General features: G+C 43.0%; 110 protein-coding genes and 1 tRNA gene (1 of these 111 running past the window's edge). 40 read left to right on the top strand and 71 right to left on the bottom strand.

Going from position 1 to position 114,387, the window contains the following annotated elements; translation table 11 throughout:
* Positions 1-6: 6 nt before the first annotated feature.
* Positions 7-486 (bottom strand): ArsI/CadI family heavy metal resistance metalloenzyme, encoded by a 480-nt coding sequence (locus tag ACFQ3Q_RS03615; RefSeq protein WP_380743000.1) that lies wholly within the window; start codon positions 484-486, stop codon positions 7-9.
* A 748-nt stretch (positions 487-1,234) separates the two neighbouring features.
* Between ACFQ3Q_RS03615 and ACFQ3Q_RS03610 the strand changes: the two genes are divergently transcribed.
* From ACFQ3Q_RS03610 to ACFQ3Q_RS03600, 3 genes are all read left to right on the top strand, one after another.
* Positions 1,235-2,035, top strand: coding sequence for a response regulator transcription factor (locus ACFQ3Q_RS03610; protein ID WP_380742998.1), 801 nt, complete (start codon positions 1,235-1,237; stop codon positions 2,033-2,035).
* A 65-nt stretch (positions 2,036-2,100) separates the two neighbouring features.
* Positions 2,101-2,652, top strand: coding sequence for a hypothetical protein (locus ACFQ3Q_RS03605; RefSeq protein WP_380742996.1), 552 nt, complete (start codon positions 2,101-2,103; stop codon positions 2,650-2,652).
* 1 nt (position 2,653) lies between these two features.
* A complete protein-coding gene (locus ACFQ3Q_RS03600) occupies positions 2,654-3,076 on the top strand; it encodes a hypothetical protein (protein ID WP_380742994.1) in 423 nt (140 codons plus the stop codon).
* 230 nt (positions 3,077-3,306) lie between these two features.
* Here the strand turns inward: ACFQ3Q_RS03600 and ACFQ3Q_RS03595 are convergent.
* The 5 genes from ACFQ3Q_RS03595 to ACFQ3Q_RS03575 form a co-directional block, all read right to left on the bottom strand.
* Positions 3,307-3,380 (bottom strand) — tRNA-Asp (locus ACFQ3Q_RS03595).
* Positions 3,381-3,463: 83 nt separating this feature from the next.
* A complete protein-coding gene (locus ACFQ3Q_RS03590) occupies positions 3,464-4,396 on the bottom strand; it encodes a DUF58 domain-containing protein (RefSeq protein WP_380742992.1) in 933 nt (310 codons plus the stop codon).
* A gap of 133 nt (positions 4,397-4,529) precedes the next feature.
* Positions 4,530-4,847, bottom strand: a complete 318-nt coding sequence (gene trxA, locus ACFQ3Q_RS03585; RefSeq protein ID WP_380742990.1) for a thioredoxin — start codon at positions 4,845-4,847, stop codon at positions 4,530-4,532.
* 257 nt (positions 4,848-5,104) lie between these two features.
* Entirely contained in the window at positions 5,105-9,493 is a 4,389-nt protein-coding gene (dnaE, locus tag ACFQ3Q_RS03580) for a DNA polymerase III subunit alpha (RefSeq protein ID WP_380742988.1), read from the bottom strand.
* A gap of 268 nt (positions 9,494-9,761) precedes the next feature.
* Complete coding sequence (locus tag ACFQ3Q_RS03575) at positions 9,762-10,208, bottom strand: ferritin-like domain-containing protein (protein ID WP_380742986.1); 447 nt, start codon at positions 10,206-10,208, stop codon at positions 9,762-9,764.
* A 294-nt stretch (positions 10,209-10,502) separates the two neighbouring features.
* On the opposite strand from ACFQ3Q_RS03575, the gene ACFQ3Q_RS03570 reads away from it, so the two are divergent.
* Both ACFQ3Q_RS03570 and rimM read left to right on the top strand, forming a co-directional pair.
* Complete coding sequence (locus ACFQ3Q_RS03570; protein WP_380742984.1) at positions 10,503-11,087, top strand: 30S ribosomal protein S16; 585 nt, start codon at positions 10,503-10,505, stop codon at positions 11,085-11,087.
* A gap of 13 nt (positions 11,088-11,100) precedes the next feature.
* Complete coding sequence (gene rimM / locus ACFQ3Q_RS03565; protein WP_380742981.1) at positions 11,101-11,628, top strand: ribosome maturation factor RimM; 528 nt, start codon at positions 11,101-11,103, stop codon at positions 11,626-11,628.
* Positions 11,629-11,709: 81 nt separating this feature from the next.
* Here the strand turns inward: rimM and leuS are convergent, their stop codons facing one another.
* Entirely contained in the window at positions 11,710-14,538 is a 2,829-nt protein-coding gene (leuS, locus tag ACFQ3Q_RS03560; protein ID WP_380742978.1) for a leucine--tRNA ligase, read from the bottom strand.
* A 185-nt stretch (positions 14,539-14,723) separates the two neighbouring features.
* On the bottom strand, positions 14,724-15,656 hold the full coding sequence (locus tag ACFQ3Q_RS03555; RefSeq protein WP_380742976.1) for a ketopantoate reductase family protein: 933 nt from the start codon (positions 15,654-15,656) through the stop codon (positions 14,724-14,726).
* A 115-nt stretch (positions 15,657-15,771) separates the two neighbouring features.
* On the opposite strand from ACFQ3Q_RS03555, the gene ACFQ3Q_RS03550 reads away from it, so the two are divergent.
* From ACFQ3Q_RS03550 to ACFQ3Q_RS03525, 6 genes are read left to right on the top strand one after another with little or no spacing between them, the layout of a single operon-like run.
* Positions 15,772-16,650 (top strand): cell division protein FtsX, encoded by an 879-nt coding sequence (locus tag ACFQ3Q_RS03550; protein ID WP_380742974.1) that lies wholly within the window; start codon positions 15,772-15,774, stop codon positions 16,648-16,650.
* A 27-nt stretch (positions 16,651-16,677) separates the two neighbouring features.
* On the top strand, positions 16,678-16,935 hold the full coding sequence (locus ACFQ3Q_RS03545) for a DUF3098 domain-containing protein (RefSeq protein WP_380742972.1): 258 nt from the start codon (positions 16,678-16,680) through the stop codon (positions 16,933-16,935).
* Between the two features lie 5 nt (positions 16,936-16,940).
* Positions 16,941-17,732, top strand: a complete 792-nt coding sequence (locus ACFQ3Q_RS03540; protein WP_380742969.1) for an undecaprenyl-diphosphate phosphatase — start codon at positions 16,941-16,943, stop codon at positions 17,730-17,732.
* Positions 17,725-18,447, top strand: a complete 723-nt coding sequence (truB, locus tag ACFQ3Q_RS03535) for a tRNA pseudouridine(55) synthase TruB (protein WP_380742967.1) — start codon at positions 17,725-17,727, stop codon at positions 18,445-18,447. The genes ACFQ3Q_RS03540 and truB overlap by 8 nt, the downstream gene beginning before the upstream one ends.
* 18 nt (positions 18,448-18,465) lie before the next feature.
* Complete coding sequence (locus ACFQ3Q_RS03530; protein WP_380742965.1) at positions 18,466-19,176, top strand: energy transducer TonB family protein; 711 nt, start codon at positions 18,466-18,468, stop codon at positions 19,174-19,176.
* Positions 19,177-19,179: 3 nt separating this feature from the next.
* On the top strand, positions 19,180-19,761 hold the full coding sequence (locus ACFQ3Q_RS03525) for a DNA-3-methyladenine glycosylase I (protein WP_380742963.1): 582 nt from the start codon (positions 19,180-19,182) through the stop codon (positions 19,759-19,761).
* Positions 19,762-19,790: 29 nt separating this feature from the next.
* On the opposite strand, the gene aat is transcribed toward ACFQ3Q_RS03525, so the two are convergent.
* From aat to ACFQ3Q_RS03510, 3 genes are all read right to left on the bottom strand, one after another.
* Positions 19,791-20,429, bottom strand: a complete 639-nt coding sequence (gene aat, locus ACFQ3Q_RS03520) for a leucyl/phenylalanyl-tRNA--protein transferase (RefSeq protein ID WP_380742961.1) — start codon at positions 20,427-20,429, stop codon at positions 19,791-19,793.
* 105 nt (positions 20,430-20,534) lie between these two features.
* A complete protein-coding gene (locus ACFQ3Q_RS03515; protein WP_380742960.1) occupies positions 20,535-20,909 on the bottom strand; it encodes a DUF3127 domain-containing protein in 375 nt (124 codons plus the stop codon).
* A 6-nt stretch (positions 20,910-20,915) separates the two neighbouring features.
* A complete protein-coding gene (locus ACFQ3Q_RS03510) occupies positions 20,916-21,788 on the bottom strand; it encodes a flavin reductase family protein (protein ID WP_380742958.1) in 873 nt (290 codons plus the stop codon).
* Positions 21,789-21,901: 113 nt separating this feature from the next.
* Between ACFQ3Q_RS03510 and ACFQ3Q_RS03505 the strand changes: the two genes are divergently transcribed.
* Positions 21,902-23,050, top strand: a complete 1,149-nt coding sequence (locus ACFQ3Q_RS03505; protein WP_380742957.1) for a sensor histidine kinase — start codon at positions 21,902-21,904, stop codon at positions 23,048-23,050.
* Here the strand turns inward: ACFQ3Q_RS03505 and ACFQ3Q_RS03500 are convergent.
* The 3 genes from ACFQ3Q_RS03500 to greA form a co-directional block, all read right to left on the bottom strand.
* Entirely contained in the window at positions 23,047-23,457 is a 411-nt protein-coding gene (locus ACFQ3Q_RS03500; RefSeq protein ID WP_380742955.1) for an acyl-CoA thioesterase, read from the bottom strand. The genes ACFQ3Q_RS03505 and ACFQ3Q_RS03500 overlap by 4 nt on opposite strands.
* Positions 23,457-23,846 carry an HIT family protein gene (locus ACFQ3Q_RS03495; protein WP_380742953.1) on the bottom strand — a complete coding sequence of 130 codons (390 nt, stop codon included), beginning with the start codon at positions 23,844-23,846 and terminating at the stop codon, positions 23,457-23,459. The genes ACFQ3Q_RS03500 and ACFQ3Q_RS03495 overlap by 1 nt, the downstream gene beginning before the upstream one ends.
* A gap of 103 nt (positions 23,847-23,949) precedes the next feature.
* Positions 23,950-24,426, bottom strand: coding sequence for a transcription elongation factor GreA (gene greA / locus ACFQ3Q_RS03490; RefSeq protein ID WP_380742951.1), 477 nt, complete (start codon positions 24,424-24,426; stop codon positions 23,950-23,952).
* A 251-nt stretch (positions 24,427-24,677) separates the two neighbouring features.
* On the opposite strand from greA, the gene ACFQ3Q_RS03485 reads away from it, so the two are divergent.
* A complete protein-coding gene (locus ACFQ3Q_RS03485; protein ID WP_380742950.1) occupies positions 24,678-25,109 on the top strand; it encodes a hypothetical protein in 432 nt (143 codons plus the stop codon).
* 54 nt (positions 25,110-25,163) lie between these two features.
* Here ACFQ3Q_RS03485 and ACFQ3Q_RS03480 read toward each other — a convergent pair whose 3' ends face one another.
* On the bottom strand, positions 25,164-27,548 hold the full coding sequence (locus tag ACFQ3Q_RS03480) for a TonB-dependent receptor (protein WP_380742948.1): 2,385 nt from the start codon (positions 27,546-27,548) through the stop codon (positions 25,164-25,166).
* Between the two features lie 280 nt (positions 27,549-27,828).
* Between ACFQ3Q_RS03480 and ACFQ3Q_RS03475 the strand changes: the two genes are divergently transcribed.
* Complete coding sequence (locus tag ACFQ3Q_RS03475; RefSeq protein WP_380742946.1) at positions 27,829-30,249, top strand: hybrid sensor histidine kinase/response regulator; 2,421 nt, start codon at positions 27,829-27,831, stop codon at positions 30,247-30,249.
* Here the strand turns inward: ACFQ3Q_RS03475 and ACFQ3Q_RS03470 are convergent.
* The 9 genes from ACFQ3Q_RS03470 to ACFQ3Q_RS03430 all read right to left on the bottom strand — a co-directional run bounded on the left by ACFQ3Q_RS03470 (position 30,239) and on the right by ACFQ3Q_RS03430 (position 37,779).
* Complete coding sequence (locus tag ACFQ3Q_RS03470) at positions 30,239-31,585, bottom strand: sigma-54-dependent transcriptional regulator (protein ID WP_380742945.1); 1,347 nt, start codon at positions 31,583-31,585, stop codon at positions 30,239-30,241. The genes ACFQ3Q_RS03475 and ACFQ3Q_RS03470 overlap by 11 nt on opposite strands.
* A 479-nt stretch (positions 31,586-32,064) precedes the next feature.
* The gene (locus tag ACFQ3Q_RS03465) at positions 32,065-32,448 is read right to left on the bottom strand and encodes a hypothetical protein (protein ID WP_380742943.1); all 384 of its coding nucleotides are present in this window, start codon (positions 32,446-32,448) and stop codon (positions 32,065-32,067) included.
* Positions 32,449-32,981: 533 nt separating this feature from the next.
* Positions 32,982-33,383, bottom strand: coding sequence for an alternative ribosome rescue aminoacyl-tRNA hydrolase ArfB (gene arfB, locus ACFQ3Q_RS03460; protein ID WP_380742941.1), 402 nt, complete (start codon positions 33,381-33,383; stop codon positions 32,982-32,984).
* A gap of 3 nt (positions 33,384-33,386) precedes the next feature.
* Complete coding sequence (locus tag ACFQ3Q_RS03455; RefSeq protein WP_380742939.1) at positions 33,387-34,940, bottom strand: DUF4301 family protein; 1,554 nt, start codon at positions 34,938-34,940, stop codon at positions 33,387-33,389.
* Positions 34,927-35,508, bottom strand: a complete 582-nt coding sequence (locus ACFQ3Q_RS03450; RefSeq protein ID WP_380742937.1) for an AAA family ATPase — start codon at positions 35,506-35,508, stop codon at positions 34,927-34,929. The genes ACFQ3Q_RS03455 and ACFQ3Q_RS03450 overlap by 14 nt, the downstream gene beginning before the upstream one ends.
* The gene (gene pnuC / locus ACFQ3Q_RS03445; RefSeq protein ID WP_380742935.1) at positions 35,469-36,101 is read right to left on the bottom strand and encodes a nicotinamide riboside transporter PnuC; all 633 of its coding nucleotides are present in this window, start codon (positions 36,099-36,101) and stop codon (positions 35,469-35,471) included. Before pnuC ends, ACFQ3Q_RS03450 begins: the two co-directional genes overlap by 40 nt.
* Positions 36,085-36,345, bottom strand: a complete 261-nt coding sequence (locus ACFQ3Q_RS03440; protein ID WP_380742933.1) for a thiamine-binding protein — start codon at positions 36,343-36,345, stop codon at positions 36,085-36,087. The genes pnuC and ACFQ3Q_RS03440 overlap by 17 nt, the downstream gene beginning before the upstream one ends.
* 76 nt (positions 36,346-36,421) lie before the next feature.
* Positions 36,422-37,126 (bottom strand): geranylgeranylglyceryl/heptaprenylglyceryl phosphate synthase, encoded by a 705-nt coding sequence (locus ACFQ3Q_RS03435; RefSeq protein WP_380742931.1) that lies wholly within the window; start codon positions 37,124-37,126, stop codon positions 36,422-36,424.
* Entirely contained in the window at positions 37,126-37,779 is a 654-nt protein-coding gene (locus ACFQ3Q_RS03430) for a 4'-phosphopantetheinyl transferase family protein (RefSeq protein WP_380742929.1), read from the bottom strand. Before ACFQ3Q_RS03430 ends, ACFQ3Q_RS03435 begins: the two co-directional genes overlap by 1 nt.
* Positions 37,780-37,840: 61 nt before the next feature.
* On the opposite strand from ACFQ3Q_RS03430, the gene ahcY reads away from it, so the two are divergent.
* Complete coding sequence (gene ahcY / locus ACFQ3Q_RS03425; protein ID WP_380742927.1) at positions 37,841-39,157, top strand: adenosylhomocysteinase; 1,317 nt, start codon at positions 37,841-37,843, stop codon at positions 39,155-39,157.
* 79 nt (positions 39,158-39,236) lie between these two features.
* Here ahcY and ACFQ3Q_RS03420 read toward each other — a convergent pair whose 3' ends face one another.
* The 4 genes from ACFQ3Q_RS03420 to ACFQ3Q_RS03405 form a co-directional block, all read right to left on the bottom strand.
* Entirely contained in the window at positions 39,237-39,572 is a 336-nt protein-coding gene (locus ACFQ3Q_RS03420; protein ID WP_380742925.1) for a putative signal transducing protein, read from the bottom strand.
* 90 nt (positions 39,573-39,662) lie between these two features.
* Complete coding sequence (gene rpmA, locus ACFQ3Q_RS03415; RefSeq protein ID WP_380742923.1) at positions 39,663-39,923, bottom strand: 50S ribosomal protein L27; 261 nt, start codon at positions 39,921-39,923, stop codon at positions 39,663-39,665.
* Positions 39,924-39,953: 30 nt separating this feature from the next.
* Positions 39,954-40,439 (bottom strand): 50S ribosomal protein L21, encoded by a 486-nt coding sequence (gene rplU / locus ACFQ3Q_RS03410; RefSeq protein ID WP_380742921.1) that lies wholly within the window; start codon positions 40,437-40,439, stop codon positions 39,954-39,956.
* 106 nt (positions 40,440-40,545) lie between these two features.
* The gene (locus ACFQ3Q_RS03405; protein WP_380742919.1) at positions 40,546-41,010 is read right to left on the bottom strand and encodes a DUF4199 domain-containing protein; all 465 of its coding nucleotides are present in this window, start codon (positions 41,008-41,010) and stop codon (positions 40,546-40,548) included.
* A gap of 259 nt (positions 41,011-41,269) precedes the next feature.
* Between ACFQ3Q_RS03405 and ACFQ3Q_RS03400 the strand changes: the two genes are divergently transcribed.
* The 5 genes from ACFQ3Q_RS03400 to ACFQ3Q_RS03380 are packed head-to-tail and all read left to right on the top strand — an operon-like array spanning position 41,270 to position 46,336.
* Complete coding sequence (locus ACFQ3Q_RS03400) at positions 41,270-42,037, top strand: outer membrane lipoprotein-sorting protein (protein WP_380742917.1); 768 nt, start codon at positions 41,270-41,272, stop codon at positions 42,035-42,037.
* Entirely contained in the window at positions 42,037-43,257 is a 1,221-nt protein-coding gene (locus ACFQ3Q_RS03395; protein WP_380742916.1) for an ABC transporter permease, read from the top strand. The genes ACFQ3Q_RS03400 and ACFQ3Q_RS03395 overlap by 1 nt, the downstream gene beginning before the upstream one ends.
* 2 nt (positions 43,258-43,259) lie before the next feature.
* Complete coding sequence (locus ACFQ3Q_RS03390; RefSeq protein WP_380742914.1) at positions 43,260-44,477, top strand: ABC transporter permease; 1,218 nt, start codon at positions 43,260-43,262, stop codon at positions 44,475-44,477.
* Between the two features lie 4 nt (positions 44,478-44,481).
* On the top strand, positions 44,482-45,180 hold the full coding sequence (locus tag ACFQ3Q_RS03385; RefSeq protein ID WP_380742912.1) for an ABC transporter ATP-binding protein: 699 nt from the start codon (positions 44,482-44,484) through the stop codon (positions 45,178-45,180).
* 4 nt (positions 45,181-45,184) lie between these two features.
* Positions 45,185-46,336 carry a hypothetical protein gene (locus tag ACFQ3Q_RS03380; RefSeq protein WP_380742910.1) on the top strand — a complete coding sequence of 384 codons (1,152 nt, stop codon included), beginning with the start codon at positions 45,185-45,187 and terminating at the stop codon, positions 46,334-46,336.
* Between the two features lie 28 nt (positions 46,337-46,364).
* On the opposite strand, the gene ACFQ3Q_RS03375 is transcribed toward ACFQ3Q_RS03380, so the two are convergent.
* The gene (locus ACFQ3Q_RS03375) at positions 46,365-46,979 is read right to left on the bottom strand and encodes a thioredoxin family protein (protein WP_380742908.1); all 615 of its coding nucleotides are present in this window, start codon (positions 46,977-46,979) and stop codon (positions 46,365-46,367) included.
* A 589-nt stretch (positions 46,980-47,568) separates the two neighbouring features.
* Here ACFQ3Q_RS03375 and ACFQ3Q_RS03370 point away from each other — a divergent pair.
* A complete protein-coding gene (locus tag ACFQ3Q_RS03370) occupies positions 47,569-48,909 on the top strand; it encodes a M16 family metallopeptidase (protein WP_380742906.1) in 1,341 nt (446 codons plus the stop codon).
* Between the two features lie 10 nt (positions 48,910-48,919).
* Positions 48,920-50,983, top strand: coding sequence for a M16 family metallopeptidase (locus ACFQ3Q_RS03365; protein WP_380742904.1), 2,064 nt, complete (start codon positions 48,920-48,922; stop codon positions 50,981-50,983).
* A gap of 58 nt (positions 50,984-51,041) precedes the next feature.
* Here the strand turns inward: ACFQ3Q_RS03365 and ACFQ3Q_RS03360 are convergent, their stop codons facing one another.
* The 7 genes from ACFQ3Q_RS03360 to mutY form a co-directional block, all read right to left on the bottom strand.
* A complete protein-coding gene (locus tag ACFQ3Q_RS03360) occupies positions 51,042-51,947 on the bottom strand; it encodes a DMT family transporter (protein ID WP_380742902.1) in 906 nt (301 codons plus the stop codon).
* Positions 51,948-52,059: 112 nt separating this feature from the next.
* Positions 52,060-53,382, bottom strand: a complete 1,323-nt coding sequence (locus ACFQ3Q_RS03355; RefSeq protein ID WP_380742900.1) for a RagB/SusD family nutrient uptake outer membrane protein — start codon at positions 53,380-53,382, stop codon at positions 52,060-52,062.
* 11 nt (positions 53,383-53,393) lie between these two features.
* Positions 53,394-56,372: a SusC/RagA family TonB-linked outer membrane protein gene (locus ACFQ3Q_RS03350; protein WP_380742898.1), complete on the bottom strand. Its 2,979-nt coding sequence runs from the start codon at positions 56,370-56,372 to the stop codon at positions 53,394-53,396.
* 118 nt (positions 56,373-56,490) lie between these two features.
* Entirely contained in the window at positions 56,491-57,054 is a 564-nt protein-coding gene (gldD, locus tag ACFQ3Q_RS03345) for a gliding motility lipoprotein GldD (RefSeq protein ID WP_380742896.1), read from the bottom strand.
* Complete coding sequence (locus tag ACFQ3Q_RS03340; protein WP_380742894.1) at positions 57,051-58,373, bottom strand: gliding motility-associated protein GldE; 1,323 nt, start codon at positions 58,371-58,373, stop codon at positions 57,051-57,053. Before ACFQ3Q_RS03340 ends, gldD begins: the two co-directional genes overlap by 4 nt.
* Positions 58,374-58,394: 21 nt before the next feature.
* Entirely contained in the window at positions 58,395-58,859 is a 465-nt protein-coding gene (locus ACFQ3Q_RS03335; protein ID WP_380742892.1) for a single-stranded DNA-binding protein, read from the bottom strand.
* Between the two features lie 117 nt (positions 58,860-58,976).
* Positions 58,977-60,026, bottom strand: coding sequence for an A/G-specific adenine glycosylase (gene mutY / locus ACFQ3Q_RS03330; RefSeq protein ID WP_380742890.1), 1,050 nt, complete (start codon positions 60,024-60,026; stop codon positions 58,977-58,979).
* A gap of 143 nt (positions 60,027-60,169) precedes the next feature.
* Between mutY and ACFQ3Q_RS03325 the strand changes: the two genes are divergently transcribed.
* From ACFQ3Q_RS03325 to ACFQ3Q_RS03315, 3 genes are all read left to right on the top strand, one after another.
* On the top strand, positions 60,170-60,460 hold the full coding sequence (locus tag ACFQ3Q_RS03325; protein ID WP_380742888.1) for an HU family DNA-binding protein: 291 nt from the start codon (positions 60,170-60,172) through the stop codon (positions 60,458-60,460).
* 313 nt (positions 60,461-60,773) lie between these two features.
* Positions 60,774-62,312: an Rne/Rng family ribonuclease gene (locus ACFQ3Q_RS03320; protein WP_380742886.1), complete on the top strand. Its 1,539-nt coding sequence runs from the start codon at positions 60,774-60,776 to the stop codon at positions 62,310-62,312.
* Between the two features lie 103 nt (positions 62,313-62,415).
* Complete coding sequence (locus tag ACFQ3Q_RS03315) at positions 62,416-62,898, top strand: regulatory protein RecX (protein WP_380742884.1); 483 nt, start codon at positions 62,416-62,418, stop codon at positions 62,896-62,898.
* Here the strand turns inward: ACFQ3Q_RS03315 and ACFQ3Q_RS03310 are convergent.
* The 8 genes from ACFQ3Q_RS03310 to ACFQ3Q_RS03275 form a co-directional block, all read right to left on the bottom strand.
* Positions 62,888-63,769 (bottom strand): cupin-like domain-containing protein, encoded by an 882-nt coding sequence (locus ACFQ3Q_RS03310; RefSeq protein WP_380742882.1) that lies wholly within the window; start codon positions 63,767-63,769, stop codon positions 62,888-62,890. The two genes, ACFQ3Q_RS03315 and ACFQ3Q_RS03310, sit on opposite strands and share 11 nt — an antisense overlap.
* Positions 63,766-64,638 carry a cupin-like domain-containing protein gene (locus tag ACFQ3Q_RS03305; RefSeq protein WP_380742881.1) on the bottom strand — a complete coding sequence of 291 codons (873 nt, stop codon included), beginning with the start codon at positions 64,636-64,638 and terminating at the stop codon, positions 63,766-63,768. The genes ACFQ3Q_RS03310 and ACFQ3Q_RS03305 overlap by 4 nt, the downstream gene beginning before the upstream one ends.
* A 17-nt stretch (positions 64,639-64,655) precedes the next feature.
* Complete coding sequence (gene bioB / locus ACFQ3Q_RS03300; protein ID WP_380742880.1) at positions 64,656-65,747, bottom strand: biotin synthase BioB; 1,092 nt, start codon at positions 65,745-65,747, stop codon at positions 64,656-64,658.
* A gap of 67 nt (positions 65,748-65,814) precedes the next feature.
* Positions 65,815-66,984, bottom strand: a complete 1,170-nt coding sequence (locus ACFQ3Q_RS03295) for a beta-ketoacyl synthase N-terminal-like domain-containing protein (RefSeq protein WP_380742878.1) — start codon at positions 66,982-66,984, stop codon at positions 65,815-65,817.
* 82 nt (positions 66,985-67,066) lie between these two features.
* Positions 67,067-67,651, bottom strand: coding sequence for an SET domain-containing protein (locus ACFQ3Q_RS03290; RefSeq protein ID WP_380742876.1), 585 nt, complete (start codon positions 67,649-67,651; stop codon positions 67,067-67,069).
* Positions 67,652-67,737: 86 nt separating this feature from the next.
* Positions 67,738-69,030, bottom strand: coding sequence for an adenosylmethionine--8-amino-7-oxononanoate transaminase (bioA, locus tag ACFQ3Q_RS03285; RefSeq protein WP_380742874.1), 1,293 nt, complete (start codon positions 69,028-69,030; stop codon positions 67,738-67,740).
* The gene (gene bioD, locus ACFQ3Q_RS03280) at positions 69,023-69,655 is read right to left on the bottom strand and encodes a dethiobiotin synthase (RefSeq protein WP_380742872.1); all 633 of its coding nucleotides are present in this window, start codon (positions 69,653-69,655) and stop codon (positions 69,023-69,025) included. The genes bioA and bioD overlap by 8 nt, the downstream gene beginning before the upstream one ends.
* A 36-nt stretch (positions 69,656-69,691) precedes the next feature.
* A complete protein-coding gene (locus ACFQ3Q_RS03275) occupies positions 69,692-70,843 on the bottom strand; it encodes an aminotransferase class I/II-fold pyridoxal phosphate-dependent enzyme (protein WP_380742871.1) in 1,152 nt (383 codons plus the stop codon).
* A gap of 34 nt (positions 70,844-70,877) precedes the next feature.
* On the opposite strand from ACFQ3Q_RS03275, the gene ACFQ3Q_RS03270 reads away from it, so the two are divergent.
* On the top strand, positions 70,878-71,339 hold the full coding sequence (locus tag ACFQ3Q_RS03270) for an MgtC/SapB family protein (protein ID WP_380742869.1): 462 nt from the start codon (positions 70,878-70,880) through the stop codon (positions 71,337-71,339).
* Here the strand turns inward: ACFQ3Q_RS03270 and mnhG are convergent.
* The 12 genes from mnhG to ACFQ3Q_RS03210 all read right to left on the bottom strand — a co-directional run bounded on the left by mnhG (position 71,330) and on the right by ACFQ3Q_RS03210 (position 83,770).
* Positions 71,330-71,743 (bottom strand): monovalent cation/H(+) antiporter subunit G, encoded by a 414-nt coding sequence (mnhG, locus tag ACFQ3Q_RS03265; RefSeq protein WP_380742867.1) that lies wholly within the window; start codon positions 71,741-71,743, stop codon positions 71,330-71,332. The genes ACFQ3Q_RS03270 and mnhG overlap by 10 nt on opposite strands.
* Complete coding sequence (locus ACFQ3Q_RS03260; RefSeq protein ID WP_380742865.1) at positions 71,740-72,018, bottom strand: monovalent cation/H+ antiporter complex subunit F; 279 nt, start codon at positions 72,016-72,018, stop codon at positions 71,740-71,742. The genes mnhG and ACFQ3Q_RS03260 overlap by 4 nt, the downstream gene beginning before the upstream one ends.
* Positions 72,015-72,491 (bottom strand): Na+/H+ antiporter subunit E, encoded by a 477-nt coding sequence (locus ACFQ3Q_RS03255; RefSeq protein ID WP_380742863.1) that lies wholly within the window; start codon positions 72,489-72,491, stop codon positions 72,015-72,017. The genes ACFQ3Q_RS03260 and ACFQ3Q_RS03255 overlap by 4 nt, the downstream gene beginning before the upstream one ends.
* Complete coding sequence (locus tag ACFQ3Q_RS03250) at positions 72,491-74,017, bottom strand: proton-conducting transporter transmembrane domain-containing protein (protein WP_380742861.1); 1,527 nt, start codon at positions 74,015-74,017, stop codon at positions 72,491-72,493. Before ACFQ3Q_RS03250 ends, ACFQ3Q_RS03255 begins: the two co-directional genes overlap by 1 nt.
* A complete protein-coding gene (locus ACFQ3Q_RS03245; RefSeq protein WP_380742859.1) occupies positions 74,014-74,367 on the bottom strand; it encodes a Na+/H+ antiporter subunit C in 354 nt (117 codons plus the stop codon). Before ACFQ3Q_RS03245 ends, ACFQ3Q_RS03250 begins: the two co-directional genes overlap by 4 nt.
* 3 nt (positions 74,368-74,370) lie before the next feature.
* On the bottom strand, positions 74,371-74,784 hold the full coding sequence (locus ACFQ3Q_RS03240; RefSeq protein WP_380742857.1) for a Na+/H+ antiporter subunit B: 414 nt from the start codon (positions 74,782-74,784) through the stop codon (positions 74,371-74,373).
* 26 nt (positions 74,785-74,810) lie between these two features.
* Positions 74,811-77,120, bottom strand: coding sequence for a putative monovalent cation/H+ antiporter subunit A (locus ACFQ3Q_RS03235; RefSeq protein ID WP_380742855.1), 2,310 nt, complete (start codon positions 77,118-77,120; stop codon positions 74,811-74,813).
* A 299-nt stretch (positions 77,121-77,419) separates the two neighbouring features.
* Positions 77,420-77,713: a FoF1 ATP synthase subunit delta/epsilon gene (locus tag ACFQ3Q_RS03230; RefSeq protein ID WP_380742853.1), complete on the bottom strand. Its 294-nt coding sequence runs from the start codon at positions 77,711-77,713 to the stop codon at positions 77,420-77,422.
* A 10-nt stretch (positions 77,714-77,723) separates the two neighbouring features.
* Positions 77,724-79,235 (bottom strand): F0F1 ATP synthase subunit beta, encoded by a 1,512-nt coding sequence (atpD, locus tag ACFQ3Q_RS03225; protein ID WP_380742851.1) that lies wholly within the window; start codon positions 79,233-79,235, stop codon positions 77,724-77,726.
* Between the two features lie 267 nt (positions 79,236-79,502).
* On the bottom strand, positions 79,503-81,350 hold the full coding sequence (gene glmS, locus ACFQ3Q_RS03220) for a glutamine--fructose-6-phosphate transaminase (isomerizing) (protein ID WP_380742849.1): 1,848 nt from the start codon (positions 81,348-81,350) through the stop codon (positions 79,503-79,505).
* A gap of 18 nt (positions 81,351-81,368) precedes the next feature.
* Positions 81,369-82,943, bottom strand: a complete 1,575-nt coding sequence (locus tag ACFQ3Q_RS03215) for a DUF4270 domain-containing protein (RefSeq protein WP_380742847.1) — start codon at positions 82,941-82,943, stop codon at positions 81,369-81,371.
* 14 nt (positions 82,944-82,957) lie between these two features.
* A complete protein-coding gene (locus tag ACFQ3Q_RS03210) occupies positions 82,958-83,770 on the bottom strand; it encodes a glycogen/starch synthase (protein ID WP_380742844.1) in 813 nt (270 codons plus the stop codon).
* A 111-nt stretch (positions 83,771-83,881) separates the two neighbouring features.
* Here ACFQ3Q_RS03210 and panC point away from each other — a divergent pair, with 111 nt between their 5' ends.
* The 5 genes from panC to radA are packed head-to-tail and all read left to right on the top strand — an operon-like array spanning position 83,882 to position 88,639.
* A complete protein-coding gene (gene panC / locus ACFQ3Q_RS03205; RefSeq protein ID WP_380742842.1) occupies positions 83,882-84,733 on the top strand; it encodes a pantoate--beta-alanine ligase in 852 nt (283 codons plus the stop codon).
* A gap of 9 nt (positions 84,734-84,742) precedes the next feature.
* Entirely contained in the window at positions 84,743-85,093 is a 351-nt protein-coding gene (gene panD, locus ACFQ3Q_RS03200; RefSeq protein WP_380742840.1) for an aspartate 1-decarboxylase, read from the top strand.
* A gap of 7 nt (positions 85,094-85,100) precedes the next feature.
* Positions 85,101-86,066: a lysylphosphatidylglycerol synthase transmembrane domain-containing protein gene (locus ACFQ3Q_RS03195; protein ID WP_380742838.1), complete on the top strand. Its 966-nt coding sequence runs from the start codon at positions 85,101-85,103 to the stop codon at positions 86,064-86,066.
* 40 nt (positions 86,067-86,106) lie between these two features.
* The gene (locus tag ACFQ3Q_RS03190; RefSeq protein ID WP_380742837.1) at positions 86,107-87,255 is read left to right on the top strand and encodes an alpha/beta hydrolase; all 1,149 of its coding nucleotides are present in this window, start codon (positions 86,107-86,109) and stop codon (positions 87,253-87,255) included.
* 19 nt (positions 87,256-87,274) lie between these two features.
* The gene (gene radA / locus ACFQ3Q_RS03185; RefSeq protein WP_380742835.1) at positions 87,275-88,639 is read left to right on the top strand and encodes a DNA repair protein RadA; all 1,365 of its coding nucleotides are present in this window, start codon (positions 87,275-87,277) and stop codon (positions 88,637-88,639) included.
* 11 nt (positions 88,640-88,650) lie between these two features.
* Here the strand turns inward: radA and ACFQ3Q_RS03180 are convergent, their stop codons facing one another.
* The 6 genes from ACFQ3Q_RS03180 to ACFQ3Q_RS03155 form a co-directional block, all read right to left on the bottom strand.
* The gene (locus ACFQ3Q_RS03180) at positions 88,651-89,685 is read right to left on the bottom strand and encodes an NADP(H)-dependent aldo-keto reductase (RefSeq protein ID WP_380742833.1); all 1,035 of its coding nucleotides are present in this window, start codon (positions 89,683-89,685) and stop codon (positions 88,651-88,653) included.
* A 22-nt stretch (positions 89,686-89,707) separates the two neighbouring features.
* The gene (locus tag ACFQ3Q_RS03175) at positions 89,708-90,670 is read right to left on the bottom strand and encodes an OmpA family protein (protein WP_380742831.1); all 963 of its coding nucleotides are present in this window, start codon (positions 90,668-90,670) and stop codon (positions 89,708-89,710) included.
* Positions 90,671-90,683: 13 nt separating this feature from the next.
* Positions 90,684-91,445, bottom strand: coding sequence for an exodeoxyribonuclease III (locus tag ACFQ3Q_RS03170; protein WP_380742829.1), 762 nt, complete (start codon positions 91,443-91,445; stop codon positions 90,684-90,686).
* 92 nt (positions 91,446-91,537) lie between these two features.
* A complete protein-coding gene (locus tag ACFQ3Q_RS03165) occupies positions 91,538-94,522 on the bottom strand; it encodes a GEVED domain-containing protein (RefSeq protein ID WP_380742827.1) in 2,985 nt (994 codons plus the stop codon).
* 114 nt (positions 94,523-94,636) lie between these two features.
* The gene (locus ACFQ3Q_RS03160) at positions 94,637-96,175 is read right to left on the bottom strand and encodes a glycine--tRNA ligase (protein WP_380742825.1); all 1,539 of its coding nucleotides are present in this window, start codon (positions 96,173-96,175) and stop codon (positions 94,637-94,639) included.
* Between the two features lie 63 nt (positions 96,176-96,238).
* A complete protein-coding gene (locus tag ACFQ3Q_RS03155) occupies positions 96,239-97,123 on the bottom strand; it encodes a hypothetical protein (protein ID WP_380742823.1) in 885 nt (294 codons plus the stop codon).
* A 61-nt stretch (positions 97,124-97,184) separates the two neighbouring features.
* Here ACFQ3Q_RS03155 and ACFQ3Q_RS03150 point away from each other — a divergent pair, with 61 nt between their 5' ends.
* Together ACFQ3Q_RS03150 and ACFQ3Q_RS03145 are read left to right on the top strand one after the other, a co-directional pair.
* Positions 97,185-97,865, top strand: coding sequence for a ComF family protein (locus ACFQ3Q_RS03150; protein ID WP_380742822.1), 681 nt, complete (start codon positions 97,185-97,187; stop codon positions 97,863-97,865).
* Positions 97,866-97,921: 56 nt separating this feature from the next.
* Positions 97,922-99,535, top strand: coding sequence for an Ig-like domain-containing protein (locus tag ACFQ3Q_RS03145; protein WP_380742819.1), 1,614 nt, complete (start codon positions 97,922-97,924; stop codon positions 99,533-99,535).
* Here ACFQ3Q_RS03145 and ACFQ3Q_RS03140 read toward each other — a convergent pair.
* Complete coding sequence (locus ACFQ3Q_RS03140; protein ID WP_380742817.1) at positions 99,522-100,301, bottom strand: amidohydrolase; 780 nt, start codon at positions 100,299-100,301, stop codon at positions 99,522-99,524. The two genes, ACFQ3Q_RS03145 and ACFQ3Q_RS03140, sit on opposite strands and share 14 nt — an antisense overlap.
* 102 nt (positions 100,302-100,403) lie before the next feature.
* On the opposite strand from ACFQ3Q_RS03140, the gene ACFQ3Q_RS03135 reads away from it, so the two are divergent.
* A complete protein-coding gene (locus ACFQ3Q_RS03135; protein WP_380742815.1) occupies positions 100,404-100,907 on the top strand; it encodes a DUF1440 domain-containing protein in 504 nt (167 codons plus the stop codon).
* Here ACFQ3Q_RS03135 and ACFQ3Q_RS03130 read toward each other — a convergent pair whose 3' ends face one another.
* The 4 genes from ACFQ3Q_RS03130 to ACFQ3Q_RS03115 all read right to left on the bottom strand — a co-directional run bounded on the left by ACFQ3Q_RS03130 (position 100,908) and on the right by ACFQ3Q_RS03115 (position 106,458).
* Entirely contained in the window at positions 100,908-103,382 is a 2,475-nt protein-coding gene (locus ACFQ3Q_RS03130) for a ligase-associated DNA damage response DEXH box helicase (RefSeq protein ID WP_380745584.1), read from the bottom strand. It lies immediately after the preceding gene.
* A 93-nt stretch (positions 103,383-103,475) separates the two neighbouring features.
* Complete coding sequence (locus tag ACFQ3Q_RS03125) at positions 103,476-103,658, bottom strand: endonuclease domain-containing protein (RefSeq protein WP_380742813.1); 183 nt, start codon at positions 103,656-103,658, stop codon at positions 103,476-103,478.
* Positions 103,659-103,837: 179 nt separating this feature from the next.
* On the bottom strand, positions 103,838-105,430 hold the full coding sequence (locus ACFQ3Q_RS03120; protein WP_380742811.1) for an ATP-dependent DNA ligase: 1,593 nt from the start codon (positions 105,428-105,430) through the stop codon (positions 103,838-103,840).
* The gene (locus ACFQ3Q_RS03115; protein WP_380745583.1) at positions 105,427-106,458 is read right to left on the bottom strand and encodes a ligase-associated DNA damage response exonuclease; all 1,032 of its coding nucleotides are present in this window, start codon (positions 106,456-106,458) and stop codon (positions 105,427-105,429) included. Before ACFQ3Q_RS03115 ends, ACFQ3Q_RS03120 begins: the two co-directional genes overlap by 4 nt.
* A 159-nt stretch (positions 106,459-106,617) precedes the next feature.
* On the opposite strand from ACFQ3Q_RS03115, the gene ACFQ3Q_RS03110 reads away from it, so the two are divergent.
* Entirely contained in the window at positions 106,618-107,049 is a 432-nt protein-coding gene (locus ACFQ3Q_RS03110) for a TerB family tellurite resistance protein (protein ID WP_380742809.1), read from the top strand.
* Here the strand turns inward: ACFQ3Q_RS03110 and fbp are convergent.
* Positions 107,046-108,056 carry a class 1 fructose-bisphosphatase gene (fbp, locus tag ACFQ3Q_RS03105; RefSeq protein WP_380742807.1) on the bottom strand — a complete coding sequence of 337 codons (1,011 nt, stop codon included), beginning with the start codon at positions 108,054-108,056 and terminating at the stop codon, positions 107,046-107,048. The two genes, ACFQ3Q_RS03110 and fbp, sit on opposite strands and share 4 nt — an antisense overlap.
* Before the next feature lie 108 nt (positions 108,057-108,164).
* Between fbp and ACFQ3Q_RS03100 the strand changes: the two genes are divergently transcribed.
* From ACFQ3Q_RS03100 to ACFQ3Q_RS03080, 5 genes are all read left to right on the top strand, one after another.
* Complete coding sequence (locus ACFQ3Q_RS03100; protein WP_380742805.1) at positions 108,165-108,647, top strand: GNAT family N-acetyltransferase; 483 nt, start codon at positions 108,165-108,167, stop codon at positions 108,645-108,647.
* A gap of 60 nt (positions 108,648-108,707) precedes the next feature.
* A complete protein-coding gene (locus tag ACFQ3Q_RS03095; RefSeq protein WP_380742803.1) occupies positions 108,708-109,187 on the top strand; it encodes a GNAT family N-acetyltransferase in 480 nt (159 codons plus the stop codon).
* The gene (locus ACFQ3Q_RS03090; RefSeq protein ID WP_380742801.1) at positions 109,184-110,434 is read left to right on the top strand and encodes an aspartate kinase; all 1,251 of its coding nucleotides are present in this window, start codon (positions 109,184-109,186) and stop codon (positions 110,432-110,434) included. Before ACFQ3Q_RS03095 ends, ACFQ3Q_RS03090 begins: the two co-directional genes overlap by 4 nt.
* A 47-nt stretch (positions 110,435-110,481) precedes the next feature.
* Positions 110,482-112,290 (top strand): GNAT family N-acyltransferase, encoded by a 1,809-nt coding sequence (locus ACFQ3Q_RS03085; RefSeq protein ID WP_380742799.1) that lies wholly within the window; start codon positions 110,482-110,484, stop codon positions 112,288-112,290.
* Between the two features lie 97 nt (positions 112,291-112,387).
* Entirely contained in the window at positions 112,388-113,038 is a 651-nt protein-coding gene (locus tag ACFQ3Q_RS03080; protein WP_380742797.1) for an SDR family oxidoreductase, read from the top strand.
* Positions 113,039-113,078: 40 nt separating this feature from the next.
* Here ACFQ3Q_RS03080 and ACFQ3Q_RS03075 read toward each other — a convergent pair whose 3' ends face one another.
* The 3 genes from ACFQ3Q_RS03075 to ACFQ3Q_RS03065 form a co-directional block, all read right to left on the bottom strand.
* Positions 113,079-113,501: an arsenate reductase ArsC gene (locus ACFQ3Q_RS03075; RefSeq protein WP_380742795.1), complete on the bottom strand. Its 423-nt coding sequence runs from the start codon at positions 113,499-113,501 to the stop codon at positions 113,079-113,081.
* A gap of 151 nt (positions 113,502-113,652) precedes the next feature.
* A complete protein-coding gene (locus ACFQ3Q_RS03070) occupies positions 113,653-114,045 on the bottom strand; it encodes a VOC family protein (RefSeq protein WP_380742793.1) in 393 nt (130 codons plus the stop codon).
* A 93-nt stretch (positions 114,046-114,138) separates the two neighbouring features.
* A protein-coding gene (locus tag ACFQ3Q_RS03065; RefSeq protein WP_380742791.1) for a 2-hydroxyacid dehydrogenase crosses the window boundary here: on the bottom strand, positions 114,139-114,387 show its 3' end. 732 nt of this gene lie beyond the right edge of the window; the window shows 249 of its 981 coding nt (coding positions 733-981); the start codon falls outside the window, past its right edge; it ends in the stop codon at positions 114,139-114,141.

Here is a 114,387-nt window from a genome sequence, read left to right as displayed (position 1 = left end):
CAAAGATTAAGCTTCACAGCTACCGTCACAACTTTCACCTTTAGTGACTGCCTTCGCCTCATTCTCTTCCCAGTTTTCCATTTTTTCAGGAGCAGGCCTGGCGTTTCTGCCTTCTCCATAAAGGGTAGATTCTCCATAGGTATAGAATGCTTCCCAGTCTACACCCTGCGGATCGGTGATCCAGGATTTCTGGCTTTTTGAATAGCAGCAGGCACAATCGCCTTCTTCAAATATCTCTCCTTTGGCCGCCTCAAGATTTCTGTAGACTTCCTGTAACTCGTCTTCGCTTTCGGTTTGTATTCCCAGGTGCTCAATTCCTGTTTCCTGATGACCGTTGGAGATCGCAAAATTAATCTTAGGATCTTCCAGCATCCATTTGGCGTAATCGGCTTTTTGAACCGAAGGTTTTTTGGCGAACATCGCAGTGTAGAAATTTATACTCTCTTCTAAACTCTTTACTCTTATGTGAACATGAAAGGTTTTCATAATCTGATAGTTTTTAAGTTATTAATCTTCTTCACTATCAAGACACTACAGACCCAAAAAAGATGCAGGATTATTTAAAAAAATCATAGGGGTTTCCACCCAGGCTTCGTCAGAATTCAAAAAACTGTTTTTAATTACAGAGAATTGATCCTATATTTATACTGTCGTTTTTAGGTGATTAGTTTCATTTAAAAATTTGACAGCAAAGGGATAGGCTTTAGAAGTTTATCCCTTTGTTATATAAAGGATATTTTCAAAACAGGTAACTTCCTAAAATAGAAAGAGCCTCCTTCCCCAAAGAAAAGAGACTTCATTTCTACCCCCAATTAATTATAATACTAAACTGAAAGTCGGCCCGGAAGGAAACCAGTACATATCTTAAGACCAAATGGACAGAGTTTCAGCTTTTTTCATCATCATTAGTTCATTGTAAAAAAGCTTCCCACCACAATAGCCCCAACGCAAATAATGAGATTTTCAAAATTCGTTTCATAATTAGAATGATTAAGATTCCTGAAAAAGTGTGATGAGAAGCTGAAAATAAAGCTATAATGCATTTAGGAGTACGGCAATACCTATTTGTAGGTAAAATAAAAGGTCCGGTTTTTACAGTTTTATGCAAATAAATTTAGAACCCTAAGCATCTTAAAAACAGATTTCAATAAAACTGAATCGAAAATTTTCATTAAATTCCATCTGTTTTTCGCCCTGCCATTTTTGAAAATCAATACTAAAAATTTATCATCCAATGGATAAAGACTACAGAAGTATTGCCGAATTATGGCGAAAGGAATATTCTTCAAAGATCACCAAATACAACTCTTATGAAATTTCTGAAGAGTTTAAGCGCATAGCCAAGATCTTTTCCCCCGGGTTATCTTATTTCTATATTCTGAATATGCATAACCTGGAACTGGATTATATTTCTGAGGAGGTTGAGCAAATAACAGGCTTTTGTCCAGAAGATGTAAAAATGGAGCAACTCCTCCAGCAGGCGCTTCCGCGGGAAGTAGCGACCCTTGAAAAAAAGGAACTGGTGATCAAAGACTTTTTCGGTAGGTTCATAAAAAGAGAAGATATAACAAGTTATAAAGTGATCTATTCTTACGAGTTACAAAATCACAATGAAGATCGCAAGGTAATGCTCCTTCAGGCCATACCCTTATCTCTGGATGATAATGGAGTACCACAGCATATCTTCAGCATTCATACCGATATTTCTCATATCACAAACTCCAGTAATAAAGATGTATCCTTTATAAATATTGACGGAGGCGAATCCTATTTAAGCATTGATGCAGACCAGAAAAGATTCAGCCCTGAGCTGGCCAACAAAGAAACAAGGTGTTTCCTGGAAGATCTTTCAGGCAGGGAAAAGGAGATTATCAGGTTACTCGCCTCCGGCTACAGTGCCGATATGATCGCAAGTAATCTTTTTCTTTCCAGTCATACGGTTAAAACGCATCGCAGAAACATCCTTAAGAAAAGTAATTGCGCCAATACAGCAGAGCTCATCTCGAAAAGTATTATGGCAGGACTGGTAATTTAAAAGGATTTCCAGGCACAGCTGAGTTTATTTTTTCAGGTTAGAATTCCTTAGTTTTGCGACCTGTTATGATTAGAATATTCCGAAGGCTGGCATTTTTCATTTTTATCCTGCTGCAATTCATTTTCCTGTTTTCTATCTTCTTCGAGAAATTCGATACCCCTTTGCTTCTGGGCTTTCTGCTATTACTATCGGCCTTGCTCAGCCTGGCTTATTATAATTCTCCGCGCCAAGAAGAAGAATTCTTCATCAAGGATGTTTTCCTGATATTTTTTGTGGTGCTGGGAGCGGTGATATCATATTTCATTAACCTGGACTTTGGGCCGGTGATCGCCGCCGGGGCAACCGGAACTATCGCTTCTTTCCTGCCTTCAGTTTTAAAAAAGAAGAAACAAGGAATTATTGCAGAGTTCCCCGCCGCGGTTTATTGCGGTGCATTTGTTGGGATGACGGCTCCTTCGGTGGCAGGGAATCTTAGTTTTATAATTTTCTCAGGTTTCCTCGCGGGGAGTTTTCTCCTCCTGGCTAAAAACATCTTTAACGGATTTGGCGGAAAACTGGGCACCATAGCCTTCGGCGGGGTAGCACTGAGTTCAGCTATAATTTATCTGGTCTTTTGATATGGAAACAGTGATACTTATAATAACGGGAATTGTTTCAGCCATTGCGACCTACGTGGTAAATAACAGGCTTAAACAGGGAGCAGTGCGGGCATCGTCACTTCTGTCTTTGATGGTAGGGCTCTTCTTTTATTTTGTCCCCGATCTCCTTTCAACATACCTCACCAGGAATATTCCCTTAGTCTTTATCGGGGCCAGTTTTATCGGGATGGTCTCTTCGAAGATACTTTCCAGCTACCTGCTGTTAGGCCTTTCGGGCATCATTTTTTCGGTTCTCTTTGTAAACAGCAGTGAATATTTTGACGGGTATGGCGGAGGCCTTGGAACCACTGCCGCGATCTCGCTCTTGGTTTCCCTGAGTATGGCTATAATCGCCAGGAAAAAACCGCTGAAAAAGCTAAAGGAACTACGGCATAAAAAATAGGGGATTTATTTCTCCAGAACTTTAACCCGGAATTCTTTCAGTCTAAAAACAAAAAAAGCCTCTTTCCAATTCAATGGAAAAAAGCTTCTCATTGGTTAGCCAAAGCTTCCTGCAAAGGCAGGAATTTCAAGGGCTAACTACACATCCCAATCTCTTGGGACAAACAACACAACTAATCTTTGGCGCCAAAAAAAGCCCCCCAAATAGAGGAGCTTTCTTCTGCAATTTTGCGGTCTGGACGAGACTCGAACTCGCGACCCCCTGCGTGACAGGCAGGTATTCTAACCAACTGAACTACCAGACCGTTGCGTTATTGCGAGGGCAAATATACCACCCTTTTTAAATTACACAAACCTTTTTTTCAGAAATTTTCATCTATTTTTTCGGCTACCCGCCAAACTTTTGTCTTTCAATCATATATGCTGTGAGAATTCTATCGAATTTCTCCTGCACATCTGCCGCCACATAGCTTATCTTATATTTCGCACATTCCAGCTTGAGAGCAGAAACATATTTTTCAAGTGCTTCCCGGTAATTTTCCCTGATATTATCTGAAAAAAGATCGATCTGTTCCCCGGTCTCCACATCGGTGAACCTGCGGGGCCGGTTATCAAATTCAAAGCTAAGCTCCCTCTTTTTATCGGTCACATGAAAAAGCACCACTTCATGTTTATTGTATTTAAGATGCCTTAAGGCCTCAAAAAGCTCAGCCTCTTCGGCGTCGGCCTGGAACATATCGGTAAACAGGAATACCAGTGAGCGCCGCTTCAGCTTCTCCGCGATCTGATGCAAAAACTTATAAGTGTTGGTACTTTTTTGCTGCACCTTCCGTTCGCTCATTTCGTTCAGGGCGTTTATCAGCATATAATAGTGCCTCTCGCTTCCTTTTTCAGGTGCGTAGAATTCGAATTCATCGCTATAGATGCTAAGCCCCATAGCATCGCGCTGACGCTTCAGGATCTGCATAATTCCGGCCGTAGCCAATGCAGAAAATCCGATCTTGTTCAGAGAATCTATGCTTTGCCTTCCCATTTTCGGGTAATGCATGGAAGCCGAATTATCGATTATAAAATGGCACCTTAGGTTAGTCTCCTCTTCGTAACGTTTGGTGTAGAGTTTATCGGTCTTGGCAAAGAGCTTCCAGTCGATATGCTTGGTGCTTTCCCCGTTATTGTAGATCTTATGTTCGGCAAATTCAGCAGAGAACCCGTGAAAGGGGCTCTTATGAATTCCGGAGATATACCCCTCCACCACCTGTCTGGCAAGCAGGTCGAGATTGGTAAAACCACCGCCTTTATGTATTTCCTGTTGAAGATCCATCCCGGGTCAAAATTTATCCGAATTACTAAAAATACTATTTTTTAAGCCATCAGAAATATTTAAGCAAAAAAAGACCCGGAATTCACCGGGCCTTTTTCTTTTCTCCTTTAAAGGAATATGTTTTTGCTACGTACTATAGCAACTCATTAAGTGCTTCCGCATAAGTGTTCTTTGGAGCAACACCTACCTGACGACCTACTACCTCTCCGTTTTGGAAAATAAGCACCGTAGGGATGTTTCTAACTCCGTATTTAGCAGCGAATTCCTGGTTAGCGTCAACATCAAGTTTTCCAACTACCGCTTTCCCGTCATATTCCTGGCTGATCTCGTCTATGATCGGTCCAACCATTCTACAAGGTCCGCACCACGCAGCCCAAAAATCAACCATTACTGGTTTCTCGCTTTTCAACACTTGTTCTTCAAAAGTTGCATCAGTTATTTCAATAGCCATAATGTATCTGTTTTAAATTCTTATTTTTTTCAACAATGCGTAAAATTAGTCAAATATTTTTGCTTTCCTTACAATCAAGGTATTATATTTAGTTATGCCCACATTGTGTGGTTTTATGCGGCGGGCCCTGCGCTGCGCTGCGACCGGGCTTTCGGCGCTACACGCCTTCCAGCGGTCAGGCGGGGTAGCTCGCCTCAATCCCTGCCCGTAAAAATTCAGCTCTGCTCAACAGCTCATTTCCAACAGGGAAATCACCTCTAATTGAGCTTATAAACCACCTGCTCTGCTTCCAGGGTTTCCAGTAACTCCTGTGAGATCTTTACCTTCTGTTTTCGGCTGGGCATATGCAGTTTCACCTGCTCTTTCATCTCATACACCACAAAGTTCAGTTTATGGTCCCCGCGGTGCGTTCTGAAGACATCTTTCAACAAGGAGATCCGTTCTTCGTGCAGATCGTTTATATCTAACTGAATAGTTAATTTCTTGGCATAAGTATCCATCACATCGTGCAGCAACTGGAATGTGTTGAACTGAATTCTGGGTTCTCCTTTCTTCCCTGTCTCTTTATTGGTCCAGCCTTCTTTTATAAAAGCCTTGATATGCACAAAGGAGTTTGACACCAGAAAATGCCTGAATTTAAGATACTCTTCCCCAAACATCCTGAACTCATAGGTATTTGTATAATCTTCAACCGTAAAAGCCGCCCAGCCTTTTCCCATTTTCGAGGTACGATGCTGCACATCGCTAATCACCCCGCCAAAGGAAATCTCACGGTTAACTATCTTCTCAAGATCTTCAAAATCGGCAAGAGAGCCGTTACAGAAATACTGCATCTCAAATTTAAAATCGTCCAGCGGGTGGCCCGAAATATAGACTCCTACCACTTCCCGCTCCCTTCTTAGTTTCTCCATGGTACCCCATTCTTCACAAGGCGGCACGGTAGGCTCCGGGATCTGCACTTCACTGGCTTCGCCGAAAAGGCTTACCTGTGAAGAATTCTGGTTTTCCTGGAATTTCGCGGCGTATTTTATCACCTTTTCGAGAAAGCTCAATCCGTCCCCTTCATCGTGGAAATACTGGGCACGGTGGGTGCCCCCAAAGCCATCAAAACCTCCGGCAAGCGCAAGGTTCTCAAAAGCCTTTTTATTTGCAGCACGCAAATCTATACGTTTTGCCATATCGAAAATGGAGCGGTATGGTCCCGCCTCGGTCTTCCTGTTTTCAACAATGGTCGCCACGGCTCCTGCTCCAACTCCTTTAATCGCTCCCATTCCAAAACGAACAGCATAATCTTTATTTACGGAGAATTTATAGTAAGATTCGTTTACATCAGGCCCCAATACATCCAGTTTCATTCGCTTACACTCTTCCATAAAGAAGGTCACCTGCTTGATGTCATTCATATTATTGGAAAGCACGGCAGCCATATATTCGGCAGGATAATGGGCTTTCAGGTAAGCCGTCTGGTAGGCGATCCAGGCATAACAGGTAGAGTGAGATTTGTTAAATGCATAAGAGGCAAAAGCTTCCCAGTCTTTCCATATCTTCTCAAGCACCTCTCTCGGGTGGCCTTTTTCTTCCCCTCCGTCAAGGAATTTCGGTTTTAATTGTTCCAGTAAAGCAAAGATCTTTTTCCCCATCGCTTTACGCAGCATATCGGCTTCACCCTTGGAAAAACCTGCGAGTTTCTGGGAAAGCAGCATCACCTGCTCCTGGTATACTGTGATCCCGTAGGTTTCCTGCAGATACTCTTCCATATCGGGAAGGTCATATACTATCTCCTCTTCCCCGTGTTTACGTGCAATAAAACTCGGGATATATTCCATTGGTCCGGGACGGTACAAGGCGTTCATCGCAATAAGGTCATCAAAAACCGTTGGCTTCAGATCCTTCATGTGCTTCTGCATTCCCGGAGATTCGTACTGGAATATCCCTACCGTTTCCCCTCTCTGAAAAAGCTTGTAGGTCTCTTCATCATCAAGAGGGAAACTATCCGGGTCAAGATCTATATTGTGTCTTCCTTTTACGATCTTCACCGTATCCTTTATAAGGGTAAGGGTCTTCAGCCCCAGGAAGTCCATTTTTAGCAGCCCTGCGTTTTCCACTACCGAGTTATCGAACTGCGTCACATAAAGATCTGAATCCTTAGCTACAGATACCGGCACATAGTTGGTGATATCACTCGGGGTAATGATCACCCCACAGGCGTGAATTCCGGTATTTCTAACCGATCCTTCCAACACCCGCGCCTGGTTGACGGTTTGCGCCTCCAGGTCGTTCCCTTCCGATATATTGAGTAATTCGTTTATTTTTTCTACCTCTTCGCTTCTGAACTTGCTCTTTATTGCTTTCTCGTCCATAGAGAAGATCTTCCCGAGCTTGGTGTTCGGGATAAGTTTCGCGATTCTGTCGGCTTCACTCAGCGGAAGATCCAGAACCCTTGCCGTATCCCTGATCGAGGATTTAGCCGCCATAGTACCGTAAGTGATGATTTGCGCCACCTGGTTGGCCCCGTATTTTTCGATCACATAATCCATAACACGGCTACGCCCTTCATCATCAAAGTCAATATCGATATCGGGCATACTCACACGATCCGGATTCAGAAAACGCTCAAACAGGAGATCATATTTAATAGGGTCGATATTGGTGATCCCAAGACAATAAGCCACCGCCGAACCGGCTGCAGAACCCCTTCCCGGCCCCACCGAAACATCCATATTCCTGGCTTCCCTTATAAAGTCTTCTACAATAAGGAAGTACCCCGGGTATCCTGTATTTTCAATTACCGACAGCTCAAAGTCCAGCCTTTCTTTAATATCCGGAGTGATCTCCCCGTAACGCTTTTTCGCACCTTCATAGGTGATATGCTTTAGGTAAGCATTCTCCCCTCTTTTTCCGCCATCTTCATTATCTTCTTCCACCAGGAATTTCTCAGGAATGGTAAACGCAGGAAGCAGGACATCACGGGCAAGTTCAAATGGCTCGACCTTATCTATAACTTCTTTAATATTCGAAATGGCATCCGGAAGATCCTTAAAGAGATCTTTCATTTCTTCGGCTGACTTAAAATAATATTCCTGGTTTGGAAGCCCGTACCTGTATCCGCGCCCTCTTCCTATAGGTGTCGCCTGTTTCTCCCCATCCTTAACACAAAGCAGAATATCGTGAGCATTGGCGTCTTCCTGTTTCCAGTAATAGGTGTTGTTGGATGCGACCAGCTTTACATCATGTTTCTTCGAAAAATTGACCAGCACCTCGTTCACCCTGTTTTCATCTTCCTGGTCGTGACGCATAATCTCAATATACAGGTCTTCCCCGAACTCTTCTTTCCACCACAGCAAAGCTTCTTCTGCCTGCTTTTCTCCAACATTCAGCACCTTGCTTGGCACTTCCCCGTAAAGGTTTCCGGTGAGTACAATCAGATCTTCCTTATATTGCTTAATTACCTCCTTATCTATACGAGGCACATAATAGAACCCATCAGTATAGGCTATAGAGGACAGTTTTGCCAGGTTGTGATAGCCCTTCTTGTTTTTGGCGAGCATCACGATCTGATATCCGTTATCCTTTCGGCTTTTGTCTTTATGATTCTCACAAACAAAGAACTCACACCCCACAATAGCTTTCAGTTCTTTGGCTTCTGCCGGTTTCCCTTCCGCAAGCGCAGCTTCGTTCTTTTCTTTTACCGATTTATTATAAGCTCCCACCTCTTTTACGAAATGAAAAGCTCCCATCATATTCGCGTGATCGGTCAGGGCCACTGCCGGCATATTTTCTTCCGCCGCGGCATCAACCAGATCTTTTATACTAATGGTAGATTGCAATACTGAGAACTGGGAATGATTATGTAAATGTGCAAAAGGAACCTCATCAAGTTTTTCAAGATTCTCCTCGATCTCTTCGGTCGTAATCTCATCAGAAGGCTGTTGCTGCTGAATCCTTTTCCTTATTTTTTCGGAAGCTTTCTTAAGATTAATGTGCTTTAACCCGATAAGTTCTATCGGCTGCGGATTCTCTCTTGAGAAACTCTCGAAATAATCTGCAGGAACATCAAGTTCTTCCAGGCTGTATACCCTTTGTCTTATCAGTTCCAGAAAACAGCGTGTAGTAGCCTCAACATCGGCAGTAGCGTTATGGGCTTCCCCAAAGGCTTCCCCAAACAGATGCTCGTGTAGTTCGGTAAGAGTTGGCAATTTAAATTTTCCTCCACGGCCTCCCGGGATTCGGCACATTTCAGCGGTCTTCTCCGTACAGGTATCCAGAACCGGTTTTTCCTGAAGCGTATTTCCCATTCGTTCACGGTGGAACTCCGCACCCATAATATTCACATCAAAACCTACATTCTGACCCACTATGAATTTAGACTTCCCGAGTGCAATCTCAAACTTCTCCAGCACCTCCTGCAGAGCCACACCTTCTTCCTCTGCAAGCTCGGTAGAAATGCCGTGTACTTTCTCGGCATCATAAGGAATGTTGAATCCTTCCGGTTTCACCAGGTAATCCTGACTTTCGATAAGCCTGCCCATTTCATCATGTAACTGCCAGGCTATTTGTATGCATCGTGGCCAGTTATCTGAATCGGTTAAAGGTGCGTTCCAGCGCTTAGGCAATCCGGTGGTTTCGGTATCAAAAATTAAGTACATGCAGTCAAGGTTATTAAGGCTCCCAGTTGGGAATGAGGCTACTAAAAACAGGACGAACAAAACATTGTCCGGGCGACTAAAATAAGTATTATTTCAGCCGTTGTAAAGGAAAGTTTTAAGGAATTATTAACGACGAAAAAGAGCACAAAAAAACCTCACAAACAGTTACCGAAGCACTTATTTGTGAGGCCTGATACGAACACTAAAACTACTACTATTTCAATCAAACATCAGTTCGCATCTTAAGTTTAGTACTTTTTTCAACTAATTACCTCTGGTGTTCTAAACTTTTTACTTTATTAAGTGATGCCACAATGGCATTTTTCTGCTTTAAAAGGATGTTAGCTGTAGAAGGCGGAATATCGGTATCCTTCAGCACTTCTTCATATTCCTCTACGGCGGCTTTTTCACCCCTTACTGCCTCTTCAAGCACAGCTTCTTCCTTATTCCCGCTCACGCTTGCTTTTAAGTTCATCCAGGTGCGGTGAGCATCTCCTTTAAGACTCGTGCCCTTTTCCGGAGCCTCTCCAAAATTTCTTATCTCCTCCTTTAACTCGTGACCAAAATCATAACGCTCACTTGCCCGCTCTTCAAAAAAGGATCGCAGCTCTGAACTCTCGACATTCTCTGCAGCGAACTTGTAACCTTTTTCGGCATCATAGTTCTTTTCCAGAAGTTCATTTAGCATTTTAGATACTTTTTCTGAATATTTCATAGCAATTTTTTATGGTTTTTTTCAATTTCTTTTTCACTCTAAAGATACCGCCTAACATCAAGGCTAACAACCTATTTAACAGGGTTTAGCACTAATTAACTGCTTTTAACAAGCCCCTCACAATTCTGCATAAAACCATCATAATTTTTGGACTTTAACACTTAAAGATTTGAAATTGGCACGAGTGGTATTGCCGGAGATAATTTTCTTTTCAACCGCTTGTAAATTAGAAAAATGTAGTATCTTTGCAGCCTTATTAATAACCGGGGTCGGGAACCCCACAAATTAATTTTTATGCCTGTAAAAATAAGATTACAAAGACACGGTAAAAAAGGAAAGCCTTTTTACTGGATCGTAGCCGCCGATGCGCGTGCAAAGAGAGATGGTAAATTCCTGGACAAAATAGGGATCTACAATCCTAATACCAATCCTGCTACTATCGAGCTTGATGTTGACGGTGCGGTAAAATGGTTACAGAATGGTGCGCAGCCAACAGACACTGCCCGTGCCATCCTTTCTTACAAAGGTGCTTTGCTTAAGAAACACCTTGCAGTTGGTGTTAGAAAAGGCGCTTTGACCGAAGAAGAAGCTGAGAAGAAATTCCAGGCTTGGCTAGAGGAAAAAGAGAGCAAGATCAACGCTAAGAAGGAAAACTTAACCAAAGAAGAGCAAGCAGCAAAAGCTAAGGCCCTTGAAGCTGAAAAAGAAGCGAACGCCAAGCGTGAAGCTGAAGCTAAAGAAGCCGAAGAAGCTGCCGCCGCTGCAGAAGCTGAAGCTGCAGGAGTAACCGAAGAAGGTGAGCCTGAAGCAAACGCTGAAGAGCAAGTTGACGCCGATACTGCTGAGGAGGCTAAAACTGAAGACAAAAAAGAAGCTTAATTAAAGGCTGACGATGACCAAAGAAGAGTGTTTCTACTTAGGCAAGATCGTTAGTAAATTTAGCTTTAAGGGAGAGGTGTTGATAAAACTTGACACCGATGAACCCGAAATGTACACAGAAATGGAATCAGTGCTCGTTGAATATAACGAGAATCTGGTTCCATTTTTTATTGAACGCTCTTCGCTTCAAAAAAGCACGTTGCTACGTGTTAAATTTGAGGATATAGACACCGAATACGACGCCGAAGATATGGTTGGCGCTGAAGTTTATCTGCCTTTAAGTATGCTTCCGGAACTCCCGGAAGACAAATTCTACTTTCACGAGATCATAGGTTTCGATGTTGAAGACGCCACTCACGGCAATATAGGCAAGGTGGTATCGGTAAACGACTCAACCGCCCAGGCCCTTTTCGAGATCAAGAAAGAAGACAAAGAAATTCTTATCCCAATGAATGACGAATTCATTCAGAAAGTCGATAAAAAGAACAAGACCATCTACCTCAACACTCCCGAGGGACTGGTAGATCTTTATTTAGGATAATCATCCCGATTCTTTTCCAGCCAATAAAAAAACCGCCTCCTTTCGGAAACGGTTTCTATTAATTATAACCGGCTTTTCTACTTAGCCCACAATATTCACAATCTTACCCGGCACCACGATCACCTTCTTAGGCGCTCGCCCATCAAGTTGTTTCTGCGTTCTCTCGTCGGCCAGCACCGTCTCTTCCACTTCATCTTTGTTCATATCTAAAGGAAGTTCCATCGTGAACCTCATCTTCCCGTTAAAAGAGATTGGATAATTCTTGGTACTCTCTACAAGAAACTTCTCCTCAAACTGAGGATATGCAGCCGTAGTCACAGATTCGTTATGACCAAGCTTAGACCATAATTCCTCGGCGATATGCGGCGCATATGGAGCTACAAGAACCGCCAAAGGCTCAAGGATCTCACGGCTGTTGCATTTTTGAGCCGAAAGCTCGTTCACGCAGATCATAAAAGTGGAAACCGAGGTATTAAAGCTGAAATCCTCAATATCTTCAGTCACTTTCTTAATGGTCTTATGCAGGGTTTTAAGTGAGTCTGCAGAAGGCTTATCATCACTGACCTCAAATTGCTCTCCGTTATGGTATAATTTCCAAAGCTTTTTCAGGAAGCTATGCACCCCGGTGATCCCGGCGGTGTTCCAGGGTTTTGCCTGGTCCAGTGGGCCAAGGAACATCTCGTACATCCTCAAGGTATCGGCCCCGTAATCTTCACAAATATCATCAGGGTTCACCACATTATACTTGGACTTCGACATTTTTTCCACCTCGCGTCCAACGATATATTTTCCATCTTCGGTGATAAACTTAGCGTCAGCAAATTCAGGACGCCATTTCTTGAAACCTTCTATATCCAGCTCGTCTGAAGCATTTACCAAGGAAACATCGGCGTGAATAGGCTGCACGGCATTACCCTTGATCTGGTTCTTAGAGACAAAAACATTTTCGCCTTCAAGCCTGTATACAAAAGCGCTGGTCCCGAGGATCATCCCCTGGTTGATCAGTTTTTTAAAAGGCTCTTCCACGCTTAAATATCCGCGGTCGTAAAGGAACTTGGTCCAGAAACGGGAATATAGCAGGTGACCGGTAGCGTGCTCGCTTCCGCCTATATATAAATCTACATTTTCCCAGTATTTCTGAGCTTCTTTGGAAACGAATTCCTCAGAATTTCCGGCATCCATATACCTGAACAGATACCAGGAACTTCCGGCCCATCCGGGCATAGTATTCAGTTCAAGAGGAAAAACAGTTTCATCATCGATCTCCGAATTCGAAACCACTTTATTTTCTTTGGTGTCCCAGGCCCAGGTAGTAGCGTTTCCAAGAGGTGGTTCTCCGGTCTCGGTTGGCAGATATTTCTCTACTTCAGGCAATCGAAGAGGCAGGTGCTTACTGTCTATCATTTGCGGCAAACCCTTCACATAATACACAGGGAAAGGCTCTCCCCAGTAGCGTTGACGGCTGAAGACCGCATCTCTAAGCCTGTAATTGGTCTTTCCGTAACCCTTTCCTGATTTCTCCAGTTCAAGGATCACTTTATTCAAGGCTTCTTTATATTCAAGTCCGCTAAGGAAGTCCGAATTCGCGATCACGGTTCCATCTTTTCCATCAAAAGCTCTTTCAGAAATATCAACATCCTCAAAGATGTTTCGGATATGGATATCGAAATGCTTCGCGAAATCGTAATCACGCTGATCCCCGCAAGGTACTGCCATTACAGCTCCGGTGCCATAACCCGCAAGCACATAATCCCCGATCCAGATCGGCACGGGCTCTTTGGTAAAAGGATGTTCAGCATAAGCCCCTGTAAAGACACCACTAATGGTCTTCACATCGGCCATACGATCACGCTCGCTTCGCTTCGCACTGGCTTCAATATAAGCCTCCACTTCTTCCCGATGCTCGGGAGTGGTTATTTTCTTTACAAGATCGTGTTCCGGAGCAAGGGTCATAAAAGTCACTCCAAAAATCGTATCAGGACGGGTGGTAAAAACCTTTATTTTATCTTTCGTTTCCTGATCTTCCCTATTAAGAACATCGAACTCCACCATCGCACCGACCGATTTCCCGATCCAATTGCGTTGGCTTTCTTTAAGACTGTCTGTCCAGTCAAGCTCTTCCAGTCCCTGGAGCAGACGTTCCGAAAAAGCCGAGATTCGCATACTCCACTGGGTCATTTTCTTTCTTACAACAGGAAACCCGCCACGCTCTGAAACGCCGTTCACGATCTCATCGTTCGCAAGCACGGTTCCAAGCTCAGGACACCAATTCACTTCGGTTTCTGCAAGATAGGTCAGCCTGTATTTTAACAGAATCGCTTGTTTTTCTTCTGAGTTATATGCATTCCAGTCTTCAGCCGAAAACTTCGCGATATCATCATCACTGGCAGCATTCACCCTTGAATTGCCTTCAGAAGCAAAGATCTCTTCAAGCTCCGTGATAGGGCGCGACTTTTCAGCTTCACAATCATACCAGGATTCAAAAAGCTGAATAAAGATCCACTGCGTCCACTTGTAATAATCCGGATCGCTGGTGCGCACTTCCCTGCTCCAGTCGAAAGAGAATCCTATTTTATCCAGTTGTTCGCGGTAACGATTAATGTTACGCTCTGTGGTTAAGGCCGGGTGCTGGCCGGTCTGTATTGCGTACTGCTCGGCAGGAAGGCCGAAACTATCATAACCCTGGGGATGCAGCACATTGAATCCCTTATGGCGCTTGAATCTCGCATAAATATCACTGGCAATATACCCCAGTGGGTGCCCAACGTGCAGTCCTGCTCCCGAAGGATAAGGGAACATATCCAGCACGTAATATTTAGGCTTATCGGAATTGTTCGAGGCTTTGAAAGTTTGATTTTCTGCCCAGTGCTTTTGCCACCTGGCTTCTATTTCGTTGAAGTTATAACTCATTTCTTTTCTTTTCTAAACAACATTTAATCAGACCACCGGATCTGATCATTCGTCAAGCTGAACCTGTTTCAGCTTCTTTCAAAAATCAGGAACCTAAAAAAGGCTCAGGATCATATAATCTGGCAAACAGAATTAATGCCTGCAAATTTACAATTTTAAACCAGTTAGGAGAATCATTAACAGGACTAATCCCCGCTTTTTCTGGCTTCTTTTTCCATAGGAAGCAGACATTCATAAATAAAACGATTCACCGGAGTATCAATATCTAGGTCCTCCCCTTGTTTTACCACGAACCCGTTGAAATTCTCCATTTCTGATGGTTTTCCGGCCATAATATCCCTTTGCGTGGAAGCGGTGGTTCCTTCCGGCTGATTATTGATGATCTCAAATGCCTTTTCGAGATGCTCCTCTTCCAGCGGAACTCCCTTTGTATTGGCAATGGCTTTCACCTCTTTCGCGGTCTTCCGCATAAGATTGTACAAATAATCACTTTGCCTTATCTTGTCTATGGATACACGGGTAAGCCCACCAATCCCACTAACCGTAGTAATGAACAGGAATTTTTTCCAGATCTCCAGCTGGATATTATCTGGGATAAAACTGGTGATCTCAGCCTCATCAAAAACCTGTTTAAGCTTTTGAATCCTTTCAGACCTGGAATTATCGAGCTCTCCAAAGGTTATCCTGGGCTCAAAAGATGCGTGTTTTATTTTCCCGGGAGCTTCCACAAAGCTCACAATATGACATAATCCCGCCAGCACGTTCCTTTCAGGCAATACCTCCAGCAATTTCTCGGCATTATTGGCCCCGTTCTGCAAGGGCAACACCATCGTGTCTTCACCTATCGCAGGCTTCAGGATTTTCGCGACATTTTTGATCTGCCAGGATTTCACTCCCAGGATCACAAGGTCCGGAACTTCAGCTTCAGCAACATCATCTGTAGCAAGATGAGGATGAACTTTAAAATCTCCGTTTATGCTTTCCACCTCAAGGCCGTTGTTCTTAATAGCCTCAAGTTGTTTCCCGCGGGCGATCATTGTAACTTCATTTCCCGCCTTGGCGAGTCTTCCGCCAAAATAGCCGCCAATACCTCCAATTCCGAATACCAGGATCTTCATAATTTTGCTTTTTGTTCAAATACAAACTTATAAGAATAAAACCGAAACTTTGAGCGTTTAAAAGAAACGGGAATCATTAACTTTCTTATTTTTACAAAAAATCTGAGTTCACCTTATGAGCACATCTTTTGAAAGGTATCAAAAACGCCGGCTTATCTCATCTTATTTTTCGGTAGTTATCAGTATCTCCCTTGTACTTTTTCTTTTGGGCATATTAGGCTTACTGGTGCTGAACACCAAGAAAGTTGCCGACCACTTTAAGGAGCAGATCGCCCTTACGGTTTACCTGAAAGACAACGCCAAGGAAGTCGAAATTGAAGAACTCCGAAAAAGCCTTGCGATGGCCGATTATACCAAATCGACAAACTTCGTTTCGAAGGAAGAGGCTGCAAAGGCTCATAGTGAAGAGATAGGTGAGGATTTTATGGAATTCCTGGGCTACAACCCGCTTCAGAATTCCATAGACGTTTATATGAACGCCGATTTTGTCTCTTCGGAACAGGTAGATAAGATCGCGACAGATCTTACCGATAAATCTTTTGTAGACGAAGTGATCTACGACAAACCGCTGATATCCCTTCTAAATGACAATGTCAAGAAGATCAGTTTCTGGGTATTAGTCATAAGCAGTATCTTCCTGTTTATTGCGGTATTGTTAATAAACAGCTCGATAAGACTTTCGGTATATTCCAAGCGTTTTATCATTAAGACAATGCAGATGGTGGGCGCCACCAAGGGCTTTATCAGAAGGCCATTCATCTGGCAAAGTGTAAAGCTCGGCATTATTGGTGCCGTTCTCGCAATGATCGGGATGGGAGCCGTATTATATTACCTTAACAACAGTTTTAGTGAACTTAACCTGCTTGGCGACGTAAAGCTGCTTGCAGGATTATTTATAGGGATCTTTCTTATGGGGATCCTGATCACCTGGCTTAGTACATTTTTCGCAACTTCAAGGTTCCTGAACCTTAAAACCGATGAATTATACTATTAACAGGCAATCATTTTAAAGAAACAGAAAATGAGTAATAAGAACAACCCTCAGCATAATCACAAGACAACTTTTGTGTTCGGTAGAAAGAATTACAAAGTAATGTTCATTGGTCTTGGAGTTATCGCCCTCGGCTTCATCCTGATGGCGGGAGGCGGAAGCGAAGATCCCAACGTATTCAATCCTGATATTTACAGTTTCAGACGTATTCGCCTTGCACCAGCCCTGGTGCTCCTGGGGTTTGCCATAGAAATTTATGCGATTTTGTTGAATCCAGATAAAAAATAATCAGCTTGGATATTTTAGACGCAGGGATCCTTGGAATAGTGCAGGGTCTCACCGAATTTTTACCGGTTTCCTCCAGTGGTCACCTGGAACTGGGGAAAGCCATTTTGGGCGATAACAGTCTCCCTAAAGAATCCCTTCTTTTTACAGTTGTACTTCATTTCGCAACCGCACTAAGCACCATAGTGGTTTTTAGAAAAGACGTTGCCGAGATCCTTCGGGGTCTTTTTCAGTTTAAATGGAATGAAGAAACCCGTTTTTCCCTAAAAGTGGTCATTTCTATGATTCCCGCTGCGCTCATTGGACTGTTCTTTGAAGAAGAGCTTGAAGCTTTATTTGGCGGAAACATCGTCCTTGTTGGTTTTATGCTCATCATTACGGCGCTTTTACTATGGCTGGCAGACCGGGCGAAAAACACCGGAAAAAAAGTAAGTTACCTCAACGCCTTTGTGATTGGGGTATCACAGGCCATCGCTATTTTACCGGGAATTTCCCGAAGTGGCGCCACCATTTCCACTTCAGTATTGCTTGGAAACGACAAGACCAAGGCTGCACGATTTTCATTCCTTATGGTGGTTCCCCTTATTTTGGGGAAGATCGCGAAAGATTTGCTTGACGGGAACCTGACGGAAAACGGTGTGGAAACCCCACTACTTATTACAGGGTTTATCACCGCCTTTATTGCAGGCCTGGCCGCCTGTACCTGGATGATCTCGTTGGTTAAAAAAAGTAAGCTTTCTTATTTCGCCGTGTATTGTTTTGTAGTGGGAATCGTTGCCATTATCTTTGAATATGCATAACAAAGAATTTACGGCCGAAGACTTTAAAACAGGCCAGATCCTGCTTTTTGACAAGCCGCTGGAATGGACATCTTTCCAGGTGGTGAACAAGGTGAGATGGATGATACGAAAGAGCTGCGGGATCAAAAAGATAAAGGTGGGACACGCCGGAACTTTAGATCCGTTGGCATCGGGATTGCTGGTGATCTGCACCGGGAAATTCACTAAAAAGATCCCTGAATTACAGGGGCAGGAAAAGGAGTATACCGGCACTTTCACCATCGGATCCACAACTCCTTCTTATGACCTGGAAACCGAGATCGACAAAACCTATCCCACAGAACATATTACCAGTGAGGACATCGCTAAAGCGGCAGCAAAATTCACAGGTGAAATTGAACAAATTCCTCCTGTATTTTCCGCATTAAAAAAAGACGGAAAACGTCTTTATGAATATGCCCGAAAAGGAGAAGAGATCAAGGTGAAATCAAGGCAGGTGGAGATCAGCGAATTTGAGGTAGATGATTCAAACTTCCCCGAAGTCAGCTTCAGGGTGGTTTGCAGCAAAGGAACTTACATACGGTCTCTTGCTCACGATTTTGGACAGGTCCTTAACAGCGGCGCCCATCTTTCAGCCTTAAAACGCACCAGGATTGGTGACTTCGAGCTAAGCAATGCTTTCAGTATCAAATCTTTTGAAAATTTGCTACCTTCACAAGAGAATAAATCTGCCTAAGCACAGTTTTATCTCTGTATGGATTTTTTTGACAGACATAAAGCCCTTATCCTTACGGTACTGACCTGTTCAGTGCTGATCCTCGCTTTATATAATTTTCAGCTGTCTAAAAAACAGGAAAAAGCGAATGAAATGCTGGTGAATCTTGACCAGTTTGTAAAGGAACAGGCCGAAGCAGAAGAGAAACCTGAAGAAAAGGAGCCCGCCAGGCCCGCTCCAAAATCCCCGGAAACGCACCGCGCCTTCAATGAGAACCAGGAAGCCAGGCAGGAAAATTTTGACCGGCAGCTCAACGAGATCTTTGAGAAGAATAGTGCCGAGAGTGAAGCCGCTTCAGAAAACGAAGCTTCAGAAGGGGATTATAGCATCAGTAAGGCGAAAAAAGCAGAGAAGAAAAAATCTTCAGACGGAAATGATGCTTCAGAAAAGATCTCTAAAAAATCAGGAGGTCTCAGGAACAGTTCCATCTCCTTTTCTCTGAAAGGAAGAAGTGCGATAGATATCCCAAACCCGGTTTACACCTGTGATACCCCGGGAAAGGTCGTGATCAACATAGAGGTTGATTCTAACGGCCGGGTTACAGAAACCTCTTACAATAAAGCAAGCTCCGGCTCTTCCAACGAATGCCTTATCGAACAGGCCCTGGAATATGCCCAGGGAGCAAGATTCAGCAGTTTACCGGGCAGGGATTCCCAACCCGGGACCATTACTTACAACTTCAAACCTTAAGCTATGAGTGAACTTAAACGTTGCGGCTGGTGCGTGGGCGACCCGCTTTACGAAGCCTATCACGATGAAGAATGGGGTGTCCCCGTTTATGACGATAAAGCCATTTTCGAATTCCTGATCCTGGAAACCTTTCAGGCGGGTTTAAGCTGGATCACCATCCTTAGAAAAAGGGAAAACTTCAGGGAAGCTTTTGATAATTTTGATTACGAAAAGATCGCAGAATATTCAGAAGATAAGATCCAGGAATTATTACAAAATGCAGGGATCATAAGGAACAAGCTTAAAGTAAGAGCCACGGTCACCAATGCCCGGGCCTTTATGCAGGTTCAGGATGAATTTGGAAGCTTTAGTGAGTATATCTGGAGTTTTGTAGACGGGACGCCAATCCAGAATAAGCTGAAGGATCATACAAATGCGCCGGCAACCACTCCGTTAAGCGATAAACTGAGTAAAGACCTTAAGAAACGTGGATTTAAATTTGTGGGTTCTACCGTGATCTATGCCCATATGCAGGCCACCGGAATGGTGAACGATCATACCGTAGACTGTTTCAGATATGATGAAGTAGCTGAATTAAAGAAATAAACCTTTGAATTAAATTACTGACGGCCTCACTATTCCAGGTATTCTAAAAATTCATCCCGGGGAATCTCTTCGGCTCCCAGGCTTTCAAGGTGTGCAGTATACACCTGGCAATCGATAAGTTTAACCCCGGCAGCCCTTAACTTCTGAACCATTTTAATAAACCCGAACTTAGAAGCATTGCTCACCGCGGTGAACATGCTTTCTCCGCAAAAGACCTTCTTATCCTCCAGATAGATCCCATATAATCCACCCACCAGCTTATCATCCTGCCAGACCTCAACAGACTGGGCGATCCCCATTTTATGTAACTCAGTATACACCTCTTCCATCTCCGGGGTGATCCAGGTGCCGTGCTGCCCCTTTCGCCGCACCGCTGCACAATTCTCTATCACCGCCTTAAAATCCTGGTTATAGGTAACCCTGAAGGGATCCTTTTTCAGCAATTGCTTCATACTCTTTGAGACCTTCAGGTTCTCCGGAAACATCACCATCCTGGGGTCCGGACACCACCATAATACCGGTTGAGACTCATCATACCACGGAAAGATCCCTTTGTTATAGGCAGAGATCAACCTTTCCACAGACAGCTCTCCACCGATAGCCAAAAGGCCCTGGGAGTCTGCATACTTAAGCGGTGGAAATTCTTCCCGGGGTTTTAAGAAATACAATTTTCTGGATTTTAGGGATTACTGAAAAATAAGCCAAAGCCTTAAAACAAAAAAGCTTAGCAACGTTAATTCGTTACTAAGCTTTTCATAAAACATCTATGCTTCCTAGAACGGAAGGTCATCAAAATCATCTTCGTTGAGGTCGTTCGCAGGTTCAAAATTATCCGGCGGCGGAACACTTTGCCCCTGTCCCGGCTGCTCCGGCTGAAGGTTTTCAATTCTCCATCCCTGGATAGAATTAAAATATTTAGTCTCTCCCTGAGGGCTTACCCATTCTCTTCCTCTAAGGTTTATCCCAATCTTTACAGGCTGTCCCACCTGATAGTTGTTTAAAAGATCACATTTATCCTGAACAAATTCTACAAGTAAATGCTGAGGATACTGCTCCTCTGTAGTCACCACCACTTCTCTTTTTCTGAATCCGTTATTTCCGAAGGTCTTGGTATCTCCTATCAGTTTAATTTTTCCTTGTACTTCCATCTTCTTTTATTTTGCTAATAGTATTTTCCAGGCATCTTCCGGCTGATCCTTTTCAAGAAGCAACTGAGCCTGAGTATGAATTTTTTTCTGGTCTTTTGATTTTACGATTTCAGCGGCTTCGGGATTGTTTTTAAGGTAATCGCTGATCTCTGCTTCTGCAGGCAGGCTTTCCACATTCCCCAGTTTCCCGAGGTCATTCCCGGTAAGGACCTTGCTTTCCCTTATTTCCTTCGGAATAGCATCCACACCTATTCCCAGTGTCGAAAGCGGCTTCGGCACCTCGAACATTCCCATATTGGCACGGGTATACCAGTTACCGCCCATTCTGGCCACCTGATCTATCTTATGCTGATCTATATGCTGCTCTTCATCAAGAACATCTTCATTGATATGAATTTTAAGCACCTCACAGATCACCAGGTTTCCCGCTCCCCCGTCAGGACCAAGCTCCACCACCTCGTTCACCTTACATTCAAACTGAACAGGAGACTCGGCTACCCTGTAGGGCTTCACAAGATCTGACTTGAGCATTGTAAGTCCTGATTTATCAAACTCGTTCACCCCTTCGGCATATTCAGTACTCGATAAAGACATTTGCTGCACCATATCGTAATTCACGATATTGATCACACATTCCTTAACGGCCTTCACATTATTGTAAGTATGTTTCACCGTATTATCTCTTCCTCTTCTTGCCGGAGAAAAAATAAGGATCGGCGGGTTGGCACTAAATACATTGAAATAACTGAAAGGCGATAAATTAGGGTTCCCTTCTTCATCTATGGTGCTGGCAAAGGCGATAGGCCTGGGACCAACCGCACCCAACAGATACTTATGAAGTTTCCCGGTACTGACTTCCTTAGGGTTAATGCTTAACATGCTAAAAATTTTTAGCAAAGGTAACGAAACACCCAAGGAATGAAAAGCGCGATCTCACAATAATATTCTATAAAAACACTTATCTTTAAATTATCTAAATCTTACACAGATTAATGAATTTTACAGATGAGCGTACCTTTAATCGCTGGTTCATAGTTGTATCCTGCCTTGCCGTTGTCACCCTGGTCTTATGGAATACCTCCATTTTCTTTCAGAGATTGAAGGAAGATGAAAGGGCTAAGATGAATATATGGGCTAAGGCCCAGGAAGAACTTAACAGCGCCCCTGAAGATGCTGATCTTGACCTGGTACTCGAAATCCTGAATAACAACACCAGCATCCCGATAATCCATACCAATGAACGTGGGGAAATTGCGTATACCTCTAATATTGACCCTGCAATCCTGGAGAATAAAGAGAAGGCAAGGGATTATCTCCAAAGGATGAGGTCTGAAAACGATCCTATAATCATCAATCTTGGGGAGGGTGAAAAACAATATATCTACTACGGCAACTCCCCTGTTCTTAATAAACTGAAATTCTATCCTATTGGGCTCACTCTTATAGGGTTCCTTTTTATCGGGGTTGTTTACTTCTTTTATACCACGGCCAAGAACAGCGAACAGAATAAATTATGGGCTGGGATGGCCAAAGAGACCGCCCACCAGATCGGGACTCCTTTATCTTCCCTTATTGGCTGGACAGAGATCCTGAAGTCTGAAAATGTTAACGATTCCTATGTAGCCGAAATGGAAAAGGATATCGACCGGTTAAAGACCATCACCGAGCGTTTCTCAAAAATAGGATCTGCCCCTCTTTTGAAGGAAACGAACATTGTGGAAGCCACCCAGGAGAGTTTTGATTATTTACAGTCAAGAAGCTCCAGCCTTATCGAATTCTCCATAGATGTGCCCGAAGAACCTATTAATGTAGCGCTTAATGAGCAACTATACAGCTGGACCATAGAAAACCTTGTAAAGAACGCCATAGATGCTATGCGCGGCAAAGGAAAGATCAACATCAGGATAAGGGAGGATCAGAAATGGGCGTATATCTATATAAGCGACACGGGCAAAGGGATAGAAAAAAGCAAGTTCCGCAGGATCTTCGAGCCGGGACAAACCACCAAAAAGCGAGGCTGGGGATTAGGGCTCTCCCTTGCAAAGAGAATTATTGAGGAGTATCACCGCGGAAGGATCAAGGTGGACCACTCTGAGATCAATAAAGGGACCACCTTCAAAATAAGCCTTAAAAAGCTTTAGAACTGCTTCATCTTCTTCCGAAGCTCATCGGGGATCCTGAAAGTCTTGTTCTCATTAAAATCGAAACATACCACTACATCTTTACCGGTGGCACAGATATCTCCCTGCTCATCAAGAATGATATGATCCAGACTAAAGCTGGAATTCTTTATAAACCCGAGTTTTGTCTTTACAATGGCCTTCCCGGGGTAAAAAAGAGATTTCTTAAAATCACAATGCGTTGAAACAAGCATCGTTCCCTTGTTAGAATCCTCATAAGTATCATATATACCGGTGGCTTCCCAAAAATTCACTCTTCCGGACTGCAGGAACCGCATAAAAGTGAGGTTGTTCACGTGTTTATACATATCCAGATCGCTCCAGTCTACCCGCAATTCAAGACTTAATTTAAACTGCTTTAATTCCATTAGAGATTTACGTGAACAGATTTAGCAAGCTCCTTGAATTCTTCATCTTCCATATGATATTTATTCGAAAAATTCATATCGTCCATACTGTTAAGAGGAATTAGATGCACGTGAGCGTGTGGCACTTCAAGCCCAACTACGGCCATCCCCACTCTTTTACACGGAACGGTCTTTTCCAGGGCTAAAGCCACTTTTCTCGAGAATCTCATCAATTCCTGGTAAGCTCCTTCTTCGAGGTCGAATAATTTATCTACTTCTTTTTTTGGAATACAAAGGGTATGCCCTTTGGTATTGGGATTCACATCGAGAAAAGCCATAAACTGGCTGTCTTCTGCGATCTTGTAACAGGGTAGTTCCCCCCGTACAATTTTTCTGAATATGGTTGACATAATATTGATTGTTTGGTTAGGTTGTATAAAAATAAAAATCCTTTTCAAGACCTTGCGTTAAGGAATGTGAAAAGGATTGTGTTTTCGCGTTAAACTAGTAGGATTATTCCCGCCAGATCTCCAGAACTTCGAATTTCATAGTTCCATTAGGAACTTCAATTTCAGCAACATCTCCAACTTCTTTTCCAAGAAGCCCTTTTCCAATTGGGGAATCTACAGATATTTTACCGGTCTTAAGATCGGCTTCACTCTGGGCTACCAGTTTATATTTCATTTCGGCGCCGTTGGTCTGGTTCTTTATACGAACACAGGAGTGCACCAGCGCCTTGGAGGTATCCAGTTGCGATTCGTCAATTACTCTTGCATTGGCCACCACTTCTTCCATCTTGGAGATTCTCATTTCAAGCAAGCCCTGGGCTTCCTTAGCTGCATCATATTCGGCATTCTCACTTAAATCTCCCTTATCCCTGGCTTCGGCTATGGCCTGAGAAGCCTTAGGGCGTTCTACGTCCTTAAGATGGTTAAGTTCATCCCTTAACTTCTTAAGCCCCTCTTCGGTATAATAAGATACTTTACTCATAACTTAATCGTTTAATATTTACAGCTCCGTTTAAGTCCCGGACTGAACAATAGAAAATACGTTTCTTTGTAATAAATTAATTTTCGTGAATAGAAAATATCAGGATTTATAAGCTTAATTTTGGCAAATTAAACATTAGCTCCTTTATTAACAGAAAAAATCCCATTTTTAAACGGGATTTACCTTATCAAAGATAGTAAATTTAATCAATCAATACAATTATATTATTTTAGGTTGAAAGACACAATTCTATGAAAAATTCACTTTTTGTCCTGCTCCTTATGGCTTTATTAACGGGCTGTTCCGCTAATGACGATGTAAATGAAAGAAATCCTAATCTCGTGGATCTCAACTTCAGGATACAGCTTAATCTCGATCTTCCGGAGTATAATAACCTGCAGTATCCGGGCAATCACTATACAACTTATAATTACGGGATTAAAGGGATCGTGGTGTATAACGTTAACAACTCCCAATACACCGCATTTGAATTAAGCGACCCGAATCATCCCCCGAGCAGTTGTTCTGCAATGGTGGTTGAAGGTCTTACCGCAAAATGCAATTGTGATGACGGAAACGAATACAGCATCATTACCGGAGAACTGACCAAGGGAGAAGGCCAGTATGCAATGAAGGCCTACCGGGTGGAACGCAGAGGCAACACCATCGAAGTCTACAATTAAAAAACCTTTCCCTTCCTGTTTAAAGGAAAGAGAAAGGCTCGCATTTCAACAAATTTAAAATTTAAGGGTGATCCCGGCTAAATAATTAACAGTAGCCTGCGGGTAATAACCGGCACCGTCAAAGGTTTCCTGCCCTCCCGGAAGCTCAGCATTAGGAATATTGTAGGTGTAATAATAGCCGTTCGAAACATATTCTTCATCAAAGATATTATTTACCAGGCCTGTAAAGACGATCTCTTTAAACAAAGGCGCATTTTTCCAGGTATACTGCACATTGAAATCGGTTACGAAATAGCTGTCCAGCTTAGATCCTTCCGCCTCAAAATTGCTCATATACTGTTCGCCCACATACTTTGAAAAGAGCTTGAGCTCCAGTCCGTTAACAGGGGTGTAATTAACAACATTCCCGGCCACTATTTCGGGAGAATAGGAAATATCAGTATCTCCGTAATCTACCAGTTCTCCGTCCCATGTTGCCACATAGTCTACATTCTTATTTCGGCTCACCGCCAGGTTCGGCCTTATGCTGAATTTATTTGAAAACCTGATATCGGCATCAATTTCAAGGCCCAGCCTGTAACTGTTACCACTGTTCTCTCTCACAAAGGCTCCCACATCATCAATTCCGCCGGTAAGCACCAGCTGATTGCGATAATCCATCAGATAAAGATTGGTGTTCAGCTTCACTTTTGGTGCAGCATATCTCCAGCCCAGTTCAAAATCATTTAACTCCTCGGGCTCCGGATCGCCATTTTCATAGTCGCTCCTGCTTGGCTCACGATGCGCCCTGGCGTAAGAAAAGTAAAACTGATTTTCCCTGTTCAGCTCATAGGTAAATCCGGCTTTGGGATTGAAGAAGGAAAAAGAATCGTCAACATCGAAGAGGCTCTGATCAGCAAGCACTCCTTCGGTCTTATAATCGATCGTTCTTAGCTGAAGATCTCCATAAACGGCAAGCTTATCAGAAATGGCATAGGTTACTTTTCCGTACACATTAAAATCGGTCTTCACGCCCGTATTTTCATAATACGGCTCGTAAGGGTCGTTATTTCTTGCGAATCTTGTATAGACCACCTCCCCAAAGTGATCGCCTTCGTAACGGTTCCAGCCCCCTCCAAGAATAAGGTCAAGATTGTTGTTTTCATAATTAAGGCTGAAGGTAGTCCCGTAAAAATGATTGTCCAGCCATTTTGTGCCAACAAGGTCTGATGTGGTTACTTCCTCTCCATTAGACATAAAAGGCTCAAGGCCGAATTCCATCAGGCTCGCATCCTCCTCATACTCTTCGTAATATCCTCGCCCGTAAGTATAATGCAGCGCGATATTTGAAGACCAGTTCTCATTATAATCCTGATTCCACAGCAACTGGAAATGGTCCTGTTTATAGTTATCTGTCTGGTTATCGTAAAATTTCACATTTCCATCCTCATCGGTATACAACCCGGCAGGATTAAAGGTCCGGTCGTTTTCCAGGGTTTCCCCGTCAATCCCGTACCAGGCCTGGTAAGTCTTTTCACTGCCTCCAAAAGTAAGGGCTTTTACAAGGGTGTTTTCATCTACATAAGTTCCCTGAAGAAAATACGACTTCAGGTCGCTGGTGGCACGGTCTATATACCCGTCGCTTTCAATTTTTGAAAGTCGGCCTGCAATTTCAAAATGCTCGTTCAGCAATCCGGAACTGAATTTAACCGTGTGTTTATGGGTATTGTAGGACCCATAAGAGTTAGCGATCTCGGCATTAGCCTCTTCACTATAACCGTCTGTAAGAATATTAAGACTGGCCCCAAAGGCTCCGGCTCCATTGGTAGACGTACCAACACCTCTTTGCAGTTGCAGGTTTTCTACCGAAGAGGCAAAATCTCCCAGATTCACCCAGAAGGTGCCCTGACTTTCGGCATCGTTATATGGCACCCCGTTAATGGTCACATTTACCCGGGTAGCATCGCTGCCCCGCACCCTGATTCCGGTATAGCCAACTCCGGCACCGGCATCTGTGGTGGTAACCACATTCGGCATATAATTCATTAAAACAGGAATATCCTGCCCCAGATTTCGGTCTGCTATCTCCTCATTGCTTAGATTGCTGTAAGTGATGGGAGACTGGGCATTTACCCTGAGTGATGACAAGAACACCTCGTCCAGCACTTCCTGGGCATTGCTTAGATCTACGTCCAGCACCTTATCGGCTGTAAGCCTTATTTCAAGACGTTTTCGGTTTCCGTAGGAAAAAAGAATAGTATAGCTCCCCTGTTCAAGACTAAGGCTGTATCTCCCTTCTGCATCGGTTTGAGTTCCTTTTCCGGTTCCTATAGCAAATACCGTAACATCCTTTATGGGTACATCTTTCTCGGTCACCTGACCTTTTAAAGTGAATTTTTCCTGTGCAACAGCCTGCAAGGAAAGTAAGAGCAGGCTTACAAAAAATAATACGTTTTTCATCCGTAACAAAAATTTTACGAATAAAAGGGGCGATTATTCTGTGATTAAAAAATTGATAAAAAAAATCCTGAAAAGACCACGTGCACTTTTGGTTCTTTCAGGAGTAACATACACTGCGCTTTGCGCAATCCCTTGGCAGCATTACCTGCCCAGGTTCATTGGGTATGATCTCAGCCCAAACGGGCACCCCTTCTTGAGATTTGCCGCAAAGGTAAAAAGCTTTTTTTGATTTCCGGTAATATTATTCGATTTTGATATAATTGCCGTAATTTTACCTCCAATGTTAAACACAAGGCGCTCCATAACTCTAAAAGTACTGGCTGGCTACATCCTGGTGGCTGCCCTTGCAGCAATAGCCGTATGGGTAGTCTATAACCGCGTGGTTGCCTTTACCGATCTTGCCCAGAAAAACAACACCAATAACGAGAAGCTTTTCCTGGTAAGTGAGATCACCACGGGACTTTATAAAACCGAAAATATTAGCCGGAGGCTTATCCAAACCGGAGACAGCACTGAAGTGGAACGATACAGGAATCAGATTGACAGCATAAAAGGAAGTATCAGGAAGCTCCAGCAAACCTACCCGGAAGGGACTATGCAGACTGAACTGGACAGTATCCTTGTCCTGCTTTCCAGAAAAACCTCTAACCTCGAGGAGTTGAACGAATTACGGCAGGAAGACAGAAGCACGAACTATTATACCCGGGTGATCAATGAGCTTAAAAAGGTAGATGAATCTTTCGCCGATAAGAATTATGAGCAACGATTTTCCAACCTGGAACCTCATCAAAGAAAGGTTCTTATAAGGCTTCTGGAATATGCCGAAGAAGACAATGCGAAGAAGCTGACCAATAAAACGGCCGATTCACTTATTAATCAGGTGAAAAGTGTTCTGAACGAACTTGAGATCGCTAATGAGAGGTTCAGGAATACCCTGTTTAAAAAGGAAACCGAATTACTTGACAATGACACTGTTCTTAATCAGCAGCTAAGAAAAATCCTTTCAAAGATCGAACAGGAAGAGCGGGAGGCATCCCTGGCACAAGCCGAGAATTCCCAGGAAATGCTTACAGAAACTTCGCGCATTCTTTTTATTGCCGGCGCCATAAGCATTGCCATAATTCTTGGATTTCTGGTACTGATAGTCCGCGATGTTACCAGGAGTCATCAATACAGGGTAGAACTGGAAGAAGCCAAGACCTTTGCCGAATCCCTTTTAAAGAGCCGCGAACAATTTATGGCCGCGATCACACACGATCTTCGCTCTCCTTTAACCACGGTGATAGGGTATACCGATCTGCTGGAAAAAACCGGTCTTAACACCAAACAACAGCATTATTTAAGACAGCTGAGAAAATCTTCAGATTTTATCCTGCACCTGGTAAATGACCTGCTGGACCTTTCTAAACTGGAAGCAGGAAAAATGCTGATCGAAAACCTGCCATTTAATCCTAAAAAACTAGTTGAAGATACGGTCACCAATTCGCTTCCGGGTGAACTCAAGGAAAATGTAAAGGTAGTTACCGATATTGATGAGAATTGCAATTTACAGGTATTGAGTGACCCTTTCAGGATAAAGCAGGTTATCGCCAATCTTGTCACAAATGCCTATAAATTCACCGAAAAAGGAGAAGTAAAGGTAAGCGCAAGGCTTGAGAATAAAGCTTCAGAAGACGAAACTCTTATTATTTCGGTTAAAGATACCGGCATTGGGATTCCGGAAGATAAGCAAGAAGCGATTTTCGAGGAGTTCTCACAGGAGAATAGTAAGATCGAAAAAACTTACGGCGGAACAGGCCTTGGTCTTAGTATCACAAAACGAATAACAGAGCTCCTTAAAGGTAAGATCGAGCTGAAAAGCGAGCAAGGCAAGGGAAGTGAGTTTATTGTTAGCCTTCCGGTTGAAAAACCGGCAAAGAACGAAGAGAAGCCAAAAGCCACCTCAAAAGAGGAAACAGGACTCAACCTGAAAGGCAAAAAAGCTCTGGCAGTAGATGATGAGCCTTCCCAGCTGGTCCTGACCAAAGAGCTGGTAAAATCCCTGGGAATGGAGTGTGACTCTTGTCTTGACGGGGAAGAAGCCCTTAAAAAGATCAAAGCTGAAAACTATGATCTGGTTTTAACCGATATCCAGATGCCAAAAGTTGACGGATTCCAGCTCATAAAATTCATCAGGGCTAATGAAAAGATAGCAAACCTCCCGGTAATTGCACTTTCAGGAAGAACAGATGTAAATGCTGAGGCCTACCTGAAAGCAGGATTTACCGGAAGCCTGTTAAAGCCATACAAACCTGCCGACCTTCACAGTAAGATCGCAGAGATCTTTAAACTGGAAGTCATAAAAAAAGAGAGAACACAGACGCTTCAAAAACAAAAGAACTCGAATTACAATCTTGAGGAGATCTATGAATTTTCCGGGGGCGATGAACAGGCAATGCAGGTAATTTTAAAAGCATTCCTGCAAAGTGCGGAAACCAATATCAGGGAACTTCGTGAGGCCCTGAAAAATGATGACAAAGAAGAAATGGGTAGAATAGCCCACAAGATGCTGCCAATGCTAAAGCAAATGCAGGCAGGCCATATTATTCCCGAATTACAGAAACTGGAAGCGCACGAGCCCGTACCGGAACCCAAGGTTAAAAAGCTTATTCTTCAGATAGAAGAACTGATGAAAAGCCTTGAAGCGGAAATTACAGTTTAATCCCGTATTGCTTTAGTTTGTTGTAAAGGGTTTTTCGGTCTATAGATAGTATTCGGGCTGCTTTGCTCTTATTTCCTCCCGATTTTTCCAAAGCATCTATGATAAGCTGTTCCTCGTTCTTATTACGGAAAAGCCCGTAATCGGTCTCACTTTTTGTAGCTGTAGCTATTTCGTGAGGCAGAACCTTCAACGGAATAAGGTCTCCCTGGGTAAGCAATACCGCACGCTTAATCATATTTTTTAGCTCCCGAAGGTTACCGGGCCAGTTGTAATTTTTAAATGCGGTAATGGCATCATCAGAAAAACCAACAACATTTTTCTCCAGCTCTTCATTGGCCTCTTCAAGAAAGTGATCGGCAAAGATCATCAGGTCTTCTTTCCGGTCTTTCAGGGAAGGTACCTTTATAGAGAATTCATTCAGCCTGTGATAAAGATCTTCTCTGAAATTCCCTTCTTTTACCGCCTGTGCCAGGTCTTCATTGGTTGCGGTAACCACTCTGATATCCACTTCAATTTCAGCATTGCTTCCAACAGGCTTAATACGTCTTTCCTGTAACGCCCTTAACAGCTGAACCTGTAGTTCATAGCCCAGGTTCCCGATCTCATCAAGAAAAAGAGTTCCACCATTAGCGGCCTGAAAGTGACCCGTTTTATCATTGATTGCCCCCGTAAAAGAACCTTTTATATGGCCGAAGAATTCACTGGAAGCGATCTCTTTAGGAATTGCCCCGCAATCTACCGCCACAAAAGGAGCATCTTTTCTTTTGCTCTGTTCGTGAATACTTTTGGCTACCTGCTCTTTCCCGGTACCGCTTTCCCCAATAATAAGGACAGACATATTGGTTGGGGCCACAAGCTCTATATAATCGTTAAGCCTTACCGAGGCATCACTTACTCCTTTAATAAAAGACGAACGTACAGGCTTATCTGCCTTGGTCTTTTTCTTTGGCTTAGCCGGTTTGGCTTCCTCTACTTCATTTTGTTTTAAGGCATTTTCTATGGTCTGAAGAATAGATTCAGGTCTAAAAGGCTTAGAGACATAATCAAAGGCGCCAGATTTCATAGCTTCTACGGCCATACTGATTTCGGCATAGCTTGTCATCACGATCACCTGGGACGCCTGATCTTTGGCCTTAACTTCTTTAAGGATCTCCAGGCCATCCTTATCCGGCAACCTTACATCGGTAAGGATCAGCTCAAAATTGTCTTCTGCGATTTTATTAAAGGCATCGGCAGCAGAAAATGCGTGCTCTGCCTGGTAGCCTTTCTTGTTAAGAAAAGTCTTTAGCATAGTTCCGAATGCAACATCGTCTTCTACAATGAGAATTTTAGCCATAAATTGAATTTTGAGCCTTGGTTACAAATTTAACAATCTTATACTCATAGAATTTAAAATTAAGCATAAAAAAAGAGGCCTTTTTATAAGACCTCTTTAATCTGACAAATGTAAAATATTTATACTTGTCATCGGGTGGTATCCATTTGCAGGCGAACCGGGGGAACACAAACCCATTTCAAGCTTCGAATGTAAAGGTGAGAATGGTTAGTTGATTAATGGACTTAAGAGTCTCTCACTTCTTTACGCCTGCCATCTGCCGGGGTAGATTCGCAACCTTAGTTCCGGTTGTGTATTCCTAATTTCACCTGGCACCGAAAGAGTTGGCTTCTCTAAAACTTCGGTACTGTTTAGTTTATAAAACCGCCATAGTAGGCTCAAAATTCAATCTGCTATGGCGGAAGCAAGGATTAACTCCTTAACAATTATTTATTGATTAGTAGTAGTTGGTATTTAATTTTAGAAAGACTTCCAATTTGTTATTTATCATCCTCTTCTCCGTCTTCCTCTACCCAGTTACCATCCTGGTCGGCATAAACCTTTTTCATCTCTCCTTCAACATTCAGGGCTAATTTATAGGTAGTTTTTCCGTCCTCTTCTTTTACCCAGGCTTCCTCGGCCATCGATCCGTCAAAATCGTTGATTATAGCCTCTTTTACTGCCTGCGGCAAAGCAACAACCTCAATTCTCTGGAATTCGGCTTTCGCCTCCTGCTTCATCTCCATTTCCTGTTCTACAACCTCTTCCTGAGCTTCTACCTCAGTTTCCACTTCCATTTCCGCTTCGGTTTCCTGAGCCTGTAACCCGGCAGTCGAAAAGAACATTGCTGCAACTGCCATCATCGATAATCCAAACTTTTTCATAATTCTGATTTTTAATTATTGTTTAATAAGTACTGTGGTTAATAAGAATAACGGAATTATTATGCCAATTTTATGAAAAACCATCTGAAGGCTTGCAGATCAACAGGTTCAGGAGTTTTATAAAAGATATGTTTAGAAAATATTATGTAGAAACCCCCTGAATTAAGAAGATTTTATGTGGAAATAGCTCCCACATTTTAGCTGATTTTCCGGGGACAGAGGGCCTTTTGAGACTTTAGAATAAAGATTTTGCAAGTTCCTGAATTCCTTAAACAAAAAAAGAGGCCCGCAATGGCCTCTTTTTAATCCGAAAATCTAAATTACACAGCAGTTTGATCTGCCGCACTTTAAAATCATACAATCTGTCTATTGCAATCGTAAAGGGTACTGACAAAACCATACCGAAAGTAACTAAATTGTTTTATGTTTTTGATTTACAGCTAATTAATAGTTTTTCAAGGATTTCTTAGAATGCCTTGTTTTGTAGAATTTTAACACTTTACTTGATAAAAGTGTAGAAAAATTCTACACTTTTATTTTAAAGGGTCCTGCCTTCTCGCCTTTTTCTCGGAATGCATCTTCTTTCTCTTCAGGCGTTTCAGTTTCGCTGCTTTACTCGGTTTGGTCTTTTTCCTTGGTTTTTTCTTCTTTAAGGCTTCCTTAATGATCTCCAGAAATCTTGATATCACCTCATCTTTATTCTTATGCTGACTTCTGGTCGCCCCACTTTGCAATACCAGTTCATTATTCTGGGTAATTCTGGACTCCAGCTTCTTAAATATCCGCTCCTTTTCTTCCGGCTTCAGCCCTTCCGAATTCTCCACATCAAAGTGCAGTTCCACCTTAGAGGCGGTCTTATTGACATGCTGCCCCCCGGCCCCGGAACTTTTCACCGCCTTAAAATTAAGCTCACGTAAAATTGTTTCCTGATCCAAAACCTAATGTACCTGGTGTGTTGACTTCAGGAGATCGGCCACTGTTTTTACAGGGTTAAAGGTTGACACCGGCACCTCAACAAAAACGGTATTCCATTTAGCCATTCCCCCGTTCCAAAGCCCCGGACGCTCCAAAGCTTTTAAAGGCTTCCCGTCTTTGGTCTTATCGGCAATAAAACTCATTTCAGGGTCCACAAATTCCTGTAGATCGAAGGCTTCCCCCTTAAAGTTGTGAATCCCACATACGATATCCACAGGGTTAAAATGGGTAGCTTCCCGGGCGATCTTGAGTTGTTCGGGATTGTCCTTATCTATTTGAGCACCTTCAATGATCTGAAGTGACACTTCGCCGTCTTTATTCTTCACAAGAAATGGCCCGCCACCGGGTTCTCCTTCATTCTTCACCATTCCGCACACCCGCAACGGCCTGTCCAGTTTATCCTGAAGGGCCTTCACTTTTTCTGAAGTTGAAAGGCTTTCAAATTCCTGAATTTTAGCGCATAATTTTGTTTCAAGGAAATCCTTTATTTCCGAAAGGAATTCATCCTTAAATTCGCTATGATCGGTCAATTCCTTTAAATATCTGAAGATCTGCTCCTGCAGCTCCAGGAGGTTACCGCCAAGCATTTTCTTATACTCCACCACGTCTCCTATAGACTGCTTCACCACCACATTATCTATATTCTTGATAAAAACAAGGTCGGCATCCTGTTGATTAAGGTTTTCGATAAGCGCCCCGTGACCACCCGGCCTAAAGAACAATTTTCCGTCTTTAGTGCGGAAGGGTTCGTTATGATCATCTACCGCAATGGTATCGGTCTTCGGATCCTGGTAGGAATATGAAATTTCGAACTTTGTATTCCTGTCCTTCTCCAACCGGTCCTTAATAGCTTCGAATTCTTTTTCAAACTTCTCTTTATCCCCTTCAGCTACGGTAAAATGAAGACTTGTCTTCCCGTTTACATCCAGGTAAAGTGAAGCACCGTATAAGTGCTCCTCAAAGGCCGTTGCCAGATGATCGTCATATTTATGAAAAGGCACAAGACCCTTTGGGTAATTGCTCAAATCAAGCCCGTTTGAATACAACATTGTTTCTACCAACAGCAGGCGCTGCTCATCTGAAGTTTTATCTTCAAAATCACTGTGATTTTCCTTTGCCTTTTCCTGGGCCATTTCATAGAACGGAAGCTGATCTATCTTCGTGAAGAATCGCTGAAGGTTTTGGTTCTCCTTCTTATCTAAATATTCCCTCAGGCTTTCCTTATCGGGGTGAAATTCATTTACAAAATTATGAAGGGCCTTGAACATCCTGGTGGCAGCACCGGAAGCCGGCACAAATTTCATTACTTTTAACTGATCTTTTCTGGCTTCAAAAGTCCCGATAAAATTTTTTTTCCGGGCTTCTGAATATTCAGATATACCTTTCCCTACGGTTGCGGCCTCACGGATATCTACTTTTATATTTCCTCTCTTAAAAATCTCAATCTGTCGTTCTACCTCTTCAGTAGTCAATCCCTTCTCCTTAATCTGAAGGATATCCTTTTCACTTAACTTCACTTTTGTGTTTTTTTATCAGTTTATCAATTTCAGACACCGCGGTCTCCAGGCGTTCCTGAAGATTTCCTTTTAGAACCGTATAAGGCTTATTGTAGAGTTGTAGGGCAGTCTCGAATTTTTCAAACATGCCTTCCCGGTCATTGGGCTTGTCCCTTAAGTCATCGGGTGTCCAGGGAACGTCAATATACGTTAAAAAGTAAACATGATACTGGTTGTTTAACGCATGTTTAAGAAGTAAAGGGTCGCAAAAACCTTCATAATAGGCTTCTGAATAGACCTTAAGTTCCAGAAGATCAGTATCGCAAATAAGCACGTCTCTGGCCTTCGCAGAAAGTTCGTTTTCACGCGCCATTTGCCCCCGGGCGATAGGGATAATATCTGAAGGCTGGCAAACCAGTTGTTCCTTATCCCATTTCTCCTGAAGATATTCCCGCATATATTCCTCCACCCAAAGCGTATCATAATGCCGGGCCAGCTGCCTTGAAAGAGTGGTCTTCCCGGTAGATTCGGGGCCAAAGAGCACTACTTTTATGCAGGACGAAGATCGTTGCGCAAGTTTTTCTTCCATGCTTTATATCCATAAATCGCGATAATGGTGAAGATCAGGTACTGAAAGCTTGTAAATACAAGGCCTTTGTAAAAATACAGGGGTACCGAAATTATATCTCCCACTATCCAGAATAACCAGTTTTCGATTTTTCTCTTAGCCATCTGCCACATTCCCACAAAGAATACGGCGGTAGTCAAGGTGTCTACATATGCCGTCCAGCTATTCCACTTATCAAAATACTCATAAACAACGAAAACAAAAAGCAGGGTGGCAATGAAAATAAATACCGACTTAATATTTTCGCCTTTAGTGGTATTGGTTATTGGGGTGTAATGTTCAGGATCCACCTTCCTGGTCCAGATGTACCAGCCGTAAATACTCATTAAGAAATAATAGGCATTGATCATCATATCCCCAAGCAGCTGCCACTGGTAAAGAATATACACAAAGATCAGGGTACTTATGATCCCCGTTGGATACACCAGGATATTATTCTGCTTGGAATACCATACCGAAAGAAAGCCGAAGATCACGGCGATAATTTCAAGAATAATAAAAAGGGTTGGATAATTGTAATACTGATCAAAGAAAAAATCAAAAATCGGCTGCATATTCGCTTCGGTCAGATTTCACAATTTTCATATACATAAGTCCGCGGTCTATGGCTTCGAATGCAGATTTGATCTCGGTGTTCAGCAAGCCCATCACCTCATCATAATCCCCATAAACCTGGGTGCTTAAAGGATTCTCTTTAACCGTGAGCCCTGAAGCCCTTAACTTCTTTATAAAATTGATGATAGCAGGTTCAAAATCGTCCTGAATTGGAGTCAGGGTAAGTTCTACTGAAATTTTCATTTTAACACAGTGTTTTTTGTCAAACCCAAAGTTAGGCATAATTTAAAGGGCCTCACATTTCTGCAGATAAAATCACTTAATTTAAGCCTCCGTTCTCGAAAGCGGTTCCAATAACCACAAGATCGGCACCGGCTTTAAAGGCTCGTTCCAGCTGCTCCCGACTTCTTATTCCTCCTCCAACGATCAGGGGGATATTAATCGCCTTCTTCACCTCTCCTACGATCTCTTCAGAAACAGGCTTTAAGGCTCCGCTTCCTGCCTCAAGATAGATGAGTTTCTTTCCCGAAAACTGACCTGCGAGCGATGTATGCACTACTGTTTCGACCTCGGTTTGCGGGATGGGCCTGGTATTACTTACTCTCTGTACGGCACATTCCTTTCCCCCGTCTATCAGCACGTATCCGGTGGGAATAATTTCGAGCTTCGAATCACGCAGTTTTTGCACCGATCTCACCTGTTGTTCTATTAAATACTCAGGATTTCTCCCAGAGATAAGGCTTAGGAACAGAATTCCATCTGCGGCGTCAGTGATCTGGGTGTGACTTCCGGGAAAAAGTATAACCGGAAGATTGGTATATTTCTTAACCGCTGTTACGCTAAGCGCGGTCTTTTCATCTTCTACGGTACTGCCACCAACAAATATATGCGTGACGCCTTCGGGAAGTCTTTTAATAAACTCTTCGGCTTCGGTATCATTGAATTTATCGGGATCTATAAGTACAGCCAGCTGTTTTTCTCCAGAAGCCAGCTTAGCCTCAAGTTGGGAATATAATCCGTTCATCAGGATTCCTTTTTGAGCTTTTCGGTCTCGGGCGAACCATAAACGCAGGTAAAGCCTTCAAACTCGAGGAAATTCAGCTTATAAAATGACGAATTCCCGTTAAAAGAAACCTTAGCCGTGGTCTTGGAATCGTCAAAATCGAAATCGGTGACATTGATATGCTGCAGGAATCCAAGTCCCGGCTCGGCATACATCTTATAGATAGATTCCTTAGCCCCCCAAACGATGGTAAGCTTCCTGATAAGCGCATCTTCATTTGCGAGCGTATGATACTCTTCAAGAGGCGTGAATTTCTCAGCGATCTTAAGAATTTTATTTCTCTGCTTCTCGATATCGATCCCCACCTTTTCATCGCTCACTATGATCCCGGTGAAATTGAAAGAATGAGTTATCGAAATGTTCTTCCCATCCCTCAAGTGCGGTTTTCCCAGTTCATCATAGAAAAGGTCGTGGTCTACATAACCGGCCTCGGCCATCAAATGCCTGATACTCATAAATCCACGCCTGTGGATCTCCGATTTCATTCCGTTCACCCGCCTTTCACAATGCGGGGTGAGTTTTATACCCCGGCTTAACCAGTCGAGGGACTCTTCCACCTTCCAAATGAAGACTTTAGTGTGATCGTTCGGTGTTATTCTTTTGTAAAGAGGCATGTAGAATTGTTCTAGATTATGTATTTTTGCAAGAAATTGCTAATTATTCAAATATAATAATATGTCAACTAAAACAGTGCCTTATACGGCTTATAAAGTTAAAGATATCTCCCTTGCCGATTGGGGAAGAAAGGAAATAGAACTTGCCGAGGCAGAGATGCCGGGATTAATGGCGCTTCGTGAAGAATATAAAGAGGAGCAGCCTCTAAAAGGGGCCAGAATTGCCGGTTGTTTGCATATGACCGTACAGACTGCTGTACTCATCGAAACCCTTGTTGCTCTTGGTGCCGATGTTACCTGGAGTTCCTGTAATATTTTCTCTACCCAGGATCACGCTGCTGCTGCAATTGCCGCTGCCGGAATTCCGGTTTATGCCTGGAAAGGAATGAACGAAGAGGAGTTCAACTGGTGTATAGAGCAAACCCTTTTCTTTGGAGAAGAGAGAAAGCCTCTTAATATGATCCTTGATGATGGCGGAGATCTTACCAATATGGTCTTTGACCAGTATCCTGAACTTGCCGAGGGCATTAAAGGACTTTCTGAAGAAACCACTACCGGGGTTCACCGTTTGTACGAACGTATGAAGAAGGGAACGCTGCCAATGCCGGCCATCAATGTAAACGATTCTGTTACCAAGTCGAAATTTGATAATAAATACGGATGTCGTGAGAGTGCGGTAGATGCAATTCGTCGTGCTACCGATGTAATGCTTGCCGGAAAAAGAGTTGTGGTTTGCGGATACGGAGACGTTGGTAAAGGTACTGCAGCTTCTTTCAGAGGTGCAGGATCTATTGTTACCGTAACCGAGATCGACCCAATTTGTGCGCTTCAGGCGGCAATGGACGGGTTTGAAGTAAAAAGACTTGAGACCGTACTTCCGAAAGCCGATATCGTGATCACCACTACCGGAAACAAGGACATCGTTAGAGGAGAACATTTTAAGGCGATGAAAGACAAAACCATCGTTTGCAATATCGGGCATTTTGACAATGAAATTGCTGTTGCCTGGCTGAATGAAAACTACGGCGATACTAAAGATGAGATCAAACCACAGGTAGACAAATACACCATAGCCGGAAAAGACATCATCCTTCTTGCTGAAGGGCGTCTTGTAAACCTTGGTTGCGCAACAGGTCACCCAAGTTTTGTGATGAGTAACTCATTCACCAACCAGACCCTTGCACAGATCGAGCTTTGGAACAATTCAGACAAGTACGAGAATGAAGTTTATATGCTTCCGAAGCATCTGGATGAAAAGGTTGCCAAACTTCACCTGGAAAGAATCGGGGTTGAACTAACCGAACTGAACCAGGAACAGGCAGACTATATTGGCGTGGAAGTTAATGGCCCATTCAAACCTGAATATTACAGATACTAATCCAAACACGGATTTACCCAATAAAAAATCCTTTCTGGTACCAGAAAGGATTTTTTATTTATATCAGGTTCAATATATATTATTCCGCACTCATAAACCACATTACCAGTAAAGCAACGAGCACTACTATTAAAGCTGCAAGAAACACGAACATCCATTTTTTCACAGGTTTCCTGCGGCTGTGCCAGGCAGTAACGGCCTTGCGCGATCCTCCCAAAAGGCCACCTTCATGCAGGATCTCCCGCGCCTTCACCCTGTCTTCTTCAGAAACCTGGATACGCACTTCAGACATGCCTGTATCCAGTTCCCGGTTTTCATCCAGGATCTTATAATGTACATTCTCCTGGTCAAAAAGCCCTTTTATTATAGAAACCTCGCTGTGATCTGTAGTAGTAAATACCGTGATATAGTCCATAACACTGAATGTTTGTAACTACTAAAGATACAAAAAAAGCCTTTCTGAATTCAGAAAGGCTTTTTATTGGTTCTTAAAAAGAAAGTTCAATTAAGCTTCGAAAGGCTCAACAGAAACGTATGATTTATCATTTTTCTTTTTAGTGAATTTTACGATACCATCAACTTTGGCATGTAAAGTATGGTCTTTTCCTGCATACACATTCTCACCTGGATTGTGTGCAGTACCCCTTTGTCTTACGATGATGTTTCCGGCAACGGCAGCTTGTCCTCCGAAGATCTTCACACCTAAGCGTTTCGATTCTGATTCTCTACCGTTCTTGGAACTACCAACTCCTTTTTTGTGTGCCATCTTATTTTAGGTTTTTAGTAGATTAATAATTTAGCTTAAAGCTTCGATTAGTTCGGCTTTCTTCATAGAAGAATATCCCTCAAGTCCTCTTTCTTTAGCCATCTCTTTCAATTCAGCAACCGTGTGTTTGCTTAAATCTTTAGAGTCATCTTCTTTAGCCTTTGGCTCCTCTTTTTTCTTTGGAGCAGCAGCTTTTTTGCCTCCTTTGGCAGAAATGCTTTCAATAACGATCTCGGTTAAAGCCTGACGGTGACCGTTCTTAACACGGTAACCCTTACGTCTTTTCTTTTTGAAAACAATAACTTTATCACCCTTTAGGTGGCGAGTGATCTTTGCCCCTACCGAAGCACCTTCTATAGCCGGGGCGCCTAAAGTAACATCGTTTCCGTCTCCTGTTAGAAGAACTTTATCGAAAGAAAGCTTATCTCCTTCTTCTCCCGCCAAACGATTAACGAATACTTTTTGGTCTTTTGCAACTTTAAATTGCTGCCCTGCTATCTCTACAATTGCGTACATAGCGTATCGATTAATTAATTATTTTATAAAATAAACAAGCCTGCATCTGCGCAAGCGGGTGCAAATATACTTCTAAATAATTAATTGGCAAAGTCTTTCGGTTTTTTTAGACCGAATGCTTCTGGCTGCTTTTTGTGTTCCAGGAATCCTTAAAAAGCTGCATAAATGTAAGGGCAAGAACCAAAGTCGTGGCAAACCCCATAATAGCAACTACAAACAGAATGATCCCTATCCCCGTGCCATAGTCTGTTCGCCACATAGTGAGCAAATTATCGGGAAAATCAGGATTGATCTCTGTAGCATAAATCCCGAAGAAAATGGTGAAAATAATAGTGGCATTAAAGCCCGTTAACAACAAGGCCATAAAACCCTTCTGATATTTAAATTTTTTACCCTGCTGTAACTGGTAATGTTTAATAGCCTCAAACATACCATATCCCATAATCACGCCGTTGAATAAACTGTAGATAGGGTTAATATGCAGATTAAAGAGCGACAGAATTAGAAAATAAGCGATGAGACCCGCCGAAATGGCGACCCCGTATTTAATTGGAATACTGTATTTTTTCATAACAAAGTCGATGTTTTATCAGTAAATTTCTTAAAAATTAGTCAATATTACACACAATAGCCTGTTAATTTTGAATAATACATAAGAGTAATATCCGAAATACCGGCAGCTTATACATCCCGGTTCCCTAAAAATTCCCTGTAAACACTTTTCTAGTCACTTCTCAATAAAGAGGCAATAACCTGATTAACAGATAACTTAATTTTTAGGATGACAAACATCATATTTTTCTACACCTAGAGTTAGTAATTTTAAGATTATGAAAAAAATTCATGCCCTTAAAATTCTGATTATCACATTTGTGATGATCTCACCACTTGGCATACAGGCACAGCAAGACCTAAGCGCCAGGGAAATTGTACAAAAAGCCGATGAGAACATGCGGGGAAAGACTTCGGCAGCCGAGATCGATATACAGATCATCAGGCCTACCTGGAAACGTGAAATGAGGATGAAAGCCTGGAGCAAAGGCGATGATTACTCCATGATTCTGGTTAAATCTCCGGCCAAAGAGAAAGGCACGGCTTTTCTTAAAAGAATGAAAGAAGTATGGAATTGGGTACCCTCTATCGAGAGAACCATAAAATTACCTCCTTCTATGATGTCTCAAAGCTGGATGGGCACCGATTTCACGAATGATGACCTCGTTAAAGAGGCATCAACCGTGCAGGATTATGAACATAGAATTCTAGGCAAAGAGGAAATAAATGGCAAAGAAACCTATAAAATTGAGATGATTCCGAAGCCCGATGCAGCAATAGTTTGGGAAAAGGTAATTATCTGGATAGACACCGAGGAATTTTTGCAGTTAAAAGCCGAGTTCTATGATGAAGATGGAGAACTGGTAAATGTGATGAATTCCGGAGAAATTAAAATTTTGGGCGGCAGAAAGGTCACCTCTAAAATTGAAATGATCCCGGTAGATAAACCAGGTTACAAAACACTGATCATTTACAAGGATATTGTTTTTGATAAAGACATCAATGACAGCTTCTTCACTACCCGTAATATGAAACAATTGAAGTGATGTTTTTAAAGATCGCATGGTTAAATATCTGGCGTAATAAGCGACGAACGCTAATTACCGCAACCTCGGTTTTCTTTGCCGTGTTGCTCGCCATCCTCACAAGATCTGTCACCGATGGAGTGTATGAAAATATGATCAGGAATATGGTGAGCTATTCTTCCGGCTACCTACAGGTTCATCAAAAAGGCTATTGGGAGGAACAATCTATAGACAACACTTTTGAGTCTAAGCCTGAGTTGAACCAAAAGTTACTGCAACAACCCGGGGTTACCCAGATAATGCCTCGCCTGGAAAGTTTTGCGCTTGCTTCTTCCGGGGATAAAACAAAAGGAGTTATGATCCTGGGAGTTGATCCTCTGAAAGAAAAAACGGTTAATAACCTTCATGAAAAAATAACTGACGGGCAGTATCTGGAGAGTGAAAATGAAAATGCAGTGGTGATAGGGGAAGGACTGGCATCACATCTTCATTTGAAAATTAATGATAGCCTGGTCTTGCTTGGCCAGGGATATCATGCAAGCAGCGCCGCAGGAAAATACCTGATAAAAGGTGTTATAAGTATGGGATCACCTGAATTGAATGATAATATTGTCTATATGCCTCTTTCACAGGCCCAGGCAATGTATGGTGCTGAAAATCGCCTTACCGCCATCTCTATAATGCTGAAGAAATCAGCGGACCTTGAAGATTTAAAATCAAATATAGATGCCCGTATTGATCCCGAAAAATATGAGATCATGACCTGGAAGGAAATGATGCCGGAAATAGACCAGTTTATAGAAGCTGACAGTACCGGGCATTTGATAATAATAGGAATACTTTACCTGATAATCTCTTTCGGGCTTTTCGGAACCTTACTTATGATGACCTTTGAAAGACTTAGAGAATTTGGGATCCTTATCGCCATAGGAATGAAGAAACAATTACTGGCACTTATCCTTCTGCTGGAGTCGGTAATGATCTCTTTAATTGGTTGCTTTGCCGGGGTGGTAGGAGCCCGTCTTGTAATCCTGTGGTTCACTGAAAACCCGATTCATTTTACAGGAGAACTTAAGGAAGTCTATCAAACCTATGGAATAGATCCGATCATCTTTTTTTCTGAAGATCATAGAATTTTCCTCATTCAAGCCTCGATTGTATTGTTGCTGTCAATTATCCTGGCATTATATCCGGGAATAAAAGTAATGAAGCTCAAACCTATAGATGCTATAAATAGTTAAAGATGTTGGTTCAAATTGCCTGGCGGAATATTTGGCGCAATAAAACTCGAAGTCTTATTGTAACAAGTTCTATTGCCATTGGTTTATGGGCAGGAATTTTTATTCTCGCCTTTGCCTGGGGGATGTATAAGAACAATATTGATGAAACGGTTTTTAAACAGCTTTCTCACCTCCAAATTCACCACCCTTTATTTTCAAAAGAGAATGACGCAAAACTTACTGTTCCCGGATCGAATGAGGTTTTAGAAAAACTCAGGAGCCAGCCCCAGGTGGCATCGGTAAGCTCCCGGGTAATTACCTCAGGAATGATCTCTTCTACCACAACTGCAGGAGGGGTAAAGATCATAGGGATAGACCCTGATTCTGAAAAGCAGCAGATCCGGCTCAATGAAAATGTCAGGCAGGGAGGTTATTTCGAATCAGGGAAAGAAAATGAGATCTTGCTTGGAGAAAAACTAGCTAAAAAACTGAAGGTTAAATTGAAAAGCAAGGTGGTGCTCACCTTCACTGATGTGAATTCTGATATTATTTCAGGTGCTTTCAGGGTTGGGGGGATATACCGCTCGGGGAACCTTTCTTTAGATGAAGTGAATGTATACATATTAAGACCTAAGCTGAGAGAATTTTTAGGCCTTGATCAGGATGAGACTAATGAAATCGCGATCCTTCTGAAAAGTGAAGGAGACCTGGCTTACATAAAGGAATATTCAAATAGTATAGCACCCGGTTCAAAGGTGGAGGACTGGAAAGAAATGGCCCCGGAGCTAAGACTGGTTATAGAATCCTTTAATCTCTACACCTACATCATCACCGGAATAATTTTGTTAGCCCTCACATTTGGGATCGTCAACACAATGCTCATGTCAGTCCTTGAGCGTATTAGGGAGTTGGGAATGCTTATGGCAATCGGGCTTAATAAGCTGAAAATATTCCTGATGATTATGCTTGAGACCCTTTACCTTTCATTAATAGGCTGCCCTGCAGGTTTATTGATAGGATGGCTGACTGTAAAAATACTCGGGAATTATGGGATAAATATTTCCATGTTCTCTGAAGGACTATCTTCTTATGGATTTAGTCCGGTGATCTATCCGGCTTTAGATGATCAAAAATACGGAGTAGTTGCCATTATGTGTTTGATCACCGCATTGCTATCGGCTATTTATCCGGCGTACAAAGCTCTTCAATTAAATCCTTCAGAGGCGATCAGAAAAATATAAGATTATGGCCAAGACTATAATAGACGCGCATAATATCAGTAAGACCTATAACCAAAAAATGGTGCCGGTAAAAGCGCTACAGGATGTGCATGTACATATAGAAGAAGGTGAATTTGTAGCGCTGGTAGGCCCGTCCGGCTCAGGAAAATCCACCCTTCTGAATATGATGGGCGGGCTTGATAAACCCACCTCAGGCACTGTGATCATAGATGATGTTGAGATCACCAAACTTTCCGAAAATAAGCTTATCGATTTCAGGCTTCACAATATAGGTTTTGTGTTTCAGGCCTTTAACCTGATTCCCGTGCTTACTTCCAAAGAAAACATCGGTTTTGTATTGCAGCTTCAGAATGTTTCGAAAAAAGAAAGAAAACAGCGGGTGATGGAATTGTTGAAAGAAGTAGGGCTCGAAGATAAAATCGACAATAAGCCGGGAGAGCTTTCAGGTGGTCAGCAGCAAAGGGTTGCAGTGGCCAGGGCCCTGGCTTCAAAACCTCAAATTGTTCTGGCTGATGAACCTACCGCAAACCTGGATTCGGTATCGGCCAATAAATTAATGGATATCATGGCAAAACTAAACCGTGAGGAGAATATAACTTTTCTTTTTTCAACTCACGACCCGCGTGTCATTAAGAAAGCAAGAAGGGTGATCACTCTTGTTGATGGCCGGGTTGATTCAGATGTGCAGCAAACTCCAACTTAAGAAAATGAAAAAATGGAGGCTATATCTGGTTTTGATACTGCTGGTGTCATTCAACGTCTATTCACAGGAAGAGGCGCCAAAGATCTCTGTTGACGGATATATTAAAAACCTGCACGAATTCAACTTTATTGACCGGCTGGACCAATTACAATGGACAAGCCTTATTCACAACCGGCTTAATTTTAAATACCTGCCAAATGATGAATTTAGCATAAGACTGGAAGTGAGAAACAGAATATATTACGGGGATCGCATAAGATCCTTCCCTGGTTTTGCTGAAATGCTGGATGATGATCCCGGGCTGGCAGATCTTTCGGTTAACTTAATTGAAGAGAATAACCTGGTCTTCAATAGCCTTATTGACAGGGCGCTGGTGAACTATACGAAGGCCAATTGGGATATCAGCCTTGGCAGGCAGCGAATTAACTGGGGGATGAATCTGGTATGGAACCCGAATGATATCTTCAACACTTATAATTTTCTGGATTTCGATTATGAGGAGCGCCCCGGAAGTGATGCGATACGAGTACAGTATTATACCGGAGACTTCAGCAAGATAGAGTTAACAGCGAAGGGAGGAAAGCAAAATGATGATCTTATTGCCGCCGGAATGTACAAATTCAACAAATGGACCTATGATATCCAGTTTTTAACCGGGGTGTATCAAAAGGACTGGGTAGTAGGGGCAGGATGGGCAGGAAACCTGAAAGAAGCTGGATTCAAAGGTGAGATCTCCTATTTTGTGCCTTATGAAGAATACCCCGGGAATGAAAATGTTATGAGCGCTTCCATTTCTTTAGACTACGCTTTTCAGAAAGGCCTGTATGTTAATAGCTCGGCACTCTACAACAGTTCTGCTAACAATTCATTTTCAAGCATAGAAGATCTTGCCCTCGCCAGGATCAGCGCCAAAAACCTGATGCCTTTTAAATATTCTTTTTTTCTTCAGCTTTCAAAGGAGTTTACGCCCATCTTTTTGGGTACCGCCAGTTTCATCTATTCTCCCACGAGACATTCAGTAATCGCAATGCCTTCTCTTAATTATTCACTTGCCACCAACTGGGACCTCAACTTTACAAGCCAGTCCTTTTTCGAATTTGAGGATTACAAAACCCTTGGGAATAGCTGCTTTTTAAGGCTTCGTTATAGTTTTTAGGCAAATACTTTTAGAGCAGAACTCTTAATCAATAAACAACCTCCTGCTCTTCGATCTTACGGGCTACTTCCGCAAGTTCATTGATGATGCTCGATCCTTTATCCTTGTTGTACCATAATTGAAGCTGGGCTTTGAATTCGGCATCTATCTTACCAAACTTTTCCTTGTAGTCGGTAACAAGTTTGGTAGCTGCGGAGGTACGTGGCCCCCAGGTGGTGATTACTTCCAGATCAGGAGTTAATATGATCAGTTTCGGAATGGATCGGGTACCGTTGGTAAGGAAATTATCCATTAATTCCGGGTGCTCATCTCTCAAGATGATCTTGAGGTCGATATTCTCTGAGGCCTCTGCGAGTTTATTAAGCACCGGGAGCGTTTGTGCCGCGTCTCCACACCAGGATTCGGTGATCACCAGCCAGATCTGTTTCGTCTTTAGTTCGTTAAAAATGGAGTTTTCGGCTTCTGAAAGCAGTAACTTTTTATTTAGCCGGCGGGAACGCTTGTGGTTTAAGGCTGTGAAATCAACCCTGTCTTTATTGATTTCTCCGGTGGTGCTTTCCGCACTTACCAGGTCTTCCATGAGATCCATATATTCTTGGTAGCTGAAGGAATTTTCCAGGCTTTGGCTCAACTGTTCTTTCATAAAATCAAATTTTTAAAGTGTAATATTAAGCTTCTTTGCTGCCGGGAGAAATGACCATCCTCAGGTTATAGGATAATTGTAAGAAGAGACGCCGATGAAGGCCTGAAAGTAATTACCTGAAATTGGAAGCTCCAACAGAACTATAACTTTGGTTGTTTAAAAGCCCTAAGGGGCCTCTACATTATTATCTTATTCTTTTCCTGAACCGGATGGCCCCAACAGAGCCACTAATAAATATCCAAAAGCTTTGAACTTAAAGCAACCAAGCATAAGTTTATTCACCCCCTCCCTGCCCAAATAGAGGCGGGTAGTTATAAAAGCACTCATCATTGGGCCAAGCCCTCCGAGAGCGTGATTATATAATAAATGGGAATATGATGCAGGCCGGAATACAAAGAAAGCCAAATGATCCAGGAAATAAGGTACGCCAGGGCGAAAAAAGTCACCAGTTGTTTCACATATCGAAGCCTAAAAGAGCAAATCTCAGTCAATTAAAATTAAAGGATTCCTGCCAAATAACCCGAACAATTCTGTAACAAAACATCCTGTTTACACACTTATTAATTGCATTAATAAAAATTAACTCCAAATGATCAACTACTTAAAACTTACAGCCTGCAGTCTTTTGCTGGGGTTCACCACTTTTGCCCAGGAGGTGGAATTCACGGAATATGACCTGGATAACGGGCTACATGTGATCCTGCATCAGGACAATTCAGCCCCTGTAGTCACCACCTCGGTAATGTACCACGTAGGGGGGAAAGACCGCGAAGAAGGACGAACCGGATTCGCCCATTTTTTCGAACATCTTTTATTTGAAGGGACCGAAAATATCCCAAACGGAAAATGGTTTGAAATTGTAAGCTCCAACGGAGGCAGCAACAACGCCAATACCACTAACGACAGGACATACTATTATGAGATCTTCCCTTCCAACAACCTTGAGCTGGGACTATGGATGGAGTCTGAACGTATGTTGCACCCTATTATCAAGCAAAAAGGTGTAGACACCCAGAACGAGGTGGTAAAAGAGGAAAGAAGGCTTCGTTATGACAACTCCCCTTACGGAGGATTGTTACCGGCAGTTTTCAGCAATCTTTTTGAAAAGCATCCTTACAAAGACCCTAATATCGGGTATATGAAAGACCTTGATGCCGCCACACTTGATGAATTCAACGCCTATTTCGATAAATATTATGTTCCTAACAACGCGGTGCTTGTGGTTGCCGGAGACATTCAGCTTGAGGATACAAAGAAAATGATCAAGGATTATTTCGGGCCGATCCCTTCAGGAAAAGAGATCGAAAGAAGCTTCCCTAAAGAAGAACCTATTACCGAACAGAAAAATGCCACCGCTTACGATCCTAATATTCAGATCCCCGCGACGGTTACCGCGTACAGAACCCCGGAATTCACTAATCGTGACTCCTATGTGCTAAACCTTATTTCCTCTTATTTAACAGACGGAAACAGCTCAAAACTTTATAAGAAACTTGTAGATGAGCAAAAGCAGGCGCTTCAGGTTGGAGCCTTTAACCTTGAACAGGAAGATTACGGAATGTATCTGGTATACGCTCTTCCGGTGGGAGAAACTTCCCTGGATACTCTTAACAGCGAAATAGAAGAAGAAGTAGCCAAGCTAAGAAATGAGCTTATCTCAGAAAAGGATTTTCAGAAACTTCAGAACAAGGCTGAAAACAACTATGTGAATTCAAATTCAAGTATGGCCGGAATTGCTAATTCTCTGGCACGAAACTATCTTCTTTACAACGATACCGGGCTCATTAATGACGAGATCGAGATCTATAGAAACATTACCCGGGAAGATATTAAGCGTGTTGCCAATAAATACCTGAAGCCAAACCAAAGGCTGATCTTAGAGTATCTGCCGGAAAATAAAGAGGATAAGGCTGAAGCCGAAACCAAATAAAATGAAGAAAATGAGAAAAAATATATTAGCATTTGTGGCCGTTCTGTTCATCGCATTCGGTGCCACAGCCCAGATAGACCGAAGCAAACAACCCCAGCCGGGACCCGCTCCGAAGATAAATGTGGGAAAACCTGAAACCTTTACTCTCGACAACGGCCTGAAAGTTATGGTTGTTGAAAACCACAAACTTCCACGAGTTTCAATGTCGTTAAGCCTTGACAACCCGCCACATCCTGAAGGATCTAAAGCCGGAGTTTCCAGTCTTATGGGAGCAGTTCTGGGGGCAGGAAGCAACAACATTCCAAAAGACGAATTCAATGAAGAGGTAGACTACCTTGGAGCCAGCCTGAATTTTTATTCAGCAGGGGCTTCAGCTAACACCCTTTCAAAATATTTCCCAAGGGTCCTTGAACTTATGGCTGAAGGGGCTATAAACCCTAAATTCACCCAGGAAGAGTTTGACAAGGAAAAGCAACGTCTTATCGAAAATCTGAAATCCAATCAAAAGGACGTGGCATTCAATGCCAGACGTGTACGTTCTGCGCTTGCTTACGGTAAGAATCATCCCTATGGAGAGTTTGCAACTGAAGAAAGCATTGAACAGCTAAACCTGGAGAATGTAAAAGCCTATTACAACACCTATTTCGTTCCACAAAATGCATACCTGGTTATAGTAGGAGATGTTGACCCAGCCGAGACCAAAAAACTTGTAGAGGAGAATTTCAGCAACTGGGACAAAAAAAACCTTCCTTCATTCAAGCTGCCGGAAGTGACCAATGCTCAATACACCCAGATCAATTTTATTGATATGCCAAATGCCGTGCAGAGTGAGATCGCGGTAGTAAACACCATCAAATTGCAAAAAGGAGATGAAGACTACTTCCCTGTGCTGCTGGCCAACAAAATTCTCGGCGGTGGCGGTGAAGCCAGATTATTCCTTAACCTTCGTGAAGATAAAGGATATACTTATGGCGCGTATTCAAGCACGGGAGACGACAAGATCGCTTCCACTTTTGTAGCAAGTGCAAGTGTAAGAAATGCCGTTACAGACAGTGCTATCGTTGCTTTTCTTGATGAGATTCATAGAATAAGAGATGAAAAGGTGACGCCTCAGGAACTGAATAATGCCAAGAACAAGTATACAGGAGACTTTGTACTTTCTCTGGAACAACCTTCAACTATCGCCAAATTTGCACTCAACATCGAAACCGAAGACCTTTCGGATGATTTCTACGAGACCTTTCTTGAGAAAATAAAGGCTGTTACACTTGAGGATGTACAACGAGTAGCCCAAAATTATTTCAAGATAGACAAGGCCAGGATCGTGGTTGCCGGAAAAGGCAGCGAGGTGGCTGAAGACCTTGAGAATATGACTTATAACGGGAAGAATATTCCTGTACGGTATTTCGACAGATTCGGAAATGAAACGGAAAAGCCTGAAGCCAAGAAAATGGATGCTTCTATGAGTGTAAAAAAGGTTTTCGAAAACTATATTGAGGCCATTGGAGGTCGGGAAGCAGTGAATGATATAGAGAGCGTAGTGCTTTTAGCCCAGGCCGAGGTGCAGGGAATGCAACTTGACCTTAACCTGAAACGCACTTCCGACGGAAAGCTGAATCAGACCATTTCTATGAATGGCAATGTGATGAGCAAACAGGTGTTTAATGGTGAGGAAGGTTATGTGATGGCTCAGGGCCAGAAGATCCCATATACCGAAGATCAGATAAAGATCGCCAAAGCCGATGCCAATCCGTTTCCTGAACTAAATACAGAAAATGCAAGCCTTGAAGGGATAGAGGAAGTCAACGGCAGTGATGCTTATGTAGTTGCTTTCGACGCTAACAACAAATCTTTCTACGATACTGAAACAGGCCTAAAAGTGCAGTCCTCTAAAACTATGTCGCAGGGAGGACAGACTATGACGATCACCACAGGTTATAATAATTACGAAGCCACTGAAGGAGTGAAATTCCCTCATCAATTGTCTATGAACATGGGGCCTCAAAATCTCGAATTTAATGTTTCTGAAGTACTTGTAAATGAAGGGGTTTCTGAAACCGATTTCGAACTGTAACCGTTTTTTTATTAATGTTTGATAGAAAGCCGGCCGTGGGTCGGCTTTTTTATTGATATCAGGCGGCCTGCTTCTTATGGCGGGTATAGAATTTCTTGGATCGGTTCACAATAAACACTCCCAGCAGGATCACCGCGGCCGAGGTCAGCTGCCAGACACCAAAGGTCTCATCATCAAGAATACCCCAGCCTAATGCAACAACGGGAATGGTATAGGTAACAGAAGTGGTAAATACCGGATCTGAGATCTGCACAAGCTTATTAAAGATCACCATCGCAATCCCTGTCCCTATCACTCCCAGAACAGCTACATACATCACAGAAAGCTGCAGCTTCTCAGCTCCAAGATCCTTTTCAAAGAACCCTGAATAATAAAGAATAATCAGCGCAGGGATCAGCAAAACCGAAAAGTTACCAGCCGTGATCCCCAAAGGCGTAATGCCGCTCATATGGGTTTTAAGTATATTCACATTAAAGGCATAACAGCTGGTGGCAATGATCACGAGGCCCGAGTAAAGATAATTCTGATCGGGATTAATGCTTGCCCCGCTTAGAATGAGGCCAAGCGTCCCAAGAAGCCCAATGACCACTCCTATCACTTTATTTTGGGTTAAGCCCGTACCGAACAGCAGCGCCCCAAAAATAAGGGTCATTAAAGGGGTGGTAGCATTAAGAATAGAGGCGATGGCACTATCAATTTCGGTTTCTGCAAAAGAGAAGAGATAAACAGGAAAAAAAGAGCCCAGGAATCCTGTAAAAATGATCCACTTCCATTGCTGAAACCTCAGCTTCATCAGGCTTCTGAAGCCAATCAGTATAAGAAATAAAGCCGCGAAAATAATCCGAAAGGATCCAACCTGAAGAGCCGTAAGACCTACCAGTCCTTTCTTAATAAGGATAAAGGAGCTTCCCCATACCAGGGAAAGAATGAGCAGGTACACCCATTTGATATTTGATTGCGGCATTGGTCCTGAAACTTTCGTGTTAGCGGGCCGAAGGTAAAACAATAATCAGAATTAAAAACAAAAAGCCCGGCGTGAATAACACACCGGGCCTTGATTATAATAGACTGTTTTTCTACTGGTTCTCGGTAAGCGGAATAGGGAACTGTACAAATACATCGTCTCCTGCGCGATCAAGCGGAAGCTCATCCAGCATATCATACCTCCTCATATCTATCCACCTGTGTCCTTCAGCGTATAAAGAATACCTTCTCTGCTCCAGCATTTCCTCTGTTAAAGCCTCAGTAGTCTCAGGTCCCGTATAAGGCCCGATCCCGGCTTTAGCCCTGATGATATTTAATGCTTCTACGGTTTCTGCAGGATCTATACCGATATTCGCTTCGGCATAAAGAAGGATCAGCTCTTCATTCCTGATGATCGGGATGGCATCGGTATTAGACTTATACCGGTAAACTGCATACTCCCCGGTCAGCCCGTCAAGCGTTAAAGGTTCACTTCTCATCGCGATCTTATCAAGCCTGTTGTCACCCTCTTCAGCATCGGTCACAAACGAGGGCTGAACAATTCTTGCACCTGCAGTGGTTGCCTCCACAGGGAAGTACATAGGGTTAAGAATATCGGTCTGGTCACTGGAGAAATTATAATAGATCCCGGTATAAAGGTCACCATCCAGGTCCAGGAATGAGTCTTCAAGGAATGCAAGTACCGCGGCATCATCTCCCTGGTAGGCAGCAACCCTGGCAGAAATAGCCTTGTTAACCTCAAGAAATGAAGAAGGGGTATCGAATCCGCTAAAACCTGAAGAAAGTATGAATGGAAATTCATCCCCGCCCCCGGCAAGATCGGAGGCACCGTCTTCGAGCATTGCACGAATTCCTGAAAGCGCTTCAGTATAAGAAACAAAAGGCCCCAGATTATTCTCGTCAGATACATCAAGACGAATTCCGTTCTCGTAAGTAAGGTTCAGATTCAAAAGAAGTTCATAGGCTATAAAGGTTTTCAGAAAGCCTTTGGTAGCGCTGATCTCTTCAGCTGAAAACTGAGCAGAAAGATCCTGCCCGTCAAGGAACTCAAGTATAAGATTCGCGTTCTTCACCGTACGATACCTGGAAGCCCAGGGCGCGGTGATATAAAAAGTGTTGTTATCCAGCACCGCGTTCTCCTTCCCTAAAAGGTCTCCGGTAAATCGCGGGTCGGAACTTGAAAATCTCCAGAATTCCCGGCCTATAACGCCAAGGTCATCATAATAAGTCCCCAGCCTGTCTCTCATACTGTAAAGGATACCCCCTACAAGATCCTGAAGGTCCCCACGGGTTAAATTTTCCCTGAAAGCATCCACCTCAGGGTTATTCAGGTCAGAAAACTCCTTGACCTCACAGGATACGAAGCCTGTGAAAAGAGCGCTAAGAATGAGTAGTTTATATATGTATTTTCTCATAATTATATTTTTTAAAATTCAAATGCCACGTGAAACAAAAACCTCTTGGATGAAGGATAAGGAGTCACCTCAACCCCGGTAAAAATACCATTAGACCCGAAATTGGAAACCTCAGGATCGTAGCTGTTATAATCGAATATATTTATAAGATTAGTTCCTGAGAACCCAAGCTTGATCTGATCGAAAGTGCCATTCAGCAATCCGTCAAGAGTACTTTCAGGAATTCTGTAATAAAGCCCGACTTCTCTTAAACGCAAGTAGGAAGCATCTTCCACAAACACCTCTGCCGAAGAACCCAGCTGACTTACCCTGTATGGACCGTTACCCAGCTGGCCGCTCGGGTCAAGATCTATGGTATCATAATCGTGACTTGTTCCGTTCAGGTCTGTAAGCAACGCGGTAAGATTGATGTTCTCCCCGCCGTTCTTCCACTGCCAAAGAAATGACAGATCAAAATTCTTATAAGTAAGTTCGTTGTTGAAGCCCATCTGGAAGTCCGGCTCCGCATCACCAAATTGCTCAAAGCCATTTGGCCCGGGGTTATCGCTAATTCCAACTATTTGAGTGGCACTCTTTCCTTCTTCAATTCTGAAGGTTCCCAAAGTCGCACCAAAAGCCCCTGTATTGAACGGAGCCACATCAAGCCTGGTAATCTCAGAGGTGTTCTTGAAGAAATTCACTCCAAGGCTCCAGTTGAGATCTTCTGATATCACGGGTGAAGCATTCAGGCTAAGCTCGACACCTCTGTTTTCAAGCGTTCCGGCATTTACGAACTGGGAAGTAAAGCCTGTTGAAGGCTCCAAGGCAGCCTGAAGAATAAGATCTTCTACCGTTTTGATATAATAAGTTCCAGAGAAATTAAGCCTGTTTCCAAAGAAACTGGCATCAGCACCAAATTCAAGTTCTTTCTGGCGTTCAGATTTAAGGTCTTTATCACCTCTAACTCCAATTAAACTTACTCCAAGAATCCCGTCTGTAGAGAATGCATTATATGAAGTAAACAGAGCTCCGAAGGGAGGGAAATTCCCTGCTTCCCCGTAGGCAGCCCTTAGCTTGAACTGGGTCCAGTTACTTGCAGAATTCCAGAAATCAAATTCATTAAAGTTTACTGCCAAAGAAGCTTTTGGATAGTAGAACAATTTGTTGGCATCTCCGTTATTTGAAGACTTATCTCCTCTAAGCCCAAGTGTTGCAATGAATTTATCCTGATAGTTCACCTCTTCCTGCACAAAGAATCCTGAATCTTCCTGTAAATATCTTGTCTGATCTACCCCTGTATTGGCAGCCTGATCTACATTGGTTTCTGAAGCTACCAGCCCGGTAGCCGTTATAAGTTCGGTATTTCTGTCAAAATACTCCCTGGTCATCCCTGCCTGGGTTCTGAAGTTAAGCTCATAATCGGTGGTATAATTATGCACCAGGAAGGCAGAAAGGTTATAGTTCTTATTCTGGGTATCTCCCTGAACAGAAACTCCATTCAGACCTCCGTTAGAAAGCTTCTGGAATTGCAGTGCTTTTGGGAAAATCGCTCTTGTCTTTTGGCCGAACATATCCAGACCTCCTCTAAGAATAAGTTCCAGGTCTGAATTTTCAGACTTATAAATATCGATATTTGCCGATCCACCTATAATGAAACGGTTTACGGTTTCATTATTCCTTACAAGATCCCTTGTTTGCAGAGGGTTGGAAGCTCCAGCCGGGTTGTCGGGGTAGATCCCGTCTTCATTCGGGAAAAGATCCAGCCAGGGAGTGGTCGCGGTTAAAGTAACCCCTATCGATGTCCCCGTATTATCATTATTAAAGAACCCACGGTTAGATGAGGAGTGAATATAGTTGGAACTCAACCCTACCTTAATGAAGTCTGTAGGCCTGTGGTCAAGATTCAGCCTAAGAGAGGTTTTCTCATAGCCTGTATTCTTTACAATCCCCTGTTCGTCTGTATGCGTAACGCCCGAGTAGAATTTCGTTTTATTATCTCCACCGCTAAAGGTGAAACTGGTCTTACTAATAAGTCCTTTCTCCCCGAAGATCTCTTCTTCATAATCCACAAGCCTGCCCTGATCCCTTGCAGCTATATAGTCCTGCAAAGCATCTTCTCCAAAGGTCTCCTCAACCCGCTCTTCATTGTAATCCCTAAGTCCAAGAAGCTTTGTAACCTCTGTCCATCCGGTAGATTGTGAAAGAGTGAATTTGGTCTCCCCGGCCTTACCTTTTTTGGTAGTGATGATCACAACCCCCGCAGCAGCACGAGATCCATAGATCGCCGCGGCCGAAGCCCCTTTTAGGATTTCAATATTTGCAATATCATCTGGGTTGATGTCTGCAATCCTGTTGGTTGGGTTATCCTGATTAGAAGCACTCCCGCCCGAGGCAGCAGCAGAAACAACATTTAGTCCTGAAGCTATAGAAGAGTTGTCTATATAAACCCCGTCAATAATATAAAGTGGCTGAGTATTACCCTGGATAGAGGTCGCTCCACGCAGCTTTACCGAAAGTCCTCCACCGGGAGCACCGGAATTTGCACTCACCGTAGCACCAGGGAACTTACCATATAAAGCGCCGTCCAGTGTTGGAGGCGGCGTGGTTCCCGTTAGTTCATCGGCAGAAATGGACGAAACGGCATTTGCAGCATTAGATCTTTTAATAGATGTAGCCAAACCTGTAACCACAACCTCATCCAGCGCAGCTGCAGACTCAACAAAGCGGATAGTGAGAGGTGAATTATCAGTTACATTAATTTCCTGTTTTTCAAATCCCAGATAGGAAAAGACCAGAGTTGTTGGTAAAGCATCTACGGTAATTGAGAAATTCCCGTCAAAATCACTGGTAGTACCATTGGAAGTACCCTTTTCAATAACATTCACGAAAGGAACAACTTCTCCCGTAGCGTCATTTATTGTTTTACCCGTTAAAGTTTCCTGGGCAAAAACAACCGAAGGAAACAGTACGAGAAACAATATTTTGAAATACATCAACGAATTTTGCTTCATATTATTGTCTTTTTACAATTAACAAAACAATAATATCGATTTCCTTAGATAAAATCTAATTTAGTTGACAAAATGTTAATAATATCGGTTGTGAGGTAAGAATTATTTACAATAAGCCTCAATTCCATTGAAAGGTCTCCATTAAGTGCCGCATATCTTTTTTTAGATAATCAGCAGCAGGTACCAGGGAGTCATAATTCGGACGACGGTTAAAGTAGATGGCCCCTGTTATGAAATTATCGGTACTGTCTGTAAGGTAAAACTGGGCCTGAGAGGCAGCGTCACCATTAACTTCATAAAACATCCCGTAGGTGTTATGGTACTCATTGGTATAAACATCCCCTTCTATCACATCTGCCTTAATGGTATGCTGCAATGGTAATTGTTGGGCATCCATCAGCAGGGAATCCAGGTTATTGTCTATCTTTTGATAAGTGATATAAATTGAACCATTTAGAAGTTTATACTTGAGTTCCATCCAACACTCCTTATTTTTCCCGGAAGGAGTGAGTTCTGCAATTTTGTTTTTTTCGAATGTATAAGGGCAGGCTAGATCGGCAGATTCATATTCGGCTTTGGGATACTCCAAAGCCAGAAAAGCCTTGGGCTTCGGCCTTACTTCATCTTTACACGAAGCCAGGCCGAGGATGGCTGTCAAAATTAAGATTCCTGCTTTTCTCATAAGGGTGCAATACTCAACTTTATCTGCTTAATTCGTTTATCATCTATTACTTCCACGGTAAACTTATAGTTAAGGAAGGTAATTATGTCGTTTCGCTTCGGAAATCCCCCGGATATCTCCAGCAGAAAACCGGCTAGAGTTTCGGCCTCCCCTTTTTTCTCTTCAAAGCCTGAAGGATCCTCAAGTTTAATGATCTTATAAAAATCCTTTAACGGAGTTTTTCCTTCAAACACAAAGTTGTTCTCGTCGAGTTTAGAGAACACCAGGTCTTCATCATCAAACTCATCACTGATATCCCCTACGATCTCCTCGATGATATCCTCAAGTGAGATCAAGCCGCTGGTGCCGCCGTATTCATCAACCACTATCGCGAGATGGTTGCGCTTATCCTTAAAGTCATTAAGAAGATCATCCAGTTTTTTGTTTTCAGGAACAAAATACGGTTCCCTTAAAAGAGCGGTCCAGTCGAACGAACTTTCTTCGAGATACGGCAACAGGTCCTTAACGTAAAGGATTCCCACCACATTATCTATATTTTCCTTGAATACCGGAATTCTGGAGTATCCATTATCAATAATTTCCGGAATAATCTCTTTATAAGGCTGTTCCTCATTAAGGGCAAAAATATCCATTCTGGGCCTCATCACCTGCTTGGTGTCCGTATTCCCGAAAGAGACAATGCCCTGAAGAATTTTCTGCTCTTCTTTGGAAGTATCTTCTTCACTGGTAAGCTCCAGCGCCTGGGAGAGATGGTCTATACTAATAAAAGAACGCTGCTTCCCAAGCCTTGAATGAATAAAAAGCGTTACTGCCCTCATTGGAGTGCTGAGCGGAGAGAAAAAGCTATCCAGGAAATTAAGCGGATAGGCCATAAAATTGGAGAATTTCTCTTTATTCCTGCTGGCATAGACCTTCGGCAGTATTTCCCCGAAAAGCAAGATCAGGAAAGTCGCTACTCCCACCTCAAAAACAAACTTAAGGTCCACGCCCCATACCGTAACATTAAGGCCTGCAAATAATTTATCGGCTATGGTATCGAACAAGAGCACGATAGCGATATTGATGAAATTATTGGCCACCAGGATGGTCGCTAACAACTTCTTCGGCTTCTCGAGAAGTTTAATAACGATCTTCTGGGCATTGCTGCGCTTTCCGTCCTCGGTAATGAAATTAGCCGGGGTAAGTGAAAAGAAGGCCACTTCAGCACCCGAAATCAGGGCCGAGCATAGCAACAGCAGCAATAAAATAATTAAGCTTATAAACTGGGTAAAATCAAATGTAGCCCAAAACAGAAACAAACTGGGAGGTTCCGAATCCAAATGCACTGGTTTTAGTTAAACTTAGAAAGGCAAATCGTCTTCCTCTTCATCTTTTGCAATTGACTGATTTGCAAAGCTATCATTTTTTGGTTTGCTTTCAGGGGTGGCTGAAGGAGAATTTTGAGGTTGTGCGCCAGGCCCGCTTTCTCCTTTAGGAGTAAGGAAGGTGAATTCTGTACACTGAATTTCTGTAGAATACCTTTCATTCCCCTGGTCATCCTGCCACTTACGGGTCTTGATCCTTCCTTCGATATATACTTTATCTCCTTTTTTAAGGTATTTCTCACAAATTTCAGCTGCCTTATTACGCACCACGATATTATGCCACTCGGTATTGTTCACACGCTCCCCGGTGGTTTTATTGGTATAGGTTTCGTTGGTAGCCAGCGGAAAACGGCCAATCACCCCGCCACCTTCAAAATAATGCATTTTTACATCATCTCCGGTATGCCCTATCAGCATTACTTTGTTAAGTGTACCTGTCATTTTATTTATAGTTTTTAAAAACCGATTCTCCGGTTGTTTGAATTTAATTTACCTAAAATACTGAAAAAAATTTGCCAGTTCAACCAAACCTACACAAAAGTTTTAACAAATCGAAAATCAATAGTTCCCGATCTCACATTCTCTGAGGAAATTTTGAATAAGCACCGGAACAGGATATTCTTCAAGCCTGTTTATCTCCACACTCTCTTTTGGCAAAGTATCACTTTTCACTATCCAGAATCTTGCAAAGATATGCTGATGAGATAATTTATGCACTACGGGTTCCTCATTATATAAATGAAGTTCTACTTTTTTACCCCCTATTTTCTCCCTGAAGGCCGGTTCCGCAGGAAATTCATCCGGGCTTACCTGCTTTTCGGTCTCTACCAGGGGAAATTCATATAGGCCGTTCCAGATCCCCTTTCCTGTTCTTTGCTGAAGTATGGTTTGATTTTCATCTGACTGAAATACCAGGTAATTAAAATAACGTTTTTTGATCTTTCCCTTCTTCAGTTTAACGGGAAGTTCATTTACCTTATTATTCTTCAAGGCCAGGCAGCTATCCTGAAACGGACAGGTGTCACATAGGGGATTCTTCGGCTTGCAGTGCAAAGCGCCGAATTCCATAATCGCCTGGTTGAAGTCAGCGGGCCGTTCTTTATCCAGCAATTCGGTGGCAAGTGCCTTGAATTCCTTCACCCCTTCGGTGCTATTAATAGGAGTATCAATATCGAAATACCTGCTCAAAACCCGGTAAACATTCCCGTCTACCACGGCTACAGGCTCGTTATAACATATAGAAGCGATAGCGCTGGCCGTATAGTCGCCAACTCCTTTTAGTTTTTTTAAGTCCTTATAATTATCAGGAAAAACGCCATCGAGTTCTTCAGCCACATATCGGGCGGTTTCGTGAAGATTCCTGGCTCTCGAATAATAGCCCAGTCCCTGCCAGAGTTTTAGCACCTTATCTCGGGAAGCCCTGGCCAGATCAAAAACTTCGGGAAAGGCCTCTGTAAAGCTGTGATAGTAAGGCAATCCCTGTTCAATTCGCGTTTGCTGCAGCATAATTTCACTAAGCCATATGCGGTAAGGCTCACTGGTTTTTCTCCAGGGAAGGTCTCTTTTATTGCTCAAGTACCAATTAATCAGTATCTTAGAAAACATCATAGGGCATTTTATCTGATTGCAATAATAATTGTTTATTCCGTTATTATTTAATGAATTAGGCTTGAAATATTGCAGATTTAATTCTTATATTTGCGCCCTTGAAAAATTAGAAACCCCAATTTATAACTTTAAATAGTACGAAAATGACGAAAGCAGATATTGTAGCAAACATTTCAGAAAAATTAGGAATGGAAAAAGGTGATGTACAGGCTACTATAGAAACCTTCATGGAAGAGGTTAAGACTTCACTTGAGAGCGGAGACAACGTATACCTAAGAGGTTTTGGAAGCTTTGTAGTTAAAACAAGAGCTGAAAAGACAGGAAGAAATATTTCTAAGAACACTACTATTAAAATACCTGCTCACAACATCCCGGCTTTTAAGCCTGCGAAGATTTTCGTAGAAGGTGTAAAAACCAATGTTGAGGTTAAGTAATTGTTCTGTTTAGTTATAAACAAAAAGACATAAAATAAATTTATTAATTAAAATCTAACACTATGCCAAGTGGTAAAAAAAGAAAAAGACATAAGGTAGCCACGCACAAGCGTAAAAAAAGAAGAAGAGCTAACCGCCATAAGAAAAAGTAGTTTTCACACTACTTTTTTTGTTTCAATCGTTCTTTGAAAACGAAACCCCGCCTGGTCAAAAAGGCAATTTTGGGTTTCTTCAGGATTAAAAACCCTGTGATAAAATATTGTTTAATCCATCTGTGTCTGCCTTTAGCAGGTATAGATAAAAATCGAATAGAGTGGACAAAGAGTTAATTATCCGGTCCGAAGCCTCTGCAGTAGATTTTGCCTTATTAAAAGATGGAAAACTAGTTGAACTCAACAAGGATGAAGACAGCAATAAATTTAATGTAGGTGATATTTTTATCGCCAAAATTAGAAAGGCTGTCCCCGGGTTAAATGCCGCATTTGTAAATGTAGGTTATGAAAAAGATGGTTTTTTACACTATCACGACCTGGGACCTCAGGTTTCATCTATGCTGAAGTTCATAAAACGTGTAAGCACAGGTAAACTTAAAGACTATTCATTAAAGAATTTTACTTTTGAGAAAGATATAGACAAAAACGGTACGATTACCGATGTCTTAAAATCAAATCAGTCGCTACTGGTTCAAATCGTTAAAGAACCTATTTCCACCAAAGGCCCCCGAATAAGCTCTGAGCTTTCCCTCCCGGGCCGCTATATAGTTCTGGTTCCTTTTTCTAACCGCGTTTCAGTTTCCCAAAAAATTGAGAGCAAAGAAGAAAAAGACAGGCTAAAGAGATTGGTAAAAAGCATTAAACCCAAAGGTTTTGGGGTTATTGTGAGAACCGTAGCAGAAGGCAAAAAAGTAGCAGAACTGGACAGAGACCTCCAAAATCTAATGGGTCGCTGGACAGCAATGTGCAAAAAGCTGTATAAACCGCATCATCCTTCTAAGGTTTTAGGAGAGTTAAACAGGGCCTCGTCCTTGTTAAGAGATATCTTCAACGATACCTTTACCTCCATAATTGTAGACGATGAGACGCTTTATACACAAGTTAAGGACTATGTGGGCGAGATCGCCCCTAGCAAAGAATCAATCGTAAAATTGTATCAGTCTAATGTCCCCATTTTTGAAAAATACGGTATCGAAAGACAAATAAAAACTTCCTTTGGGCGCACTGTCTCTATGAGCAAGGGCGCTTATCTGGTAATAGAACACACCGAAGCCATGCACGTTGTAGACGTGAACAGTGGCAACAGGTCAAACAAATCAAAAAATCAGGAAGATACCGCTCTGGAGGTCAACATGATTAGTGCTACCGAGATAGCCCGCCAATTGCGTTTACGTGATATGGGAGGTATTATCGTGATAGACTTTATAGATATGGGCAAAGCCGAAAACCGCAAAGCCCTCTATGACCACCTTAAAAATGAAATGAGTGACGACCGGGCAAAACATAAGATTTTGCCGCCAAGTAAATTTGGCCTGGTACAAATTACAAGACAACGCGTACGGCCTGAGATGAATATTAAAACCCGTGAGGAAAACCCTAACGGCACCGGTGAAATAGAAGCACCGATCATTTTAATAAACAAGATCAAAGCCGACTTCGAGAAGTTAATCAAGAAAAATCACAAAAAGATTACTTTAAGTGCGCACCCATTTATTGCAGCCTTTTTAACTAAAGGCTTTCCATCTCCCCGAGCTCAATGGTTTTTAGACCATAAGCGATGGGTGAAAATCTTACCTAGAGACGCTTACACGTATTTAGAATACCACTTTCACGATAAAGACGGGAAAGTGATTCAATAATTAAATAACGCCTTTCATTTATTTGGGAGGCGTTTTTTTTTGTTTATTGGATTAGCTCTTTTTCCTGTTTTCACTTCCAATATCTCATTATCTTTGTTTCACAATGAAGCAAAACTCTTCTCAAAAATCATACACCATAAAAGAAGCCACCATCAAATTGATGCAGTTCTGCGCTTATCGAGACCGCTCCCATAAGGAGGTTGAAGATAAGCTTAAGGAAATGCGAATGATCCCGGCTGCCCAGGAGCTGATCATTATGCGGCTTATGCAGGAAGACTTCCTTAATGAGGAGCGCTTTGCAAGGAGTTTTGTGCGTGGTAAGTTCAGGATCAAGAAATGGGGCCGGGTCCGCATCAAGCAGGAACTCAAAATGCGGGAGATCTCTTCTCCTGTGATCAGGATGGCAATGACAGAGATTAACGAAGAAGATTATCGTGAAACCTTATCCGAACTCGCCGAAAAAAAGCTGAATTCCATTTCAGAACCCAATTCATTTAAAAAGAAGAAAAAGCTTAGTGATTTTCTGTTGAGAAAAGGCTACGAGGCCAACCTTGTTTTTGACAGTGTAAACAGTCTTACAGACTGATGTCGTTCCTCTGATGCGTACGCTTGACGGCTTGTTTATTCTTATAATCAATCCACTTCTGACCTCTTAGTTTGCGCATATAGTTGTCAAAATGCCGCATAAAAATGAGATTGTATACGGCTTTAGAAAAATTGGTAAGTGTTCTTGGGGTAGCCCTAAGGCTCATTGAGAACCCGGGAGTAAGATAGGTCATCTGGTGCCAGTAACCTTCCGGCATATAAAGGCTTTCCCCGTGTTCAAGCTCAGCAACATAACCTTTCGCCAATTTAAGCGCAGGAAACTTTTCCAGATCCGGATTCGTGAAATCTATATCTTCCCTTGAGATAAGTGCGTGAGGCACCTTGTAAAGATATTTGCTTTGTGAAGGCGGAAACAGTATGCATTGCTTTTTTCCGTGGAAATGAAAATGAAGGATATTGGCGTAATCAATATCATAATGCATAAAAACCTTAGAATTCTCCCCTCCAAAAAACAACATTGGCAGTTGCTTGATGAACCTCAGCCCTATATCCGGAAAACTGAAGTCTTTCTGAAGCGATGGCACTTCTTTCATTAAATGATAAAGAAAGATCCTGTAATTGGTTGGTTTGGCCTTCAGCAGATCTATATAATCTGCCATTTTCATCTCGGTATGCGGCTCGTTAAATTTATAATCTGAACTTATAGGCCGGTCATCATACAAAGGAACGGTCTTCTCTCCAGCCACCTTTCTGATATATTCCAGATTCCATTTATCAAAAGCAGACCAGTCTTCAATAAGTCTTTTAATCACGACAGGCTTCTGAGGCCTCACATAATTCTTCACAAAATCCTCCTTGCTTATCGTATCCAGCTTAGGTATTTGTTCGAGATGTAAACCTTCCTTCTTCATAAATCAATTTCTGCATTTTTATGGGTCCTTCTCACAGCCTCACGATTTTTATAATCTATCCACTTTTGGCCCTGAAGCTTCCGCATCAGGTTATCATAATTACGTGTCACCACCAGGTTCTTCAAGACCTCAAGTATCTTCCCCGGGGATCTTGGCAGTGACCTCAGGGTAAGCGAGAGGCTTGGAGTTTCATACTTAATATAATGCCACCATTTACTTGGAATAAACAGGCTGTCCCCGTGGCCAAGTTCGGCTTCAAACCCCCTGGCTTTGGCCAGGGCCGGATACTTATCAAAATCAGGGTCATCCATATTTATGATCTCCATACTTACAATGGAATACGGCACCTTATAGAGATATTTTGTTTCCTCCGGAGGATATAATAAGACTTTTTTACGGCCTGCAAAATTAAAATGGAAATTATTGGCAAGATCCATATCGTAATGCATTACCACACTACTGCCTTCACCCCCGACAAACATCACCGGCAGCTTTTTAAAGAATTTAACTCCCAGATCTGGGTATTTAAAGTCTTCCAGAAGTTCGGGACAATTCTGAAGCAAATTGAAAAAGAACATCCTTAGATCGGTTGGTCCTTTTTCAAGTATATCTATGTATTCTGAGAATTTCAGCTTCATTGCCGGCCCGTGGGATTTCTGATGCCCTTTTGCCGGCTTCCCGTCATAAAGCGGCACAACTACATCCCCGGCCTTTTCGCGAAAGTAATCGAAATCCCATTTTTGAGCTGCAGGCCAGTCGGCACTAAGATCTTCAAAAATCACCGGCTTTTGAGGAATGAAGTATTCTTTCAAAAATTCTTCTTTTGAAATCCCCTTAATCCGCGGTATTTGTTGCAGATCCAGCTCCACAGTGATTTTATTTTGGGTTAAGCCTTTGGCTTAACCTTTTGCTGAGCCTCAAGGTTTCTTTCAATTTTATGGCCGGGTCTCGACCATTTTGGCTTTTCACCAAGGTTCTGATATTTGGAATCTTCAGCTTCTACAGATTCTCTCTGCTCTTTCTTTTCAAAAGCCTTTTGAGGATTTAACCCAAGTTCCCTGAACATTTCCATATCCTCGTTAACATCGGGATTAGGGGTTGTTAACAGCTTATCTCCGGCAAATATGGAATTAGCTCCGGCAAAGAAACACATCGCCTGTCCTTCCCTGCTCATCTGGGTTCTTCCGGCAGAAAGTCGCACCTGGGTCTCAGGCATTACGATCCTGGTAGTAGCTACCATTCTCACCATTTCCCAGATAGAAACCGGTTCCTGCTCTTCCATAGGAGTCCCTTCAACAGGCACCAGGGCATTAATCGGTACAGATTCCGGCTGCGGATTCAGGGTTGAAAGCGCTACAAGCATCCCTGCTCTATCATCGGTGCTTTCTCCCATCCCGATAATTCCACCGCTACATACGGTAACATTGGTCTTTCTAACATTATCTATGGTTTGAAGACGGTCTTCATACCCACGGGTAGAGATAACTTCTTTATAATACTCTTCTGAAGTATCAAGGTTGTGGTTGTAAGCGTACAATCCGGCCTCGGCAAGACGCTGAGCCTGGTTCTCGGTGATCATTCCAAGAGTACAGCAAACCTCCATATCAAGTTTATTGATGGTTCTCACCATCTCCAACACGTTGTCAAACTCCTGTCCGTCCTTTACGTTTCTCCAGGCAGCACCCATACACACCCTTGAGCTTCCGGCTTCCTTGGCCCTTAAAGCCTGTGCCTTTACCTGGTTTACGCTCATAAGATCGTTCCCTTCAAGATCGGTATGGTAACGGGCTGCCTGAGGGCAGTACCCGCAGTCTTCCGGGCAACCCCCTGTTTTTATCGACAACAGGGTGGAAACCTGAACGGTATTTGGGTCGTGATGTTCACGGTGAACAGTTGCAGCCTCATAGAGCAATTCCATTAAAGGCTTGTTATATATTTCGAGAATTTCTTCTTTGGTCCAGTTATGTCTTGTAGCCATTGAAAATAGATTTGAATTCAAAAATAAAGAAAACTCAGCTTTATTAAGGTTTTCACCGTTAAAGTTTTTAAGAGGTTTTGGAATTACAGCTTACCAGCACCGATACGGCATTACCGCCGAAGCCCACCGCATTCACAAGGATGTTCTCCAGTTTTTCCGGCTTCTTATCAAATTCTGAAAAAGGAACATTTATGAATTCCTGGTTTTCAAGCATTAATACTGCCAGCTCCAGACTCAGCACTCCTGAAGCGGCAAAAGTATGCCCTATCTTCCATTTGTTGGAAGTGATCGCCGGCATAGCCGATCCAAAAAGTGACCTTATAGCATTCACTTCAGCTTCATCTCCTTTCAGGGTTCCCGGCGCGTGCAGTACCACGGCATCAATTTCTTCTGCTTTTCTATTGACCATAGCCATTTTCATAGACTTCTGAAGACATTCTCCATTAGCCGAAATAGAAGCGCTGTGTTTTAGTTTTTCGGTAGCATAGCCTATTCCCCGAATAAATGCCCGTGCATTGCTTGCCTCCCCTTTTTCAAGACCAAGGATGCCGGCGCCTTCTCCCAGAATCATAGAATTACGGGTCTTCTCCATATTCAAAGCTTCACAGGGATAATCCATCTCCCTGTTCCCATAGATCTTCAAAGCCTGCATCTGGGCTATGGTAAAAGGCGTAAGGGCAGCTTCACTCCCTCCTGCCAGAAACTTATCTGCAAGCCCGGCCTGTATCCAGGCAGCTGCGTTCAGCACCGAATGAAGGCCGGTGGAACAGGTCACACTGTGTGAAAACTCCGGACCTTCAGAATTAAGGTCCTGTGCCAGCCAGGAAGAGATATTTCCCAGGGTGGTGGTAGGCGAAGCCAGGGTTGCTGACTTCCCTCGTTGGAGAAAGTCGGCGTGATATTTCTCAAAAAGACCGGTTGCGCCACGGCTGCTGCCAATATTGATCCCTATTTTCTTATTGTTTTCCCAGCCGGCCTGCTTCACAGCTGCTCTTCCGGCAAGAATGCCAAACAACACAGACTCATCCAGGCTCCTTAATGCCGGGCTGTTTTCACGAAGCTTTTCTACTTCAGTTTTCAGCTCTTTCGGAAGAAAGGCAGCGTATGCCTTATTTCCTTCGAAATCGGCTTCCGTGATAAAATGATTCTCCTTTTTATAGTTTTCCCATATTTCTTCAGAGGACTTCCCTAATGGAGAGACCGAAGCGATTGAAGTAATGGATAGTGTGGATTTCAAAATGTTTAATTTTCAGGCAAAAATAAGGCCTCACAAAGCATCGGCTAAATTTTTACTCTTAAAATTAGTCCTAAAAACCCAATCAGGTCCTGTAATAGAGGTTTAAAATAGAATCCAGCTCCTCTTCGCCTTTTAAAACCTTTTTCATTTTCTCTTCGACGGTTTTCGGAATCAGGTCTATAAGCGGCTGGTTCACGGTTTCAATGTCCCTGAAAACTTTTTTAAGCTCGCGATCCCAATTCTTATAATAATTGAGCAGATCGTTTGGGTAGACCACCTTTCGGAAGGTATTTTCTTCTTTAGGGACAAAGGCTTCGGTCACATTCAGATAACCATAATCATCGGTAAGCTCTTCTCCTTTCTTAATATCCCTGATGGCGATCTCAAAATCATAAGCCGTGGAAAGGCAATTTGACTTAAAGCTGTGATTAACGAATTTGGCGCTGTCCCAGCACAGTACAAAATTGCCCTGGTTGTTCCTGAAAGAATATTTATTGATCACTTCCTGGATGGCCGGATGCATATTCCTTACCTGCGAAGGGGTGTACGCCTGATCCAGCTCGTCCAAAACCCAAGTAATGGTACCTCTTGGAAGGTTTTTGGTGGCCACAACCCCGTAACCTATCTCCTTACTTATAAATTGAATTTCCGTATCTGGATGCATCATAACCCAACAGCTTTAGCTATTAAAAATACGGAATAAAAAGAATGCTTTTTCAATTATTTTTCAACAGCCGGAATTTTTATTCCGGTTTAAAATTCCTCAAGTACCTGCTCTATACTGCTATATATCTTTTCGAGTTCGGCATCTGAAATCACATAGGGTGCGCTTATATATATGGTGTTCCCAAGAGGACGAAGAAAGACGCCCTGGTCCATAAAATACTTGAAAAGTTTATTCCTGAGGTTTCCGTAGCGCTCCATTTTCACATTAAGATCAAAAGCATAGATCACTCCCAGCTGTCTGGAATTGGTAACTTTTGGATGATCCTTGATCTTTTCAGCAAATCTACGGTGAGACTCCATCACCCTTTTTATATCTGCCTGGATTTCTTCGGAAGTAAGCAGTTCCACCCCGGCCAATGCCGCGGTACAGGCAAGAGGGTTGGCGGTGTAGGTATGCCCGTGAAAAAGCCCTTTCGAAATATCTTCTGAATAAAAGGCATCATAGATCTCCTGCGTACAGGAAGTAAGCCCCATTGGTAAAAGTCCCGCGGTCAAAGCCTTAGACATACAAATAACATCAGGTTTGGTCTCAAGATAATCTGAAGCGAAATATTTACCGGTTTTCCCAAAGCCCGTCATCACCTCGTCTGCAACACAAACGATCTCGTTTTCCTTACATATCCTGAGGATATCATCAAGACCTTTGGCATCGTGCATTTTCATTGCTGCCGCTCCCTGCACTAAAGGCTCGTAAATAAAGCCGGCTATCTTATAATCAGAAACCAGCTCCTTCAGCTTTCTTACCACTTCGGTATTGTTCTCGCCGTTTGGAACAGGAATGCGCACCACCGCAATAAAGTGGTCTTTAAAAGCGCCATTATAAACCGAAAGTCCGGAAACCGACATTGCGCCGAAGGTATCCCCGTGGAAGCCCTCTTCAAAAGCCAGCATTACCTTCCTGTCATTCCCAAGATTGTGATGATATTGCAAAGCCATTTTGATCCCGATCTCGGTTGCCGTAGACCCATTATCGTTAAAGAATAACTTTTGCTGATTTTCAGGCAGGATCTCCATCAAGGCTTCAGAAAGCTTCACTGCAGGCTCGTGGGTAAATCCGCTAAAGACAACCTGATCCAGTTCCTGCATCTGCCTGGCTACCTTAGAGGTAATAGCCTCATTACAATGTCCGTACATACAGGTGTACCAGGAAGCTATCCCGTCTATATATTCCTTTCCGTCCTCATCAAAAATCCTGGCTCCGCTGGCCCGGGTAATAGCCAGCATTTCCGGAGAAACCTTGTGCTGGGTAAGCGGGTGCCATAAGTGCTTCTGGTCACGTTCAGATAAATGCTTATTTCCGGATATGTTAGTCTTACTCATTTTTCATCTTTTCAAGTACCGGTTTTAACCTACCGGCATATTTATTTATCGTTTCTTTTGAAAACGACTCCTCTTCATCTATTCTCAGCAACACGGGAAGGCCTGTCATTTTCCTGATGATATCTTCGGTAGAAGGATTTTCAGCCCCGCTGAAGATAATCCCATGACACTTAAGTCCTCGTTGTTTTAAGGCCTCAGCACTTAGCAGGGTATGATTAATGCTTCCCAGGTAATGTCTTGAGACAAGGATCACCTTATCTGATGGTTTTATGAGATCGGCTATGGTCCGGGAGTTATTCAGGGGTACCAGTAAACCGCCGGCCCCTTCTACCACAAGGTCATTATCCGTGACCGGTCTTTTCATCTCTTCAGGCTTGATCTCAACACCATCGATCTCGGCTGCAGCGTGCGGGCTCATTGGCGTCTTCAGCTGAAAAGCATTGGGATGAAAAACCGTCTTCTTATTTCCGATCAGGTCTTTCACCTTGTGCGTGTCGGAGTTATCAAGATCTCCGGCCTGAACAGGCTTCCAGTAGTCGGCTTCCAGGGCCTGGGTCACTATTGCCGAAACGATGGTCTTCCCGACCTCGGTCCCTATTCCCGTAATAAAATATGTTTGTGACATCTTATTGAAATTGTCCTTTATATTTAGACATCAGAATTATTGAGCCACAAAGTTACCCAAGAGTTCCAAGACCTCCGAAATTTCTGCTTCTGAATTATAGGCGTGAATACAAAATCTAAGCCTTTCCCTGCCCTTAGGAACCGTTGGCGAAAGGATCGCTTTTACGTCAAAATTACTTTTCCTTAATAATTCTGCTACCTGCTTTACCTTTTCATTACCGGGAATCACACAGGAATGAATGGCAGAACGGCTTTCGATGAATATGTCCTTTAATCTTTTATCTTCCAGCTCCCGCCTGAAAAACCGGATGTTCTTTTCCAATACTTCAATTTCAGCTGCCGTCTTCAAATACTCGTAAGCCGCAATTTGAGTGGCTACCGCGTGCGGCGGTAAAGCCGTGGTATAGATAAAACTCCTGGAAAAATTGACAAGATAATCCCTCAATTGCTTACTCCCGAGAATGGCTGCCCCGTGACACCCCATAGCTTTTCCGAAAGTATGAATACGGGCGAAGACCTTGTCTTCAAGTTCGAGTTTCCCCACGAGCCCTTCTCCAATATTACCAAAAACCCCGGTAGCGTGTGCTTCATCTATAACCAGGTAAGATCCATATTCACCGCAAAACCGGGCAAAAGATCTGAGATCGAGGATATCGCCGTCCATAGAAAACACCGATTCGGTAACCACATACACCTCGGCATTGGGATGATTTTTTTTGGTCCGCTCTATTTTCTCCCCGAGATCCCGAAGGTCATTATGGGTGAATTTATAAGCCTTTGCCTTACCCCCTGAAATCCCTTGCCTTATAGAAGCGTGAACCAGTTCGTCATAAAACACAAGGTCTCCTCTCTGAGGCAGAGCCGAAAAAAATCCAATATTGGCATCATAGCCGGAATTAAAGATAAGCGCAGTATCAGCATTGTGAGTTTCTGCTATCAATTTTTCAGCCCGGGAAAACAGACTATGATTCCCGGAAAGCAGTCTTGAACCCGTAGACCCGTTTATTTCCAGATTGTATTCCTTCAGAATTTGTAAAGCACGCCTAAAGATTTCAGCATTTTTGGCAAACCCCAGGTAATCATTAGAGGAGAAGTCCACAAGAGTAGCCTCTATAGGTAATTCCCTAAAAGAGTTTTCCTGCTTTCTATTCTGCAGGCTTTTCTCTAATTTTAGTGGGAAACTTTGCATAGGCACGAAATTACAACTTTAAGACTTCAAATATATGGAACTGGCAGATTTTAGTATGCGAATTGGAACGGCATTAATTGCTGGTCTTATTATTGGTGCCGAGCGTGAGCTGCGCGGCAAGCATGCAGGCTTAAAGACCAATGCGTTGGTGGCTGTCGGGTCCTGCGTTTTCATTCTGCTATCCCTGGAATTCAGAGGGGAAGAATATGTTGACATCACCCGGGTACTCGGCCAGGTTGTTACCGGGATAGGGTTTATTGGCGCCGGAGCCATACTCCAACATGGGAAAAGTGTTACGGGACTTACCACGGCCGCAACTACCTGGTGTAGTGCAGGAGCCGGTTGTCTGGCTGCAGTTGATATGTACAAGGAGCTGGCAGTACTTTCAGCGATAGTACTGGTGACAAATATGGGCTTTAGCTATGTGGAGCACCGGCTTAGAAAAAAGGGAAAGAAAAAGGGAGAAGAACAAAAATCTGAACCAGATCAGGGTTGATCCCAATCCTCTTTGCGGGTATGGTCTATGTTATCCTCAGGGGTATCGTCGATTTCACTTTTAAGAATATGGGAATTCTTCTGATACTTTCCCCGAAGGTCATCCATTACCGAGCCTTTCCATAGTTTTACCCCTATGAAATATGACGCCCTGCCAATAAGGTGCGCACTAACCGGGGCGGTAAGGAAAATAAACAGGATGATTACGATCACCCTTGAGGTAGTAGAGTGATCAAAAAAATGAAGCGCTGTAGCCACTAAAAGCAGTCCGACCCCAAGGGTCGCAGCCTTGGTGGTTACCGAGATCCGTAAGTAAGTATCAGGCATCCGGATAAGTCCTACTGCTGCCAGCAAAACAAAGACAGCACCCAGTGTGGCTAATATGGCGATAAGAATTGATGTCATTTCTTTTTTCTGCTTCTTTTTTCGAGATAATATGAGAAAGCCACCGTACTTAAAAATGCGATAAGGCCAAGTATCATAGCCGTATCCAACAAGGTGGATTGATCACTTACTATGGTATAGATCCCTATGATCCCGATTCCGGTGGTAATAGAGAGGTCTACGGCAATGATCTTATCTGCAATACTTGGTCCTTTCAAAAACCGATAAAATATCAGCAATAAGGCCAGGGCCAGTATTGGTAAAATCACGTAATATAGATAGTCGTCCAGCGTCATCTCAATATATTCAAAATACGTTTTTCAAATCCGTTCTTTATTCCTTTTATAAACTCCTCCTTATCGGTAATATACATCGCGTGCACAAAAAGCACCTTTTTATCGTTAGAGACATCCAGGCTTAAGGTTCCGGGAGTTAAAGAAATAAGGTTGGCCAGCAAGGTGATCCCAACATTTGATTTCACATCCAGAGGAATTTTCACTATTCCCGGTGACATCTTGTAATGCGGGGTACTTACTTCATAAGCCACCTGTATATTCGCTTTTATCAATTCATACAGGAAGAACAATAAAAACCCGATAAGGCTGGGAACAAGGGTGAAATATTTTGCCCTGCCACGCCCACCGGTAATGAGCCACATAATAAAAAAGCTCAGGATGAATCCAAACAGGTAATTTGCGAAATAAAAATCGCCTGTAAGAGCCACCCAGATAAAGGTGAGTAAAAGATTCGATACAAACCTGTTCTTCATTAGTGCATTGTTTGAGATTGGTTATTCAACACAGCATCTACATACTGCTGGGTGTTTAAAAGCTCATCTGCAATTCTTGTTGAAAGCACCTGTATATGCTCTGCTCCAAAACCTATATAAAGAGATACAAGACTCAGAAAAATTATTGGAGCCACAAACTGTACTTTACGTAATTTACGGATATCCCTGAAATATTCAAATTTCGGGTTTTCCGGTCTTTCTTCGGGGTTTTTCCAGAAAACCTCAGACCAGAACCTGGCAATAATCACGAGGGTGATAAAACTGGCAAATATTATAGCCGCCACGGTAATATAATTTCCATTGGTAAAACCGGCGCTTATAAGTGATAATTTGGGCCAGAACCCGGACAATGGCGGAATCCCCACCAAGGAAAACAGCGGAATAAAGATCAATAAGCTCAGTCTGGGATACTGTGAGTAGAAACCACCCAGGTTCCGCATACTGTTAGAGCCTTTAATTCGGTAGATAAGCCCGCTTATCATAAACAAGTTGGTCTTTACCACAATATCGTGAATAAGATAAAAAATGGCACCTGCAATGGCCACTTTAGTGAACATCCCAAGACCTGCTATCATATACCCGATATGGCAAATAATGAGGTATGAAAATATCTTTCTGATGTTATTCTGAACAAGTGCACCAGCTCCACCGCTAAAGAGCGTTAGAATTCCTATTATGAGAAGGATTTGACTTAAGAAAGCATTTTCAGGAAAAACAAGACTGAACACCCTTATCAAGGCATAAACTCCAACCTTAGTCAACAAACCACCAAAAATAGCGGAAACAGCCGAAGGCGGAGTATGGTATGAGGCAGGCAGCCAGTAATAAAGCGGGAAAACCCCGGCTTTGATTCCGAAACCTATCATAAACAGAATAGCTACCACATCTACCAGACCCTGATTCTTTAATTCAGGAACTTTAAGGGCAAGATCGGCCATATTAAGGCTTCCCGTCAACCCATAAGTTACCGCAATAGCAGTAAGAAAAATAATGGACGCCAGGATATTCAGGGTAAAATATTTTACAGCCCCTTCCAGCTGTGCTTTCTCTCCACCAATGGTAATAAGTACAAATGAACTGATAATAATGATCTCGAACCATACATAGAGGTTAAAGATATCTCCTGTTAAAAAAGCTCCGGTTAATCCAAGTAACAGGAAATGGAATATTGGAAAATAACCAAATCTCAGCCTGTCAGGGATTACAGAGGCCGAAGAAAAACAGGAAACTGCAAGCCCCGAAATTGAGGTTAACAGTACAAGGGTGGCTGCAAAGGCATCGGCAACGAAAGTGATCCCAAACGGAGCTTTCCAGCTACCGGCCTGAATGGTCTGAGTTCCGTTCTGCCAGATATAATAGAACACCAGGGTGGCTACACCAAGAACCACAGCACTCCCCACAATACTTATTACACGCTGCCATTCGATCTTTTTCCAGAAGAACATTAAGATAATGCTCAAAAGAAGCTGAAGCAGTAACGGATATATAATTAATTGTTGTGTCATGAATCTTCGTCGGTTGCGTTCATTTCATCCAGATCATCGGTTTTCACCACTTTGTGAGCTCTTTTCACAAGAATAATGGCAAAAGACTGTAACCCGAAACTAATTACGATTGCGGTCAATATCAATGCCTGGGGCACAGGATCGGCATAGGCTTCAATAAAAACCTTTGAGTTTTCAGGAATTATTGGCGGAGCCCCTTTGGTGATCCTTCCCAGTAAAAATATAAGCAGGTTGGCACCGTTCCCAAGCAGGATGATCCCGATGATAAGCTTTACCAGGCTTCGACGCAAGATCATATAAATCCCGGCAGCATAAAGAACCCCAACCATAATAGCTAATAGAATTTCCATAGTTTATGCTGATTCTGAGATTGTGAAAATTATAGTGAGGGTCACTCCCACCACTACCAGGTAAACCCCCATATCGAAGAACAGGGCAGACCCAATGGTTCCTATTACCGGCAAAGGATTGTGCATCCATAAACCGGTCATAAAAGGTTCATCGAACAAGATCAAGGGGGACAAGCCGCTCAAAAATGCCAAAGCGAGCCCTACAGGCATTAAAAAGCCAGGATGGAATTTTATAAGGTCTTTAGTATCCCCAAGTCCGTTAGCAAAGGAATGCAACACGAAGGCAATAGAAGCAACAAGACCTCCCACAAAACCTCCGCCCGGCAAATAGTGGCCGCGAAGCAGGATAAAAACAGAGAACAGCAGCAACACCGGCAACAGGTAATTGGAAGCTGTTTTAAGTATTATGGTTCTCATTGATTTATATTCTTTTAGTTCTAATATTATTTAACCCTGTCTGAAGTTTTAAGTCTTAATTTCAACAGACCAAAAACCCCAATGGCTGCAATAGCAAGTACCGAAATTTCTAACATAGTATCAGTTCCCCTGAAGTCTACCAGGATCACATTCACCACATTCTTTCCGTGCGCCATAAGATATGCGTTTTTGGCATAAAAGTCCGCAATATCGCTATTTGCAGGTTCCGAAAGTACTTCAAGCGCCAGAAGCGTGATTAAAGCTCCGAAAAGCAAAGACAACACTCCGTCTCTGATCCTCATCTTATAATCGGAAAGTTTCAGATACTTTGGAAGCCTGTAGAGTACAAGCACGAAGAGAATTACAGTTAGTGTATCTATCGAAAATTGCGTCATCGCAAGATCAGGCGCACTGTAAAACACAAAGATGGCACAAATTGCCAGACCTACGATCCCCATTGCTGCAACGGCTGCCAACCTCGAATCTGTAAATACAGTGAACAGAATTGACAGCAGCATAATAAGCATAATTGCAATCTCATAAGCGGTAACCTCGGCAAGGCTACTGTAGTCAATTACCATCTTGCTGCTTATAAGCAAGGTATAACCTACAAGAACCACCATAAAAAGGATGATTATCGCAACATAATTTCGCAGGTATCCGTTCTGAAAAATATTGGTCCACAAGTTCGAAAACCAGCTGAAAGCCCTGTTGAATTTCCACATCAGGTTTTCCGGAGCAATAAAATCCAATCTGGCCATAGCGTCTTCTTTCCTGGAAGAAGGTTTAAGTATAAAATACAGCAGGGTCCCGACTCCAATTGTGATCAAACTAAGCACGAAAACCATATTGAAACCGTGCCACAGGGCAAGATGCTGCTCTCCTGCATCCCCTCCAAGCGCCTTTACCACAGGCTTAATGAGCGGTGCTTCTATAATTGCGGGAAAAGCACCAAAAATGATCCCCAGTAAAGCCAATAATACCGGTGGCACCCACATAAGAACGCTGGGCATTTTTACTTCAGAAAATTTCTCCGGCAGTTTTCCGGTAAATGGTTTTATTCCTGCCACGAACCCGGCCCACAGCAATAATATTTTTGTAAGGACAATCGCCACCACCAGCAAAATAGTAAGTCCGCCGGCGTGCATAGTCGCCTCATAAGTAAGCTCTTTCCCAAGGAAACCAATACTTGGCGGAATTCCGGCACTGGAGATTGCAGCAAGAAAACCTGCGATCCCAACGGGAAGCATTACTTTATTAAGCCCGGACAACACCGTGGTATCCCTGGTTCCTGACTGAAGGTCTACTACTCCCGTTACCAGGAACAGGGTAGCTTTATAAAGTGCGTGCACTACAATAAAGATAGCAGCGGCAAGAAAGGCCTCGCTGGTCCCAAGTCCCGTTAAAAACACCAGGATTCCAAGGGCTGAAATTGTAGAATATGCAAGGATCCCTTTGAGGTCTGTCCTGAAAACCGAATGAAAAGCAGAATACAGCATCGTAACACCTCCTACTGCAATAAGCGTAGTGTTCCATATATCCTGCCCACCCAGAACAGGTGTAAAACGCATTAAAAGATAAACCCCGGCCTTTACCATCGTTGCAGAGTGCAGATAGGTAGAAACCGGTGTTGGAGCCTTCATAGCCCCAGGAAGCCAGAAATGGAATGGAAACTGGGCAGACTTGGTAAAAGCTGCACCAAAAAGGAGCACTACCGCAAGCCAGTAATATTCACTTCCGCCTATAGCTTCTTTCATTGTGAGCATTTCGGCAATACTATAAGTTCCGGAAATATTACCCAGCAAGAGGGCGGCAGCCAGCAGAAACATTCCACCAAGACCCGTAACACCCAATGCTGTTAATGCCGATTTCCTGGAAGCCGGATTTGTATTATTAAACCCAATAAGGAAAAAAGAGCTAATGCTTGTTAGTTCCCAGAATACAAATAAGGTGATAAGATTATCGGACAATACCAGGCCAAGCATAGCCGCCATAAAGACGCTGAGATAACCATAGAATCTGTCCAGATATGTATGTCGTTTTAAATAAGCTGCAGTATAGGCAAACACCAGAAAACCAATCCCCGTTATCATAAGGGAAAACAGTAAAGACAAGCCGTCTAAGGTAAAACTGAGACTTGCCCCAAAGGAGGGAACCCACTCAATAGTCTTGGTTATCACCTTTCCATTTGCTACATCAGAGAGGAATTGTGTAAAATAAAGAAAAAGCCCCAGAGGGAGCAATGCTGTAAGAACGGCGAATTTTCCTTTGAAAATCTTCCCCGCGAACACCAAAAAAATTGCGAATAAAAAGCCTGAAAGTATTGCTGTTAGCATCTTTTTCTAAAAAAATTCCGTTCCCCGCAAATATAAGAGTTATAATTAAGTTTTTAGGTTCAGCTTTTACTTAAAATAATCACATTAAACCGGAGATAGAAGGTTGCTATTTTTTTATATTCTAAAATTTGAAATTTACAACAGGTTTCTTAAATACCTGAAGATACCTTCAAAATTGATTTCTTAAAGTTTAAAATCTGCTGATAATTCCTAATTTAATTAAACTGAAATTAATACCTATAAAAAAGTAAAGCCGGGCAAAACCCGGCTTTACTTTTTTATTAAATGATCTTTTCAGATTAGTCTGCCAAAATAATGGCTCTGTTATCTTTCATTTCAAGAACTCCGCCATCAATGGTATAATACAACACACTGTTATTGGCAGCATCTTTTCGGAAGTCTTCAGACAATTCTTCTAAAACCTTCCTGTTATCAGAAGTAAGGTTGATCTTCACCTCTCCTTCAGCTAAACTGGAAACAATAGGAGCGTGATTGTTCAGCATTTGAAATTCCCCGTTCACACCGGGAACTTTTACCGCATCAACTTCCGCTTTAAAAACTACTGCTTCAGGAGTTACTATTTCTAAATACATCTAACTTATTTTAGTTTTCAGCAAGCATTTTCTCTCCGGCCTCGATAGCTTCTTCAATAGTTCCCTTAAGGTTAAAGGCAGCTTCAGGATACTTATCAAGCTCTCCGTCCATAATCATATTAAAGCCTTTAATGGTGTCTTTAATATCTACAAGCACTCCTTTAAGCCCGGTAAACTGCTCGGCTACGTGGAATGGCTGAGAAAGGAAACGCTGAACACGTCTTGCACGTGATACGGCAAGCTTATCTTCTTCTGAAAGCTCTTCCATACCAAGGATCGCAATAATATCCTGTAATTCCTTATAACGCTGCAGCAACTCTTTTACTCTTTGCGCACATTTATAGTGCTCATCCCCTAAGATCTCCGGAGTAAGAATCCTTGAAGTTGAATCAAGAGGATCTACCGCCGGGTAAATACCAAGCTCGGCAATCTTACGGGAAAGTACTGTTGTCGCATCCAGGTGGGCAAAGGTTGTTGCTGGCGCCGGGTCAGTAAGGTCATCCGCAGGTACGTAAACCGCCTGTACAGATGTAATAGATCCGTTCTTGGTAGAAGTAATACGCTCCTGCATTGCACCCATCTCGGTTGCAAGCGTTGGCTGGTATCCTACCGCTGATGGCATACGTCCAAGAAGTGCTGACACCTCAGAACCTGCCTGGGTAAAACGGAAAATGTTATCTACGAAGAAAAGAACGTCTTTCCCCTGACCTTCTCCGGCTCCATCACGGAAGTACTCCGCAATAGTAAGACCAGAAAGAGCCACACGAGCACGTGCTCCAGGAGGTTCATTCATCTGTCCGAATACGAAGGTAGCCTTAGATTCTTTCATCGCCTCCTTATCGGCTTTCTTAAGGTCCCATCCGCCTTCTTCCATAGAGTGCAAGAAGTCGTCTCCGTATTTGATAATACCAGATTCAAGCATCTCTCTCAAAAGGTCGTTTCCTTCACGGGTACGTTCACCTACACCGGCAAATACCGAAAGACCACCGTGACCTTTTGCAATATTGTTAATCAATTCCTGAATAAGTACTGTTTTACCTACCCCGGCACCACCGAATAGTCCAATCTTACCACCTTTTGCATAAGGCTCGATAAGGTCAATAACCTTGATCCCGGTAAAAAGCACTTCAGTAGAAACAGATAAATCCTCAAATTTTGGTGCTTCACGGTGAATTGGAAGACCATCTTTTCCGGCTTTAGGAAGATTTCCTAATCCATCAATGGCATCACCAACTACGTTGAACAAACGACCATATACATCTTTACCCACCGGCATTTGGATTGGCGCTCCGGTTGATAAAACTTCAACCCCTCTACTCAATCCATCGGTAGAGTCCATTGAAATAGTTCTTACGGTATCTTCACCAATGTGCGACTGCACTTCCAGTACTAATATGGAACCGTCTTTTCTTGTAATTTCCAAAGAATCGTAAATCTTTGGCAATTCAGCGTTTTCTGAGTCGAACACAACGTCAACTACAGGACCAATAATTTGGGCAACTTTACCTGTGACTTTAGACATTATCTAATTCTTTAATGTTTAGTATTTTAAAATCTTAAAAAAACCTATCCGATTGATTTATAAAAAAATAAATTCCACGCAGGTCTTTTTCAGGCTGCAAAGATAGTTTTTTATTGATAAAATCATACCGATCTCTTCATAACTTTTTCACCCCTTTCACGAGCGCAGAAAAACTGAGGCATTTCCTGATATTCAAGCCGGTGAAAAATAAAAAACCTCCCCGTTTTCTTACGGAGAGGTTTTGTATATCATTGATCTTAATGCAGATTACTCTACAGTAACCGATTTTGCAAGGTTACGCGGCTGATCCACATTCTTCCCAAGCATTACTGCTATATGATAAGACAGTAACTGCAACGGAATAGTAGTTAAAAGCGGCGTTAAAGATTCGATAGTTTCCGGAACTTCGATCACGTGATCTGCAAGCTCCCTCACTTCGGTATCTCCTTCGGTAACCACAGCGATGATCTTTCCTTTTCTGGATTTGATCTCCTGAATATTACTTACCACTTTTTCGTAATGTCCTTTTCTGGTAGCGATCACAATTACCGGCATCTGCTCATCTATAAGCGCGATAGGCCCGTGCTTCATTTCGGCAGCAGGATAACCTTCAGCGTGTATATAAGAGATCTCCTTAAGTTTTAATGCCCCTTCCAGCGCAACAGGGAAGTTATAACCCCTTCCTAAATACAGGCAATTGCGAGCATCTTTATAGATATCTGAGATCACCTTGATATGATTATCAGATTCTAAAGATTCTTTCACTTTCCCCGGAATTCTTTCCAGCTCCTGCAAATGATACCTGAAATCTGAATTAGAGATCGTTCCTTTATGCTTGGCCAGCTTAAGCGCCATAAGGGTTAATACTGTGATCTGGGTTGTAAAAGCTTTGGTTGAAGCCACCCCAATCTCAGGCCCCGCGTGGGTATAAGCCCCAGCGTGGGTTTCTCTGGAAATTGAAGAACCAACCACATTACATACCCCAAAAGCGAAAGCTCCTTTTTCCTTAGCAAGCTTGATAGCCGCCATTGTATCGGCAGTTTCACCACTTTGAGAGATCGCAATGATCACGTCATTCTCGGTAATGATAGGGTTACGGTACCTGAATTCTGAAGCATATTCCACTTCAACAGGAATTCTGGCAAGATCTTCAAAAATATATTCGGCTACGAGCCCGGCGTGCCAGGAAGTCCCACAGGCAACGATCAAAATTCGTTTTGCATTGGCGATTCTGTCAATATTATCATCAACACCTGCCATTTTTATTATACCCTGATCCGGCAACATACGCCCCCTATAGGTATCGCTTATCGCATTGGGTTGCTCATAGATCTCTTTCAGCATGAAGTGATCGTAACCACCTTTCTCTATTTCTTCAAGGTTAAGCTGCAACTCCTGGACGTAAGGGTCCACCAAAGAGTCATCTTTGATCTTTCTAACTTTCACCTGCTTACCTCTTCTCACAACAGCCATCTCCCCGTCTTCAAGGTAGATCGCGTTATTGGTGAATTCGATAAATGGAGATGCATCTGAAGCGACAAAAAATTCATCTTCCCCAACCCCGATGGCAAGCGGGCTTCCTAACCGCGCCACAACAATCTCGTCTGGTTTAGACTTGTTAAAAACAGCAACAGCATAGGCACCAACCGTTTGGTTAAGCGCTATTTGCACTGCTTTCCCAAGCTTCACGCCTTCTTTCACGATCACATCCTCAATCAGGTTAACAAGAACCTCGGTATCGGTGTCACTGGTGAAGGTATATCCACGAGACTTCAGCTCTTTTCTAAGGGCATCGTAATTTTCTATAATTCCGTTATGAACAATCACAAGATCTCCGGAATTAGAGTAATGTGGGTGAGAGTTAACATCGTTAGGTTCCCCATGTGTGGCCCATCTGGTATGACCAATCCCAACAGTTCCGCTGGTATTTATTTCACTTTCCAGTTTATTCTTTAAGTCGGCAACCTTACCCTGGGTTTTGCTCATTTTTAGCTCAGCTCCGTCAAATAGCGCAATTCCTGCACTGTCATATCCTCGATACTCCAAACGCTGAAGCCCTTTCAGGACAATGGGATAGGCATCCCTATGTCCAATATATCCTACAATTCCGCACATATTATAGTTATTGGTTTTTTATTGATTAATATCTGTATAGTAGATTCTTAGCTTTAATCTTTTATCTTCATCTTCTTCACGGTTTCCGTAAAGCACAGTTCCCTTAGGGGAAAGAACCGACATTCTCGGAATTCTTTTTACAGTTTCATTCTCAGTGTCTCTTAATGCTGTAGTCACCACATCATTGATGTTTTGAGTCACCACCACCCCAATCTTCACATTCGTGGAGTCTTTATTGATCACATTATTCACATGCTGAGTAATATCTACCGTATACTTAAGTCCGTTTTCATCCTCATCCCTTTCAAGTCTTGAAGAAAACTCCGTAAGCGAATTAAGCGGATCATCATCTATGGCTCCTCCTATAAAATCCTTGGTAAAGGAATAATCTGCAAGGATCGTATTATTATCCAGATCATACAGGTAAATCCTTTCCGGCTCATTCACTCCGTTCAGTTTATCCTGATTTACATAGAAGCTAAGATTCGCCTCATTAATCAGCCAGTCACTAGAACGAACTTCCTCCAGAACACCCTCTTCCGAAAACAATTCCACAATAGCCATACTTCCTTCCCCTCCTTTTAGGTAAAGATTTTCCGCTCCTTCTTCAGGGTCACTGTTTTGTATCTCCTGCCGAAGGTCTTCCGGAAATTCTCCCTGGAAAGTATTTACAATATTGCTGCCAAAGGCGAACTTATAGCTGGCTCTTTTTTCAACCGTTTCGGTCTCACCCTCACTATTTTCTTCTTCCACTTCGTGAGTATAATACATCGTGATCCCGGCTTCCTCTCCTCTTAAACTGAAAAGGATCATATTCCCTTCTCCGTTCAAAGCCTCAGCCTTAAAGAAAAGACCTCTGAAATAGTTTCTGAAATTACTGTTCCCTGACAGAACCGAAGTCCCCTCCTTGGCAAGTATCTTCTGTTCAAAGAACTCCACCGGAAGTTTAATTCTCAAGGCAGGCGGAGACACAATGGTATCGGCCTCACCTTCCCCGTCTATAGTATAGTCGGTAATCCTGTTTTCTGAAGGAATGAAATTGTCATTTTCGTAAAGCGGACCATTCACAAGATTCTCTTCAAACACCTCCTGCTGATCTGAATAGTATTTCTGCGCCTGTTCAAAATCAGTATCAGGGTCGTAGCCGCTTAAATAATATCCGGACTCGTAAACTGAAAGCTTAAAAGGGCTCTCCCCGAAAATGGAATCCAGCCTATACATCTTATTCCCTGCCTCATCCGGCTCCTCTTCCGTACTGAAGTAAGGAACATGAAGCACCACGCTGTCAAGTTTTGTCTCCTCACCAAAATCAGGATCATCAGTAGTTAAAGACAATTGGCTCAACACACTTGCTTCGGTTTGACCGTACAACGGATGATTATACACCCCAAGTAAGTTAGCCGGAAGCCCGTTGGTTTGAACCGAGTTTATTTTTTTACTGTAAGCAGCTACTTCAACCTCCCTCAGGTCTACCCCCGTGGGATTTTCAATAATTTCACCTCCTATGGTACTAAAATCATCATCACATGCTACAAAACCAAAAACAACAACAAGCAATGCCGTTGTTTTTATCATCGCTCTATTAAAATTCATTCGCTATTTAATTACTATTGAGATAAAACTTTTGTGGTGTAGAAATCCTGGTAAGCCTGGGCGAATTCTTCCCTGTTTTTGTATGGCAATACCGGTTTCTTAAGACCATTTAGGTATTTTGAAAGTTCTTCCGGAATATTATCTCCTCCAACAATCACGGCATCTGAGTTATCTACGGCAGTTTTAGCCAGATTTACAAAACTCGGCTTTTTTAGATGTTTTACATCTTCTTTCTCAAGGCCGTCAAATAATACTTTCTCCTGCATATTATCATCTAACGTTCCTTCAAAGTCCTGATTGTATACAGAGGTCACAATTTTCGCATCGCTGAACAATGGCTCATTCCCATAGTAATGCCTTAGATAAAGCGGAAGCAGGGAAGACAGCCAGCCGTGAACGTGAATAATATCGGGAGACCAGTTAAGTTTCTTAACGGTTTCGATTACTCCTTTGGCAAAGAAGATGGCGCGCTCGTCATTATCTTCGAAAAGATTCCCATCCTCATCGGTTAGGGTTGCTTTTCGTTTAAAATAGTCTTCATTATCAATAAAGTATACCTGCATCCTTTCCTTTGGAATAGAAGCCACTTTAATGATCAATGGCATATCAAGGTCATTGATCACAAGGTTCATCCCGGAGAGACGAATCACTTCGTGTAACTGATGGCGCCTTTCATTGATGTTCCCGAACCTTGGCATAAATATTCTAATTTGCCCTCCAAGGTTATTCACCATTTTTGCAGCTTCAAAAGAGGTGGATGAGATTTCAGTTTCAGGTAGGTAAGGTATAACTTCAGACGAGACGTACAATATCCTCTTATCTTTCATAAAATTTATTGCTTTAATTGCGATTGCGAATAAAAAACACGCAAAATTACAAAAATTTATGCAGATTGACAGTAATATATTAAGTTTGCACGCTGTTAATTTTAAATTAAAATGCAGGTTTTTAAGGAAAAAGAGCCTTTAAAGTTCGCCATAGCCACCCTTAAATCTGAAGGCAAAAGCCTCGGATTAGTGCCTACCATGGGAGCTTTACACGAGGGGCATTTATCACTGGTTAAAGAAGCCTTAAAGGCCTGTGACAAAGTGGTTGTTAGTATTTTTGTTAACCCAACCCAGTTCAACAACGCGACAGATCTGGAGAAGTATCCCCGTACCCTGGAGAAAGACCTGGAACTTCTAAAACAACTGGATCAGGATCTCTGGATTTTTGCCCCGAATGCCAACGAGCTTTATGGCGAAAATATCATTTCTGAACACTTTGACTTTGACGGTTTGGAGAATGTAATGGAAGGAAAATTCCGTAACGGACATTTTGACGGGGTTGGCACCATTGTAAAACGCCTTTTTAATATAGTAACTCCAGACAAGGCTTTCTTTGGTGAAAAAGACTTTCAACAACTTCAGATCATCAGGAAACTTACCGAAAAATCTAATCTTCCCGTGGAGATCGTAGGCTGCCCAATTCTAAGGGAAGATTCCGGTTTAGCAAGGAGTTCAAGAAACGAACGACTAAGTGACTCACACAGGGAAGAGGCTTCTTTTATCTACAAGACCCTATTGGAAACAAAGGAGCTTTTTGGCACAAAAAGTGCGGAATATATAACCCGGTGGGTGGAAGAGCAATTTCAGTCACACCCTTTCCTGGAATTGGAATATTTTGAGATTGCCAATACCAAAACCTTAAAAAAGATTAATCATAAAAGAAAAGGAAATCAATATCGTGCCTTTATTGCTGCATACGCAAATGATGTGCGCCTTATTGATAACATCGCCCTAAATAATTAACTTTACCCTATGCAAGTTCACGTAGTAAAATCTAAAATTCACCGCGTAAAAGTTACCGGAGCCGATCTTAATTACATTGGAAGCATAACGATTGATGAAGACCTGATGGAAGCCGCAAATATTATTGAAGGCGAAAAGGTGCAGATTGTTAATAACAATAACGGAGAAAGGCTCGAAACCTATGTGATCCCGGGGCCAAGAAATTCAGGAGAGATCACTCTTAATGGTGCTGCCGCAAGAAAAGTGGCAAAAGGAGATGTGCTTATCCTTATCGCCTATGCCATTATGGATTTTGAAGAAGCAAAAAAATTCAAGCCCTCCCTTGTATTTCCTAATGAAGAAACCAATTTACTGACATAGAATTTAATTGAACAGGAAGACGAAACAAGCGCTTAAGATTATACTCCCCTTATTACTGGGGATTTTTTTAATATGGTATTCCCTGGAAAGCGCCACTCCTGCAGAAAGGAAAGAACTTCTTGACAATATTCTAACCGCCGATCCTTTTTGGGTGGCGGTTTCTTTTATTCTTGGCACCTTATCCCATCTCTCCCGCGCCTATCGCTGGAAGTTTATGCTGGAACCTTTGGGTTACAAACCGCATTTTGCTAACAATTTTATGGCCGTAATGGTAGGATATCTGGCCAATTTCGGCATTCCGAGATCGGGAGAAGTGCTTCGTGCGGTCACCCTCTCTTCTTACGAGAAAGTTCCTTTTGAAAAAGGCTTTGGAAGCATTATTTCTGAAAGGATAGCAGATCTGCTTGCTCTTTTCCTTATTATCCTAATTGCTCTTGTACTTCAAACCGAACACCTATTGGCTTATTTTGAGGCCAACAACATCAATCCCATCTTCAGCATCGTGGTTTTTCTTCTTTTAATAGCCCTAGGCGTGGTTGGCCTTTACGTGATAAAAACTTCCAACATCAAATTTATCCTTAAGCTAAGAAAAATGGCTGCGGGACTGCTTGAAGGAATGCGCAGCATCCTGAAAATGAAGAAGAAATGGCCATTTATTTTCCACACGGCCTTTATCTGGATCATGTACCTGCTTATGTTCTACACCATCACCTTCAGCATTCCCGGCACTACAGGAATGAGCGCAGGAGCGATTATGGCTGCCTTTATCGCAGGTTCTTTCGCAATTTCAGCTACTAACGGCGGTATTGGTGTTTATCCGGTTACTATAGGCGCTGTTTTACTCCTTTTTGGCATAAGCAAACAAAGCGGGGAGGCCTTCGGCTGGATCACCTGGGCCACGCAGACCCTGGTAGTACTGATCTTCGGAGGACTTTCCTTCCTTATCCTTCCCATTTTCAACCGTAAGAAATAATGGTTATCTTGTAAACCTTTGATAACCAATACCAACACCTATGACAAAAAAATTACTCAGCCTGTGGCTGGTGATGCTGCCCGTAATCGCCTCCGCACAAACTATTTATGAAACCATTTCTTCGGAAAAACTCGGGCAAACACGGGAGATAAAAATTCAGCTTCCCCGAAATTACGAAGCCAATACCGAAAAATCCTATCCTGTTCTTGTAGTTCTTGACGGGGATTACCTCTTTGAACCTGTAGCCGGAATCACCGATTACTACTCTTACTGGGAAGATATGCCAGAAATGATCGTAGTCGGGGTAAACCAGGCAGGACACCGTGAAAGTGACGGTTTCTATGACGAACAGCGCTATTTACCCGCCGATACCGGTGCGGATTTCTTTGAATTCCTGGGAATGGAACTGTTGCAGAAGATCGACGAAAAGTACCGTACCGCGCCGTTCAGGATGATCGTTGGTCACGATTTTACGTCCAATTTCATCAATTATTACCTCCTGAAGCCGGAACCGATATTTCAGGGGTATATAAACCTAAGCCCCGATCTGGCCCCTGAAATGGCCGACCGTATCACAAAAGTCCTTTCCTCTTCTGAAACCAAGAAATGGTACTATATGGCCACCGGGAGCGATGATATCCCGCAGCTAAAGACCAAGATTATGGCTTTTGACAATCAGTTGAAGAACATCAACAACAAACTGGTGGAATATAAGTTCGATAATTTTGAAGGCGCTACGCATTACACCCTTGTCGGGAAGGCAATTCCCTCAGCTATAGATGAGATGTTCAAGGTCTTTCGCCCAATAAGCCGCAGGGATTATGAAGAAGTGCTTCTCCAAACCACGGTTTCGGGTTATGATTATCTCGTGGAAAAATATGAGACCATAAACGAACTTTTCGGAATAGAAAAAAAGATAAGGCTTAATGATTTTATGGCGGTCTACAATGCCATCGAAAAAACACAAAGATGGGATGAATACAAGGATCTTAGCAAACTTGCTGAAGACCATTATCCCAACACGATGCTGGCCACCTATTTTGAAGCCAGGTATGAGGAGGAAACCGGCAATCCTAAAAAAGCGATGAAAACCTATAAAAAAGCCTACGGTCAGGAAAAAATTGCATTTTTAACAGTAGATTTTATGCTTGATAAAGCCGAACAGATTAAAAAAGATTTCGGTTATTAGCAGGAAAAATCAAGCTTAAATGGCCAAAGTAAAGACCGCTTTTTATTGTCAGAATTGTGGCGCGCAATATGCCAAATGGCAGGGAAAATGTACAGCCTGCGGAGAATGGAATACCATTGTGGAAGAAATGGTTGAAAAACCCGATCCCAAAGACTGGAAATCTCCTGCGGCAAAAGAAGCAAAACGAGCTTCTAAACCACTTAAAATAGCCGAAATTGAAAACGCTCCTCAATATCGCTGGACCACCAGCAATAATGAACTGGATCGCGTTCTCGGCGGCGGACTCGTTCCCGGATCGCTCACCCTACTGGGTGGAGAACCGGGGATAGGAAAAAGCACACTTTTACTTCAGGTCTCACTTCAGCTTAATTATAAAGTGCTTTATGTTTCGGGCGAAGAGAGTCAGCAGCAAATAAAAATGCGAGCCGAAAGGATCAATCCTAATCCCGCTAACTGCTATATCCTCACCGAAACCAAAACCCAAAATATCTTCAGGCAAATCGAGAACATTTCGCCGGAGATCGTGATCATAGACTCCATACAAACCCTTCACAGCGATTATATAGAGAGTTCTCCCGGAAGTATTTCACAAATAAGGGAATGTACTTCAGAGCTCATAAAATTTGCCAAAGAGAGCAACACCCCGGTCATTTTGATCGGGCATATCACCAAAGAAGGCAGTATTGCAGGTCCAAAGGTTCTGGAGCATATGGTAGATACCGTACTTCAGTTCGAGGGGGATCGTAATCACGTATACCGCATCCTGAGGGCGCACAAGAACCGTTTTGGTTCTACCCACGAACTTGGGATCTATGAGATGCAGGGAAGCGGACTAAGAGAGGTGAGCAATCCTTCAGAAATCCTGATCTCCAAAAATCAGGAGGACCTTAGCGGAACGGCGATCTCTGCCACACTGGAAGGAATGAGGCCTTTAATGATCGAAATTCAGGCACTGGTTAGCACTGCCGTTTATGGCACACCTCAGCGCTCCACTACCGGTTATAACGCCAAAAGACTGAATATGCTCCTGGCCGTACTCGAAAAAAGAGCCGGGTTTAAACTGGGTGCAAAAGACGTCTTCCTGAATATCACCGGAGGAATATCTGTAGATGATCCCGCGATAGACCTTGCAGTAATTGCCGCCATTCTTTCTTCAAATGAAGACATCCCCGTTGAAAAAGACATTTGCTTTGCGGCAGAAGTAGGACTGGCAGGTGAAATTCGGCCTGTAACGCGAGTGGAACAGCGCATTATAGAAGCTGAAAAGCTCGGTTTTGCGAAGATCATCATCTCAAAGCAGAGCAAACTTCCCAAGAACAGCTATAACATCCAAGTGATAAAGGTTGCGAAGATAGAGGACGTGGTGAGCCACCTCTTCGGGTAAACCCCGGGCCATTAAGGCGCAGGATTCGGTATGGCTTCGTGCACTTTATTTATCTCTTCAAAGATCTCGTTGGAAAGCTCTATGTTGATGCTTTCAATATTCTCCTTAAGCTGCTCCATCGTGGTAGCCCCGATGATATTTCCGGTCACAAATGGCTGCTGATTCACAAAGGCCAGCGCCAGATGCGTAAGGCTGAGATTATGCTTTTTTGCTATTTCATTATAGGCCCTTGTAGCCTTCACTGCCTGTTCGTTTGAATATCTTTTATACTGAGGGAACAAAGCCAGCCGTGAATTCTCCGGTGTGCCGTTCAGGTATTTCCCTGAAAGGGTTCCCATTCCCAGAGGAGAATAAGGCAACAAGCCCACATTCTCGCGATGGTAAATTTCGGTCAGGCCAATTTCATCCTTCCGGTTAAGCAAACTATAAGGATTCTGAACCGTGCTTACTCTTGGAAGGCCGCTTTTACTTTCCTCCAAAAAACGCATCAGGCCAAAAGGAGTCTCATTAGAAAGCCCAATCTGCCTGATCTTTCCTTCTTTTATAAATCCGTCAAGATGCTCAAGAATCTCCCTGAAATTATCTTCCCACTCCTCATCGGCATCTGCTGAAAAACCTCGTTTTCCGAAGAAATTGGTCTTCCTTTCCGGCCAGTGCAGCTGGTAAAGATCTATATAATCTGTTTGGAGTCTTTTCAGGCTTTTATCCAGGGCGTCTTCCATAGCTGCTTTAGAAAAGCCTAAATTCTCACGGATATGCGCCACCTGTTCTCCGGGGCCTGCAACTTTTGAAGCAAGCACCACCTCATCCCTTCTCCCGGTCTTTTTAAACCAGGTCCCTATGATCTCTTCGGTCTTTCCCTGGGTTTCAGGACGAGCAGGCACCGCATACATCTCGGCCGTGTCGATAAAGTTCACCCCCTTATCCAGGGCATAATCTATCTGTTCGTGGCCTTCAGCTTCGGTATTCTGCTGTCCCCAGGTCATAGAACCAAGGCATATCTTACTGACTTTTATATCGGTATTGGGTAAAGTGCTGTACTTCATTAAATTTTTCTTTCGGTTGTAATTATTCGGTTTCGTTAAGCAATTTTGCAACCTCATCCAGCTTAGGAGTCAGAATCACTTCAATTCTCCTGTTCTTGGCCCGGCCTTCAGCGGTTTCATTGGTCGCGACAGGAGCATATTCCCCACGCCCGGCAGCCGTAAGGTTCTGCGGATCTATATTGCCGTTCTCTCTGAGGATCTGAACAATGGCAGTAGCCCTTTTTGTGGAAAGGTCCCAGTTGTCTTTTAGCTGTCCGCTTCCGCCATAAGGCACATTATCGGTATGTCCTTCTATAAGCACAGCGATATCAGGATTTTCAGCAAGTACGGCACCCAGTTGCTGGACCGCTTTCCGGCCTTCAGAATTCACCGCCCAGCTGCCTGAATCGAACAAAAGCTTATTTTCCATAGAAACATACACCTTCCCGTTCCTTTGCTCAACGGTAAGACCTTTACCTTCAAAATTGGTCAGAGCTTTGGAGATGGCATCCTTAAGTGCATTCATCTTGGCGTCTTTAGCAGCGATAAGGCTCTCCAGTTCATCTATCCTTCTGGAACGGGCATCAAGATCTTTCTGAAGTTTCTCCAGCCTGCTCTGCTCTGCGGCAAGCACGTTTTCCTTTTCTTCCAGCTGGGCAAGCAACTCACGGTTTTGCCTGGAGTTTTCAGCAATAGCTGCAGAGCTGTTCTTCTCCAACGCATCGTAGGATTTCTTCAGATTATCATAATTGCTTTTTGTTGAAGCAAGCTGGTCTTTAAGAAGGTCACGTTCTGCAACAGTTGCTTTATATTGTTTATTAAGTTCCTCCAGTTCCTGCCCCAGGCTTTCACTGCTATCCCTGAATTTATCCAGGTCTTCCTGTAGTTCCCGGTTTTCCCTTTTCAGATCGGCGTGACGGCTTTCTAGGTCTTTATAGACCTTTGAAGACACACAGGAACTTAACAATACAGCTGAAGTAACAGCAAGAAGGAAATGCTTTCTCATAATTGGATGTTTTTTATTTGAGTTCTACCATCACAGGACAATGGTCGCTGTGTTTGGCTTCAGGTAATATAACGGCTCTTTTCAGCTTTTCTTGCAGGGGTTCGGCTACAAGATTATAGTCTATTCTCCAGCCTTTATTATTAGCCCTGGCATTGGCGCGATAACTCCACCAGGAATAATTATGCGGCTCATCATTAAAATGACGGAAGGAATCTATGAACCCGCTCTTCATAAAATTATCTATCCATTCGCGCTCTTCCGGAAGAAAGCCGGAAACATTCTTCAGACGCACGGGATCGTGAATGTCTATAGCCTCGTGGCAAATATTATAATCTCCGCAAATTATAAGATTTGGAATCTCTTCTTTCAGGTCATCTATATAGCCTTGAAAATCATCCATAAACTTGAACTTATGCTCCAGCCTTTCGATATTGGTTCCCGAAGGCAGGTAGAGACTCATTACCGAAAAATCTTCAAAATCGGCCCTGATGTTTCGGCCTTCAAAATCCATATATTCAATATCGGTCCCGTACTTCACGTTCTTAGGTTCGACCTTACTTAAAATAGCCACCCCGCTGTATCCTTTTTTCTGAGCGGGATACCAGTAATGATAAGGGAATCCGGCTTCCTCAAAAACAGAAAGGTCCAGTTGCTCCGGCATCGCTTTAATTTCCTGTAAACAAACCACATCGGGATTGGCCTGCTGCAACCAGTCTAAAAAACCTTTTCGCAGGGCTGCTCTAATTCCATTAACATTGTAGGAGATGATCTTCATAAGGTTCAATTTTCCTCAAAAATAGACTTATTAGAAAAATTGGCAAGTATGAAGTTTATAAAGAACCTATATAGAAGTAAAGATTTTGGTTATCATTTCACAATAAATCGCTGCACTTTTCCGACTTTCCCGGTACCAACCCTAAGCAGGTAAACTCCTTTAGCAGCATAAGACATATCAAGGTTATAAACATAAGCTTCCTCTTCCTTTTCCATAAAATTCTGCAGCATTTTCTGTCCCAGAATATCAAAAACGGTAATCTGTAATGGTTCATCAAAAGTTGTTTCGAGCACGATCCTTATTTGATTATTTACCCTGTTAAGTACATAAAGTTTCGCATCATTCAGAATAAAATCTTCAAGGTTTAAGGTACTGTCTGTAATATTCACGGTATAATCGTGGGTGGTCCCGTAGCCCATCACATTACAAGGGTCATTAAGGTCGCCGGCAAAGGAAGTATCCCCGGCACGTATGCGTAACAGATGCTGCCCGAGAGCTGCCCCCTGAGGCAGACTAAAATCATAACTAAGCCGGGTGCTGGCCTCAGTTATAACCTCTGAGTCAATAAGTAGTTCATTATCTTCAAAAACGGCATTATCATTAAAGTCGATCCACATCGAGAATTGTTCATCATCCCCATTAGCCCAGGCGCTTTCCACAGTTACGCTAAAATCCTCTTCCGCCCTGTCCAGCTCTATGCCACTGCCTGTAAAATCTCCATAACCCGTCTCACAACGTATATTATCATTTTCCACTCCATTCAGTTCAAAATAAAACAGGCCGTCCCCCAGGCTACAATCCGATCCCTCCGGAATACAATTTATATTTACGAGGTTTTTGAGGGTTTCATCATTAGAAGGCCTTGCATCTCCCTCCAGATTCGTACGGGCTCTAATAGTATATTTTCCGGTTTTAGAAAGATCGGCAGTTTCAGAAAAAGTATAAACTGCATAGTCTCCTACAGGGATCTCCCCTTCAAACACCTCACGAACCTCAGGCCCATAACCTATATCATAGGAAAGCGGAATATCCTGCAGAGGCATTCCCCCCAGATTTTCAATGGTCACGGTAATCGCTTCCGAACCTCCAAGCAAACGCATTGAAGACGGAGCATCTATAGAGGTCACTCCACCATCAACAGGCGGAAGATTTTTCACTATTGCGGTAAAGGCATCATTATCCATATTTCCATCCCCGTTTAATTCAGTAGACACCACCAGTTCATACTCGGTTCCTATTTCTGAAAGGTCGGCAGTTTCAGAAAAGGTAAATTTAACAGAACTTCCAGGCTGAATTGTTTCTTCAAAAACTTCGGTTACCATTTCCCCACCATCAACAGTATAGCTTACCTCAAAGCCGGATTGAGGTAATTCCCCAAAATTCCTGACACTTACTGAGATTTCTTCTGAACTGCCTAAAGTCGCATTTTCAGGCTCAAGCAGGGCAACAATCCCTAGGTCATTATCAAGTTCCGGCTGTATCTTAAAGACACCTACCTTGTTAATTCTTTGATCTCCTTCAAAATATTCTCCATTGAACCAGAAAGTAAGGCCATCGGCCGCATCAACACTTAAATGTGAATAATCTCCATATCTCCCGTATTTAAAATCGGGATTAGGGCTTTGTCCTTCTACAATGCTCTGTTCCTCGATCGTCATTATACCCGGTTCATCATAAAAGTATCTCCCGGTAAAACGGAGAGATGGAAAAACAGGATTGGAAGGACTGTCATTGACCACAGCATACCCCAATCCAATATTCCCCTCGGCATCTATGTTTATACTGCCACAAAACCTGTCACTCCCATCAGGTGCATAGGTTCCTTCCTGGTACACGCTCCAGTCGCCTCCGTTTGGTGGCTGCCTTAACTCGTACCACCTTATTGCGGCGTGTTTAGCCGCTGTGGGCTCTACATCCACAACAAAATTCATCACTACCGAATTGTGGGTCTCAAATCGGCGGAATGAGGTTGAATACATCATTATCGCCTGAAGTGCATCTATATCTCCGGCCTCTTCCGGCTGTGCCAAGTTGCGATGCCCACCCCCGTCAAAAACCGACCGGAAGGCAGACACCCCTTCAGCAGCTCCCAATTCCTGGGATTCTGAGACCGAAGAATTTGCAGGATTATTCCAATCCACATTCACTTCCCATATCTTCAAATGATCTTCACTAACCCCTTCCCAGGCATCGTCCTGAAGATATACTATTGGCGCATTCCCCAGGGGAGGATTTTCGTTTCCGCGGGCATTGAACCCGGCAGGACTATAAAACCCATTGTTTTTGATTCCCGGCAGCGGAAAAGATAATACCCGCGCAGGTTCGCCAATTAACATTTTCTCACGTTCTACTACAAAGATCACTTCATTATCTTCCGGAGATAAGGCATCTTTATTACTGGTAATATAGTAACCATCCCCCCAGACAGAGATCTTAGGATAATCCGGAACTCTTCTGATACCGAGACCAGGTGTGGTAAACCTATAGGTATACCACCCGTCATTAACCGGATCTGGACCTTTGGAAACCGCTATCAACACACTGTTAGGTGAAGTGCTTAACTGGCTTATCACATACCTGTCGGCAAACCCGTCATAAACCACAATTGGATCCCCATCACTTTCATTTTCAAACTCCCCTCCTATACTTGAAAGCGAAACAGGAGGAAGAAGCTGATTTCCCTCTTTATCATATATTGAAAATGCAGAATTATAAGCATTCACATAATGGTTTGGTCCTGCCACTCCGGTGGGATCTGTAGGCGTAGCTTTGGTTTCTGCAACGTTAAAACTAAAAAGAGGTGCTCTTGAGGGCACATTCCCCATAGTTCTCTGCATTACAGGGTCTCCGCCTCTTGGAAGTCCTTTCCCGGGAACTACTTTACTTATTCCGCGTTCACGCGGATTATATATTTCATATTCTTCTCCGGCAGGAATAAGCTCAGATTCAGAAAATGCCGAACCCTGAACAGGCTTAGAGGTCTCAATATAAAGAGGTGCTGAAACCTCACCTTTTTGCGCGATTGCATTGGTTTGAAAAAGAAATAAAAAAAAGAGTAAGGCGTAAAATTTTCTCATTATCAAAATCTTCCTGAAATATTCCTTAAAAATAATCAATATCGTCATATATAAAACTAAAGGAGCCGTTAATTGATTTATTAACGGCTCCTTTTTAAGTATAAAACTGATTATTTAATGCTTCATCCACTTTTTGAAATCTGTTTCTTCTTTAACGATTTTGTATAAATCAGAGATCGGTACTCTTTTTTGCTCCATAGTATCCCTATAACGAACGGTTACCGTCTTATCTTCAAGAGAATCGTGATCTACCGTGATACACAACGGAGTGCCCGCTGCATCCTGACGGCGATACCTTCTACCTATGGCATCTTTCTCATCGTACTGCACATTGAAGTCCCATTTAAGCTCATCTATAATTTCCTGAGCGAGTTCCGGAAGTCCGTCTTTCTTCACCAACGGAAGCACGGCAGCCTTGGTTGGTGCAAGCACAGCAGGTAACTTAAGGACCGTTCTGGTGCTACCTCCTTCAAGCTCTTCTTCCTTCAATGAAGCTGAAAGTACAGCCAGGAACATTCTGTCCAGACCAATAGAGGTCTCGATCACGTAAGGCACATAGTTTTCCTTTAATTCAGGATCATAAAAACGAAGTTTTTTTCCTGAATGCTCTTCGTGTGCCTTCAGGTCAAAATCGGTTCGTGAGTGAATCCCTTCCAGTTCCTTAAATCCGAATGGAAAGTTGAATTCTATATCGGTAGCGGCATTGGCGTAATGAGCCATTTTTTCGTGATCGTGAAAACGATAATTCTCCTCTCCAAGACCTAAAGATTCGTGCCATTTCTGGCGGGTTTCCTTCCAGTGCTCAAACCATTTTAGTTCTTCCCCAGGGCGAACAAAGAATTGCATCTCCATTTGCTCAAATTCCCGCTGACGGAAAATGAACTGTCGGGCCACAATCTCATTCCTGAAGGCTTTCCCTATTTGCGCAATTCCGAAAGGGATCTTCATCCTTCCGGTCTTTTGCACGTTCGAAAAGTTCACAAAAATACCCTGAGCGGTTTCCGGTCTCAGGTAAAGATCGGTAGCACTATCGGCCGAAGCTCCAAGCTTGGTCCCGAACATCAGGTTGAACTGTTTCACATCTGTCCAGTTCTTAGAACCGCTTTCAGGACAGGCAATTCCCAATTCTTCGATCTGGGCTTTTACATCGGCCAGATTTTCATCAGTTAAAGATTTAGCAAGACGCTCCAGGATCTCCTTTTCCTCCTTTTTGTAACGGATAACCCTTGGGTTGGTCGTTACAAACTCCTCTTCGTTAAAAGCATCTCCAAAGCGCTTTCTGGCTTTAGCGATCTCTTTCTGCGCTTTCTGATTGATCTTTTCGGCATAATCCTCAATCAACACGTCGGCACGGTATCTTTTCTTGGAATCTTTGTTGTCTATCAACGGATCATTAAAAGCATCCACATGACCTGAGGCTTTCCAGGTGGTTGGGTGCATAAGGATCGCGGCATCCAGGCCAACGATATTCTGGTGCAACTGTACCATACTTTTCCACCAGTAATCCTTAATGTTCTTTTTAAGTTCAGCCCCGTTCTGACCATAGTCATAAACAGCGCTTAATCCGTCATATATTTCGCTTGATGCAAAAATATACCCATACTCTTTAGCATGGGAAACCACATTCTTGAATAAATCTTCTTGTTTTGCCATAGCGCAAAAATAAAAAAACCGCCCTGATATATGTCAAGGCGGTTTTATAATTTTCATAATTGTTTAATCCAGGCTAAAGGAAGCAGTTCCAATTAGCCTTGCATCATCATACACGTATACCTTATATGCACCCTCCAGGAGTTTATCTTCATTGGCATTGGCCAGGATACAAACGTCCAGTTCTTCCTTTTCATAATAGACTTTGGAAGCAGCACTGTACACCATTACCCCGCCATCGTGCTCTACGGCAATCTGATCACCTACCAGTTCATTATCGGGGTTATAAACCTGAACATACATATCCCTTTCTCCCGCATCGGCAAGATCATTGGCTGTAATAGTAAAGCAGGTCCTGATCTGGTCTACTCTTCTGTTATTGTCATTTTCAACAATTTTACCACTGTTCCTCACAATTACCCCTTCTCCGCGAAGACTTGTAACTTTTATCTGGGAAGCTTTATCTACCTTATAAGAAAGGTCCTGGTTAGTGGTTTTAAGCGAATCAGATATTCTTGTCCGCTCTTCCAGAACAACTTTGGTACTGTCTATGGTGCTGGCCATTTTCTGGTTTTCGGCACTTAAACTGTCCACAACCCTGAACAACCTGTCTTTTTCAGATTTCAGATTCCCTATTTCTCTACGGTAACGGGAGATAAGCACAAGATTGGCTTCATTGTCCTTTACAGAATCCAGTAATCTTTCTATACGGTCTCGCGCATCTACAAGATTCTGGTCCATAATTTCGTTTTCGGCAATGGCCTCATCATACTTTACGATAAGGTCATTCAATTCATCTTCAATAACCGCCTTTTCCTTCTGGAGAATGGCTTTATTTTCTTTTTCCTCATTATAAAACTTGATGGTATAGATACCAAGCGCCAATAAGGCGACAGCCAATACACCGGTCAGAATTTTTAATGCGGTATTATTTTTCTTTTCGGTCATCATAATGTTTGATTTAGTTTGTAAATTTATGAGTTTAATAAGGTATCCCGCAAGGACTTAACAAATGTTTCACGATTTACTCAATCTTCTTTACCCCAAAACCTGCAATTGCTGCAATGGGGAATTAACAAAAAACGAAGAGGTAATCTGCACATCCTGCCTGCACGAACTCCCGTTAACCAATTTCCATCAGGATAACGTAAACCCCGCAAAAAAAGTATTTTACGGTCGTCTTCAGATTGAAAATGCGACCGCACTGCTGTATTTCAGAAAAAAGGGGATGGTCCAGGAGCTCATTCACAATCTGAAATACCGGGGCAACAAGGAAATAGGGGTTTACCTCGGGAAGTGGCTCGGCGCTGAACTTTCGCAAATCGAAGCTTACAAAGACATACAGGCGGTTTTGCCAGTACCACTTCACCGAAAAAAGCTGAGGTCGAGAGGGTTTAACCAGGTAGAAGGTTTTGCGCGGGAACTGGCAAAAAGCCTTGATGCAGAATATATGGATGACGTCTTATTAAAACATTCCGCCACGAGCACCCAAACCTTAAAAAACCGGATCTCACGCTGGGGTGTAATAGAGGAAACCTTTGTAATAGAACAGCCCGAAAAACTGAGGCATAAACATATTTTACTGGCAGACGACCTCATTACTACCGGTGCCACCCTTGAAGCCTGCGGAACAAAGCTTCAAGAGGCCGGAGGAGTTAAAATAAGCCTCGCAGCAATGGCAATTACGGTTTGAATTGTTTTAAAATCTAAAATAATCGTTTCTTTGCTCTAAAGATTTCATAAAAGGATATGGGTAAGCGAATTCAAGGTTTTCTACTGGTCATTATACTATGCTTCGGGATCACCCAATGTGCTAAAAAAGGAATGCCAAAGGGCGGGCCTAAAGATGAGGAGCCCCCAAAATTCGTGAGAGCCACTCCCGAAAATTTTTCTACCAACTTCAGCAAAGAGGAGATCAGGATCTATTTTAACGAATATATCAAGATCGAAAATCCGCAAAAACAGATCATCATTTCCCCTCCAATGGATCCCAAACCCTCTATCCTGCCGCTGGGAAGTGCAAGAAAGGATATCAAGATCGAGATCTTCGACACGCTGCAGGAAAATACCACCTATACCATCAATTTTGGGAAAAGCATCGTAGACAATAATGAAGGCAACCCTATGGATTACTTCAAATACGTTTTTTCCACGGGAGATTATATCGACTCCCTTGAAGTAGGTGGAAGCGTGTCCGATGCTTACCTGAAAGCACCTAAAGAAGTGATTTCGGTGTTTTTATATGAAATAGACACCAGCTTTACCGATTCCCTTGTTTATAAAGAGAATCCAAGGTATATGACCTATGCCAATGACAGTACCTTCAACTTTAAACTGGAGAACCTGAAAGAAGGGAAATACCAGATGCTGGCGGTGATGGACCTCAACAATAATTACAATTACGATCCTAAAAAGGAGAAGATTGGCTTTATAAGCGATTATATCGATCTACCCAACGATTCAACATTTACAATTAGCGTTTTTAAGGAAGAACTTGCTTTTGAACCAAAAAGGCCGAAACAGTTCAAAGGGCAACAGCTCATTTTTGGATATGAAGGCAAAACAGATCTGGACAGTGTAAAGATAGATCTGATTAACCCAAAACCAGAAGGTTTCGCCTCAAGGATCGTGAAAGACGCCAAGAAAGATACGCTCTATTACTGGTATAAACCGAAAATCGAAACCGACACGCTGAGATTTAAGGTAACAAGCCCGAAACGAACGGATACCTTAATCACCCGTCTTGGGGAGGCAGTCCGCGATTCCCTTATCGTGACCGGAGAACCTTCCGGAACTATTGAATACCAGCAGGATTTTAAATTCAAAGCCAACACTCCTATCACCGAAGCCAATACCGACCTTATTGAAGTGCTGGATGAAGATTCTACCGCGATACCTTTTACTACCGAGCTGAAATTACTGGAGAATGAACTGCTGCTGAAGTTCGACAAAAAAGAAGACAATCAATATTATATAAAAGCGCTGCCCGGCGCGATCACCGATCTTTTTGAAGCTACAAACGATACTATCAGGACCAGGCTGAAAACCAAGCCTTATTCAGACTACGGAAACGTGGTTTTACGACTTCAGAATGTTTCGGAATACCCGGTAATCGCGCAACTCACCAATCCAAAAGGAGAAGTGCAGGCTGAAAAATACTCTACGGGAGAAAACACCTTGAATTTCCAGTTTATGAAGCCCGGAAAATTCCTTGTTCGGATCATCTTTGATAAAAATGAAAATCAAAAATGGGATACGGGAGATTATCTGAAGAAAAGACAACCGGAACGCATAGAATATTTTAATGACACCCTTGAAGTTCGTGCGAACTGGGACATCAACCAGAGTATTATTTTAGACTGAATTCGTCGCGATCCTGAAGGAACTTAAACTTGTTTCTGGCGTTTATCAATGCTTCTTTTTCCAGGGCCAGTTCCTGAACAAAGCTTTCCTCACGCTCAGGCTCTGTGATACACTCTCCCAAATAGTCATAAACGGCCGAATGCCCGTTATATTCGGCCCCGTTCCCGTCTTTTCCGGTCCTGTTAACACTTATAACATAAGACATATTTTCAATAGCACGGGCTTTTGACAGGGTGTCCCAGGCAACTATGCGTTTTTTAGGCCAGTTGGCAACATATATTAGAATATCGTAATCTTCGGTGTTCCTTGAAAACACGGGAAAACGGAGATCATAACAAACCAACGGACAAATTCTCCAGCCTTTATAATCCACGATCAGCCTTTCGACTCCGGCTGTATAGGTCAGGTCTTCTTTGGCAAGGGTAAAGGTGTGACGTTTATCATAGATCTTGTAGCTCCCATCTGGAAACATAAAGAACAGCCTGTTATAATAATTACCATTCTCGGTGATGATCACACTTCCGGTGATAGCAGCATCTTTTCTTTTGGCCATTTCCTTCATCCAAAGAAATGTTTCCCCGTTAGTCTCTTCAGCAAGAGCCTTTGCATTCATACTAAAACCGGTGGTAAACATTTCGGGAAGCACGATCAATTCGACATTATCAGAAAGAGCATCGATCTCCCTGCTGAAAAAACTCCTGTTCTCTTTGGCATCCTCCCATTTAAGGTTGGCCTGTATAATTGCTATGTTCAGTTTTTTGGTCATAGCCTAAATTTATCAAATTTCATTTAGCCCTCCTAAATACTTGTTAAATCATTGTAATTAAAGAGGGGATTAAATAGCTTTAATATTGCAAATCAAACACTTATGGAATCACCAAGCTTCTTTCAGAAAGATAGTCTGGCCTCAAATACCAGCAGGGGGCTCATCTCCGGATTTATTGGCGGGCTTGCAGGGACCGCCGTAAAATCGCTCATTGAACAATACCTCCCCGTCAGAAAGGTGGAAGAAAGATCGGCCCAGATCAAGATCCTGGACGACCTTTCCATTAAGATGACAGGTACGCCTATTAGCAGTCATAATGAAGCCCTCGCAGAACAGATGGTGAACTTTCCTATTGGAGCGAGTATTGGCGCTGCCTACGGCTACGGAAAAAAGGATAAGGATCATCTGAATATAGGCGAAGGTGTGATCCTGGGCAGCTCGACCTGGATCTCTACCCACGAAACTTCATTGCCATTCCTCGGGCTCGAGTCCAAGCCCAAAGATATTCCTATAAGGATGCAGCTGAATGAACTTTTCGCTCACGTGATGTTCGGAGTGACCACAGAGATCGTCCGGAATTATGTAAACAGGACCCTGAAGAAATAACTATTTCTCCAGCTGTTTCATCATTCGCCTGATGCGGTCTTCCAGCTTTTCTGAAGACAACTTCTCCCGAAGCCTGTCGGTAATGATAGGAAATGAAAAAGGCGTCGGTTTTTCACAATTTCGCCATACGATCTTCTGGGCATTGATCCTTTCCAAAGCCATCCTGAGCCTACCTTCCTCCAGCTGATGCTCAAATGTTTCCCGGAAAGCCTGCAAGTATAAAAGGTTATCTTCCTCATAATCCTTAAAAACACTGAAAATAAGCTGGGAGCTCGATTGAAGATGCTTACTCTTCACCAATTTATTGGGATAGCCCGTAAAGACCAGCCCGGCAATAACCGCGATATCTCGAAACTTCCTTCGGGCCATTTCGGTAGCATTCAGGCTTTTATAAAGGTCATCCATCAGGAATTCCGCAGTAAAAAGATCGTTATCCAGTACCTGCTGCATATCTATCTCCTGGTCTGAAAGCAGTTCGAATCCGTAATCATTGAAGGCAATGGAAAAGCTTATGGGCGAGAGCAGGCTTATCCTGTAAGCCAGCAGGCTTCCCAGCGCTTCGTGTACGAACCGGCCTTCAAAAGGATAAAAAACAGCGTGGTAGCCTTCACGGGTTTTAAAAGTTTCGATCAAAAATTCATTCTCTTTTGGGATAATCGATTCCTTCTTCTGTTTTTCCAGAATGGGCTTTAAAGCGCTGAGTTCTTCATTCACTTTAGCCGAAGACTTTCCTACCGATGCCGCGGCAGCATACATTTCTTCCCGCAAAAGCTCACTCATCCGGGCAGAAAAGGTCATTCGCCCGCCCATCCAGCTTGGCACTTTCGAGGTCTTCTTTTTAGACCTTTTCACCAGCACCTGCATATTCTTGATACGAACCAATTCCAGGTTGCGTCCGGCAAAGGTGAAGACATCTCCGGGATTAAGTTTGGAAATAAACCATTCTTCTATAGTACCAATATATCCGCCTTTCAGGTATTTTACTCCCAGCATCGCATCGCTCACTATGGTGCCTATCTGCAACCTGTGCCGCATTGCAACCCCGCGGTTGTTCACTTTGAACCTCCCGTCTTCCTCGATCTCCACTTTCTTATATTCGTCATAGGCCTGCAGGCTCTGACTTCCCTTAGTGATAAAATTCAGGAGCCATCGCCATTCCTCTTCGGTAATTCCGTGGAAACAAAAGGTGGATTTGATCTCAGGATAGATATCCTTCGGAAAAAAACCGTCGGAAACGGCGAGTGTCGTGAGATACTGTACCAAGACATCAAAGCTCATCAGGTAAGGGATCCGGTCTTCCACGGCGGTTTTCTGAACCGCTTTCTGAAGGGCCGAAGCCTCGATTAATTCGATCGCGTGAGTGGGCAGGAAATAAATGAGGCTTTCCTCCCCGGGCCGGTGACCGCTTCTTCCCGCCCTTTGCAGGAACCTGGCAACACCCTTGGGCCCGCCAATCTGGATGATGGTCTCCACCGGCGCAAAATCCACCCCCAGGTCAAGACTGGAAGTACAGACCACCGCCTTCAGGTTTTCGTTCCTGATGGCCTGCTCCACCCAAAGCCGGGTTTCCCTGTTAATGCTGCCGTGATGCATCGCCACCTCTCCCGCAAACTCGGGATATTTATGCATCAGCTTCTGAAACCAGAGCTCGCACTGAGACCTGGTATTGGTAAAGATCAAGCTTGTCCGGGAATTCTTTATAATGGGAACAACCTCATCGATCAAATGCAATCCCAAATGTCCCCGCCAGGGGAACTTTTCCATTTTATCGGGAATTATGGATTTCACCCTGATCTTTTTCTTCAGCTTCGCCCTTATGAGCTTTGAATTTTTTAAGGCTTCGGAACCCGGACCAAGCAAAACTTCACGGGCCTGCTGAAGGTTCCCGATAGTTGCTGAAATTCCCCAGATCCGAAGGTCTTTTGAAATACTTTTTAATCTTGACAGCCCCAGCTCGACCTGCACGCCTCGTTTGGTACCAAGCAACTCGTGCCACTCATCCACCACCACAGCATCAAGATCCTTAAACAACCTGTGATAATTTTTTGAAGAGAGCAGTAAATGCAGACTCTCCGGTGTGGTGATCAACAGGTCCGGCATAGAGCGTTTCTGGGCCGCACGGTCTTTTTGGGGAGTGTCCCCGGTTCTTATTCCAACACTGAAGCCCGTACCCATTTCTTCAGCAAAACGGGTCGCAGCCTGCTCTATCTCTACAGAAAGTGCCCTTAAAGGGGTGATCCAGATCGCCTTCAGCCCTTTCTTATAAGATTCCCTGTAATTGGGATTGTTTTTTATATAATTCAGAACTATGGGAACCCAGAGCGCATAGGTCTTCCCGCTCCCGGTAGGCGCATTCAGCAGACCGTGTTTCCCGCTGAGAAAAGCGTTCCAGGTTTGCTTCTGAAAAGCAAAAGGCTTCCAGCCCCGGTCTTCAAACCAGGTTTCGGCAAGCCCTATTAGTTCTTTCCTGTTCATATTCTTTTCCCCTCCTTTATAAGGAGGGGTGCCCAAAGGGCGGGGTGGTTATCTTTTATATTCCTTTATTCCTGAAGCTTTTCTTTATCTCATTTAAAACCGATGCAAAAAATCGAAGACCATTTTATTTTCAAATCTAAGAACAGTAAAGCCCAGCTGTTGTAATTCAAGATCCCTTTTTGAATCCTTTTCTTCAGGACAGTAAAAATCAACGATATAATTTTTAATGCTGTGTTGTCTTCTGAATTTCCTGCCTTCAAATTTTCGGTTTGGCAATTGCTTCCACAAAAAGGCCTAGGCCGGGGTCAATCTTTTTCTCAGATCCCGCCTTTTTGATTTTAACGACTTACGATTATGTATATTCTTTTTCATAATTTGAATTTAACCCTTCCGTTCCGGGCAGCTCCCGAAGCCCGGAACACCTTCCCTTAGAAAGGGAAGGAGAAATCTTTCTTTTAAGGAATAAGCGCCTTCAATTCCTCTAAAGTATTAGCCTCGTGAATGTTCTTGTCTGTACGCCACCTTAATATTCTCGGGAAACGCGTTGCAACACCGCTTTTATGGCGTTTAGATTCTGCTATCCCCTCAAAGGCGATCTCAAAAACCTGGTGGGGAGTCACACTTCTCACCGGCCCGAAACGCTCAAGGGTGTTCTTCTTGATCCACGCATCCAGCTTTCGGAATTCAGCATCGGTAAGGCCGGAATACGCCTTTGCAAAGGTCACCAGCTCCTGTCTTTCATCGTCCCAAAGTCCGAAGGTATAATCGGTAAATAAATTGCTACGCCTTCCGTGGCCTCGCATCGCATAGGTGAGCACCGCATCTACCGTGAGAGGATCTGTCTTCCACTTCCACCAGTCACCCTTTTTCCTGCCAACCAGGTAAGGCGAATCCAGACGCTTCAGCATCAGGCCTTCCGATTTCTCTTCGCGTGCCCTTTCCCTTTCTTCTGCCACTTCCTCCCAGGTTTCGAAGGTGATATTATGTGATAAATGAAACGGCAGTTCTTCCGTAGAGATTTCGGCGTAAAGCTTATGCAAAATATCCCTTCTCTCTTTAAAGGCCGATTGCCTTATATCTTCACCGTCCCATTCCAGTACATCGTAAGCTTTCAGGATCACGGGTATCTTCTTCAGCAGGTTTTTGGAAACCTTCTTTCTCCCGATCCTTGTCTGGAGATCTTTAAAGGTCCCGATCTCCCCCTTGGGATATGGAAGGATCTCGCCATCTATAACTGTTCCATTCGGGATCACTCCTGCAAAATCCTCAAATTCGGGATATTTATCGGTCACCAGTTCTTCCCCCCGGCTCCATACAAACACCTCATCATTGCGGATGATCACCTGAGATCTTATGCCATCCCATTTATGCTCAGCACTCCATTCGGAAACGTCCCCAAGTTCTTCCACCTTATCTTCTATAGCGTAGGCAAGGTAGAACGGGTAGGGTTTGGACAAATAATCCTCTTCATTTTCCTCAAGAATAAGCTTGGTGAAAGTGGTCCTTGCCGGGTTCCAGTTTCCCATCATCTTATAGGCCAGGATATCCTCATCGATCCCGGTAGCTCTTGAAAGTGCGCGGGTCATAAGTTTCTGGCTTACCCCAATCCTGAAACTGCCGGTGATGAGCTTGGTAAAGACAAAGCGCTCATAATAATTAAGCTCCCGCCAGTTCTGGTGTAAATATTCCTTTTTCCCTTCCTCTCTCTTCGGCTTCAGGTCTATGATCTCCTGCAGGAACTGGTTCAGGCTTTTCTCTGAAGATCCTTCTGCCGGCGGAATTACCAGGGCTATGGTCTCTGCCAGGTCTCCAACAATATGATAGGATTCCTCGAAAAGCCATAGAGGGATATTGGCCAGTTCTGAAGCCCATTCTCTCATAAGAGTAGTATTTACCGGCCGCGGCGGGCGCCTGTGCGAAAGCACGGCAATTGTCCAGACCTTGTCCTTATCGGGTGCTGTCCTGAAGTATTCTGCAAGGGCCTCCACCTTAAGGGTGGTTTTATTGGTGCTGTCCAGGGTCTTTATGAGTTCGGCGAATCTTTTCATTTTTCAGCTTCCTTTTCTTTTTCAGACTTCGCTTCCAGTTCGCCGGTCTCGCCTTCAAACTGTGTGGCTTCGGTACGGGCATCATAGCCCTGTTCTGCAAGGTATCTCGAGAAGATATCGGTATAGCCGTGGGTGCATATCACCTTCTCGGCTTCCGTCGCTTTAATGGACGAGAGCAATCCCTGCCAGTCACAATGATCGGAAAGTACAAACCCGCGGTCTATAGCCCTTCTTCTTCGGGCACCCCTGAAGGTCATCCAGCCACTTGCAGAAGCGGTAACATAAGGCACCATCTTCTTTATCCACACAGAACCGTGGGCGCTGGGTGGAGCTATTACCATATTCCCTTTTATTTCTTTCTTGCTGACATCGCCGGTAATTCTTGTGGTTTGCGGAAAATCTGCCTGGTTCCGTAATACTTCGGTCATATTCTCAATGGCTCCGTGGGTATAGACCTTTCCTATAGATGTATCCAGGTGTTTCAGCAGTCGCTGGGCTTTTCCAAGAGAATACCCGAATAACACCGAAGTTCTCCCATCCTTCCGGTTCTGTTCCCACCAGCCGTTGATCTCCTTAAAAACTTCAGCCTGTGGCTGCCACTTAAAAGCCGGCAATCCAAAGGTGCATTCGGTAATAAAAGTATGACATTTCACAGGCTCGTATGGTACCGCCACGCCATCGTCTTCGGTCTTATAATCTCCCGTAAAGACCCAAACCTCTCCCCGGTGCTCAACCCTTATCTGGGAAGAGCCAATAATATGACCGGCCGGATGCAGGGAGAATTTCACGCCGTTTATATGGAAGGTTTCTCCCCATTCCATCCCCGAAACCTTAATTTCCCCAAGCCTGTGTTTTATGATAGGTACATTGCTGTGATGGGTAATATATTTCTTGTGTCCCCACCGGGAATGGTCGGCGTGGCCGTGAGAAATTATGGCCTTATTAACGGGTTTCCAGGGGTCCAGATAGACATCGGCTGCTTCGCAGTAAATTCCTTTTTTATTAAATACCAGTAAGGGCGTTTTCATCATTTTCTATCGGGCTTCCTGATGAAATTACTCAAATTGCAAGGCTTTTAAAAGGGATTAAGAAAAGATTAGCGATTGTGGAGAATATGAGATTTTAAAGAAATTTTGATGAAAAATAGATTCTTCTTTATCTATATTTGTACAATAAAATCTTATAAAATGTCATTTTCAGATCTTTTTGGCTCAGGAGAGCATCTACGCAATTTAAGCCACTTTGCTGCTATTGTAAACCTGGCATCTATAGACGGGGCAATAAATCCTGAAGAAGAAGCCCAGTTGAAAAAATTTGCAAGAAAACTGGACATCAGCCAGGAGGAATATCAAAAGGTGATCAAGAATCCTACTGCTTTTCCCATCACCGCCTCTAATAGTGTAGAAAGAAGATTGGAAAGACTTCACGACCTTTTCAAGATCATTTTTGCTGATCATCAGATAGATGAGGAGGAGACTGAACTTATAAAACGTTATGCCATTGGCCTCGGTTTTTCAAGCCAGGCTTCCGAAGGAATCATAGAACGTTCCATTCAGATCTTTAGCGGACAGCTTAATTTTGAGGACTACAGATATTTACTGGAAAAGGAACAGGATTAGTTTTTTCCTTTTCGCATAAATTCTTCAGCTTTTTCGACCATATTTTTACTCCCGCAGAAAAACGGGGTTCGCTCATGTAATTCGGTTGGCTGAATATCCATAATCCTTTTAAAGCCATCACTGGCCTTACCTCCGGCCTGCTCTGTAATAAAAGCTATCGGGTTGCATTCGTAAAGCAAACGCAATTTTCCATTCGGGGCCTGCGAGATACTCGGGTACATAAATATCCCTCCCTTTATCATATTTCTGTGAATATCAGACACCATAGAACCTATATACCTGGAAGTATACGGCCTGTCGTCTTTCTCTTCCTGGCAGTATTTGATATAATCCTTAACCCCTTGTGGGAAATGCACATAATTCCCTTCATTAATGGAATATATCTTACCGTCTTCAGGGAAATACATATCGGGATGGGAGAGATACCAGGATCCTAAAGCGGGGTTAAGTGTAAAACCGTTCACCCCATGTCCTGTGGTGTATACAAGCATTGTTGAAGTTCCGTAGATAATATAGCCCGCAGCCACCTGCTGATTTCCGGGTTGCAGAAAGTCTTCCTTTTTAACCGGTGTCCCTATTGGCGTGATCCTCCTGTAAACAGAAAAAATGGTTCCTACCGAAACGTTCACATCGATATTTGAACTTCCGTCCAGGGGATCCATCAGCACCACGTATTTGTTCTTATGGTCTTTATTGCACCCCTCTATGGTTATAAACTCATCGTTCTCTTCTGAAGCGATCCCGCAAACTATCTCACGGTTGGTAAGGGTTTGTATGAATTTATTATTGGCATACACATCCAGTTTTTGCTGGTCTTCACCCTGGATATTTGTCTCGCCGTAAGCCCCGGTTATATCCACCAGGCCGGCTTTATTCACCTCGTGGTTCACCACCTTGGCCGCAAGTCTTATGGAGTTGATTAATCTGGAGAGTTCTCCTGAAGAATAAGGGAAGGCAGATTGATTTTCTATTATAAATTCCCCTAAAGTCTGATTTTTTCTAGCCATCTAGCAAAAGTGTAAGTTTTCAGGTCAAAAATATTCAAATTTTACACTTACTACAACGTTTTCGTTAATAATGTCTTGCATTGCTTAAATTTGAAAAAAATAATAAATATGAAACCTGTTATACGCCCTGCAACCAAAGAAGATATGCCTGCAGTTCTCGAACTCATAAAAGAGCTTGCCGTTTTTGAAAAAGAACCCGATGCCGTAATTATAAGTGCTGAAGACCTTATACGCGATGGATTCGGCGAAAACCCTTCCTTTAAGTGCTTTGTAGCCGAACTTGAGGGTAAGATCCAGGGGATGGCGCTCATCTACTTTAGATATTCTACCTGGAAAGGAAAAACAGTACATCTGGAAGATCTCATCGTGAGAGAGGCATACAGGGGAAAAGGCCTTGGAAATGCCCTTTATACAAAGGTGATAGAATACGCTGAAGAAGCAGGGGTTAAAAGAACCGAATGGGTGGTGCTGGACTGGAACACCCCGGCAAAGGAATTCTATGAGCGTAGCGGCGCCACTGTTTTTGAAGACTGGTGTACGGTACAAATGGATGAAGAGGCAATGAAAAAGTTCCTTTCCTCAAAACGCTAACTTTACTTTAAGGCATTTATTGAAAACCAATGCCTATTTTTGTTGTAAACAAACATTCTTATGGACTATACTATACGCGAAGCAAGGCGGGAAGATATGCCCCAGGTGCTTGAACTGATAAATGAACTGGCCGCATACGAGAATGCAGCAGACCAGGTGGAGATTACCGTGGAAGACCTGGAAGAAGAAGGTTTCTACAACCATAACTTTAAGTGCTTTGTAGCTGAAGTTAAAGGAAAGATCGAAGGAATGGCACTGGTGTATTACAGGTTTTCTACCTGGAAAGGACGCACAGTTCATTTGGAAGACCTTATTGTAAGAGAATCTATGCGTGGTACCGGTCTTGGTGGCGCACTCTACCAGCGTGTAGTAAAATACGCCCACGAAAATAACGTTAAAAGACTGGAGTGGGTGGTTTCAGAAGGGAACAAGAATGCCATCCAGTTTTATGAAAATACTGGTGCCGATGTTAAAAAGAACTGGTACACTGTTCATATGGATGAATCCGGTATCCAGGAAAATATCGAAAAAGAGGAATGAAAGTATACAAGTTTGGAGGAGCTTCCGTGAAAGATGCGGAAGGAGTAAAGAATGTACTGAATGTATTAGATAAGACAGGGAACCATAATAAGCTGATTGTTATCTCAGCGATGGGAAAGACCACCAATGCACTGGAAGTGGTGGTCCAGGATTACCTGGATACAGGAAAAATTCCTTCAAGTTTAAACCAGGTCAGAGATTTCCACCTGGACCTGATCTCAAACTTATTTTCTAATCCGGAAGCCCCGGTTTTCCGGCTGGTAAGAGATTTCTTCGCAGAACTGGAGAATTTTCTGGAACACAATAAATCCACCCGTTACGATTTTGTTTATGACCAGGTGGTTAATTACGGAGAACTGGTCTCTACCTGCATAGTCAGTGAATTTCTTAATGAAAAAGGATTCAAAAATAACTGGATAGACGCCAGGAATTACATAAAAACCGACGACACCTACCGTGATGCCAAAGTAGACTGGGAAGAGACACAGGAGCGCATTAGCAGGGACATAAACCGTGAAGAGGTGAATATCACCCAGGGGTTTATAGGAACCGATACCGACAATTTCACCACCACCCTGGGAAGAGAAGGGAGTGACTATTCGGCTGCGATCTTTGCTTATTGCCTGAATGCCGAAAGCGTAACGATATGGAAAGACGTCCCCGGGGTTTTAAATGCCGACCCCAGGGTTTTCAAAAAGACGGAACTGTTAAAGAAAATATCCTACGAAGAAGCCATTGAACTTGCTTTTTATGGGGCTTCGGTTATCCACCCGAAAACACTTCAACCTTTAAAGGGAAAAGAAATACCGCTTTACGTAAAGCCATTTACAGACCCCGAAAGCGAGGGTACGGCAGTACACCAGGGATGGGGAATAGAACCGAGCATCCCCTGCTTCATCGTAAAAAAAGGCCAGGTCCTGATCTCCTTATCTTCACTGGACTTCAGTTTTATGGTAGAAGAGAATATCAGTGATATTTTCAGGCTTTTTCATCAATACCAGATGAAGGTAGACCTCATTCAGAATTCTGCCATCAGTTTTTCGGTATGTGTAGATAACAGGTTCAACCAACTCGAGAAACTGTTGCAACACTTAAAAGCCAGGTTCAGGGTGAAATTCAATACCGGGGTTTCCCTTTATACCATCAGGCATTTCAATGAGGCCGCTATTAAAGAACTGGAAAAGGACAAAGAGGTGCTTCTTAAGCAAATCACTCGGGATACTGTTCAGATCGTGACCCGAAATTAGTGATTCGTTCTAATTCTTATCTTTGTTAGAAACCAATCTAAAAATTAATGGGAATAGTAAGCGCCAAGGAAGTAGCGAAAGTTATGAATTTGGAGAAATTCGGCTTTTTAGGGACTTCTCTGGGATGGGTGGTCTTAAGGACCACCAGGCTTTCAAAACTTAACAAGGAGTATCAGAAGCGTAAAGAGCTGAAGGGAACAGAATTTATAGATTCCATCCTGGAAGGCTTTGAAATAGACTTCGAGATTCCCGAAAAAGACCTCAAACGTATTCCCAAAACCGGGCCATTCATCACTGTTTCCAATCACCCGTTAGGTGGAATAGACGGGATGATCCTTATGAAGTTACTGCTTAATCAGCGGGAAGACTATAAGGTGATCGCAAACTTTTTGCTTCACAGGCTGGATCCGCTCAGGCCTTACATAATGCCCGTAAACCCTTTTGAAGATCATAAAGAAGCAAGGTCCAGTCTTGCAGGGATGAAGCAGGCCATAGCACACCTTAGGGAGGGCAAGGCCCTGGGAATGTTTCCTGCAGGAGAGGTTTCAACCTATAAGGATCAGAGAGTAATCGTAGACAAACCCTGGGAGCCGGTGGCGATGAAGCTTATCCAAAAAGCCAAGGTCCCCGTGGTACCCATATATTTTCACGCCAAGAACAGCACCTTCTTCTACAGGCTGGCTTCTATGAGCGATGTGTTAAGAACAGCCAAGCTTCCGAGCGAAATGCTTTCGCAGAAAAGAAGAAAGATAAAGGTTAGAATAGGCCTGCCAATTTCGGTTGAAGATCAGGCAGAACACAGCAATCTTGAAGCCTTCACGGCTTTCCTGCGCAGGAAGACCTATATGCTGGCAAATGTCTTTGAACGAAAAAAGCTTTTTGAAAAGATCCCGAAAAGCCTGAAACTTCCCAAAGCGCCGCAAAAGATCGCTTTAGAGACCAGCCAGAGCCTTATGGAGCAGGAAGTGGAAACCTGCAGGAAACTGGATAAAAGACTGCTTAGCAGTAAGAACTATGAAGTCTTCCTGGCAAAAAAAGAAATCATTCCCAATATCGTGAACGAACTGGGGAGGCTTCGGGAAATCACCTTCAGAGAGATAGGAGAGGGAACCAACAATGCAACAGACCTGGACCAATTTGATGATTATTACTACCATCTGGTGCTCTGGGACAACGAGGCCAAAAAAGTTGCCGGCGCCTACAGAATGGGTATGGGTGCCGAGATCTTTAAGGAACACGGAATTAAAGGTTTTTACCTGCAGGACCTTTTTCGCTTCGAGCCTGAACTTTATGATATGATGAGCAAATCTATAGAAATGGGAAGAGCCTTCATCATTAAGGAATATCAGCAAAAACCAATGCCTCTCTTCCTTCTGTGGAAAGGGATTGTGCATTGCACCCTTCGTTTTCCGGAGCATAAATACCTGATTGGCGGAGTAAGTATCAGCAACAAGTTCTCTAACTTCTCAAAATCGCTGATGATAGAGTTTATGAAATCACATTATTACGATCCTTATGTTGCGCAATATGTAAGACCGAAAAAGGAATTTAAGGTGAAGCTGAAGGATGCCGACAAGGATTTTGTTTTTGACGATAAAGAAGCCGATCTCAACAAATTTGATAAACTTATTGACGAAATAGAGCCTGAAAGCCTGCGCCTTCCGGTGCTAATTAAAAAGTATATCAAGCAAAACGCAAAAGTGGTTGCCTTTAATGTAGACCCGCTGTTCAACAATGCCGTAGACGGCTTGATGTACATAAGAATTGCCGATCTTCCTGAAAGCACGGTCAAACCAGTAATGGAAGAACTTCAAAAAGAACTCGAGCAAAGACATAATAACGCTAAGCCAAATTAAGCCTCCTGTTAATATATTGTTATTCTTGAATTGGTCTTAGGCAATTTTAAGCGCTATGCTTATATTCCTGTAAAGATTAAATCAGAAAAATAAAGCAATGGAAAAGATATTAATTGCAGGGGCAACCGGACACACAGGAAAGAGAATAATCGAAATTCTTAACAGCTCACAGAGCTTCCACCCGGTTGCAATGATAAGAAAGGAAGAGCAGAAACAGGTCTTTGATGATATGGGCGTAAGCAGTGTGCTTGCCGATCTCGAAGGTGAAGTTGATCACGCCCTTAAGGGAATAGACAAAGTGATATTCGCGGCAGGTTCCGGGAGTAAGACCGGTCCTGACAAAACCACAGCCGTAGACGAAGAAGGGGCTAAAAAACTAATTGACGCTTCCAAGAAGGCCAAGGTTAAAAAATTTATAATGTTAAGCGCTATGGGCACCGACGATCCTTCACAGGTAGAAGGTCTGGAACATTATTTAGAAGCAAAGAAAGCAGCCGACGATTACCTAAGGGAAAGCGGAGTTCCATTCACCATTGTTCAACCTGGCGCTCTAACCGATGATCTTGGCCTTGCCAAGGTGAAAGTCGCTAAGAAACTGAATGAAAGAGGTGAGATCTCAAGAGACGATGTGGCCTTTATTATGGTTATGAGCCTCGCAGATCCTTTGGTGAAAAACATGTCTTTTGAAGCGCTGGAAGGTGAAGAGCCCATAAAATCGGCGTTAATAGAATTAAGCAGTTTAGGCTAAATCAAAAATAAGCCCTTTGAAATTTCAAAGGGCTTATTTTTTATAAGTGATTTGTGACAAACCGCCGGCAGAACTTCTTAATGTCATCCCTGCTTTCGCGGTAAGCATTGTATATCTTTTGTTCGCTTCCCTTTACATCATCGGGATCCCTGAAGGCTGAATGTAAATGCACACAACCGCTGAACAGGCCTTCCGGACAAATATCTTTCACCTCATTACAAAGGCTTATTATATAATCGAATTTCCTGTTAGCATACTCCGAAAGCAGTTTACAGGATTGGTCAGAGATATTAATCCCGTCTTCCTGCATAATGGCCTTCGCCCTGGGGTTAACCCCTTCCTTTCGTATCCCGGCACTGTAATATAAAGCACGATTGTATCCAAAAAGCCTCAGGTAGGCTTCTGCCATCTGACTTCTACTGGAATTGCCCGCACATAACACTAAAACCTTCTTCTTTTCCATCTCTTTTTCGACTAAACCAAGGCTGAAACAGCCGGTTTCCTTCAAATTTTCGACAAATTTAAAAAGCAGAAAAGGTTTAACTGTTTCTAAAATGTTACCAAAAGTTTGTCATAGTGTTGCAAAGACCTGTAAATCTACAATTTAAACCACTCTACTCCTTTAGAAAAACCTCATCATTAGGCTCCCATAATTCAATCTTATTGCCCTCCGGGTCTACGATCCAGCCGAATTTCCCATAATCATAAGATTCTGTATTATCGATCACCTTTACTCCTTCAGATTTCAAGGTTTCCAGCAGCTCGTCAAGATTTTCCACCCTGAAATTCATCATAAATTCCTTTTGTGAAGGTTCAAAATAATCGGTGTCCTTCTTAAAGGGACTCCATTGCGTGGAACATTTATTTCCATTCTCATCGATCCACCAAAAAGTACACCCCCATTGATCAGTATTAAAACCAAGATGTTTCCTGTACCAGTCTTTTGCGGCATCGGGATCCTGAGATTTAAAGAAAACACCTCCAATCCCTGTCACTCTTTTCTTCATTGTTTTGTTAAATTAGTTAGTAAGTCCTTCAAATATAGAAAATAAAAACCCCGCCAAAAGGCAGGGTTTTCTATAGGTAACATTCAACAAGTCTTATTTCTCATCACCTTCCCCGAATTCTCCAATGATCTTTTGAGCGATCACAGTGGCAAGCCTTTCGTGAGATTCGGTGGTCCACCCGGCCACGTGAGGACTCAGGATCACATTTTGAAGGAACATAAGCTCCCTCATCGCTTCAGGAACCGGCTCTGCAGCACTAACGGCTACATTTTTCTTGTTAGCGAACAAACTCTCGAAAGAGGCCTTCTCATATTCAAGGACATCGAGTCCAGCCCCCAGAAC

Source organism: Salegentibacter chungangensis, from assembly GCF_042678405.1.
In the GTDB taxonomy this organism is placed as follows: Bacteria; Bacteroidota; Bacteroidia; order Flavobacteriales; family Flavobacteriaceae; genus Salegentibacter_A; species Salegentibacter_A chungangensis.
The sequence above is the reverse complement of the archived record's forward strand: the minus strand, read 5'-3'. Positions and strand labels throughout refer to the sequence as shown.

What these genes read in the sequence shown, in the direction of transcription:
- pnuC (WP_380742935.1), bottom strand. Translation starts at nt 36,101, where the DNA reads ATGCAGCCGATTTTTGATTTTTTCTTTGATCAGTATTACAATTATCCA.
- ACFQ3Q_RS03405 (WP_380742919.1), bottom strand. Translation starts at nt 41,010, where the DNA reads ATGAAAAAATACAGTATTCCAATTAAATACGGGGTCGCCATTTCGGCG.
- ACFQ3Q_RS03190 (WP_380742837.1), top strand. Translation starts at nt 86,107, where the DNA reads ATGACAAAAAAATTACTCAGCCTGTGGCTGGTGATGCTGCCCGTAATC.
- ACFQ3Q_RS03615 (WP_380743000.1), bottom strand. Translation starts at nt 486, where the DNA reads ATGAAAACCTTTCATGTTCACATAAGAGTAAAGAGTTTAGAAGAGAGT.
- ACFQ3Q_RS03235 (WP_380742855.1), bottom strand. Translation starts at nt 77,120, where the DNA reads ATGCTAACAGCAATACTTTCAGGCTTTTTATTCGCAATTTTTTTGGTG.
- ACFQ3Q_RS03100 (WP_380742805.1), top strand. Translation starts at nt 108,165, where the DNA reads ATGAAACCTGTTATACGCCCTGCAACCAAAGAAGATATGCCTGCAGTT.
- ACFQ3Q_RS03600 (WP_380742994.1), top strand. Translation starts at nt 2,654, where the DNA reads ATGGAAACAGTGATACTTATAATAACGGGAATTGTTTCAGCCATTGCG.
- ACFQ3Q_RS03255 (WP_380742863.1), bottom strand. Translation starts at nt 72,491, where the DNA reads ATGAAGAACAGGTTTGTATCGAATCTTTTACTCACCTTTATCTGGGTG.
- ACFQ3Q_RS03175 (WP_380742831.1), bottom strand. Translation starts at nt 90,670, where the DNA reads ATGAGAAAGCATTTCCTTCTTGCTGTTACTTCAGCTGTATTGTTAAGT.
- ACFQ3Q_RS03275 (WP_380742871.1), bottom strand. Translation starts at nt 70,843, where the DNA reads ATGCAAAGTTTCCCACTAAAATTAGAGAAAAGCCTGCAGAATAGAAAG.
- ACFQ3Q_RS03310 (WP_380742882.1), bottom strand. Translation starts at nt 63,769, where the DNA reads ATGAAGAAGGAAGGTTTACATCTCGAACAAATACCTAAGCTGGATACG.
- ACFQ3Q_RS03440 (WP_380742933.1), bottom strand. Translation starts at nt 36,345, where the DNA reads ATGAAAATTTCAGTAGAACTTACCCTGACTCCAATTCAGGACGATTTT.
- ACFQ3Q_RS03075 (WP_380742795.1), bottom strand. Translation starts at nt 113,501, where the DNA reads ATGGAAAAGAAGAAGGTTTTAGTGTTATGTGCGGGCAATTCCAGTAGA.
- bioA (WP_380742874.1), bottom strand. Translation starts at nt 69,030, where the DNA reads ATGAGTAAGACTAACATATCCGGAAATAAGCATTTATCTGAACGTGAC.
- dnaE (WP_380742988.1), bottom strand. Translation starts at nt 9,493, where the DNA reads ATGTACTTAATTTTTGATACCGAAACCACCGGATTGCCTAAGCGCTGG.
- greA (WP_380742951.1), bottom strand. Translation starts at nt 24,426, where the DNA reads ATGAGTAAAGTATCTTATTATACCGAAGAGGGGCTTAAGAAGTTAAGG.
- ACFQ3Q_RS03495 (WP_380742953.1), bottom strand. Translation starts at nt 23,846, where the DNA reads ATGTCAACCATATTCAGAAAAATTGTACGGGGGGAACTACCCTGTTAC.
- radA (WP_380742835.1), top strand. Translation starts at nt 87,275, where the DNA reads ATGGCCAAAGTAAAGACCGCTTTTTATTGTCAGAATTGTGGCGCGCAA.
- truB (WP_380742967.1), top strand. Translation starts at nt 17,725, where the DNA reads ATGCATAACAAAGAATTTACGGCCGAAGACTTTAAAACAGGCCAGATC.
- ACFQ3Q_RS03355 (WP_380742900.1), bottom strand. Translation starts at nt 53,382, where the DNA reads ATGAGAAAATACATATATAAACTACTCATTCTTAGCGCTCTTTTCACA.
- leuS (WP_380742978.1), bottom strand. Translation starts at nt 14,538, where the DNA reads ATGAGTTATAACTTCAACGAAATAGAAGCCAGGTGGCAAAAGCACTGG.
- ACFQ3Q_RS03115 (WP_380745583.1), bottom strand. Translation starts at nt 106,458, where the DNA reads ATGAAAACGCCCTTACTGGTATTTAATAAAAAAGGAATTTACTGCGAA.
- ACFQ3Q_RS03245 (WP_380742859.1), bottom strand. Translation starts at nt 74,367, where the DNA reads ATGGAAATTCTATTAGCTATTATGGTTGGGGTTCTTTATGCTGCCGGG.
- ACFQ3Q_RS03545 (WP_380742972.1), top strand. Translation starts at nt 16,678, where the DNA reads ATGAGTAATAAGAACAACCCTCAGCATAATCACAAGACAACTTTTGTG.
- rimM (WP_380742981.1), top strand. Translation starts at nt 11,101, where the DNA reads ATGACCAAAGAAGAGTGTTTCTACTTAGGCAAGATCGTTAGTAAATTT.
- ACFQ3Q_RS03515 (WP_380742960.1), bottom strand. Translation starts at nt 20,909, where the DNA reads ATGGAAGTACAAGGAAAAATTAAACTGATAGGAGATACCAAGACCTTC.
- ACFQ3Q_RS03335 (WP_380742892.1), bottom strand. Translation starts at nt 58,859, where the DNA reads ATGACAGGTACACTTAACAAAGTAATGCTGATAGGGCATACCGGAGAT.
- ACFQ3Q_RS03360 (WP_380742902.1), bottom strand. Translation starts at nt 51,947, where the DNA reads ATGCCGCAATCAAATATCAAATGGGTGTACCTGCTCATTCTTTCCCTG.
- ACFQ3Q_RS03145 (WP_380742819.1), top strand. Translation starts at nt 97,922, where the DNA reads ATGGGTAAGCGAATTCAAGGTTTTCTACTGGTCATTATACTATGCTTC.
- bioD (WP_380742872.1), bottom strand. Translation starts at nt 69,655, where the DNA reads ATGTCACAAACATATTTTATTACGGGAATAGGGACCGAGGTCGGGAAG.
- panD (WP_380742840.1), top strand. Translation starts at nt 84,743, where the DNA reads ATGCAAGTTCACGTAGTAAAATCTAAAATTCACCGCGTAAAAGTTACC.
- ACFQ3Q_RS03325 (WP_380742888.1), top strand. Translation starts at nt 60,170, where the DNA reads ATGACGAAAGCAGATATTGTAGCAAACATTTCAGAAAAATTAGGAATG.
- ACFQ3Q_RS03120 (WP_380742811.1), bottom strand. Translation starts at nt 105,430, where the DNA reads ATGAAAAGATTCGCCGAACTCATAAAGACCCTGGACAGCACCAATAAA.
- panC (WP_380742842.1), top strand. Translation starts at nt 83,882, where the DNA reads ATGCAGGTTTTTAAGGAAAAAGAGCCTTTAAAGTTCGCCATAGCCACC.
- ACFQ3Q_RS03160 (WP_380742825.1), bottom strand. Translation starts at nt 96,175, where the DNA reads ATGGCAAAACAAGAAGATTTATTCAAGAATGTGGTTTCCCATGCTAAA.
- ACFQ3Q_RS03110 (WP_380742809.1), top strand. Translation starts at nt 106,618, where the DNA reads ATGTCATTTTCAGATCTTTTTGGCTCAGGAGAGCATCTACGCAATTTA.
- rpmA (WP_380742923.1), bottom strand. Translation starts at nt 39,923, where the DNA reads ATGGCACACAAAAAAGGAGTTGGTAGTTCCAAGAACGGTAGAGAATCA.
- ACFQ3Q_RS03485 (WP_380742950.1), top strand. Translation starts at nt 24,678, where the DNA reads ATGAAAAATTCACTTTTTGTCCTGCTCCTTATGGCTTTATTAACGGGC.
- ACFQ3Q_RS03430 (WP_380742929.1), bottom strand. Translation starts at nt 37,779, where the DNA reads ATGCCTCTTTACAAAAGAATAACACCGAACGATCACACTAAAGTCTTC.
- ACFQ3Q_RS03350 (WP_380742898.1), bottom strand. Translation starts at nt 56,372, where the DNA reads ATGAAGCAAAATTCGTTGATGTATTTCAAAATATTGTTTCTCGTACTG.
- ACFQ3Q_RS03395 (WP_380742916.1), top strand. Translation starts at nt 42,037, where the DNA reads ATGTTTTTAAAGATCGCATGGTTAAATATCTGGCGTAATAAGCGACGA.
- ACFQ3Q_RS03290 (WP_380742876.1), bottom strand. Translation starts at nt 67,651, where the DNA reads ATGATGCATCCAGATACGGAAATTCAATTTATAAGTAAGGAGATAGGT.
- ACFQ3Q_RS03315 (WP_380742884.1), top strand. Translation starts at nt 62,416, where the DNA reads ATGAAGCAAAACTCTTCTCAAAAATCATACACCATAAAAGAAGCCACC.
- ACFQ3Q_RS03140 (WP_380742817.1), bottom strand. Translation starts at nt 100,301, where the DNA reads ATGACCAAAAAACTGAACATAGCAATTATACAGGCCAACCTTAAATGG.
- mutY (WP_380742890.1), bottom strand. Translation starts at nt 60,026, where the DNA reads ATGATGTTTTCTAAGATACTGATTAATTGGTACTTGAGCAATAAAAGA.
- ACFQ3Q_RS03210 (WP_380742844.1), bottom strand. Translation starts at nt 83,770, where the DNA reads ATGAAAGATAAGAGGATATTGTACGTCTCGTCTGAAGTTATACCTTAC.
- ACFQ3Q_RS03270 (WP_380742869.1), top strand. Translation starts at nt 70,878, where the DNA reads ATGGAACTGGCAGATTTTAGTATGCGAATTGGAACGGCATTAATTGCT.
- ACFQ3Q_RS03555 (WP_380742976.1), bottom strand. Translation starts at nt 15,656, where the DNA reads ATGAAGATCCTGGTATTCGGAATTGGAGGTATTGGCGGCTATTTTGGC.
- ACFQ3Q_RS03570 (WP_380742984.1), top strand. Translation starts at nt 10,503, where the DNA reads ATGCCTGTAAAAATAAGATTACAAAGACACGGTAAAAAAGGAAAGCCT.
- ACFQ3Q_RS03530 (WP_380742965.1), top strand. Translation starts at nt 18,466, where the DNA reads ATGGATTTTTTTGACAGACATAAAGCCCTTATCCTTACGGTACTGACC.
- ACFQ3Q_RS03390 (WP_380742914.1), top strand. Translation starts at nt 43,260, where the DNA reads ATGTTGGTTCAAATTGCCTGGCGGAATATTTGGCGCAATAAAACTCGA.
- ACFQ3Q_RS03420 (WP_380742925.1), bottom strand. Translation starts at nt 39,572, where the DNA reads ATGGACTATATCACGGTATTTACTACTACAGATCACAGCGAGGTTTCT.
- ACFQ3Q_RS03155 (WP_380742823.1), bottom strand. Translation starts at nt 97,123, where the DNA reads ATGATGACCGAAAAGAAAAATAATACCGCATTAAAAATTCTGACCGGT.
- ACFQ3Q_RS03550 (WP_380742974.1), top strand. Translation starts at nt 15,772, where the DNA reads ATGAGCACATCTTTTGAAAGGTATCAAAAACGCCGGCTTATCTCATCT.
- ACFQ3Q_RS03465 (WP_380742943.1), bottom strand. Translation starts at nt 32,448, where the DNA reads ATGAAAAAGTTTGGATTATCGATGATGGCAGTTGCAGCAATGTTCTTT.
- mnhG (WP_380742867.1), bottom strand. Translation starts at nt 71,743, where the DNA reads ATGACATCAATTCTTATCGCCATATTAGCCACACTGGGTGCTGTCTTT.
- ACFQ3Q_RS03150 (WP_380742822.1), top strand. Translation starts at nt 97,185, where the DNA reads ATGTTTCACGATTTACTCAATCTTCTTTACCCCAAAACCTGCAATTGC.
- glmS (WP_380742849.1), bottom strand. Translation starts at nt 81,350, where the DNA reads ATGTGCGGAATTGTAGGATATATTGGACATAGGGATGCCTATCCCATT.
- gldD (WP_380742896.1), bottom strand. Translation starts at nt 57,054, where the DNA reads ATGAGAAAAGCAGGAATCTTAATTTTGACAGCCATCCTCGGCCTGGCT.
- ACFQ3Q_RS03470 (WP_380742945.1), bottom strand. Translation starts at nt 31,585, where the DNA reads ATGGCTAAAATTCTCATTGTAGAAGACGATGTTGCATTCGGAACTATG.
- ACFQ3Q_RS03090 (WP_380742801.1), top strand. Translation starts at nt 109,184, where the DNA reads ATGAAAGTATACAAGTTTGGAGGAGCTTCCGTGAAAGATGCGGAAGGA.
- ACFQ3Q_RS03605 (WP_380742996.1), top strand. Translation starts at nt 2,101, where the DNA reads ATGATTAGAATATTCCGAAGGCTGGCATTTTTCATTTTTATCCTGCTG.
- ACFQ3Q_RS03610 (WP_380742998.1), top strand. Translation starts at nt 1,235, where the DNA reads ATGGATAAAGACTACAGAAGTATTGCCGAATTATGGCGAAAGGAATAT.
- ACFQ3Q_RS03170 (WP_380742829.1), bottom strand. Translation starts at nt 91,445, where the DNA reads ATGAAGATCATCTCCTACAATGTTAATGGAATTAGAGCAGCCCTGCGA.
- ACFQ3Q_RS03095 (WP_380742803.1), top strand. Translation starts at nt 108,708, where the DNA reads ATGGACTATACTATACGCGAAGCAAGGCGGGAAGATATGCCCCAGGTG.
- ACFQ3Q_RS03380 (WP_380742910.1), top strand. Translation starts at nt 45,185, where the DNA reads ATGAAAAAATGGAGGCTATATCTGGTTTTGATACTGCTGGTGTCATTC.
- ACFQ3Q_RS03500 (WP_380742955.1), bottom strand. Translation starts at nt 23,457, where the DNA reads ATGGAATTAAAGCAGTTTAAATTAAGTCTTGAATTGCGGGTAGACTGG.
- ACFQ3Q_RS03130 (WP_380745584.1), bottom strand. Translation starts at nt 103,382, where the DNA reads ATGAACAGGAAAGAACTAATAGGGCTTGCCGAAACCTGGTTTGAAGAC.
- ACFQ3Q_RS03385 (WP_380742912.1), top strand. Translation starts at nt 44,482, where the DNA reads ATGGCCAAGACTATAATAGACGCGCATAATATCAGTAAGACCTATAAC.
- ACFQ3Q_RS03250 (WP_380742861.1), bottom strand. Translation starts at nt 74,017, where the DNA reads ATGACACAACAATTAATTATATATCCGTTACTGCTTCAGCTTCTTTTG.
- ACFQ3Q_RS03230 (WP_380742853.1), bottom strand. Translation starts at nt 77,713, where the DNA reads ATGTATTTAGAAATAGTAACTCCTGAAGCAGTAGTTTTTAAAGCGGAA.
- ACFQ3Q_RS03510 (WP_380742958.1), bottom strand. Translation starts at nt 21,788, where the DNA reads ATGTTAAGCATTAACCCTAAGGAAGTCAGTACCGGGAAACTTCATAAG.
- ACFQ3Q_RS03480 (WP_380742948.1), bottom strand. Translation starts at nt 27,548, where the DNA reads ATGAAAAACGTATTATTTTTTGTAAGCCTGCTCTTACTTTCCTTGCAG.
- ACFQ3Q_RS03575 (WP_380742986.1), bottom strand. Translation starts at nt 10,208, where the DNA reads ATGAAATATTCAGAAAAAGTATCTAAAATGCTAAATGAACTTCTGGAA.
- ACFQ3Q_RS03365 (WP_380742904.1), top strand. Translation starts at nt 48,920, where the DNA reads ATGAGAAAAAATATATTAGCATTTGTGGCCGTTCTGTTCATCGCATTC.
- ahcY (WP_380742927.1), top strand. Translation starts at nt 37,841, where the DNA reads ATGTCAACTAAAACAGTGCCTTATACGGCTTATAAAGTTAAAGATATC.
- ACFQ3Q_RS03080 (WP_380742797.1), top strand. Translation starts at nt 112,388, where the DNA reads ATGGAAAAGATATTAATTGCAGGGGCAACCGGACACACAGGAAAGAGA.
- ACFQ3Q_RS03135 (WP_380742815.1), top strand. Translation starts at nt 100,404, where the DNA reads ATGGAATCACCAAGCTTCTTTCAGAAAGATAGTCTGGCCTCAAATACC.
- ACFQ3Q_RS03070 (WP_380742793.1), bottom strand. Translation starts at nt 114,045, where the DNA reads ATGAAGAAAAGAGTGACAGGGATTGGAGGTGTTTTCTTTAAATCTCAG.
- atpD (WP_380742851.1), bottom strand. Translation starts at nt 79,235, where the DNA reads ATGTCTAAAGTCACAGGTAAAGTTGCCCAAATTATTGGTCCTGTAGTT.
- ACFQ3Q_RS03215 (WP_380742847.1), bottom strand. Translation starts at nt 82,943, where the DNA reads ATGAATTTTAATAGAGCGATGATAAAAACAACGGCATTGCTTGTTGTT.
- ACFQ3Q_RS03590 (WP_380742992.1), bottom strand. Translation starts at nt 4,396, where the DNA reads ATGGATCTTCAACAGGAAATACATAAAGGCGGTGGTTTTACCAATCTC.
- ACFQ3Q_RS03435 (WP_380742931.1), bottom strand. Translation starts at nt 37,126, where the DNA reads ATGAACGGATTATATTCCCAACTTGAGGCTAAGCTGGCTTCTGGAGAA.
- ACFQ3Q_RS03505 (WP_380742957.1), top strand. Translation starts at nt 21,902, where the DNA reads ATGAATTTTACAGATGAGCGTACCTTTAATCGCTGGTTCATAGTTGTA.
- ACFQ3Q_RS03525 (WP_380742963.1), top strand. Translation starts at nt 19,180, where the DNA reads ATGAGTGAACTTAAACGTTGCGGCTGGTGCGTGGGCGACCCGCTTTAC.
- ACFQ3Q_RS03475 (WP_380742946.1), top strand. Translation starts at nt 27,829, where the DNA reads ATGTTAAACACAAGGCGCTCCATAACTCTAAAAGTACTGGCTGGCTAC.
- bioB (WP_380742880.1), bottom strand. Translation starts at nt 65,747, where the DNA reads ATGGCTACAAGACATAACTGGACCAAAGAAGAAATTCTCGAAATATAT.
- ACFQ3Q_RS03375 (WP_380742908.1), bottom strand. Translation starts at nt 46,979, where the DNA reads ATGAAAGAACAGTTGAGCCAAAGCCTGGAAAATTCCTTCAGCTACCAA.
- ACFQ3Q_RS03085 (WP_380742799.1), top strand. Translation starts at nt 110,482, where the DNA reads ATGGGAATAGTAAGCGCCAAGGAAGTAGCGAAAGTTATGAATTTGGAG.
- rplU (WP_380742921.1), bottom strand. Translation starts at nt 40,439, where the DNA reads ATGTACGCAATTGTAGAGATAGCAGGGCAGCAATTTAAAGTTGCAAAA.
- ACFQ3Q_RS03400 (WP_380742917.1), top strand. Translation starts at nt 41,270, where the DNA reads ATGAAAAAAATTCATGCCCTTAAAATTCTGATTATCACATTTGTGATG.
- ACFQ3Q_RS03260 (WP_380742865.1), bottom strand. Translation starts at nt 72,018, where the DNA reads ATGACGCTGGACGACTATCTATATTACGTGATTTTACCAATACTGGCC.
- ACFQ3Q_RS03450 (WP_380742937.1), bottom strand. Translation starts at nt 35,508, where the DNA reads ATGGAAGAAAAACTTGCGCAACGATCTTCGTCCTGCATAAAAGTAGTG.
- trxA (WP_380742990.1), bottom strand. Translation starts at nt 4,847, where the DNA reads ATGGCTATTGAAATAACTGATGCAACTTTTGAAGAACAAGTGTTGAAA.
- ACFQ3Q_RS03165 (WP_380742827.1), bottom strand. Translation starts at nt 94,522, where the DNA reads ATGAGAAAATTTTACGCCTTACTCTTTTTTTTATTTCTTTTTCAAACC.
- ACFQ3Q_RS03180 (WP_380742833.1), bottom strand. Translation starts at nt 89,685, where the DNA reads ATGAAGTACAGCACTTTACCCAATACCGATATAAAAGTCAGTAAGATA.
- fbp (WP_380742807.1), bottom strand. Translation starts at nt 108,056, where the DNA reads ATGGCTAGAAAAAATCAGACTTTAGGGGAATTTATAATAGAAAATCAA.
- ACFQ3Q_RS03240 (WP_380742857.1), bottom strand. Translation starts at nt 74,784, where the DNA reads ATGAGAACCATAATACTTAAAACAGCTTCCAATTACCTGTTGCCGGTG.
- ACFQ3Q_RS03370 (WP_380742906.1), top strand. Translation starts at nt 47,569, where the DNA reads ATGATCAACTACTTAAAACTTACAGCCTGCAGTCTTTTGCTGGGGTTC.